At 65.5% G+C, this 111,959-nt stretch carries 106 protein-coding genes, 1 other RNA gene and 1 pseudogene (2 of these 108 cut by a window edge); 73 read left to right on the top strand and 35 right to left on the bottom strand.

Translation table 11 applies throughout. From position 1 onward, the window contains the following. The 6 genes in view from FFS62_RS11195 to FFS62_RS11220 are tightly spaced (at most 9 nt apart) and all read left to right on the top strand, a layout consistent with a single transcriptional unit that may run on beyond the window. On the top strand, positions 1–64 hold the 3' end of the coding sequence (locus FFS62_RS11195; protein ID WP_137972894.1) for a TadE/TadG family type IV pilus assembly protein. 452 nt of this gene lie to the left of the window's left edge; the window shows 64 of its 516 coding nt (coding positions 453–516); the start codon falls outside the window, past its left edge; it ends in the stop codon at positions 62–64. Further along, the gene (locus tag FFS62_RS11200; RefSeq protein ID WP_137972895.1) at positions 58–1,272 is read left to right on the top strand and encodes an AAA family ATPase; all 1,215 of its coding nucleotides are present in this window, start codon (positions 58–60) and stop codon (positions 1,270–1,272) included. Before FFS62_RS11195 ends, FFS62_RS11200 begins: the two co-directional genes overlap by 7 nt. A 2-nt stretch (positions 1,273–1,274) precedes the next feature. Beyond that, positions 1,275–2,699, top strand: coding sequence for a CpaF family protein (locus FFS62_RS11205; protein WP_137972896.1), 1,425 nt, complete (start codon positions 1,275–1,277; stop codon positions 2,697–2,699). Then, complete coding sequence (locus FFS62_RS11210) at positions 2,696–3,682, top strand: type II secretion system F family protein (protein WP_137972897.1); 987 nt, start codon at positions 2,696–2,698, stop codon at positions 3,680–3,682. The genes FFS62_RS11205 and FFS62_RS11210 overlap by 4 nt, the downstream gene beginning before the upstream one ends. Positions 3,683–3,691: 9 nt before the next feature. After that, positions 3,692–4,660, top strand: a complete 969-nt coding sequence (locus FFS62_RS11215; RefSeq protein ID WP_137972898.1) for a type II secretion system F family protein — start codon at positions 3,692–3,694, stop codon at positions 4,658–4,660. Between the two features lies 1 nt (position 4,661). Then, the gene (locus tag FFS62_RS11220) at positions 4,662–5,696 is read left to right on the top strand and encodes a lipopolysaccharide assembly protein LapB (RefSeq protein WP_137972899.1); all 1,035 of its coding nucleotides are present in this window, start codon (positions 4,662–4,664) and stop codon (positions 5,694–5,696) included. Between the two features lie 18 nt (positions 5,697–5,714). On the opposite strand, the gene FFS62_RS11225 is transcribed toward FFS62_RS11220, so the two are convergent. Then, positions 5,715–5,999 carry an HU family DNA-binding protein gene (locus FFS62_RS11225; protein WP_137972900.1) on the bottom strand — a complete coding sequence of 95 codons (285 nt, stop codon included), beginning with the start codon at positions 5,997–5,999 and terminating at the stop codon, positions 5,715–5,717. A gap of 217 nt (positions 6,000–6,216) precedes the next feature. Here FFS62_RS11225 and FFS62_RS23640 point away from each other — a divergent pair. From FFS62_RS23640 to FFS62_RS11285, 13 genes and pseudogenes are all read left to right on the top strand, one after another. Continuing rightward, positions 6,217–6,993, top strand: a pseudogene (locus tag FFS62_RS23640) (MCP four helix bundle domain-containing protein); the annotation flags it as partial. Between the two features lie 78 nt (positions 6,994–7,071). Further along, complete coding sequence (locus FFS62_RS23645; RefSeq protein WP_371920126.1) at positions 7,072–7,851, top strand: methyl-accepting chemotaxis protein; 780 nt, start codon at positions 7,072–7,074, stop codon at positions 7,849–7,851. A 91-nt stretch (positions 7,852–7,942) separates the two neighbouring features. Continuing rightward, positions 7,943–8,039: signal recognition particle sRNA small type (gene ffs, locus FFS62_RS11235), an RNA gene on the top strand. A 251-nt stretch (positions 8,040–8,290) separates the two neighbouring features. Beyond that, entirely contained in the window at positions 8,291–10,117 is a 1,827-nt protein-coding gene (edd, locus tag FFS62_RS11240) for a phosphogluconate dehydratase (protein ID WP_137972902.1), read from the top strand. Then, on the top strand, positions 10,114–11,067 hold the full coding sequence (locus FFS62_RS11245; protein ID WP_137972903.1) for a glucokinase: 954 nt from the start codon (positions 10,114–10,116) through the stop codon (positions 11,065–11,067). Before edd ends, FFS62_RS11245 begins: the two co-directional genes overlap by 4 nt. Positions 11,068–11,112: 45 nt before the next feature. After that, a complete protein-coding gene (locus FFS62_RS11250) occupies positions 11,113–11,850 on the top strand; it encodes a response regulator (RefSeq protein WP_137972904.1) in 738 nt (245 codons plus the stop codon). Further along, positions 11,831–13,288: an ATP-binding protein gene (locus FFS62_RS11255; protein WP_137972905.1), complete on the top strand. Its 1,458-nt coding sequence runs from the start codon at positions 11,831–11,833 to the stop codon at positions 13,286–13,288. Before FFS62_RS11250 ends, FFS62_RS11255 begins: the two co-directional genes overlap by 20 nt. Before the next feature lie 263 nt (positions 13,289–13,551). Beyond that, the gene (locus tag FFS62_RS11260; RefSeq protein ID WP_137972906.1) at positions 13,552–14,805 is read left to right on the top strand and encodes an ABC transporter substrate-binding protein; all 1,254 of its coding nucleotides are present in this window, start codon (positions 13,552–13,554) and stop codon (positions 14,803–14,805) included. Positions 14,806–15,030: 225 nt separating this feature from the next. Continuing rightward, positions 15,031–15,939: a carbohydrate ABC transporter permease gene (locus FFS62_RS11265; protein ID WP_137972907.1), complete on the top strand. Its 909-nt coding sequence runs from the start codon at positions 15,031–15,033 to the stop codon at positions 15,937–15,939. Next, positions 15,932–16,777 (top strand): carbohydrate ABC transporter permease, encoded by an 846-nt coding sequence (locus FFS62_RS11270; protein ID WP_137972908.1) that lies wholly within the window; start codon positions 15,932–15,934, stop codon positions 16,775–16,777. The genes FFS62_RS11265 and FFS62_RS11270 overlap by 8 nt, the downstream gene beginning before the upstream one ends. An 11-nt stretch (positions 16,778–16,788) precedes the next feature. Beyond that, on the top strand, positions 16,789–17,943 hold the full coding sequence (locus FFS62_RS11275; RefSeq protein WP_137972909.1) for an ABC transporter ATP-binding protein: 1,155 nt from the start codon (positions 16,789–16,791) through the stop codon (positions 17,941–17,943). Between the two features lie 87 nt (positions 17,944–18,030). Then, on the top strand, positions 18,031–19,272 hold the full coding sequence (locus FFS62_RS11280) for a carbohydrate porin (protein ID WP_137972910.1): 1,242 nt from the start codon (positions 18,031–18,033) through the stop codon (positions 19,270–19,272). A gap of 63 nt (positions 19,273–19,335) precedes the next feature. Beyond that, positions 19,336–20,190 (top strand): D-hexose-6-phosphate mutarotase, encoded by an 855-nt coding sequence (locus tag FFS62_RS11285; protein WP_137973409.1) that lies wholly within the window; start codon positions 19,336–19,338, stop codon positions 20,188–20,190. A gap of 71 nt (positions 20,191–20,261) precedes the next feature. Here the strand turns inward: FFS62_RS11285 and FFS62_RS11290 are convergent, their stop codons facing one another. Next, positions 20,262–21,122 carry a MurR/RpiR family transcriptional regulator gene (locus FFS62_RS11290; RefSeq protein ID WP_171016340.1) on the bottom strand — a complete coding sequence of 287 codons (861 nt, stop codon included), beginning with the start codon at positions 21,120–21,122 and terminating at the stop codon, positions 20,262–20,264. Between the two features lie 204 nt (positions 21,123–21,326). Here FFS62_RS11290 and zwf point away from each other — a divergent pair, with 204 nt between their 5' ends. The 5 genes from zwf (at position 21,327) to FFS62_RS11310 (ending at position 26,065) form a co-directional block, all read left to right on the top strand. Continuing rightward, entirely contained in the window at positions 21,327–22,796 is a 1,470-nt protein-coding gene (gene zwf, locus FFS62_RS11295; protein ID WP_137972912.1) for a glucose-6-phosphate dehydrogenase, read from the top strand. Beyond that, the gene (gene pgl, locus FFS62_RS11300; RefSeq protein ID WP_137972913.1) at positions 22,783–23,499 is read left to right on the top strand and encodes a 6-phosphogluconolactonase; all 717 of its coding nucleotides are present in this window, start codon (positions 22,783–22,785) and stop codon (positions 23,497–23,499) included. Before zwf ends, pgl begins: the two co-directional genes overlap by 14 nt. 67 nt (positions 23,500–23,566) lie before the next feature. Beyond that, a complete protein-coding gene (locus tag FFS62_RS11305) occupies positions 23,567–24,205 on the top strand; it encodes a bifunctional 4-hydroxy-2-oxoglutarate aldolase/2-dehydro-3-deoxy-phosphogluconate aldolase (protein ID WP_137973410.1) in 639 nt (212 codons plus the stop codon). 43 nt (positions 24,206–24,248) lie between these two features. Then, positions 24,249–24,413, top strand: coding sequence for a hypothetical protein (locus tag FFS62_RS23165; RefSeq protein WP_171016311.1), 165 nt, complete (start codon positions 24,249–24,251; stop codon positions 24,411–24,413). A gap of 26 nt (positions 24,414–24,439) precedes the next feature. After that, positions 24,440–26,065 (top strand): NADP-dependent glyceraldehyde-3-phosphate dehydrogenase, encoded by a 1,626-nt coding sequence (locus FFS62_RS11310; protein WP_137972914.1) that lies wholly within the window; start codon positions 24,440–24,442, stop codon positions 26,063–26,065. Positions 26,066–26,083: 18 nt separating this feature from the next. Here FFS62_RS11310 and FFS62_RS11315 read toward each other — a convergent pair whose 3' ends face one another. Genes FFS62_RS11315 through imuA form a run of 3 tightly spaced genes read right to left on the bottom strand, consistent with a single transcriptional unit; the run spans position 26,084 to position 31,171 of the window. After that, positions 26,084–29,155 (bottom strand): error-prone DNA polymerase, encoded by a 3,072-nt coding sequence (locus tag FFS62_RS11315; protein ID WP_137972915.1) that lies wholly within the window; start codon positions 29,153–29,155, stop codon positions 26,084–26,086. Beyond that, positions 29,152–30,558 carry a DNA polymerase Y family protein gene (locus tag FFS62_RS11320; RefSeq protein WP_137972916.1) on the bottom strand — a complete coding sequence of 469 codons (1,407 nt, stop codon included), beginning with the start codon at positions 30,556–30,558 and terminating at the stop codon, positions 29,152–29,154. Before FFS62_RS11320 ends, FFS62_RS11315 begins: the two co-directional genes overlap by 4 nt. A 7-nt stretch (positions 30,559–30,565) precedes the next feature. Continuing rightward, positions 30,566–31,171: a translesion DNA synthesis-associated protein ImuA gene (imuA, locus tag FFS62_RS11325; RefSeq protein ID WP_137972917.1), complete on the bottom strand. Its 606-nt coding sequence runs from the start codon at positions 31,169–31,171 to the stop codon at positions 30,566–30,568. Between the two features lie 195 nt (positions 31,172–31,366). Between imuA and dnaX the strand changes: the two genes are divergently transcribed. From dnaX to recR, 3 genes are all read left to right on the top strand, one after another. Next, positions 31,367–33,523 (top strand): DNA polymerase III subunit gamma/tau, encoded by a 2,157-nt coding sequence (gene dnaX, locus FFS62_RS11330; protein ID WP_137972918.1) that lies wholly within the window; start codon positions 31,367–31,369, stop codon positions 33,521–33,523. Between the two features lie 10 nt (positions 33,524–33,533). Next, the gene (locus FFS62_RS11335) at positions 33,534–33,860 is read left to right on the top strand and encodes a YbaB/EbfC family nucleoid-associated protein (RefSeq protein WP_137972919.1); all 327 of its coding nucleotides are present in this window, start codon (positions 33,534–33,536) and stop codon (positions 33,858–33,860) included. Positions 33,861–34,024: 164 nt separating this feature from the next. Continuing rightward, a complete protein-coding gene (gene recR, locus FFS62_RS11340; RefSeq protein ID WP_137972920.1) occupies positions 34,025–34,624 on the top strand; it encodes a recombination mediator RecR in 600 nt (199 codons plus the stop codon). Here the strand turns inward: recR and FFS62_RS11345 are convergent, their stop codons facing one another. Together FFS62_RS11345 and FFS62_RS11350 are read right to left on the bottom strand one after the other, a co-directional pair. Continuing rightward, the gene (locus FFS62_RS11345; protein WP_137972921.1) at positions 34,625–35,107 is read right to left on the bottom strand and encodes a GNAT family N-acetyltransferase; all 483 of its coding nucleotides are present in this window, start codon (positions 35,105–35,107) and stop codon (positions 34,625–34,627) included. Beyond that, positions 35,101–35,538: a rhodanese-like domain-containing protein gene (locus FFS62_RS11350; protein WP_137972922.1), complete on the bottom strand. Its 438-nt coding sequence runs from the start codon at positions 35,536–35,538 to the stop codon at positions 35,101–35,103. Before FFS62_RS11350 ends, FFS62_RS11345 begins: the two co-directional genes overlap by 7 nt. Positions 35,539–35,634: 96 nt before the next feature. On the opposite strand from FFS62_RS11350, the gene ftrA reads away from it, so the two are divergent. From ftrA to FFS62_RS11375, 5 genes are all read left to right on the top strand, one after another. Further along, on the top strand, positions 35,635–36,630 hold the full coding sequence (ftrA, locus tag FFS62_RS11355; protein WP_137972923.1) for a transcriptional regulator FtrA: 996 nt from the start codon (positions 35,635–35,637) through the stop codon (positions 36,628–36,630). A gap of 49 nt (positions 36,631–36,679) precedes the next feature. Further along, positions 36,680–37,192 (top strand): sigma-70 family RNA polymerase sigma factor, encoded by a 513-nt coding sequence (locus FFS62_RS11360; protein WP_137972924.1) that lies wholly within the window; start codon positions 36,680–36,682, stop codon positions 37,190–37,192. 3 nt (positions 37,193–37,195) lie between these two features. Beyond that, positions 37,196–38,149 carry a DUF4880 domain-containing protein gene (locus FFS62_RS11365; protein WP_137972925.1) on the top strand — a complete coding sequence of 318 codons (954 nt, stop codon included), beginning with the start codon at positions 37,196–37,198 and terminating at the stop codon, positions 38,147–38,149. Between the two features lie 112 nt (positions 38,150–38,261). Beyond that, complete coding sequence (locus tag FFS62_RS11370) at positions 38,262–40,745, top strand: TonB-dependent siderophore receptor (RefSeq protein ID WP_137972926.1); 2,484 nt, start codon at positions 38,262–38,264, stop codon at positions 40,743–40,745. A 69-nt stretch (positions 40,746–40,814) separates the two neighbouring features. Next, complete coding sequence (locus FFS62_RS11375; protein WP_137972927.1) at positions 40,815–41,996, top strand: PepSY domain-containing protein; 1,182 nt, start codon at positions 40,815–40,817, stop codon at positions 41,994–41,996. Here the strand turns inward: FFS62_RS11375 and FFS62_RS11380 are convergent. Continuing rightward, positions 41,989–42,411, bottom strand: a complete 423-nt coding sequence (locus FFS62_RS11380; RefSeq protein ID WP_137972928.1) for a hypothetical protein — start codon at positions 42,409–42,411, stop codon at positions 41,989–41,991. The genes FFS62_RS11375 and FFS62_RS11380 overlap by 8 nt on opposite strands. A 119-nt stretch (positions 42,412–42,530) precedes the next feature. On the opposite strand from FFS62_RS11380, the gene FFS62_RS11385 reads away from it, so the two are divergent. The 11 genes from FFS62_RS11385 to FFS62_RS11435 all read left to right on the top strand — a co-directional run bounded on the left by FFS62_RS11385 (position 42,531) and on the right by FFS62_RS11435 (position 55,299). Further along, the gene (locus tag FFS62_RS11385) at positions 42,531–43,103 is read left to right on the top strand and encodes a DUF4157 domain-containing protein (RefSeq protein WP_371920120.1); all 573 of its coding nucleotides are present in this window, start codon (positions 42,531–42,533) and stop codon (positions 43,101–43,103) included. A 70-nt stretch (positions 43,104–43,173) separates the two neighbouring features. Further along, on the top strand, positions 43,174–44,322 hold the full coding sequence (locus FFS62_RS11390; RefSeq protein WP_137972930.1) for an acyl-CoA dehydrogenase family protein: 1,149 nt from the start codon (positions 43,174–43,176) through the stop codon (positions 44,320–44,322). Between the two features lie 262 nt (positions 44,323–44,584). After that, entirely contained in the window at positions 44,585–45,208 is a 624-nt protein-coding gene (locus FFS62_RS11395; protein ID WP_137972931.1) for a DUF5343 domain-containing protein, read from the top strand. Further along, on the top strand, positions 45,205–45,789 hold the full coding sequence (locus tag FFS62_RS11400; RefSeq protein ID WP_137972932.1) for a Swt1 family HEPN domain-containing protein: 585 nt from the start codon (positions 45,205–45,207) through the stop codon (positions 45,787–45,789). Before FFS62_RS11395 ends, FFS62_RS11400 begins: the two co-directional genes overlap by 4 nt. Positions 45,790–46,302: 513 nt before the next feature. Then, complete coding sequence (locus FFS62_RS11405; RefSeq protein WP_137972933.1) at positions 46,303–47,373, top strand: GTP pyrophosphokinase family protein; 1,071 nt, start codon at positions 46,303–46,305, stop codon at positions 47,371–47,373. A gap of 108 nt (positions 47,374–47,481) precedes the next feature. Then, complete coding sequence (locus FFS62_RS11410) at positions 47,482–48,066, top strand: DUF6151 family protein (RefSeq protein ID WP_137972934.1); 585 nt, start codon at positions 47,482–47,484, stop codon at positions 48,064–48,066. Between the two features lie 104 nt (positions 48,067–48,170). Continuing rightward, positions 48,171–48,545 (top strand): iron chaperone, encoded by a 375-nt coding sequence (locus FFS62_RS11415; RefSeq protein ID WP_137972935.1) that lies wholly within the window; start codon positions 48,171–48,173, stop codon positions 48,543–48,545. A gap of 165 nt (positions 48,546–48,710) precedes the next feature. Continuing rightward, positions 48,711–49,475 carry an alpha/beta fold hydrolase gene (locus FFS62_RS11420; protein ID WP_171016312.1) on the top strand — a complete coding sequence of 255 codons (765 nt, stop codon included), beginning with the start codon at positions 48,711–48,713 and terminating at the stop codon, positions 49,473–49,475. A 535-nt stretch (positions 49,476–50,010) separates the two neighbouring features. Beyond that, entirely contained in the window at positions 50,011–52,134 is a 2,124-nt protein-coding gene (locus tag FFS62_RS11425) for a hypothetical protein (RefSeq protein ID WP_218569285.1), read from the top strand. A 54-nt stretch (positions 52,135–52,188) separates the two neighbouring features. Beyond that, positions 52,189–52,488, top strand: coding sequence for a hypothetical protein (locus FFS62_RS11430; RefSeq protein WP_137972937.1), 300 nt, complete (start codon positions 52,189–52,191; stop codon positions 52,486–52,488). Between the two features lie 36 nt (positions 52,489–52,524). Continuing rightward, positions 52,525–55,299 (top strand): HAD family hydrolase, encoded by a 2,775-nt coding sequence (locus FFS62_RS11435; protein ID WP_137972938.1) that lies wholly within the window; start codon positions 52,525–52,527, stop codon positions 55,297–55,299. 53 nt (positions 55,300–55,352) lie between these two features. On the opposite strand, the gene FFS62_RS11440 is transcribed toward FFS62_RS11435, so the two are convergent. Both FFS62_RS11440 and fnr read right to left on the bottom strand, forming a co-directional pair. Further along, positions 55,353–55,901: an adenine phosphoribosyltransferase gene (locus FFS62_RS11440; RefSeq protein ID WP_137972939.1), complete on the bottom strand. Its 549-nt coding sequence runs from the start codon at positions 55,899–55,901 to the stop codon at positions 55,353–55,355. 10 nt (positions 55,902–55,911) lie between these two features. Further along, positions 55,912–56,646, bottom strand: coding sequence for a fumarate/nitrate reduction transcriptional regulator Fnr (gene fnr / locus FFS62_RS11445; RefSeq protein ID WP_137972940.1), 735 nt, complete (start codon positions 56,644–56,646; stop codon positions 55,912–55,914). 182 nt (positions 56,647–56,828) lie between these two features. On the opposite strand from fnr, the gene FFS62_RS11450 reads away from it, so the two are divergent. Beyond that, positions 56,829–57,290: a hypothetical protein gene (locus tag FFS62_RS11450; protein WP_256662199.1), complete on the top strand. Its 462-nt coding sequence runs from the start codon at positions 56,829–56,831 to the stop codon at positions 57,288–57,290. Positions 57,291–57,392: 102 nt separating this feature from the next. Here the strand turns inward: FFS62_RS11450 and hemN are convergent, their stop codons facing one another. The 13 genes from hemN to ccoN (FFS62_RS11515) all read right to left on the bottom strand — a co-directional run bounded on the left by hemN (position 57,393) and on the right by ccoN (FFS62_RS11515) (position 70,864). Continuing rightward, on the bottom strand, positions 57,393–58,775 hold the full coding sequence (hemN, locus tag FFS62_RS11455; protein ID WP_137972941.1) for an oxygen-independent coproporphyrinogen III oxidase: 1,383 nt from the start codon (positions 58,773–58,775) through the stop codon (positions 57,393–57,395). A 97-nt stretch (positions 58,776–58,872) separates the two neighbouring features. Beyond that, on the bottom strand, positions 58,873–59,556 hold the full coding sequence (locus FFS62_RS11460; RefSeq protein ID WP_137972942.1) for a sulfite exporter TauE/SafE family protein: 684 nt from the start codon (positions 59,554–59,556) through the stop codon (positions 58,873–58,875). Next, positions 59,549–59,755 carry a cbb3-type cytochrome oxidase assembly protein CcoS gene (ccoS, locus tag FFS62_RS11465; RefSeq protein ID WP_137972943.1) on the bottom strand — a complete coding sequence of 69 codons (207 nt, stop codon included), beginning with the start codon at positions 59,753–59,755 and terminating at the stop codon, positions 59,549–59,551. The genes FFS62_RS11460 and ccoS overlap by 8 nt, the downstream gene beginning before the upstream one ends. Positions 59,756–59,801: 46 nt before the next feature. Then, positions 59,802–62,207 carry a heavy metal translocating P-type ATPase gene (locus FFS62_RS11470; RefSeq protein WP_137972944.1) on the bottom strand — a complete coding sequence of 802 codons (2,406 nt, stop codon included), beginning with the start codon at positions 62,205–62,207 and terminating at the stop codon, positions 59,802–59,804. A gap of 13 nt (positions 62,208–62,220) precedes the next feature. Then, positions 62,221–62,724 (bottom strand): FixH family protein, encoded by a 504-nt coding sequence (locus tag FFS62_RS11475; protein ID WP_137972945.1) that lies wholly within the window; start codon positions 62,722–62,724, stop codon positions 62,221–62,223. A gap of 14 nt (positions 62,725–62,738) precedes the next feature. Beyond that, positions 62,739–64,154 carry a cytochrome c oxidase accessory protein CcoG gene (gene ccoG / locus FFS62_RS11480; RefSeq protein ID WP_137972946.1) on the bottom strand — a complete coding sequence of 472 codons (1,416 nt, stop codon included), beginning with the start codon at positions 64,152–64,154 and terminating at the stop codon, positions 62,739–62,741. Between the two features lie 133 nt (positions 64,155–64,287). Next, complete coding sequence (gene ccoP, locus FFS62_RS11485) at positions 64,288–65,265, bottom strand: cytochrome-c oxidase, cbb3-type subunit III (protein ID WP_137972947.1); 978 nt, start codon at positions 65,263–65,265, stop codon at positions 64,288–64,290. Then, positions 65,262–65,447, bottom strand: a complete 186-nt coding sequence (locus FFS62_RS11490) for a cbb3-type cytochrome c oxidase subunit 3 (RefSeq protein WP_137972948.1) — start codon at positions 65,445–65,447, stop codon at positions 65,262–65,264. Before FFS62_RS11490 ends, ccoP (FFS62_RS11485) begins: the two co-directional genes overlap by 4 nt. Before the next feature lie 6 nt (positions 65,448–65,453). Next, entirely contained in the window at positions 65,454–66,071 is a 618-nt protein-coding gene (gene ccoO, locus FFS62_RS11495) for a cytochrome-c oxidase, cbb3-type subunit II (protein ID WP_137972949.1), read from the bottom strand. Continuing rightward, complete coding sequence (ccoN, locus tag FFS62_RS11500) at positions 66,071–67,513, bottom strand: cytochrome-c oxidase, cbb3-type subunit I (protein ID WP_137972950.1); 1,443 nt, start codon at positions 67,511–67,513, stop codon at positions 66,071–66,073. The genes ccoO (FFS62_RS11495) and ccoN (FFS62_RS11500) overlap by 1 nt, the downstream gene beginning before the upstream one ends. Before the next feature lie 340 nt (positions 67,514–67,853). Further along, positions 67,854–68,804 (bottom strand): cytochrome-c oxidase, cbb3-type subunit III, encoded by a 951-nt coding sequence (ccoP, locus tag FFS62_RS11505; protein WP_137972951.1) that lies wholly within the window; start codon positions 68,802–68,804, stop codon positions 67,854–67,856. A 6-nt stretch (positions 68,805–68,810) separates the two neighbouring features. Next, positions 68,811–69,425, bottom strand: coding sequence for a cytochrome-c oxidase, cbb3-type subunit II (gene ccoO / locus FFS62_RS11510; protein WP_137972952.1), 615 nt, complete (start codon positions 69,423–69,425; stop codon positions 68,811–68,813). Next, complete coding sequence (gene ccoN, locus FFS62_RS11515) at positions 69,425–70,864, bottom strand: cytochrome-c oxidase, cbb3-type subunit I (protein WP_137972953.1); 1,440 nt, start codon at positions 70,862–70,864, stop codon at positions 69,425–69,427. The genes ccoO (FFS62_RS11510) and ccoN (FFS62_RS11515) overlap by 1 nt, the downstream gene beginning before the upstream one ends. A 41-nt stretch (positions 70,865–70,905) precedes the next feature. Between ccoN (FFS62_RS11515) and FFS62_RS11520 the strand changes: the two genes are divergently transcribed. Continuing rightward, positions 70,906–71,574: an alpha/beta family hydrolase gene (locus FFS62_RS11520; protein WP_371920122.1), complete on the top strand. Its 669-nt coding sequence runs from the start codon at positions 70,906–70,908 to the stop codon at positions 71,572–71,574. 54 nt (positions 71,575–71,628) lie between these two features. Here FFS62_RS11520 and FFS62_RS11525 read toward each other — a convergent pair whose 3' ends face one another. Continuing rightward, positions 71,629–73,194 carry a PAS domain-containing methyl-accepting chemotaxis protein gene (locus FFS62_RS11525; RefSeq protein WP_137972955.1) on the bottom strand — a complete coding sequence of 522 codons (1,566 nt, stop codon included), beginning with the start codon at positions 73,192–73,194 and terminating at the stop codon, positions 71,629–71,631. Between the two features lie 721 nt (positions 73,195–73,915). On the opposite strand from FFS62_RS11525, the gene FFS62_RS11530 reads away from it, so the two are divergent. The 12 genes from FFS62_RS11530 to FFS62_RS11585 all read left to right on the top strand — a co-directional run bounded on the left by FFS62_RS11530 (position 73,916) and on the right by FFS62_RS11585 (position 89,796). Next, complete coding sequence (locus tag FFS62_RS11530; RefSeq protein WP_137972956.1) at positions 73,916–75,226, top strand: nucleotide sugar dehydrogenase; 1,311 nt, start codon at positions 73,916–73,918, stop codon at positions 75,224–75,226. A 90-nt stretch (positions 75,227–75,316) separates the two neighbouring features. Beyond that, the gene (locus FFS62_RS11535) at positions 75,317–76,798 is read left to right on the top strand and encodes a glycosyltransferase family 2 protein (RefSeq protein ID WP_137972957.1); all 1,482 of its coding nucleotides are present in this window, start codon (positions 75,317–75,319) and stop codon (positions 76,796–76,798) included. Between the two features lie 45 nt (positions 76,799–76,843). Then, the gene (locus tag FFS62_RS11540; protein WP_256662200.1) at positions 76,844–78,007 is read left to right on the top strand and encodes an HlyD family efflux transporter periplasmic adaptor subunit; all 1,164 of its coding nucleotides are present in this window, start codon (positions 76,844–76,846) and stop codon (positions 78,005–78,007) included. After that, complete coding sequence (locus tag FFS62_RS11545; RefSeq protein ID WP_137972958.1) at positions 78,004–79,368, top strand: tetratricopeptide repeat protein; 1,365 nt, start codon at positions 78,004–78,006, stop codon at positions 79,366–79,368. The genes FFS62_RS11540 and FFS62_RS11545 overlap by 4 nt, the downstream gene beginning before the upstream one ends. Continuing rightward, entirely contained in the window at positions 79,365–80,783 is a 1,419-nt protein-coding gene (locus FFS62_RS11550; RefSeq protein WP_137972959.1) for an alginate export family protein, read from the top strand. Before FFS62_RS11545 ends, FFS62_RS11550 begins: the two co-directional genes overlap by 4 nt. A 14-nt stretch (positions 80,784–80,797) precedes the next feature. Then, positions 80,798–82,360: a mannuronan 5-epimerase AlgG gene (algG, locus tag FFS62_RS11555; protein WP_137972960.1), complete on the top strand. Its 1,563-nt coding sequence runs from the start codon at positions 80,798–80,800 to the stop codon at positions 82,358–82,360. A gap of 64 nt (positions 82,361–82,424) precedes the next feature. After that, positions 82,425–83,783, top strand: coding sequence for an alginate biosynthesis protein AlgX (locus FFS62_RS11560; protein WP_171016313.1), 1,359 nt, complete (start codon positions 82,425–82,427; stop codon positions 83,781–83,783). A gap of 43 nt (positions 83,784–83,826) precedes the next feature. Continuing rightward, on the top strand, positions 83,827–85,323 hold the full coding sequence (locus tag FFS62_RS11565) for an MBOAT family protein (RefSeq protein ID WP_137972962.1): 1,497 nt from the start codon (positions 83,827–83,829) through the stop codon (positions 85,321–85,323). 12 nt (positions 85,324–85,335) lie between these two features. Further along, on the top strand, positions 85,336–86,490 hold the full coding sequence (locus tag FFS62_RS11570) for an alginate O-acetyltransferase (protein WP_137972963.1): 1,155 nt from the start codon (positions 85,336–85,338) through the stop codon (positions 86,488–86,490). A 17-nt stretch (positions 86,491–86,507) separates the two neighbouring features. Next, positions 86,508–87,155, top strand: coding sequence for an alginate O-acetyltransferase AlgF (locus tag FFS62_RS11575; protein ID WP_137972964.1), 648 nt, complete (start codon positions 86,508–86,510; stop codon positions 87,153–87,155). 9 nt (positions 87,156–87,164) lie between these two features. After that, a complete protein-coding gene (locus FFS62_RS11580) occupies positions 87,165–88,274 on the top strand; it encodes a mannuronate-specific alginate lyase (protein WP_218569286.1) in 1,110 nt (369 codons plus the stop codon). Positions 88,275–88,353: 79 nt separating this feature from the next. Further along, on the top strand, positions 88,354–89,796 hold the full coding sequence (locus tag FFS62_RS11585; RefSeq protein ID WP_137972965.1) for a mannose-1-phosphate guanylyltransferase/mannose-6-phosphate isomerase: 1,443 nt from the start codon (positions 88,354–88,356) through the stop codon (positions 89,794–89,796). 113 nt (positions 89,797–89,909) lie between these two features. Here the strand turns inward: FFS62_RS11585 and acnA are convergent, their stop codons facing one another. After that, positions 89,910–92,651, bottom strand: coding sequence for an aconitate hydratase AcnA (gene acnA / locus FFS62_RS11590; protein ID WP_137972966.1), 2,742 nt, complete (start codon positions 92,649–92,651; stop codon positions 89,910–89,912). A gap of 130 nt (positions 92,652–92,781) precedes the next feature. On the opposite strand from acnA, the gene rlmM reads away from it, so the two are divergent. Further along, complete coding sequence (gene rlmM / locus FFS62_RS11595; RefSeq protein ID WP_137972967.1) at positions 92,782–93,831, top strand: 23S rRNA (cytidine(2498)-2'-O)-methyltransferase RlmM; 1,050 nt, start codon at positions 92,782–92,784, stop codon at positions 93,829–93,831. On the opposite strand, the gene FFS62_RS11600 is transcribed toward rlmM, so the two are convergent. After that, positions 93,806–93,985 (bottom strand): hypothetical protein, encoded by a 180-nt coding sequence (locus FFS62_RS11600; protein WP_137972968.1) that lies wholly within the window; start codon positions 93,983–93,985, stop codon positions 93,806–93,808. The two genes, rlmM and FFS62_RS11600, sit on opposite strands and share 26 nt — an antisense overlap. A gap of 71 nt (positions 93,986–94,056) precedes the next feature. Here FFS62_RS11600 and tusA point away from each other — a divergent pair, with 71 nt between their 5' ends. Next, on the top strand, positions 94,057–94,296 hold the full coding sequence (gene tusA / locus FFS62_RS11605; protein WP_137972969.1) for a sulfurtransferase TusA: 240 nt from the start codon (positions 94,057–94,059) through the stop codon (positions 94,294–94,296). 34 nt (positions 94,297–94,330) lie between these two features. Beyond that, positions 94,331–94,783, top strand: a complete 453-nt coding sequence (locus FFS62_RS11610; RefSeq protein WP_137972970.1) for a gamma-glutamylcyclotransferase family protein — start codon at positions 94,331–94,333, stop codon at positions 94,781–94,783. Here the strand turns inward: FFS62_RS11610 and FFS62_RS11615 are convergent. Next, the gene (locus tag FFS62_RS11615; protein WP_137972971.1) at positions 94,741–96,147 is read right to left on the bottom strand and encodes an MATE family efflux transporter; all 1,407 of its coding nucleotides are present in this window, start codon (positions 96,145–96,147) and stop codon (positions 94,741–94,743) included. The genes FFS62_RS11610 and FFS62_RS11615 overlap by 43 nt on opposite strands. Before the next feature lie 125 nt (positions 96,148–96,272). Here FFS62_RS11615 and pdxB point away from each other — a divergent pair, with 125 nt between their 5' ends. After that, positions 96,273–97,403, top strand: coding sequence for a 4-phosphoerythronate dehydrogenase PdxB (gene pdxB / locus FFS62_RS11620; RefSeq protein WP_137972972.1), 1,131 nt, complete (start codon positions 96,273–96,275; stop codon positions 97,401–97,403). Here the strand turns inward: pdxB and FFS62_RS11625 are convergent. From FFS62_RS11625 to FFS62_RS23170, 3 genes are all read right to left on the bottom strand, one after another. Next, entirely contained in the window at positions 97,400–97,969 is a 570-nt protein-coding gene (locus tag FFS62_RS11625; RefSeq protein ID WP_137972973.1) for a thioesterase family protein, read from the bottom strand. The genes pdxB and FFS62_RS11625 overlap by 4 nt on opposite strands. 13 nt (positions 97,970–97,982) lie before the next feature. Continuing rightward, the gene (locus FFS62_RS11630) at positions 97,983–98,819 is read right to left on the bottom strand and encodes a helix-turn-helix domain-containing protein (protein ID WP_137972974.1); all 837 of its coding nucleotides are present in this window, start codon (positions 98,817–98,819) and stop codon (positions 97,983–97,985) included. Positions 98,820–98,925: 106 nt separating this feature from the next. Continuing rightward, on the bottom strand, positions 98,926–99,102 hold the full coding sequence (locus FFS62_RS23170) for a PA1571 family protein (RefSeq protein WP_171016314.1): 177 nt from the start codon (positions 99,100–99,102) through the stop codon (positions 98,926–98,928). A 115-nt stretch (positions 99,103–99,217) separates the two neighbouring features. Here FFS62_RS23170 and FFS62_RS11635 point away from each other — a divergent pair, with 115 nt between their 5' ends. The 6 genes from FFS62_RS11635 to FFS62_RS11660 are packed head-to-tail and all read left to right on the top strand — an operon-like array spanning position 99,218 to position 104,694. Beyond that, the gene (locus FFS62_RS11635; RefSeq protein ID WP_137972975.1) at positions 99,218–100,330 is read left to right on the top strand and encodes an ATP-NAD kinase family protein; all 1,113 of its coding nucleotides are present in this window, start codon (positions 99,218–99,220) and stop codon (positions 100,328–100,330) included. A 14-nt stretch (positions 100,331–100,344) separates the two neighbouring features. After that, the gene (locus tag FFS62_RS11640) at positions 100,345–100,743 is read left to right on the top strand and encodes a GFA family protein (RefSeq protein WP_171016315.1); all 399 of its coding nucleotides are present in this window, start codon (positions 100,345–100,347) and stop codon (positions 100,741–100,743) included. Positions 100,744–100,745: 2 nt separating this feature from the next. Beyond that, positions 100,746–101,339 (top strand): DUF1287 domain-containing protein, encoded by a 594-nt coding sequence (locus FFS62_RS11645; RefSeq protein ID WP_137972977.1) that lies wholly within the window; start codon positions 100,746–100,748, stop codon positions 101,337–101,339. A gap of 34 nt (positions 101,340–101,373) precedes the next feature. After that, positions 101,374–101,814 carry a thiol-disulfide oxidoreductase DCC family protein gene (locus tag FFS62_RS11650; RefSeq protein WP_137972978.1) on the top strand — a complete coding sequence of 147 codons (441 nt, stop codon included), beginning with the start codon at positions 101,374–101,376 and terminating at the stop codon, positions 101,812–101,814. Further along, complete coding sequence (locus FFS62_RS11655; protein ID WP_137972979.1) at positions 101,811–103,577, top strand: ABC transporter transmembrane domain-containing protein; 1,767 nt, start codon at positions 101,811–101,813, stop codon at positions 103,575–103,577. The genes FFS62_RS11650 and FFS62_RS11655 overlap by 4 nt, the downstream gene beginning before the upstream one ends. 10 nt (positions 103,578–103,587) lie before the next feature. After that, positions 103,588–104,694, top strand: a complete 1,107-nt coding sequence (locus FFS62_RS11660; RefSeq protein WP_256662201.1) for a saccharopine dehydrogenase family protein — start codon at positions 103,588–103,590, stop codon at positions 104,692–104,694. Here the strand turns inward: FFS62_RS11660 and rhtA are convergent, their stop codons facing one another. From rhtA to FFS62_RS11675, 3 genes are all read right to left on the bottom strand, one after another. Continuing rightward, positions 104,695–105,552, bottom strand: coding sequence for a threonine/homoserine exporter RhtA (rhtA, locus tag FFS62_RS11665; RefSeq protein ID WP_137972981.1), 858 nt, complete (start codon positions 105,550–105,552; stop codon positions 104,695–104,697). 80 nt (positions 105,553–105,632) lie between these two features. Then, positions 105,633–105,914 carry a pyrimidine/purine nucleoside phosphorylase gene (locus FFS62_RS11670; protein ID WP_137972982.1) on the bottom strand — a complete coding sequence of 94 codons (282 nt, stop codon included), beginning with the start codon at positions 105,912–105,914 and terminating at the stop codon, positions 105,633–105,635. Positions 105,915–105,981: 67 nt separating this feature from the next. Further along, a complete protein-coding gene (locus tag FFS62_RS11675) occupies positions 105,982–106,524 on the bottom strand; it encodes an exonuclease domain-containing protein (protein WP_137972983.1) in 543 nt (180 codons plus the stop codon). A 146-nt stretch (positions 106,525–106,670) separates the two neighbouring features. Between FFS62_RS11675 and FFS62_RS11680 the strand changes: the two genes are divergently transcribed. Continuing rightward, the gene (locus FFS62_RS11680) at positions 106,671–107,543 is read left to right on the top strand and encodes an NAD(P)-dependent oxidoreductase (RefSeq protein ID WP_137972984.1); all 873 of its coding nucleotides are present in this window, start codon (positions 106,671–106,673) and stop codon (positions 107,541–107,543) included. A 68-nt stretch (positions 107,544–107,611) separates the two neighbouring features. Here the strand turns inward: FFS62_RS11680 and FFS62_RS11685 are convergent, their stop codons facing one another. Continuing rightward, positions 107,612–107,953 carry a DMT family protein gene (locus tag FFS62_RS11685; RefSeq protein ID WP_137972985.1) on the bottom strand — a complete coding sequence of 114 codons (342 nt, stop codon included), beginning with the start codon at positions 107,951–107,953 and terminating at the stop codon, positions 107,612–107,614. A 142-nt stretch (positions 107,954–108,095) separates the two neighbouring features. Between FFS62_RS11685 and FFS62_RS11690 the strand changes: the two genes are divergently transcribed. Continuing rightward, a complete protein-coding gene (locus tag FFS62_RS11690) occupies positions 108,096–108,347 on the top strand; it encodes a YkgJ family cysteine cluster protein (RefSeq protein ID WP_137972986.1) in 252 nt (83 codons plus the stop codon). Between the two features lie 59 nt (positions 108,348–108,406). Beyond that, on the top strand, positions 108,407–109,012 hold the full coding sequence (locus FFS62_RS11695) for an START domain-containing protein (RefSeq protein ID WP_137972987.1): 606 nt from the start codon (positions 108,407–108,409) through the stop codon (positions 109,010–109,012). Positions 109,013–109,211: 199 nt separating this feature from the next. On the opposite strand, the gene gltA is transcribed toward FFS62_RS11695, so the two are convergent. Next, on the bottom strand, positions 109,212–110,501 hold the full coding sequence (gltA, locus tag FFS62_RS11700) for a citrate synthase (protein ID WP_137972988.1): 1,290 nt from the start codon (positions 110,499–110,501) through the stop codon (positions 109,212–109,214). A gap of 348 nt (positions 110,502–110,849) precedes the next feature. Between gltA and sdhC the strand changes: the two genes are divergently transcribed. The 3 genes in view from sdhC to sdhA are tightly spaced (at most 3 nt apart) and all read left to right on the top strand, a layout consistent with a single transcriptional unit that may run on beyond the window. After that, entirely contained in the window at positions 110,850–111,236 is a 387-nt protein-coding gene (gene sdhC / locus FFS62_RS11705; RefSeq protein WP_171016316.1) for a succinate dehydrogenase, cytochrome b556 subunit, read from the top strand. After that, positions 111,230–111,598: a succinate dehydrogenase, hydrophobic membrane anchor protein gene (gene sdhD / locus FFS62_RS11710; RefSeq protein ID WP_137972989.1), complete on the top strand. Its 369-nt coding sequence runs from the start codon at positions 111,230–111,232 to the stop codon at positions 111,596–111,598. Before sdhC ends, sdhD begins: the two co-directional genes overlap by 7 nt. 3 nt (positions 111,599–111,601) lie before the next feature. Continuing rightward, positions 111,602–111,959, top strand: the start of a protein-coding gene (sdhA, locus tag FFS62_RS11715) for a succinate dehydrogenase flavoprotein subunit (protein ID WP_137972990.1). It continues 1,418 nt past the right edge of the window; 358 of the gene's 1,776 nt are visible here — the first part of the coding sequence; its start codon is at positions 111,602–111,604; its stop codon lies off the right edge, out of view.

The raw sequence follows: 111,959 nt of genomic DNA on the forward strand, positions 1-111,959 counted from the left end.
GCCGCGCGAGAGTCTGGGTCGCCACGCCGAGGACGGGGTTTCGCCGGAGATCACGCCATGTTGAAGCACAGTGATAGCCGCGCTACGCCCGGCACCGGTCATGGCCCTCGGCTGCTGATCAGCAGTCGCGACCCCCGAGCGCTGGCCCGCATGCAGGAGATCAGCCAGCGCCTGCCTGGCTTGCAGGTGGTCACCCGGCTGGTCAGCAACGGCCATACCGACCCGCTCTACGGACTGGAGGAGATGCCGGATTTCCTTCTGCTCTGGGTCAGCCACCTGTGGCGCGAGGAACTGGACGCGCTGCTGCAGCGGCCGGTGCATGAGCGGCCGCCGCTGCTGATCTGCGGTGCGCTTGAGGAGCGCGAGGGCATGCGCATGGCGATGCAGGCCGGCGCGCGCGACTACCTGCCCGACGCGGTGGTCGAGGCCGAGCTGCTCGGCGCCCTGCAGCGCATGCTGCGCGAGAGCCATGTCAGCCCGGGGGGCGGTGGCAAGCTAGTGGCGGTGATGAATGCCAAGGGCGGTTCGGGCGCCACCATGCTGGCCTGCAACCTGGCTCATCAACTGAGCGCCAGTGGCGCCAGTACGCTGCTGCTCGATCTCGACCTGCAGTTCGGTAGCGTGGCGCACAGTCTGGATATCGCCCCGACCCACAGCCATGTGGAAGTGATGCAGCAGGTCGACGGCCTCGACAGCGTGGCCCTGCGTGGCTTCTGTGGCCACTTCAGCCCAACCCTGCACGTGCTGGGCGGCCGTTCCAGCGACCTGTGCCTGGCCCAGGACGTCCACCTGGAGCATCTGGAGGCACTGCTGCAACTGGCGCGCAGCAGCTACGACTGGGTGGTGGTGGACCTGCCGCGGCAGATCGACCACCTCACCGGCGTCACTCTGGAGCAGGCCGACCACTGTTACATCCTGCTGCAGCAGAGCCTCAGCCATCTCAAGGATGCCAGCCGGCTGATGCAGATCCTGCGCAACGACCTGGGCGTGCAGGGCAACCGCCTGCACGTGGTGGTCAATCGCTACAGCAAGACCGCGCCCATCACCCTGCAGGACATCGGCGAGGCATTGCGCTGCCCCGACCTGCAGAAACTGCCGAACGACTTCGCCGCCGTCAGCGAGAGCCAGAACAGCGGCATCCCGCTCGAGCTGCATGCGCCGCGTGCGCCGATCACCCTGGCCCTGCGCAGCCTCAGGCAGGAGCTGGCGGGTAACGAGGTCGACGAGCAGGGCCTGTTCAAACGCACCTTCAGCCGCCTGTTCCGGGGGTAGCCATGCTCAGCGAATTCCGCAATCGCCTGCGCCAGCAGGCCAAGCCCAAGGATGCCGGCAACGCGGAGGGCGAGGGCGCTCCGGTGGTCATGGGCTGGGAGGTGGCGGCGCCGGCCGAGCTGTACGAGACCCGTACCCAGCTCAACCCGGTGGAGACCGAGTGGCGCGAGAAGATCTACCAGCAGCTGCTCAAGGTCATGGACCTGTCGCTGCTCGACTCGCTGGAGCCGGCCGAGGCGGCCCGGCAGATCCGCGAGATCTGCCAGCGCCTGCTCGACGAGCACTCGGCACCGGTCTCCACCACCAGCCGTCAGCTGATCATCAAGCAGATCGGCGACGAGGTCCTCGGCCTGGGGCCGCTGGAGCCGCTGCTGGCCGACCACAGCGTGTCGGACATCCTGGTCAACGGCCATGCCTCGGTCTACGTCGAGCGCTTTGGCAAGCTGCAGCGCACCGACGTGCGCTTTCGTGACGATCACCACCTGCTCAACATCATCGACCGCATCGTCTCCAGCCTGGGCCGGCGCATCGACGAATCCTCGCCGCTGGTGGACGCGCGCCTGAAGGACGGCTCGCGGGTCAACGCGATCATCCCGCCGCTGGCCATCGACGGTCCCAGCCTGTCGATCCGCCGCTTCGCCGTGGACCTGCTGAATGCCGAGAGCCTGGTGCAGATGGGCACCATCACTCCGGCCATCGCCCTGATGCTCAAGGCCATCGTCCGCGGCCGTCTGAACGTGCTGGTGTCCGGCGGTACCGGCACCGGCAAGACCACCATGCTCAACGTGCTGTCCAGCTTCATTCCGGACAACGAGCGCATCGTCACCATCGAGGACTCCGCCGAGCTGCAGCTGCAGCAGCCGCACGTGGTGCGCCTGGAGACCCGGCCGCCGAACATCGAGGGCCGCGGCGAGGTGAACCAGCGCGAGCTGGTGCGCAACAGCCTGCGCATGCGCCCGGACCGCATCGTCATCGGCGAGGTGCGCGGCGCCGAGGCGATGGACATGCTGACGGCGATGAACACCGGCCATGATGGCTCGCTGACCACTATCCATGCCAACACCCCGCGCGATGCCCTGGGGCGCATCGAGAACATGGTCTCCATGACCGGCGCGACCTTTCCGATGAAGGCGCTGCGCCAGCAGATCGCCTCGGCCATCGACGTGGTCGTGCAGCTGGAACGCCAGGAGGATGGCAAGCGCCGCCTGGTCAGCGTGCAGGAGATTAACGGCATGGAGGGTGAGGTGGTGACCATGACCGAGATCTTCTCCTTCGAGCGCCGCGGCATGGGCGAGCACGGTGAGGTGCTCGGCGAGTTCCGTCCCAGCGGCATGGTGCCGGCCTTCCGCGATGCGCTGGCCAAGCGCGGTATCGAGCTGCCGCTGGGCCTGTTCCGTCCCGACTGGATGGAGACGCTGCAGTCATGAACCAGATCCCCACCGAGTACGTCTTCGCCTTCCTCGGCATGGTGTTCACCGCCGCTTTCCTGCTCAGCCAGGGTGTAGTGGTGCCGGTGTTCGGCGAAGCTGGGCGCATGCGCAAACGCATCCGCTCGCGCCTGCATCTGCTGGAGAGCGCCAACCATCTGCCGAACATGCAGACCGTGCTGCGGCAGAAGTACCTCAAGCGCCTCTCGCCGCTGGAGGCCGGGCTGGAGCAGCTGCCCTGGTTCGAGAAACTGGCGCAGATGATCGAGCAGGCCGGGCATGACTACCGCGCCTACCGCGTCGTGCTGCTGGCACTGCTGCTCGGGCTGCTGGTCGCCGGTGGCACCTGGCTGGCATTGAAGCTGTGGTGGGCCGCGCTGATCCTGGGCTGCATGGCTGCCTGCGTGCCGTTCCTGAAGATCGCCAGCGACCGCGCCCAGCGCTTCTCCGCCTTCGAGGAGGGCCTGCCGGATGCCCTGGACGCCATGTGCCGTGCGCTGCGCGCAGGCCATCCGTTCAACGAGACCCTGCGCCTGGTGGCCGAGGAGCACAAGGGACCGGTAGCGCAGGAGTTCGGCCTGACCTTCGCCGACATCAACTACGGCAACGACGTGCGCCGCGCCATGCTCGGGCTGCTCGAACGCATGCCGAGCATGACGGTGATGATGCTGGTCACCACCATCCTCATCCACCGCGAGAGCGGCGGCAATCTGACCGAGGTGCTGGAGCGCATCAGTGCACTGATCCGCGGCCGCTTCCGCTTCCAGCGCAAGGTCAAGACCCTGTCGGCCGAGGGGCGCATGTCGGCCTGGGTGCTGGTGGCCATTCCCTTCGTGCTGGCCGGCGCCATCGCCGCCACCACGCCGCAGTACATGCCGCTGCTGGTCAAGGACGAGTTCGGCCAGAAACTGGTGATCGCGGCATTCATCGCCATGCTGCTGGGCATCCTGTGGATTCGCAGGATCATCCGTATCGACGTGTAGGAGACCGCCATGGACTACCTGCTGGGGTTGCTCAATCAGCTGGTCGGTGACCAGGCCCTGGCCCGCCTGCTGTTCATCGGCGGCATCGGGCTCAGCGCGGTGCTGCTGGCGATCACCCTGGCGCTGTTGCTGCTGGGCCTGCAGGACCCGGTGCAGCGGCGCCTCGGCATGATCAAGCGTGGCCACGGCGGGCGTACGGCCGAGATGGCCGCGCCGGGCAACCTGCAGCTGTTGCTGGAGAACGTCGGCCAGCGCTTCGTGGCCGACGACCGCCACCGCGATTCGCCGACCCGCCAGCTGCTGACCCATGCCGGTTACCGTTCGAGTTCCGCCGTGCAGGTCTATTGGGCCATCCGCCTGCTGCTGCCAGCGATGATGCTGATCGCCGTGCTGCTGGCGCTGCCGATGCTCTCCAAGCTGTCGCTCAGCGTCGGCTTCATGCTCGCCGGCGGGGCCGTGGCCATCGGCTGGCTGGCGCCAGCCATCTATGTGGACAAGCGCAAGAACGGGCGCATGCACCGCCTGCGCGTGGCCTTTCCGGATGCCCTGGACCTGATGGTGGTGTGCGTGGAGTCGGGCCTGGCCTTGCCCCAGGCCATGGAGCGGGTGGCCGAGGAGATGCTGGTCAGCCAGCCGGAGCTGGCCGAGGAGCTGGCCCTGGTCAATGCCGAGATCCGCGCCGGTGTGCCCAACACCCAGGCGCTCAAGCACCTGGCCGAGCGCACCGGGCTGGAGGATGTACAGGGACTGGTCAGCCTGTTGGCACAGAGCATCCGCTTCGGCACCAGCGTGGCGGACACCCTGCGCGTCTATGCGGAGGAATTCCGCGATCGCCGTACCCAGGCGGCGGAGGAGCAGGCGGCGAAGATCGGCACCAAGCTGGTCTTCCCGCTGATCCTCTGCCTCTGGCCGAGCTTTTTCCTGGTTGCAATAGGCCCCGTGATCATCGGGATTCTGAGAACTTTCGGGAAGCTATGAGATGAACAGGAACATTCTGCTGTTGGCCATCATGGCCGCGCTGACCGGTTGCCAGAGCACGGGCCCGATCCTGAGCAACGACAACTCCATCTACAGTGGTCGCAACTCGGTGCTCTACCAGGTGCAGGAGCAGGCCAGCTCGCCGGAGCAGGCCATGCAGATGGGCGCCATGGCCTACCGCGCCGGCGCTTTCGACCAGGCGCTTTACCAATACCTGCGCGCCATCGAGCTGGATCCGAACAGTTACGACGCGCTGGTCTGGGTTGGGCGCATCCACCGCGAGCGCGGCAACGAGCACCTGGCCGAGCTGGCCTTCTCCGATGTGCTGCGCAGCGATCCCGACAACGCCATGGCTCTGGCCGAGATGGGGCTGCTGCAGCTGGCCATGCGCCGCCCGGGCGATGCCCGCGAGATGCTCGACAAGGCGCTGGCCGCCGACCAGAAGCGCCTGGGTGGCTCCGCTGCGCAGGCGCCGAACGGGCTCAAGGTGGACGCTTCGTCGCCGCTGCGGGTGTACAACGGCCTGGGGGTGCTGGCCGACCTGGATAACGACTTCGCCCGTGCGGCGCAGTATTACGGCCTGGCTCGGCAGATCGAGCCGCGCTCGCCACTGGTCGCCAACAGCCAGGCCTACTCCGCCTATCTCGCTGGCAACTGGGCCGAGGCGGAAACCCTGTATCGGCAGGGCATCAGTTTCGACGGACGCTACGAGCCGCTGTGGCGCAACTACGGCCTGCTGCTGGCGCGCATGGGGCGCTACGAGCAGGCGCTATCGACCTTCGAGCAGGTCGAGGGGCGCGCCGAGGCGAGCAATGACGTGGGCTATATCTGCCTGATCGAAGGCAAGCTGGATGTCGCCGAGCAGTTCTTCCGTAGCGCCATCGACCAGTCGCCGGCGCATTTCGAGATGGCCTGGGAGAACCTGCGGCGCGTGGAGCAGATCCGCCGTCTGCGCCAGGACGGGTTAGGGCAGGAGGGGGCTGCGGTGGAAACCTTCGCCGTGGTCCCTCGCGAGAAACTGCAGGCCACTCCCTAAGTGGCCCGCGCTGGCCAGTCAGGCCTGATTGAGGGTGTCGGTCAGCGCCTTGGCCGGCACCAGCTTGATCGCCTTCTTCGCGGCGATCCGGATCGCCTTGCCGGTGGACGGGTTGCGGCCGGTGCGGGCCGGGCGCTCATTGACCTTGAGCTTGCCGATGCCCGGTAGGCTGATCTCGCCATCGTTTTCAAGGGCATCGGCGACTATGTCGCTGAGCTGGGCGAGCAGGGCGCGTACGTCGCTCTTCTGCAGGTCGGTGGCTTCGGCGAGATCGGAAATCAGCTGGTCTTTGGTGATGGCCATGGGGCGCTCCGGTGGTGAGGTTTGGCCGGCACGCTAGCACAAAGTGGCTTCGTCTTCTTGATCACTGCTCGCGCAACCGCGGGTCAGGTTTTTCCCCGAGGCAGGGCAGGCTATTCCATGGCCCGGGCGCGCTGGAATTCCCCTACGGCCAGTCGCTCGCCCAGTGTCTATGCTTAGTGGCACAACAATATTGCTGACGACCCCGTTGGAGCTTGCCATGTTGCGTCTATTCGCCGATCTCGGATTCCGTTGGAAGATCGCCCTGCCCATTCTGCTGTTGGCCGTGTTGCTGGTGCTGATGGGTACGCTCGGCGTGTTGGGCATCGGCCAGGTGGCCGATTCCAGCACCCGTCTGACCAACCGCTACCTGCCTGCCATCAGCCTGCTGCTGAATGCCGATCGTGACCTTTACCAGGCCTTCGTCGCCGAGCGCAGTCTGCTCGACGAGGCCGCCAGCGAGCACGTCGACGCATTGAAGGCGGCCCATGCGGAGAACATCCAGCAGGCCTATGATCGGGTGCACAAGTACGCCGACATGCAGCCCGGCGCCGAGGCGATGGCGCTGGTGAGCAAGTTCGACAGCGGCTTCGCCCAGTGGAAGGCGACCTCGGCCAAGGTCCTGGAGCTGGCCAGCAGCGATCCGGCGGCCGCCTCGCTGCTCAGCTATGGCGACAGCGAGGCGCAGTTCGAGACCATGCGCGATGCCATCGACAAGCTCGGTGAGCTGGAGGATGGCGAGGCCAACAGCGAGGGTCTCAAGGCTATCGCCTTGGGCGAGGAGCGCAGCTGGCAGCAGGGTGGTATCACCGTGTTCGGTCTGCTGATCTGTGCTGTGCTGGTGCTGGGCTTCCCGGTGCTGGTGACCCGCCCGCTGCACAATCTGCTGCACCGCATCGAGCAGATCGCCGATGGCGACGGTGACCTGCGGGTGCGTCTGGATGTGCTGTCGCGCGACGAACTGGGCAAGCTCAGCCATGCCTTCAATCGTTTCCTCGACAAGCTGCAGCCGCTGATCCGCGAGGTCGGCCGGGTCACCGGCGAGGTCGCCGACTCGGCCCAGACCCTGGCGGGGATGGCGGCGGCCAACGATCGCCTGATCAGCAGCGAGCACGCGGCGGTGGACCAGGTCAGCACCGCCGCCACCGAGATGAGCGCGGCAGTCCACGAAGTGGCGCGCAACGCGCAGAATGCCGCGGATGCCGCGCGTACCGCCGAAGTGCAGTCGCGCGAGGGCGCCGAGGTGGTCGGTGCGACCATCCATGCGATTCGCCAGTTGGCCCATGAGGTGGAGAGCGCCTCGGAAACCATCCAGACCCTGGAGCAGGAAACCGCCAACATCGGCGCCGTGCTGGCGGTGATCAAGGGCATTGCCGAACAGACCAATCTGCTGGCGCTGAATGCCGCCATCGAGGCGGCACGGGCGGGCGAGCAGGGTCGCGGTTTCGCCGTGGTCGCCGACGAGGTGCGCGCCCTGGCTGCACGTACCCAGGACTCGACCAAGGACATCCAGCAAATGATCGAGCGCCTGCAGTCGGGCGTGCAGAACGCGGTCAAGGCCATGCATTCGGGCAGCGCCCAGGCCCGCGACAGTGTCGAGCGTGCCGCAGGCGTCGACGGTGCGCTGTCGGCTACCGGCGACTCGGTGGCGCGGATCAACGACATGGCCGCGCAGATCGCCAACGCCTGCGACGAGCAGAGCAGCGTGACCGAGGAGATCGCCCGCAATATCAGCGATATCCGCGACCTGTCCAACGAGGCGGCACAGACTTCGGAGCAGAGTACCCAGGCCAGCGCCCGGCTGTCCGAGCTGTCGCACGGGCTGGCGCAGCTGGTCGGGCGGTTCCGCGTCTGAGTTGGTAGGGCGCGTCTAAGTGGTTGTAACTTCTCGGTTTGCCAGTACAATGGCGCGGCCCGTCGCCTGACGGGCTGCGTTATGGTGGTCCCATCGGTCCCCCCGCAACGATTACCCGTCAACCTGGTCAGGTCCGGAAGGAAGCAGCCACAGCGGGAACATCGTGTGCCGGGGTGTGGCTGGTGGGGCCGCCTCCATAATCCGCTCGGATTGTGTACCTCTTCTTACTCCCCCTCTCTCATATGCGTTTGCCTGATGGCGGCGATGACGTGCGCGCGTGGTGTAGTTACACCATTTGGGCCATGTAATCGGGCGGAGAAGTCTGGAAATCGGATTATGTTGTTTTAATAACAAGATAAATCTGTTTTTACTGGCTTTGCCTTTGTTGTAGTCTGCTTCGGTTTGTATAAAAACAAGATATTCAACCGGAGTCGATGCCATGCATCCGCGTGTTCTTGAAGTCACCGAGCGCCTGATCGAGCGCAGTCGCGCCACCCGCGCACGCTACCTGGCGATGATCCATGCGGCCGCCAGCGAGGGGCCTGTGCGCGGCAAGCTGCAGTGCGCCAACTTTGCCCACGGGGTTGCCGGTTGCGGTAGCGGCGACAAGCAGCGCCTGCGCCTGATGGACTCGGCCAACGTTGCTATCGTCACCGCCTACAACGACATGCTCTCGGCCCATCAGCCCTATGAGGTGTATCCCGAGCAGATTCGCCAGGCCTTGCGCGACATCGGTTCGGTCGGCCAGGTCGCCGGTGGCGTGCCGGCCATGTGCGATGGCGTGACCCAGGGCGAGCCGGGCATGGAGATCGGCATCGCCAGCCGCGAAGTGATCGCCATGTCCACCGCGGTGGCGCTGTCGCACAACATGTTCGACGCCAACCTTTGTCTGGGCATCTGCGACAAGATCGTCCCCGGCCTGCTGGTCGGCGCCCTGCGCTTCGGCCACCTGCCGACCATTTTCGTGCCGGCCGGGCCGATGCCCTCGGGGCTGTCCAACAAGGAGAAGGCCGAGGTGCGCGAGCGCTACGCCGAGGGCAAGGCCAGCCGCGACGAGCTGCTCGCCTCGGAAATGGCCGCCTACCACAGCCCCGGTACCTGCACCTTCTACGGCACCGCCAACACCAACCAGATGCTGATGGAGATCATGGGCCTGCACCTGCCGGGCGCCTCCTTCGTCAACCCGGGCACGCCGCTGCGCGATGCCCTGACCCGCGAGGCGGCGCAGCAGGTGGTGCGCCTGACCCGCCAGGGCGGGCAGTTCCTGCCGCTCGGCGAGATCATCGACGAGCGCGTGCTGGTCAATTCCATCGTCGCCCTGCACGCCACCGGCGGCTCGACCAACCATACCCTGCACATGCCGGCGATCGCTCAGGCGGCCGGTATCCAGCTGACCTGGCAGGACATGGCCGACCTCTCCGAGGTGGTGCCGACCCTGGCCCACGTCTACCCGAACGGCAAGGCCGACATCAACCATTTCCATGCCGCCGGCGGCGTGGCGTTCATGGTTCGCCAGCTGCTGGATGCCGGGCTGCTGCATGAGGACGTCAACACCGTGATGGGCCGCGGCCTGCGCCGCTACACCCAGGAGCCGTTCCTCGAGGACGGCCAGCTGGTGTGGCGGGAAGGGCGCAGCGAGAGTCTGGACGAGAGCATCCTGCGCCCGCTGGAGCGGCCGTTTTCCGCCGAGGGCGGCCTGCGCGTGATGGTCGGCAATCTTGGGCGCGGCGTGATGAAGGTCTCCGCCCTGGCGCGCGAGCACTGGGTGGTCGAGGCGCCGGCGCGGGTGTTCCATGATCAGCAGGAACTGGCCGATGCCTTCAAGGCTGGCGAGCTCGAGCGGGACCTGGTGGCCGTCATGCGCTTCCAGGGCCCGCGCTTCAACGGCATGCCCGAGCTGCACAAGATGACGCCGTTCCTGGCCGTGCTGCAGGATCGCGGTTTCAAGGTGGCGCTGGTCACCGACGGTCGTATGTCGGGCGCCTCGGGCAAGGTGCCGGCGGCGATCCATGTCTGCCCCGAGGCCTATGATGGCGGCCCGTTGGCGCGTGTGCGCGACGGTGACATGATTCGCGTCGATGGCGAGTCCGGTACCCTGCAGGTGCTGGTCGATCCCGTCGAGCTGGCGGCCCGCGAGCTGGCTACGCCGCCTGGTGGGCAGGGCGTGGGCTGCGGCCGCGAGCTGTTCGCCTTCATGCGCGCCTCGTTCAGCTCGGCCGAGCAGGGCGCCAGTGCATTCACCTCGTATCTGGAGACGCTGCGTTGAAACTGGCCCTGGTAGGCGATATCGGCGGGACCAATGCGCGCTTCGCCCTGTGGCGCGACGAGCAGCTGGCGTCGGTGCGGGTGCTGGCGACTGCCGACTTCGCCACGCCGGAACAGGCGATCGGCCGTTACCTCGATGACCTCGGCCTGGCGCCGGGCAGCATCGGCTCGGTGTGCCTGGCGGTGGCCGGGCCGGTGGGCGGCGAGCATTTCCGCTTCACCAACAACCACTGGCGCCTGAGCCGCGGCCCGTTCTGTAAAGTGCTGCAGGTCGATGAGCTGCTGCTGGTCAACGACTTCACCGCCATGGCCCTGGGCATGACCCGCGTGGCCGAGCACGAGCGCATACAGATCTGCCCCGGCGTGGCCGAGCCGGGCAGCCCGGCCGTGGTGATCGGCCCCGGCACCGGCCTGGGCGTTGGCACGCTGCTGCCCCAGGGCGAGGGGCGCTGGCAGGCGCTGCCGGGCGAGGGCGGGCATGTCGATTTGCCCATCGGCAGCCCGCGCGAGGCGCAGTTGTGGCAGCAACTATTCAATCAGCTGGGTCATGTGCGCGCCGAAGATGTGCTCAGCGGCAACGGCCTGCTGCAACTCTATCTGGCCATGTGCACGGTGGACGGCCATACGCCGCTGCTGAATTCCCCGGCGCAGATCACCGCCGCGGCGCTGGCCGGCGAGGCGCTGGCGGTGCAGGTGCTGGACCAGTTCTGCGCCTGGCTCGGTCGGGTGGCCGGCAACAACGTGCTGACCCTCGGCGCCCGTGGCGGCGTGTACATTGTCGGCGGCGTGGTGCCGCGTTTCGCCGCGTTCTTCCAGGGCAGTGGCTTCCAGCGCGCCCTGTCCAGCAAGGGCTGCATGAGCGGATACTTCGAGGGTGTTCCGGTATGGCTGGTAACGGCCGAGTATCCTGGCCTGGAAGGTGCCGGCGTAGCGTTGCAGCAACACCGGTAAGATCGGCATTGCCTGGGTAACCCCAAAAGAACAAGGACGGCGGACGTGAGCCAAGCCGGAAAATCCATTCTCCTGGTCGACGACGACGAGGAAATCCGTGACCTGCTCCAGGTCTATCTCAGTCGCGCCGGCTTCCAGGTGCGCGCCGTGGCCGATGGTGCGGCGTTCCGTCAGGCCCTGGGCGAAGCCATCGCCGACCTGGTGATTCTCGACGTGATGCTGCCCGACGAGGACGGTTTCAGCCTGTGCCGCTGGATGCGCCAGCACCAGCGCTTCGCCCAGGTGCCGATCATCATGCTCACCGCCAGCTCCGACGAGGCCGACCGGGTCATCGGCCTGGAACTGGGCGCCGACGACTATCTGGGCAAGCCCTTCAGCCCGCGCGAACTGCAGGCACGGATCAAGGCGCTGCTGCGGCGTGCCGGTTTCGGCCAGGAGCGCGGTACGGTCGAAGTGCTGGCCTTCGACGAGTGGCGCCTGGACATGATCAGCCACCGCCTGTTCCACCTCGATGGCGAGGAGGTGATTCTCTCCGGCGCCGACTTCGCCCTGCTCAAGCTGTTCCTCGATCACCCACAGCAGATCCTCGACCGCGACACCATCGCCAACGCCACCCGTGGCCGCGAAGTGATGCCGCTGGAGCGCATCGTCGACATGGCGGTCAGCCGCCTGCGCCAGCGCCTGCGCGATACCGGCAAGGCGCCGCGGCTGATCCGCACCGTGCGTGGTTCCGGCTACCTGCTCGCGGCCAGCGTCACTGCGCATGCCGGCGCTGCGCTCTAGGTTGCGCCGGCTGTTGCCGGTACCGCGCTCGCTGCTCGGGCGCATGCTGCTGTTGACCCTGCTGGTGGTGCTGGTGGCGCAGGCGCTGTCGAGCCTGATCTGGGTTTCGCAATTGCGCGCCAGCCAGATGGATGGCCTGCTGACCAGCACGCGCAGCCTGGCCCACTCCATGTCTGCCAGCGTCAGCTACTTCCGCTCGCTGCCGCTGGGCTTTCGGCCGATGGTGCTGGACCAGCTGCGCAGCATGGGTGGTACGCGCTTCTTCGTCTCGCTCAACGACAAGCCGCTGGACATGCAGGTGCTGCCGGAAACTCCGCGCAAGCGCGCGGTGCTGGCCGAGGTCGACGCCGTGTTGCGGCAGAATCTGGGGCGCAACGTCGACCTGCTGGTGCAGTTCGTCAGCCCTGAGGACCTGCGCATCTTCAATGGCGAGCTGAAGCTCGACGAGGTGCCGCGCTCCTGGGCGCATTACGCGCTGAGCCTGGAGCCGCTGAATCCGCCGGTGCTGGTGACGCAGATCCGGATCGCGCCGAACGAATGGCTGTACCTGGCCTCGCTGATGCCGGCGCCCTACGTCAGCCTGGAAGATGAGGGCCTGCCGATGCAGCAGGTGTGGTTCATCTTCCTCACCAGCAGTTTCCTGCTGCTGTTCATCGGCATCCTCGTGCACTGGCAGAGCCGGCCGCTCAAGCGCTTGGCCTCGGCCGCGCGGGAAATGTCGCTGGGCGCCAGCGTCGAGCCGGTGGAGGAGGCGGGCGGCAGCGAGGTGGTGGAGGTCAGTCGGGCCTTCAACACCATGCGCGAGCGCATCAGTCGCTACCTGAGCGAGCGCAGCCAGCTGTTCAGCGCGATTTCCCATGACCTGCGCACGCCGATCACGCGTCTGCGCCTGCGTGTGGAGCTGCTCGAGGATGAGGCCCTGCAGGCCAAGTTCAGCCGCGATCTCGATGACCTGGAGCTGCTGGTCAAGGGCGCGCTGCAGTGCGTGAAGGACACCGATATTCACGAGAACATCGAGCAGGTCGATCTCAACCACCTGCTGCACGGCCTGATCGAGCCCTACCTGGGCAACGGCCAGGTGACTCTGCAGGGCGCGGCCCAGGGCAGTTACCCGGGCAAGCCGCTGGCCTTGCGGCGCTGCATCGGCAACCTGGTGGACAACGCGCTGAAGTACGGCCAGCGCGCGCACCTGCATATCGAGGACGACCGCACGGCCTTCGTCCTGCATGTGGATGACGAGGGGCCGGGCGTGCCCGAGCAGCGGCTGGAGCAGGTGTTCGAGCCGCATTTCCGCCTCGCCGGTCAGCAGCAGGGCTACGGCCTGGGTCTGGGTATCGCGCGCAGCCTGGCGCACAGCCATGGCGGCGAGGTGACCCTGCAGAACCTGCGCGAGGGCGGCCTGCGGGTGACGCTGCGACTGCCGCGCCTGGTGGCCTGATTGGCTTCGCTCCCGTCCGCGGCGGCGGCCGCCGGTTCTCTCTTGGGTGCTGCCGCGGGGCCGCTCTAATGCCCGTCCTGCGCTGCGCGTCGCCAAGTTATCTGCGCATGCCACCATCCGGATACAAATGCCGCGCTTATGTAACCGTTCGGTGACGTTCGCGCATCCCTTTGTTACCCGCCGCGAGAGGCGGCGTGGTTAGACTTCAATGCAAGCGCAAGCACCATGACTTGCACTGGCATAACAACAATAAAGGTACTTCCATGAACGCGATCTCCCGCCTGGCCGTTGTCGTTTCCCTCGCCTCGTTGTTCCCTCTTTCCGCCCTTGCCGGTGAAGTCGAAGTCCTGCACTGGTGGACCTCGGGTGGCGAAAAGCGCGCAGCCGATACGTTGCAGAAACTGGTCGAAGACAAGGGCCACACCTGGAAAGACTTCGCCGTCGCCGGTGGTGGTGGTGAAGCCGCCATGACCGTGCTGAAGACCCGCGCCGTGTCCGGCAACCCACCGTCCGCCGCGCAGATCAAGGGGCCGGACATCCAGGAGTGGGGCGAGCTGGGCCTGCTCACCGAGCTGGACGAGGTCGCCAGCGAAGGCAAGTGGGACAGCCTGCTGCCCAAGCAGGTGGCCAGCGTCATGAAGTACGACGATCACTACGTGGCCGTGCCGGTCAACGTGCACCGGGTCAACTGGTTGTGGATCAACCCCGAGGTGTTCAAGAAGGCCGGCGCCACGCCGCCGACCACCCTCGACGAGTTCTTCGCCGCCGCCGACAAGCTCAAGGCCGCCGGTTTCATCCCGCTGGCCCACGGCGGCCAGCCCTGGCAGGACGGCACCGTGTTCGAGGACCTGGTGTTCGCCATCCTCGGCCCGCAGGGTTACCACAAGGCCTTCGTCGAGCAGGACAAGGCGACGCTGACCGGCGACAAGATGGTCGAAGTCTTCGCCACCCTGAAGAAGCTGCGCGGCTATATCGACGCCGATGCCGCCGGCCGCGACTGGAATACCGCCGCGGGCCTGGTGATCAACGGCAAGGCCGGCATGCAGATCATGGGCGACTGGGCCAAGAGCGAATGGACCGCCGCCGGCAAGGTTGCCGGTCAGGATTACCAGTGCCTGCCGTTCCCCGGCACCCAGGGCAGCTTCGCCTACAACATCGACTCCCTGGCGATGTTCAAGCTCAGCGATGAAGACAACCGCAAGGCGCAGAACGACCTGGCGCGCACCGTCATGTCGCCGGAGTTCCAGCAGTTCTTCAACCAGAACAAGGGCTCCATCCCGGTGCGCCTGGACCAGGACATGAGCAGCTTCGACAGCTGTGCCCAGCAGTCGATGAAGGACTTCAAGGAGGCCGCCGCCGGTGACGGCCTGCAGCCGAGCCTGGCCCACGGCATGGCCGCCTCCAGCTACGTGCAGGGCGCGGTGTTCGACGTGGTCACCAACTTCTTCAACGACCCGGCCGCCGACCCGAAGAAGGCCGCCCAGCAACTGGCTGCCGCCATCGAAGCGGTGCAGTAAGGCGCCTGCGGCCGTCACCTAGACGGCCGCTGTCGTAGGGCGGGCCCGGCCCGCCGTTTCCCTGGTTTTCGATTCCGGGTGCATGCCTCGCGGCATGCGCTGTGGGAACGGTCGCGCCGATTTTCTGCCGGCGCGCACCGGGTAGGGCGGGTGCAACCCGCGTTCTGCAATACCGATGGAGATGCGGGCTGCACCCGCCCGGCATCCGTGCCACTGGAGTCACCCATGAGTTCTATCGCAGTTTTCGCCAAGGCATCGCCGTTCGATGCGCTGCAGCGCTGGCTACCCAAGCTGGTGCTGGCGCCGAGCGTGCTGATCGTGCTGGTCGGCTTCTACGGCTACATCCTGTGGACCTTCCTGCTGTCCTTCACCAACTCGCGCTTCATGCCCAGCTACAAGTGGGTTGGCCTGCAGCAGTACGAGCGCCTGCTGGACAACGATCGCTGGTGGGTAGCCAGCCACAACCTGCTGGTGTTCGGTGGTCTGTTCATCGCCATCAGCCTGGTGCTCGGCGTGTTCCTGGCGGTGCTGTTGGACCAGCGCATCCGCCGCGAAGGCTTTATCCGTACCGTCTACCTGTACCCCATGGCGCTGTCGATGATCGTCACCGGCACGGCCTGGAAATGGCTGCTCAACCCCGGCCTGGGCCTGGACAAGCTGATGCGCGACTGGGGCTGGGAAGGCTTCCGCCTGGACTGGCTGGTGGACCCGGACCGGGTCGTCTACTGCCTGGTGATCGCCGCCGTGTGGCAGTCCTCGGGCTTCGTCATGGCGCTGTTCCTCGCCGGCCTGCGCGGCGTCGATCAGTCGATCATCCGCGCCGCCCAGGTCGATGGCGCCAGCCTGCCGACCATCTATCTGCGCATCGTCCTGCCGAGCCTGCGCCCGGTGTTCTTCAGCGCCCTGATGATCCTCGCCCACATCGCCATCAAGAGCTTCGACCTGGTGGCGGCGATGACGGCCGGCGGCCCCGGCTACTCCTCCGACCTGCCGGCGATGTTCATGTACGCCCACACCTTCACCCGCGGCCAGATGGGCCTCGGCGCGGCGAGCGCGATGCTGATGCTCGGCGCCGTGCTGGCGATCATCGTGCCGTACCTGTATTCCGAACTGAGGAACAAGCGCCATGACTAGCCTGGCCGGGAAATCTTCCTTCAGCCTCAGTCGGGCAGCGGTCTACGCGACCCTGATCGTCGCCTGCGCGGTCTACCTGATCCCGCTGCTGGTGATGCTGCTGACCAGCTTCAAGACGCCCGACGACATCCGCACCGGCAACCTGCTGTCGCTGCCGGACGTGTTCACCCTGATCGGCTGGGTCAAGGCCTGGGACAGCGTCGGCGGCTACTTCTGGAATTCGGTGAAGATCGCCGTGCCGGCGGTGCTGATCTCGACCTTGCTCGGTGCGCTCAACGGCTACGTGCTGTCGATGTGGCGCTTCAGGGGCTCGCAGCTGTTCTTCGGCCTGCTGCTGTTCGGCTGCTTCCTGCCGTTCCAGGTGGTGCTGCTGCCGGCGTCCTTCACCCTCGGCAAGTTCGGCCTGGCCAACACCACCGCCGGCCTGGTGCTGGTCCACGTGGTATACGGCCTGGCCTTCACCACGCTGTTCTTCCGCAACTTCTACGTCAGCATCCCGGACGCCCTGGTGCGTGCGGCGCGCCTGGATGGCGCCGGGTTCTTCACCATCTTCGGGCGGATCCTGCTGCCCATGTCGGTGCCCACCATCATGGTCTGCCTGATCTGGCAGTTCACCCAGATCTGGAACGACTTCCTGTTCGGCGTGGTGTTCGCCAGCGGCGACAGCCAGCCCATCACCGTGGCCCTCAACAACCTGGTCAACACCAGCACCGGGGCCAAGGAATACAACGTCGACATGGCCGCCGCGATGATCGCCGGCCTGCCCACCCTGCTGGTCTACGTGCTGGCCGGCAAATATTTCCTGCGCGGGCTCACGGCCGGCGCCGTCAAAGGCTGAGGTAACGATCCATGGCAACCCTCGAACTGCGCAACGTCAACAAGTGCTATGGCAGCGGCCTGGCGGACACCCTCAAGGACATCGAGCTGTCGATCGACTCGGGCGAGTTCCTGATCCTGGTCGGTCCGTCCGGCTGCGGCAAATCCACCCTGATGAACTGCATCGCCGGCCTGGAGGACATCAGCGGCGGGGCGATCCTAGTCGACGGCGCCGACATCAGCGCGCAGAGCCCCAAGGATCGCGACATCGCCATGGTGTTCCAGTCCTACGCGCTGTACCCGACCATGACCGTGCGCGACAACATCGCCTTCGGCCTGAAGATCCGCAAGATGGCGCCGGCCGACATCGAGGCCGAGGTGGCTCGGGTGGCCAAGCTGCTGCAGATCGAGCATCTGCTGATGCGCAAGCCCGGCCAGCTCTCCGGCGGCCAGCAGCAGCGCGTGGCCATGGGCCGGGCGCTGGCGCGGCGGCCGAAGATCTACCTGTTCGACGAGCCGCTGTCGAACCTCGACGCCAAGCTGCGCGTGGAGATGCGCACCGAAATCAAGCTGATGCACCAGCGCCTGAAGACCACCACGGTCTACGTCACTCACGACCAGATCGAGGCCATGACCCTGGGCGACAAGGTGGCGGTGATGAAGGACGGGGTGATCCAGCAGTTCGGTACCCCGCAGCAGATCTACAACGACCCGGCCAACCTGTTCGTCGCCAGCTTCATCGGCTCGCCGCCGATGAACTTCATCCCGCTGCGCCTGCAGCGTCGCGATGGCCAGGTCTGGGGCCTGCTCGACAGCGGCCAGGCCCGCTGCGAACTGCCGCTGGGCGCGCTGGAGGAGGGCATGGAGAGCCGCGAAGTGATCCTCGGTGTGCGCCCGGAGCAGATCCAGCTGGCCGGCGGCAGCGAGCTGCCCTCGATCCGCGCCGAGGTGGAAGTCACCGAGCCGACCGGGCCGGACACCCTGGTGTTCGTCAGCCTCAACCAGACCAAGGTCTGCTGCCGCCTGGCGCCCGATGCGGCGCCGCAGGTGGGCGACAGCCTGGTCCTGCAATTCGATCCCGACAAGACCCTGCTGTTCGACGCGCAAAGCGGCGAGCGGCTGGGCCTGCCGGGAAAGACCCGCGCCAGTGAACGCACGACCAACGTCGCGCGCTTCATCGGGCGCTGAAAACGCGGCCCGGGCGCGGGCTGCCGTCTCTCTGCGCGCCGGGTTGGCTATCCAGGCAATACAACAATAAAAACCTGTGGAGTGGATATGAACGCGATCAATAGAGGTTTTTGGCTGGTCCCCTGCGCGCTGCTGGCGCTGCCGGGAGCGTCCTGGGGCGTGGAGCTGGCGCCCGGCACGGAGTTCACCGGCTACGTGCGCAGCGGCGCCGGCGGCTCCGTGGAGGGTGGCTCGCAGGCCTGCTTCCAGCTGCCCGGCGCCCGGTCCAAGTACCGCCTCGGCAACGAGTGCGAGCAGTACGCGGAGCTGGATCTGCGCCAGGACCTGCTGACCCTGGATGACGGCTCGCAGATCAGCGTCGAGGGCATGGCCCAGCTGTACAACGAGTACGGCCACACGCCCAAGTTCACCGGCGACTACGGCTTCGCGCGGATGAACCAGATGTACGCCGAGTGGAGCAACATGTCGGCGCTCAATGGCGGCTCGCTGTGGGCCGGTCGCCGTTTCTACAAGCGTAACGACATCCACATCTCCGACTTCTACTACTGGAACCAGAGCGCCACCGGTTTCGGCCTGGACAGCGTGAAGATCGGTGACCTCAAGTACAGCTACGTGTTCTCGCGCAAGGACGACTACTTCCAGGAACCCTACATCAATCGCCACGACTTCAACGTCGCCGGGTTCCAGACCAACCCCAATGGCGAGATGGAAGTCGGCGTCAGCTACATCGACAAGCCCGACAGCACCGATGCCCACAGCGGCTGGTCGGTCACCGCGCAGCACAAGCAGAAGGAGTTCCTCGGTGGGGTCAACACCTTCGCCCTGCAGTACGGTGAGGGCCCGGGCACCGGCCTCGGCTACACCGGCGATCCGACCCTGGACAGCAGCGCCACCAGCTGGCGCGCGGTGGAGTTCTTCGACTTCCAGCTGACCCCGCGCCTGGGTGGCCAGGTCGAGCTGGTGTACCAGAAGGACAAGCGCGATGACGGCGCCGACCAGAACTGGCTGTCCGTGGGTGGCCGTGCCAGCTATGCCATCACCGAGGAGTTCAAGCTGGTCGGCGAGATCGGCCGCGATCAGGTGGAGGCGCCCGGCGGTACCCGCAAGCTGACCAAGTTCACCATCGCGCCGACCTGGGCGCCGGCCGGTCCGGGCTTCTGGACCCGCCCGGAAGTGCGCCTGTATTACACCTACGCCAACTGGAACGAGGCGGCGCAGCGCGCGGCGAGCATGCTCGCGGCGGGCTCGGCCCTGTCCGACACCGGCGTGTTCGGCGACGACCTGCACGGCTCCAACTTCGGCGTGCAGGTGGAGTACTGGTGGAAATGACCGGGCAGGAGTGGCGTCGTCGTGGCCGTTGAGCCACACCACGCGCCTGTCGGGCGCAGCGCGCTGGCGGAACATCCGCTGGCGGCGCTGTTCCGTTTTCCGTCGCGCCAGGTGTTCCGCTGGGACAGGCATCAGGGGCGCGACATCCTGCTGATCGACCATCCGCTGTGCCAGGCGGTGTTCAGTCGGCAGGGCGGTCAGTTGCTGCACTTCCAGCCCCGTGGCCAGCGCCCGTGGCTGTGGTGTGCGGCGCACTGGCACAACCTCGGCGCCATTCGTGGCGGGGTTCCGGTGTGCTGGCCGTGGTTCGGTCGGCATCCCAGCGAGAGCGGCTGGCCGCACCATGGCTGGGCGCGGCTGAACGACTGGCGGCTGGTCGGCAACGAGGCCGACCGGGATGGCGTGCGCCTGTTGTGGCGCCTGGAGCTGTGCGACTGGCGGGTGCAGCTGAAGGCCCATCTGGGCACGGAGCTGGACCTGCAGCTGGTGACCCGGCATGGCGACAGCGAGCCCTGCCAGCTCAGCCATGCCCTGCATGCCTACTGGGCGGTCAGCGATGTGTCGCGGGTCAGCCTGGGTGGGCTGGAAGGGGCGCACGGGCGCGATCTGCTGCTGCGCGAGCCGTGCCGGCAGGACGGCGAGCTGCGGGTCGGCGAAGCCTGCCATCGGGTGTTTCGCCAGGCGGGAGTCCTGCAGCTGCAGGACCTGGCGTGGCAGCGACGCCTGCGCATCGATACCGGTGCAGGCCCCAATTGCGTGGTCTGGCACCCGGGTGGCCGGCCGCTGGCTGAGGTGTCCTGGCGCGAGGCGCTGGGCTTTCTCAGCGTGCAGGTGGCCGGTTGTGGCGAGGACAGCCTGACCCTGGAGCCCGGCGAGGAGGCGCTGCTCAGCCTACACGCCAGGCTGGAGCAGGGCTGAACCCCGAGCGCCCGGGGGTGGTCTCCTGACTATCGATCCTGCGCGGTCCGTCAGGCGGCGCAGGGGATTGCTCAGTCGGCTTCGCCGTCGCTGGGGAAGCGGCTGGCGTTGAGGCTTTCCTTGATCTTGCGCAGGTGCGGATGGAAGTCCACGCCGCGGCGCAGGGTCATGCCGGTGGCCAGCACGTCGAGCACGGTGAGCTGGATGATGCGCGAGGTCATCGGCATGTAGATGTCGGTGTCTTCGGGCAGCGGGATGTTCAGGCTCAGGGTGCTGGCCTTGGCCAGTGGCGAGTCGGCAGCGGTCAGGCCGAGCACCGAGGCGCCGTTCTGCCGCGCCAGGCGCGCCACCTCCACCAGTTCGCGGGTGCGGCCGGTGTAGGAAATGATTACGAACAGGTCGCCCGTGTGCGCCACCGAGGCGAGCATGCGCTGCATCAGTACATCGGAATGGGCGGACACGGCGAGGTTGAAGCGGAAGAACTTGTGCTGGGCATCCAGGGCCACCGAGGCGGAGGCGCCGAGGCCGAAGAAGTGGATCTGCCGGGCCTGGATCAGCAGATCCACGGCGTGGCTGATCAGCTGTGGGTCGAGCTGTTTGCAGGCGCTGTCCAGCGAGGTGATGGCGCTGCCGAAGATCTTGCGGGTGTAGGCCTCCGGGCCGTCGTCGGCCTCGACCGCGCGGCTCACATAGGCCGCACCGCTGGCCAGGCTCTGCGCCAGCTGCATCTTCAGCTCGGGGTAGCCGCTGACGCCGAACGAGCGGCAGAAGCGGTTGACCGTCGGCTCGCTGACCTGCGCCTCCTGGGCCAGGGTGGCGATGCTGTAGCGCGTGGCTTGCTGCGGGGCGGCGAGGATCACTTCGGCGACCTTGCGCTCGGCCTTGTTGAGTTCGCCAAGGCGGTTCTGGATCTGCTCCAGCAGGTTGTTCACGCGGTCCATGTCGGTTCCTGGGAGGGGACTGCAATCGGACGCTTATCGTACTGAGCGTCCCGGTGTCCGGCCACCGGTATCTGGCTGGCAGTCAGGGATGAATAGAGGTTTTTGGTAAATGTAGTTTTATTACTACATTTTGTCTTGATGAATCACTTTTGCAGGTGTATTCATATGCCAATGTTTGACGAAAGAATAAATAAAATGACCGTTGACGCGATTGAACCCTGCACCTTCGCCCTGTTCGGCGCCTATGGCGACCTGGCCCTGCGCAAGCTGTTTCCCGCCCTGTACCAGCTCGACCGCGCCGGCCTGCTGCATGCCGACACCCGCATCCTGGCTCTCGGCCGGGAAGGCGGCGAGAACGCGCAACAGCTGCTGGTGATCGAAGGACATCTGCAACGCTATGTGCCTGCGGAGGAGATCGACGAGGCGTCCCTGCAGCGCTTCCTCTCCCGTCTCGGCCACCTGACCATGGATTTCCTCAGTGCCGAGGCCTATCCACTGCTGCTCGAACGGGTCGGCCAGGCGGAGCGGCTGATCGCCTATTTCGCCACGCCGGCCAAGGTCTACGGCGCGATCTGCGCCGGGCTGGCCGCGGTCGGCCTGGCCGAGCGCACCCGCGTGGTGCTGGAAAAACCCATCGGCCACGACCTGGAGTCCTCCCGCGCGGTGAACGAGGCGGTGGCCCTGCATTTCCCCGAGAGCCGCATCTATCGCATCGACCATTACCTGGGCAAGGAGACGGTGCAAAACCTGATCGCCCTGCGCTTCGCCAACAGCCTGTTCGAGACCCAGTGGAACCAGCACCACATCAGCCACGTGGAAATCACCGTGGCCGAGCAGGTCGGCATCGAGGGGCGCTGGGGCTATTTCGATCAGGCCGGGCAGCTGCGCGACATGATCCAGAATCACCTGCTGCAGCTGCTCTGCCTGATCGCCATGGACCCGCCCTCGGACCTCTCGGCCGACAGCATCCGCGACGAGAAGGTCAAGGTGCTCAAGGCGCTGGCGCCGATTACCAGCGAGCAGCTGGCGCACCAGGTGGTGCGCGGCCAGTACGTGGCAGGCAGCATCAAGGGCAAGGCGGTGCCGGGCTACCTGGAGGAAGAGAACTCCAACGCCCAGAGCGACACCGAGACCTTCGTCGCCCTGCGTGCCGAGGTGCGCAACTGGCGCTGGTCCGGCGTGCCGTTCTACCTGCGCACCGGCAAGCGCATGCCGCAGAAGCTGTCGCAGATCGTCATCCACTTCAAGGAGCCGCCGCACTACATCTTTTCCCCCGAGCAGCGGCCGATGATCAGCAATCGCCTGATCATCCGCCTGCAGCCGGACGAGGGCATTTCCCTGCAGGTGATGACCAAGGAGCAGGGCCTGGACAAGGGCATGCAGCTGCGCAGCGGCCCTCTGCAGCTGAGCTTCTCCGACACCTACCGCAGTGCGCGCATCCCCGATGCCTACGAGCGTCTGCTGCTGGAGGTGATGAAGGGCAACCAGAACCTGTTCGTGCGCAAGGACGAAATCGAATACGCCTGGCAGTGGTGCGACCAGCTGATCGATGGCTGGCAGCGCCAGGGCAGCGCGCCCAAGCCCTATGCGGCAGGAACCTGGGGGCCGACGGCCTCCATCGCATTGATCACCCGTGACGGCAAGGACTGGTATGGCGATCTCTGATTTGCAACTGCCGGCGCAGGTGCTCGGCTTCGGCCTGGGCAACGCCGAGCAGCTGGCTGGCGAACTGGCGGTCACCGTGGCCAACGCGTTGCGCCTGGCCATCGGCGAGTGTGGCGCCGCCAGCCTAGTGGTGTCGGGCGGGCGCAGCCCGATTGCCTTCTTCGAGCGCCTGGCACGCCAGGAACTGGACTGGTCGCGGGTGGCGGTGAGCCTGGCGGATGAGCGCTGGGTGCCGGTCGGCCACGCCGACAGCAATGAAGGCCTGGTGCGCCGCCACCTGTTGCAGGGCGCAGCAGCCAAGGCGCGCTTCATCGGCCTGTATCAGCCGGCCGCCACGCTGGAGGAGGCGGCCATGCTGGCGCACCAGGCGCTGGCCGAGCTGCCGCAGCCGATCGATGTGCTGGTGCTGGGCATGGGCGAGGACGGCCATACCGCCTCGCTGTTTCCCGCCAGCGGCAATCTCGACCTGGCCCTGAGCGCCGATTGCGCCCAGCGCTGCCTGCCGATGCATGCGCCCAGCGTGCCGCGTCAGCGCCTGAGCATGCCGCTGGCACTGCTGGCCGGCGCACGCCTGACCCTGCTCGCCGTGCAAGGCCGCGGCAAGCTCGACACCCTGCGCCAGGCCCTGGCCGCCGAAGGCGATGCCCAGATGCCGATCCGCGCCTTCCTGCGCCGACCTCTCGAAATCTACTGGTGCCCCTGAGCCCGAGGAGCCTGCCATGAGCAACATTTCCCAACGCAGCGCGAGCCGACGCGACGCCGTCCCCGACATGGCCGACAAGATCGAGCTGATCGACAACCTGTGCGCCCGTGCGCGCATCCTGCCGGTGATCACCATCGAGCGCGAGGAGGACGTGCTGCCGCTGGCCGATGCCCTGGCCGCCGGCGGGCTGGACACCATGGAGATTACCCTGCGCTCCGAGCACGGCCTGGGCGCCATCCGCACCCTGCGCGAGCAGCGGCCCAACCTGTGCGTCGGCGCCGGCACCGTGCTCGACGAGCTGATGCTGGCCGAAGCCGAAGCGGCCGGGGCGCAGTTCATCGTCACCCCCGGCTGCACCGCCGAGCTGCTGCGCGCCGGCGTCTACAGCCCGCTGCCGCTGTTGCCGGGCATCAGCAGTGCCTCGGAGATCATGCTCGGCTACGCCCTCGGCTACCGCCGCTTCAAGCTGTTCCCGGCGGAAATCTCCGGCGGCGTGGCGGCGCTCAAGGCCCTCGGCGGGCCATTCGGCAACGTGCGTTTCTGCCCAACCGGCGGCGTTACCCCGGACAACGTGCGCAACTACATGGCCCAGCCCAATGTGATGTGCGTGGGTGGTACCTGGATGATGGACCGCGATTGGATTCGCCAGGGCGACTGGGCGCGCATCCAGGCCGCCAGTGCCGAAGCCTTGCAGTTGCTGGCCTGAGGCCGGCGCTGCATCTACCGCTAGGAAACTTGAGGAGTTACCCATGAGTGAGAGCAAGCGAGACGCCGCCCCACGTGACCCGCAGGTCGAGCCGAATCTGCCGCGCGACTTCGATATCCGCGCGCGCTACGCCGAGCAGCAGGAGCTGCTCAACCCGCGCAGTGAACCGGTGCAGGGCGAAGTGCCCGCAACCCGTTCCGCACACTGATCCTCACTTCTTTATCAGGCCCCGTCATGACCACAGCCAGCCAGCTCGAGCATCTGTTTCCCACTCTCGCCGAGATTCCCGAGCGCTACCGTCCGGGCGCGCCCATCGAGCAGCGCGAGTACCTGGTCAACGGCGAACTGCGCCGCTGGGATGGCCCGCTGGCGAGCGTGCGCAGCCCGATCTTCCTGGCCGGCGAGCAGGGCGATCAGCAGGTGGTGCTGGGCAGCACGCCGCTGCTGGATGCCGAGGCCGCGCTGATCGCCCTGGATGCCGCCGTGCAGGCCTATGACCACGGCCAGGGCCTGTGGCCGAACCTGCGCGTGGCCGAGCGCATCCAGCATGTCGAAGGCTTCCTGGCGCGCATGCGCGAGCAGCGCGAGGCAGTGGTGCGCCTGCTGATGTGGGAGATCGGCAAGAACCTCAAGGACTCGGAGAAGGAGTTCGACCGCACCTGCGACTACATCGTCGACACCATCGAGTCGCTCAAGGAGCTGGACCGCCGCTCCAGCCGCTTCGAGCTGGAGCAGGGCACCCTCGGCCAGATCCGCCGCGTGCCGCTGGGCGTGGCGCTGTGCATGGGGCCGTACAACTACCCGCTGAACGAGACCTTCACCACGCTGATCCCGGCGCTGATCATGGGCAACACCGTGGTGTTCAAGCCAGCCAAGTTCGGCGTGCTGCTGATCCGCCCGCTGCTCGAGGCCTTCCGCGACAGCTTCCCGCCGGGGGTGATCAACATCATCTACGGCCGCGGCCGCGACACGGTCAGCGCGCTGATGGCCAGCGGCAAGATCGACGTGTTCGCCTTCATCGGCACGCACAAGGGCGCCGCCGACCTGAAGAAGCTGCACCCGCGCCCACACCGCCTGCGCGCCGCGCTGGGCCTGGATGCGAAGAACCCGGGCATCGTCCTGCCGCAGGTCGACCTGGACAACGCGGTGAGCGAGGCGATCACCGGCGCACTGTCGTTCAACGGCCAGCGCTGCACGGCGCTGAAGATCATATTCGTGCATGAAGACGTGCTCGACGCCTTCCTTGCCAAGTTCAGCGCCGCGCTCGCCGCGCTCAAGCCAGGCATGCCCTGGGATGAGGGCGTGGCGCTGACCCCGCTGCCCGAGCCGGGCAAGGTCGACTACCTCAACGGCCTGCTCGACGACGCCGTGGCCAAGGGCGCGCGGGTGGTCAACCCCGGCGGCGGCGCGCACCGGCAGAGCTTCTTCTACCCGGCGCTGCTCAGTCCGGTGACGCCGGCCATGCGCCTGTACCAGGAAGAGCAGTTCGGCCCGCTGGTACCCGTGGTGCCGTACCGCGAGGTGAAGGAGGTGATCGACTACGTGCTGCACTCGGACTACGGCCAGCAGCTGAGCATCTTCGGCAACGACTCGGCCGAGGTCGGGCGCCTGGTCGATGCATTCGTCAACCAGGTCGGTCGCATCAACATCAACGCCCAGTGCCAGCGCGGCCCGGACAGCTTCCCGTTCAACGGCCGCAAGAATTCCGCCGAGGGCACCCTGTCGGTGCAGGACGCCCTGCGCGTGTTCTCCATCCGCACTCTGGTGGCGACCCGCTTCAACCCGGAGAACAAGGCACTGGTCAGCGAGATCATCCGCAACCGCGAGTCGGGCTTCATCACCACCGACTACATCTTCTGACCGGGTTTGCAGCCGCGGCTAGTGGAAGTCGCGGCTCCGCACGTCCAGGCCGTCGAGCAGTGGCGTGAGGTCGTGCAGGCGACCGGCGATCACATGACGCACGCCGCTGGCTTGTTCCAGATGACCGTCCACCTGCATCAGCCGCGAGCCAACCAGCACGCGGCGCTGGCGCTCGGCCAGTTCGAGGCGAACCACCACGTTGAGCATGCCGTGCTCGTCTTCCAGGGTGACGAAGGTGATGCCGCTGGCGGTCTGTGGCCGCTGCCGGCCGATGACCAGGCCGGCGACCTTGACCAGGCGCCCGTTGCTGAGTCCGTCCAGCTCCCGGGAGCTGCGGCAGCGCCGTGCGCGCAGGTCATCCCGCAGCAGGGTCAGTGGGTGCGGGCCGAGGGTGGTGCCGATAGTGGCGTAGTCGGTCTGCACGTCCTCGCCCAGGCTGGGCTGCGGCAGATTAACGATTACCTCGTCGGCGGCCGGCAGCTCGGCGAACAGCGGCGCCTGGCGCTCCACGCCGGCTATCGCCCAGCGCGCCTGGTGGCGATGACCGACCAGGCCCTGCAGGGCGCCGGCATCGGCCAGCAGGGCGCGGCAGCGGTCGTCGAGGTCGACGCGCAGGCAGAGATCGGCGATATCGCTGAAGGGCTGCGTCTGGCGGACCCGCTCCAGGCGCTGCACCTGCTCCTCGCGCAGGCCGCGGATCAGGCGCAATCCCAGGCGCAGGGCGGGCTGCCCATCCGCAGCGGGCTCCAGGCTGCAATCCCAGTTGCTGTGGCGCGCGTCCAGCGGGCGGATCTCGACGTCGTGCCGGCGAGCGTCCTGCAGCAGCTGGTCCGGGCTGTAGAAACCCATCGGCCAGCTGTTGATCAGGGCGCAGACGAAGGCCGCCGGTTCGTGGCACTTGAGCCAGCTGCTGGCATAGGTGAGCAGGGCGAAGCTGGCCGAGTGGGACTCGGGGAACCCGTAGTTACCGAAGCCCTTGATCTGCTCGAAGATGCGTGCGGCAAACTCTGGGCTGTAACCGCGCGCCAGCATGCCTTCGGTCAGGCGCTGCTGGTGCGGCTCCAGGCCGCCGCGGCGCTTCCAGGCGGCCATGCAGCGGCGCAGGTCGTCGGCCTCGCCATGGGTATAGCCGGCGGCGACCACGGCCAGTTCCATCACCTGCTCCTGGAACAACGGTACGCCCAGGGTGCGCTCGAAGACCTTTTTCAGCTCCTCGCTGGGGTAGGTAACTGCCTCTTCGCCATTACGACGGCGCAGGTAGGGGTGGACCATGTCGCCCTGGATCGGCCCCGGGCGGACGATGGCCACCTCGATCACCAGGTCGTAGAACTTCTCGGGTTTGAGCCGCGGCAGCATGGCCATCTGCGCCCGCGACTCGATCTGGAACACGCCTATGGTGTCGGCGCGGCTGATCATCTCGTAGGTGGCCCGGTCCTCCTGGGGTAGCGTCGCCAGGGTCCAGCGCTGGCCGCGGTAGTGGGCGATCAGGTCAAAGCAGCGGCGCAGGGCGGTGAGCATGCCCAGGGCCAGCACATCGACCTTGAGCAGGCCGACCTCGTCCAGATCATCCTTGTCCCACTGGATCACCGTGCGCTCGGCCATGGTGGCGTTCTCCACCGGCACCAGCTCGCTCAGCGGCTGCTCGGAGATGACGAAGCCGCCGGGGTGTTGCGACAGGTGGCGGGGAAAGCCGATCAATGCCTCGGTCAGCGCCAGCACCCGGCGCAGCGCCGGGCTGTCCGGGTCGAAGCCGGCCTCGCGCAGGCGCTCGGGCGGCGGCAGGCGGTCGGTCCAGCGGCCACAGCAGTCGGCCAGGGCGCCTTGTTGTTCTGCCGGCAGACCGAGGGCCTTGGCCACGTCACGGATGGCGCCGGCGCCGTGGTAGGTGTTGACCACGGCGGTGAGGGCGGCGCGGTCGCGGCCATAACGGCGGAACACGTACTGGATGACCTCCTCGCGGCGCTCGTGCTCGAAGTCCACGTCGATGTCCGGCGGCTCGTTGCGCTCGCGCGACAGGAACCGCTCGAACAGCAGGTTGGTGCGGCCCGGATCGAGCTCGGTGATGCCGAGCACGAAGCACACCGCCGAGTTGGCCGCCGAGCCCCGGCCCTGGCAGAGGATGTGCTGGCTACGGGCGTAGGCGACGATGTCGTGCACGGTGAGGAAGTAGCTCTCGTAGCCCAGCTCGGCGATCAGCTGCAGCTCCTTCTCCAGCTGATCCCGCACCTTCTGCGTCGCACCATCCGGCCAGCGCTTGCGCATGCCTTGCTCGACCAGGTGGCGCAGCCAGCTGGTCGGCGTCTCGCCCCTGGGCACCACTTCATGCGGGTACTGGTAGCGCAGTTCGCTCAGGTCGAAATGGCAGCGCTCGGCGATGCGCAGGCTTTCTTCCAGCAGCTCCGGCGGGTACAGCGTGCACAGCTCCGCCTGAGTGCGCAGATGACGCTCGCCGTTGCTGAACAGATGCTGGCCGGCCTCGGCCACGCACAGGTGATGGCGGATGGCGGTCATGCAGTCCTGCAGGGCGCGGCGGCCGCGGGCGTGCATGTGCACATCGCCGCAGGCCACGGCGGGAATGCCGGTTTGCTCGGCCAGTGCCAGCAGCTCGGCCAGGCGCGAGGCATCGTCCGGGCCGCGGTGCAGCTCCACGCCCAGCCACAGACGCTGGGGGAACAGCGTCTGCAGCCAGTGGCCGTCCTGCGTGCTGTCCCGCTCGGGCAGCCACAGCGCCAGCAGGCCCTCCAGCGGCGCCGACAGGTCCTCACGCAGCAGGTGATAGCTGCCCTTGTCGGCACGCCGGCGGGCGCGGGTGATCAGCTGGCACAGGCGCTGGTAACCTGCCAGGTTCTCCACCAGCAGGACCAGCTTGGGACCGTTGTCGATGCGCAGCTCGCAGCCGACGATCAGGGGTACACCGCTTTCCTTGGCCGCCTGCCAGGCGCGCACGATGCCGGCCAGGCTGCATTCGTCGGTGATCGCCAGGGCGCGATAGCCCAGGCGCCGGGCGCGCTCGAACAGTTCCAGGGCGCTGGAGGCGCCGCGCTGGAAGCTGAAGTTGGACAGGCAGTGCAGCTCCGCATAAGCGCTCATGCGAACCACCCGTGCAGCTGGAACGGTTCATCCGTGCCGACGCTGCGGAACACCCAGGCGCGCTGGCCGCTGCGGGTCTCCACCAGGTAGTAGTCGCGGCGCAGGTCGCCACCGTCCCACCAGCCGGATTCGATGCGCTCCGGGCCGGCGAGGATGCGCGCCAGCGGTTCGCGCAGCGGCTGTGGCTCGTGCAGCAGCCAGCCCGGGCGCGGCCGATCGGCGAGAGGCATGGCCTTGCCGGGGAAGGGGCGCCAGGCGTGTTCGGGGCGCGGGTCGGCGTGGGCGTTGAGGCCGTGCAGGGCGTCATCGCCGAGGCGGGCGCGCAGGCGTTCGCGCAGTTGCTCCCAGCTCTGCTTCTGCTGGGGGCGTGGATCGAACAGCTCGCGGCATTCGGGCACGAAGGCCGGCAGGTCGCGGGCCGTCAGTTCCAGGGCCAGCACCGGCGCGGGCAGTTGCAGCTGCTCCAGGCGCACGCGGGTCAGCTCGAAGAGCAGGCCAGCGTCGCGTTCGGCGGCGAGCAGGCCGACCTTCAGCTCGGTGGCCACGCCGCTGCGGTGCTCCAGAGCCAGGCTGAAGCGCTGCACGCCACCGTCGCGGCTGGCCAGGTAGGCAGCCAGGTCGCCCAGTGTGCGGCGCAGCGGAAACAGCAGGGCCTGGTGCGAAGCGACCTCGAAGTTCAGCTCGATGCGCGTGCTGAACTCGTCCGGCGGCAGGTAGAAGTCCAGCCCCAGCGGACGGTGGCCGAGCAACTGGTCCAGGTGCCCCAGCAGCTGGGATGGAAAGCGCCTGGCCAGGCCTTCGCGCGGCAACTCCAGGACCTGGCGCAGCTGGCGCAGGCCCATGCGTGCAAGGGTGCCGGCCATCTCGCCGGGCAGGCCGGCGCGGTTGACCGGCAGCTGAGCGATGGCCCGGGGCAGTTGCCGCTCGTCGACGGCCAGCTCGGCGTGGGCATTGGCCAGGGCGCGGGCGGCGGCCGGATTGGGGGCGAGGACGATGCGATGGCGATAGCCCAGGGCATCCAGCTCCGTGCGCAGCCGTTGCTCCAGGCGGGGCCAGGGGCCGAGCAGGGCCAGGCTGGAATGCACCTCCAGCAGCAGGGCGCGCGGGTAGTGCAGGCTGACCTGCGAGCTGAAGCGGTAGGCCCAGGCGGCGAGGAACTGCTGGCAGCGCTCCACGGCGGCCAGGTCGTAGTCGGCAGTGGCGAAGTCGCGACTGAGCAGCTGGGCGGCGTTCAGCGCCATGCCGGGGCGCAGGCCGAGTTCGCGCGCCGCCGGGTTGAGCGCCTGCAGCACGCGGCGATTGGCCGGTCCGCTGAGCAGTGCCAGCGGCGCCTGCGGGTCGTCGCGCTGGCGCAGTGCGTGGTCCAGCGCCAGTTGCGGCAGGAGGATGCAGGCCCAGCGCATCCAAGCCTCAGAGCGCGATGGCGCGCGCCGGCGCCAGGCCGCCGCGGCACTTGAGCACGCGCACTTGCGCCGGCCCCTCCAGCAGCAGGCGCAGGGCGGCGGGCGAGGGGTTGTGGGCGGCACTGGCCGGACGATAGGCGAAGCCCAGGGTCTGCCCGGTTTCGGCGGCTACCTGCAGACGGCGCAGGGCGCGGTCGCTGGCCTGGCTCGGCCAGCACAAGACCGCACCGCAGCTGCCGGAGCGCAGGCACTGCTCGGCGGCCCATAGGGCGTCTTCCTCGTTGGCACGCACGACCTCCAGGTAGTGCAGATCGATACCGGCCACCTGCCAGGCTGGCGCGTAGGGCAGGAAGGGTGGAGCGATCAGCACCAGGCGCTCGCCGGCCTGGCTCAGGCGCGCCAGGGTCGGCCACAGCAGGTGCAGCTCGCCCAGGCCCGGCCTGGGCAGGAGGATTTCGCTGAGCGCCGCCTCTGGCCAGCCGCCGCTGGGCAGGGCGGCGTCCAGGCGGCTATGGCCACTGGGTTGCGGACTGCTGGGTTGGCCTTGGGGTTGCCCCTTCCAGACGCGGCGCTCGTCGAGCAGACGATCCAGGGCGATGACCGATGCATTCATGAGGAGCACCGGGAAGAAGGAGTGGGGAGGATGGGCATGGCAGTGTCGCTAAAATACTGTATATAAAAACAGTATTTGATCGGGCGCACCTCTACAAGTCCGCTCCGATGAGGGGTGCTGTCCACGGCGGATGCAATTTACCCGGTGCTCCGCTAGGATTAGCCACTTCCGCTTTCCCAGCCGCGACGGTTTTTCATGAGTTATCAGGTTCTTGCACGTAAATGGCGCCCGCGCAGCTTCCGCGAGATGGTTGGCCAGACCCATGTGCTCAAGGCCCTGATCAACGCCCTGGACAGCCAGCGTCTGCACCACGCCTACCTGTTCACCGGTACCCGCGGCGTGGGCAAGACCACCATCGCGCGGATCATCGCCAAGTGCCTGAACTGCGAAACCGGCATCAGCTCCACGCCTTGTGGCACCTGCTCGGTCTGCCGTGAGATCGACGAAGGCCGCTTCGTCGACCTGATCGAAGTCGACGCCGCGAGCCGCACCAAGGTCGAGGACACCCGCGAGCTGCTGGAGAACGTGCAGTACGCCCCCAGCCGCGGGCGCTACAAGGTCTACCTGATCGACGAAGTGCACATGCTCTCTACGCACTCGTTCAACGCGCTGCTCAAGACCCTCGAAGAGCCGCCACCCCACGTCAAGTTCCTGCTGGCCACCACCGATCCGCAGAAGCTGCCGGTCACCATCCTCTCGCGCTGCCTGCAATTCTCCCTGAAGAACATGCCGCCGGAGCGGGTGGTCGAGCACCTGACCCATGTACTGACCGCCGAGAGCATCCCGTTCGAGGAAGATGCCCTGTGGCTGCTGGGCCGCGCCGCCGATGGCTCGATGCGCGATGCCATGAGCCTCACCGACCAGGCCATCGCCTTCGGCGAAGGCAAGGTAGTGGCAAGCGATGTGCGCTCGATGCTCGGCACCCTCGATCACGGCCAGGTCTACGGCGTGCTGCATGCGCTGCTGGAAGGCGATGCCCGTGCGCTGCTCGAAGCGGTGCGTCACCTGGCCGAACAGGGCCCGGACTGGAACGGCGTGCTCTCGGAAATGCTCAACGTGCTGCACCGCGTGGCCATCGCCCAGGCGCTGCCGGAGGCCGTGGACAACGGCCAGGGCGACCGCGACAAGGTGCTGGCACTGGCCCAGGCGTTGCCGGCCGAAGACGTGCAGTTCTACTACCAGATGGGCCTGATCGGCCGCCGCGACCTGCCACTGGCGCCGGACCCGCGTGGCGGCTTCGAGATGGTGCTGCTGCGCATGCTGGCGTTCCGTCCGGCGGATGCCGATGGTGCGCCAAGGTCACCGCTAAAGAATCTGGGGATCAGCAAGGCCACAGCTGATTCCGACAAGACCCCGGTGGCCGGCGCAGCCCCCGTTGCCGCGCCGGCCGCTATCGTTGCTCCGGTTGCTCCGGTTGCTCCGGTTGTTGCGCAGCCTGTGCCCGTCGCCCAGCCTGCCGCGGCTCCGGCTCCGGCTCCGGCTCCGGCTCCGGCTCCGGCTCCGGCTCCGGCTCCGGCTCCGGCTCCGGTGGTTGCCGCCCCTGCGCCCGTACCGGCGCCCGCTCCCGTGATCGCGGCGCCGCCGGCCGAGTCGGCGGCTATGGTCGAGGCGGTCGCCGAGCCTGTCGTGGCCGTCGATGTGCCTTGGGAGACTGCCGCACCAGTTTCAGTCGAGGAGAGCCTGCCGGTTGCTCCGGCTCAGGTTCCGGCCGCGCCCCAGGCCGCCATCGTCGAAGGCCCGGCCGATACGCCGGTGGCACTGCCGCTGGAGTCGGCGGCGCAGGTGGTCGATACGGCTGCGAGCGCGCCGGCCGCCAGTGTCGAGGCCGACGATGACGACGAGCCGCCACCCGGTGACTACGACTACTACGAGCCTGACGCCGACAGCCTCGACTACGATTTCGATGCGCCGGCCCAGCCGGAAGCCGCCGTGGCAGAGCCGCTGCCGGCCGCGCAACCGGCCACCGGCCTGGCCGCCGAGTGGCTCGACCTGTTCCCGCGCCTGGGGCTTTCCGGCATGACGGGCAGCATCGGCGCCAACTGCACCCTGATCGAGGCCAATGGCGACGACTGGCTGCTGCACCTGGACCCGGCGCACAGCGCGCTGTTCAATGCCACCCAGCAGCGTCGCCTGAACGACGCGATGAACCAGCACCTGGGGCGCACTCTAAACCTGCGTATCGAGCTGGTGCGTCCGGAGCAGGAAACCCCGGCCCAGGCCGCTTCGCGCAAGCGCGCCGAACGCCAGCGCCAGGCCGAGCAGTCGATCCACGACGACCCGCTGGTGCAGCAGATGATCCAACAGTTCGGCGCGTCGATCCGCGCCGACTCCATCGAACCCTTGAACACTTGAGGACAGCATCATGATGAAAGGCGGCATGGCAGGCCTGATGAAACAGGCGCAGCAGATGCAGGAAAAAATGCAGAAGATGCAGGAAGAGCTGGCCAACGCCGAAGTCATCGGCCAGTCCGGCGCCGGCCTGGTGAGCGTGGTGATGACCGGTCGCCACGACGTCAAGCGCATCACCCTGGACGACAGCCTGATGCAGGAAGACAAGGAAGTGCTGGAAGACCTGATCGCCGCCGCGGTGAACGATGCCGTGCGCAAGGTCGAGCAGAACAGCCAGGAGAAGATGTCCGGCATGACCGCCGGCATGCAGCTCCCGCCCGGCTTCAAGATGCCGTTCTAAACCGGGCCGCTCAGTCGACGCACATGGCTGCGTTGCTCAAAGGCGCGGGCATCCTCATTTACGCCAGTAAACTCCGGTGCCCACGCCTTTTCGCGCCTTGCCCTGCACGCCGCCTGAACGCCCCCTTACTCCGTGCTGCTCCTTTCTCATAGCGACACTTATCCATGAGCTTCAGCCCGCTGATCCGCCAACTGATCGATTCGCTGCGTCTTCTCCCCGGTGTCGGACAGAAGACCGCGCAGCGCATGGCGCTGCAGCTGCTGGAGCGTGATCGCAGTGGCGGCATGCGCCTGTCGCAGGCGCTGGCGGCGGCGATGGAGGGGGTGGGGCACTGCAAGCGCTGCCGCACCCTGAGCGAGGACGAGCTGTGCCCGCAGTGCAGCGACCCGCGCCGCGACGACGCGCTGCTGTGCGTGGTCGAGGGGCCGCTGGACGTGTTCGCGGTGGAGCAGACCGGCTATCGCGGGCGCTACTTCGTGCTCAAGGGTCATCTCTCGCCGCTGGATGGCCTGGGTCCGGAAGCCATCGGCATTCCCGAGCTGTTGGCGCACATCGGTGCCAGCCAGTACGGCGAAGTGATCCTCGCCACCAACCCGACGGTAGAAGGCGAGGCCACGGCTCACTACATCGCGCAGATGTTGGGCGACAAGGGCATCGTCCTGTCGCGCATCGCCCACGGTGTGCCGCTGGGTGGCGAGCTGGAGCTGGTGGATGGCGGCACCCTGGCCCATGCCCTGGCCGGACGCCGGCCGATCTCCGGCTGATCAGCCGCGCGCCAGCATCTGCAGCGCGTCATCCATCTCGTAGGCGATCCATTTCTGCACCGGGCGTCCGCCCAGGCGCTGGTAGAAGCTTTCCGCGCGCGCATTGCCGGCCAGCACATCCCAGTGCAGGCGCCCGGCGCCTTGTCCTAGAGCCCAGTTCGCCAGCTCGATCAGCAACCGCCGGCCCAACCCTGACGAGCGCCGGGCGGGGCGCACGTACAGCTCCTTGAGCCGGGCCGTGGGCCGCAGGTCGTAGGTGAACGGAATCAGCAGCGCCAGCGCATAACCGAGCAGCTCGCCCTCGGCCTCGGCAACGAACACCTGGCACTGTGCGGCGGGGCCGAAGGCGCGCTGGCGCAATGCCTGTTCGTCCACGGCGAACTGCGCCAGGTAGTCCTCGAACGCCGCCAGTTCGCGCATCAGTTCCAGCAGCATGGGTACGTCCGCCAGGCCGGCGGCACGTACCCGTACGGGGCTCAGCATGCGCAGCTGACGCTCTGCGGCGCGGCACTCGGCTGGGCATCGCCGCCGACCAGGCTCAGGCCCTCGTCGAGCCAGCCGGTGACGCCGCCGATCATCTCCTTCACCGCGTAGCCGAGGTTGGCCAGGCGCACGGCCGCGCGGTGCACGCCGTTGCAGTGCGGGCCGGCGCAGTAGACGACGAACAGGGTATTGCGCGGGAACTCGGCCATGCGCTCGGCGCTCATCAGGCGGTGCGGCAGGTTGAGCGCGCCTGGTACGTGGCCGGCGGCGTAGGCGGCCTCGCCGCGCACGTCGAGCAGAACGAAGTCGACCTGGCCCTCCTGCTGGCTGTGGTGGACGTCCGAGCAATCGGTCTCGAAGCTCAGGCGCTGGCTGAAATGCATCAGGGCGACGGCGGAAGGGGCGGCGGGGAACTGGCTGACCAGGCTCATGGTGGAACTCCTCGTGGTGGGGGATGGCGCCACTGTATGAGTCGCCGCCACTCGGCTACAGTGGCGGCTCGGACAGCTATCGGAAATTTTCCGCCAATGCGCAACGATCCCGGCCTGGTGGCCATCCTCGCCTACGACGGCCTGTGTACCTTCGAGTTCGGCATCGCCGTGGAGATCTTCGGCCTGGCGCGGCCGGAGTTCGATTTCCCCTGGTACCGCCATCGCATCGTCGGCCTCGACGAGGGGCCGATGCGTGCCATGGGCGGCATCCGCGTGCTGGCCGATGCCGGCCTGGAAGGCCTGGCCGAGGCTAGCACCATCATCATTCCCGGCTGGCGCGACCGTGCCGAGCTGCCGCCGCCGGCCTTGCTGGAAGCCCTGCGCGAGGCCCACGGGCGCGGCGCGCGACTGCTGTCGATCTGCTCCGGGGTATTCGTGCTGGCGGCCAGCGGCCTGCTCGACCGCCAGCGCGCCACCACTCACTGGCGCTACACGGACGAACTGGCGCAGCGCTACCCGGCCATCGAGGTGGACCCGCAGGTGCTGTATGTCGACGCCGGCCAGCTGATCACCTCGGCCGGCAGCGCCGCCGGCATCGATGCCTGCCTGCACCTGGTGGCGCGCGACTTCGGCAACCAGGTGGCCAACCGCGTGGCCCAGCGCCTGGTAATGGCGCCGCAGCGGGCCGGCGGCCAGGCCCAGTTCATTCCCGCACCGGTGGCGCATTCGGCGCGGCATGACCTGTCCGGCCTGCTGGAGTGGGTGCGCCAGCGTCTCGACCAGCCGCTGGAGGTCAGCCAGCTGGCGGCGCGGGTGGCGATGAGCGAGCGCACCTTCCTGCGCCGCTTCGGCGCGGCCACCGGTATGACACCCAAGGCCTGGCTGCAGCACGAGCGCCTGGCCCGTGCCCGCGAGCTGCTGGAGGGGGGCGCGCAGAGCGTCGAGCGGATCGCCGAGCAGTGCGGCTATCGCACCGTGGAGAGCTTCCGCATCGCCTTCCGCAATCACCTGGGATTGCCGCCGAGCGCCTATCGCGAGCGATTCGGCAGGCACGGCAAAAAAGCGCAGATGACGCTGGCGGAAAATACTTGAGAAGCATTACCATTCGCGCCATCTCAACGCCCAGTGGCAGACGTTTTCCATGGCGCTCAGCGCGGCCTCTCAGCAACAATCCCTCCAACAGCTCTATGTCGACCATCACGGCTGGTTGCACGGTTGGCTGCGCCAACGCATGGGCTGCGCGCAGAACGCCGCGGACCTGGCTCAGGACACCTTCCTGCGCCTGCTGAGCAAGGAGCGCGATCTCACGCCGCTGCGCGATCCGCGCGCCTACCTGTCGACCATCGCCCACTCGCTGCTGGTCAACCACTGGCGGCGCCTGGCCATCGAGCGCGCCTACCTGGAATCCCTGGCCCTGCAGCCGGAGCAGTACGCGCCGTCGCCGGAGCAGCGCGAGCTGATCATGGCCACCCTGCTGCAGATCGACGCCATGCTGCGCCGCTTGCCGAGCAAGGTGCGCGACGCCTTCCTCATGGCCCAGCTGGATGGCCTGACCTACGCGCAGATCGCCGTGAAGCTCGACGTGTCCGAGCGCATGGTGAAGAAGTACATGGCCCAGGCCATGCTGCACTGCCTGACCCTGGCGCAGGACTGAGCCATGGCCGGCGGCGCTTCCCCGATCGACTTCGTCGTGCTGCAGCAGGCCGCCGACTGGTTCGCCCTGCTGCGCGACGAGCGCGTCAGCGAGTTGGACCGCCAGGCCTGGCAACGCTGGCTGGACGCCCAGCCGCAGCATCGCCAGGCCTGGCAGCGGGTGGAGAGCATCAGCGGCCAGTTCGAGCGTCTGCCGCAGCGCCAGGCGGCACGTTCGGCGCTGCAGGCTCGCGGCATGGACCGGCGCCAGGCGCTCAAGGTGCTGTCGATCATCGGTGGCGGCGGCCTGCTGGCGCTGACTGGCCGCACGCTGCCCTGGCAGCAGTGGCAGGCCAACCAGCGCACGGCGGTGGGCGAGGTGCTCGGCAGCCAGCTGGCCGATGGCAGCCGTCTGTGGCTGAACACCGACAGCGCGCTGGACGTGGACTTCACCGCCGAGCTGCGGCGCCTGGCGCTGTACCGCGGCGAGGTGCTGGTCGAGGCGGCCGACGATGCGCGCCCGCTGTGGCTGGAAACCGCCCATGGGCGCCTGCGTGTGCAGGGCGGGCGTTTCGCCGTGCGCCAGCAGGACGATGGCTACCTGGTCTCGACCCAGGTCGGCGCGCTGGAGATTCTCGGTGCGCGCCGGCAGAGCCTGGTGGCGGGGCAGCAGGCGTATTTCGATGCCCTGTGGGTGGACCGCCCGGCGCCGCTGCGCCAGGGTCAGCAGGCCTGGACCCACGGCATTCTGCAGGCCGATGACATGCCGCTGGGCCAGTTCATCGCCGAGCTGTCGCGCTATCAGCACGGCCACCTGGGCTGTGATCCGCAGGTGGCTGATCTGCGCCTGGTCGGCGCCTTCCCCCTGGCCGAGCCGGAGCGCATCTATGCCGCCCTGGAGGCCAGCCTGCCGGTGCGCGTGGTGCGTCGACTGCCCTGGTGGATCAGCATCGAGCCGCGCAACGCCGCTGCGGTTTGAGTGCAGGCGAAAATATTTTTCATTTGCGATTCCCCTTTTTTCATCTCGCCTGGCTCTAGGGGCAAAAGGGCGATTTCGCCCGGCCATTGTTTACGAGACCCAGGGGATTTCCATGCGTAGCACCATCAACCGTCCGGCTCCTCAGACCCTGCGCCGCGCCATTCGCGCCGCCGTGCTGGCCATGCCGCTGGCCGCCCTGCAGCCGGCTCTGATTGGCCAGGCCCACGCCGCCGAAGCCGAGCAGAGCCTGCGCAGCTACGCCATTGCCGCCGGTCCGCTGTCCAGCGCCCTGAGCCAGTTCGCCGGCGAGGCGGAGATTCTCCTGGCGGTCGATGGCCAGCTCACCGCCGGCAAGCAGAGCCCGGGCCTGCAGGGCCAGTATTCGGTGGACGAAGGCCTGGCCAAGCTGCTGCAAGGCAGCGGCCTGCAGGTGGTGCGCGACGCCAGCGGCGGTTATTCGCTGAGCGCGGCGGGTGAGGGCGGCGCCAGCCTGTCGCTGGAAACCACCGAGGTCGAAGGCTTCGCCCTGGGCAACGCGCTGGGCAGCATGGACGGCTACAACGCCACCCATAGCAGCGTGGCGACCAAGACCAGCAAGGAGCTGGTGAAGACTTCGCAGAGCGTGTCCGTGGTTACCCGCGCGCAGATCGAGGAGCAGGGCTCGCGCACCGTCGCCGAGGCCACCCGCTACACCGCCGGTGTGCTCACCAACCCCTACGGCAACACCCACCGCTACGACTACCTGGCCATGCGCGGGATCAACGACGGTTCGGTGGACAACATCATCATCGACGGCCTGAAGTCCATGGGCGACCCGGGCTCGTTCACCAGCCTGCAGATCGACCCGTACTTCATCGAGCGCATCGACGTGCTCAAGGGCCCGTCCTCGGTGCTCTACGGGCGCAGCAACCCGGGCGGCCTGGCGGCGCTGACCACCAAGCGTCCGGAGTTCGAACAGGCCGCGCGCATCGACGTGTCCTACGGCAGCCACGACTACAAGCAGACCGCCTTCGATGTCACCGGCCCGCTCAATGACAACGTCGCCTACCGCCTGGTCGGCCTGGCCAAGGACGCCGACGTGCAGGTCGATCATGTCGAGGAAACCCGCTACGCGCTGATGCCCAGCCTGATGCTGAACCTGGGCGAAGACACGCTGCTCAACCTCTACGCCTACCTGCAGCACGACCCGAATGGCGGCTACCACGGCAGCGTCCCGGCCTCCGGCACCCTGCACAAGCGCAATGGCGACCGAATCTCCGGCAGCTTCTTCGAGGGCGATCCGAGCGTCGAGGAATTCACCCGCACCCAGCAGATGCTCGGCTACGAGCTGGAGCACCGTTTCAACGACACCTGGAGCGCGCGGCAGAACTTCCGCTACCTGGACGCCAGCAGCGACAACAGCCAGGTCTGGGGCAACGGCTACGTGAGCGCCACCAGCAACGAACTGGCCCGCGGCTTCAGCGGCGGCGAGGAGAACCTGCACGCCTGGATCGTCGACAACATGCTGCAGGCCGAATTCGCCACCGGCGCGGCGCAGCACACGGTCGTCACCGGCCTGGACTACCAGTACTCGAAGAACAAGGTGCGCTACGCCAGCGACTACACCAGCGTCGGCCCGATCGACGTGTTCGACCCGGTCTACGACAACAACGACCTGGCCGATCTAGCCATCGGTAGCGATGCCCTGCGCCGGCAGAAACAGGCCGGCCTCTACGTGCAGGACCTGATCGAACTGGGCGGCTGGAACTTCACTGCCGGCCTGCGCCAGGACTGGTACGACGTGTCCATCGACGACGACGCACAAAACACCAAGGACGCCAACACCGGCGACAAGCTCAGCGGTCATCTCGGCGCGCTCTACGCCTTCGACAATGGCCTGTCGCCGTACCTGAGCTACTCCACCTCGTTCAACCCCACGTCCAACTACTCCGATGGCGCGCAGATCCTCAAGCCGACCACCGGCGAGCAGTGGGAAGCCGGCCTGAAGTTCCAGCCGCCGGGCACCGACGACCTGTACACCATCTCCTTCTTCACCATTGAGATGGAGAACCTGTTCGCTAAGGAAAACAGCTTCACCGACAGCTACGAGTACAAGGGCGTCGGCGGCATCGACTCCAAGGGCGTGGAGCTGGAGGCCCGCGTGCAGGTCACCGACAACCTGCAGCTGATGGGCAGCTACACCTACAACGACGTGGAATACAGCAAGTCCTACTTCATCTTCGCCGACTCCAGCTACACCACTGTGGTAGATGCCAAGGGCAACACGCCGTACCAGACCCCCGAGCAGATGGCCAGCCTGTGGGCCGACTACGGCTTCAAGGACGGCCTGCTGGCCGGCCTGAGCATCGGCGCCGGCGCGCGCTACGTGGGCGAGAGCGAGGGCAGCGACCTCAACGACTTCCAGGTGCCGTCCTACACCCTCTTCGATGCGTCGGTCAGCTATGACCTGGCCAACCTCGGCCTGCAGGGCACCTCGGTGCGGGTCAACGCCAACAACCTCACCGACGAGTACTACGTGGCTTCCTGCTACTCGGCCACCGCCTGCTACCTGGGCGAGGAACGTACCGTGGTGGCCACCGTCACCCAGAAGTTCTGATGCGCTGAAACGGCCGCCGCCTCGCAAGAGGCGGCGGCCTTCTGCTGTTTGCGAGACGGGAAAAACATCATGCGCAACATCCTGGTTCTGCTGCACCGCTACCTGGGCCTGGCCACGGCGATCTTCCTCGCCCTGGCCGGCCTCACCGGCAGCGTGCTGGCCTTCCACCACGAGCTGGACGAGTGGCTCAACCCGCAGTTCTACCAGACCGACCACGCCGCCACGGCGCGCATGGACGGGCCGAGCCTGATCGAGCGGCTGGAGGCCGAGCACCCGCAGCGCCTGGTCTGGTACATGGAGCAGCCGGACGAGCCCGGCCACTCGGCGCTGCTGGCCACGGTGCCGCGCACCGATCCGGCCAGCGGCCAGCCTTATCCGCTGGCGCCGCGGGTGTTCTATCTCGACCCGGCCAACGGCCAGGTGCTGGGCGAGCGGGAATGGGGCGCTTGCTGCTTCTCCCGCGAGAACTTCGTGCCCTTCATCCTCGAGTTCCACTACAACCTCAGCCTGCCGGGCAACTGGGGCATCTGGCTGATGGGCATCATCGCCATCCTCTGGACCATCGATTGCCTGGTCTCGCTGTGGCTGACCCTGCCGCGCGGCCGGCCGTTCTGGCGCAAGTGGGGCAAGGCCTGGAAGATCAAGCGCCAGCGCCTCAACCACGATGTGCACCGCGCCGGCGGCCTGTGGCTATGGCTGCTGCTGACGCCGGTAGCGGTGAGCAGCGTGGCCATGAACCTGCCGGCCGAGGTGTTCAAGCCGGTGGTGTCGCTGTTCTCCGAAGTGCCGCTGAGCACCTACGAGGCGCGCGGTCGGCTGGCCAAGGGAGAACTCGGCGAGCTGAAGCTGGATTACCGCCAGGCCTATGCGCTGGCGCGGGAGGAGGGTGACCGCCTGGGCCTGCATGCGCCGATCACCGAGCTGTACTACAGCTTCGAGTACAACTTCTTCGGCGCCGGCTTCGGCGACCACGCCAGCGACGAGGGCAACGCCTGGGTCTTCGTGCATGGCGAGGATGGCAGCGTGATCGGCCGCGAGATTCCCGGCGTCGGCAGCCTCGGCGAACGCTTCTATCAGCTGCAGCTGCCGATCCACGGCGGGCGCATCCTCGGCTTCCCCGGGCGCGTGCTGATCGCCGTGCTGGGGCTGGCCATCGCCGTGCTCAGCGTCACCGGCATCGTCATCTGGTGGCGCAAGCAGCGTGCGCGGCGTTCTGCCGGGCGCCGCGCCAAAGCGGCCGTGCTCACTTGAGGCCGGTGAAGGCCGGGGCGTGTTCACGGTAGTAGTGCAGGGCGTCGATGAAGCGCTCGGCCTGCGGACGGTCCGCGAGGTGGAACTCACGCAGGGGGTCGCCATTGGGGCCGTTCAACCGCACCCGATAGTCGAGCCCGCTGCGGCGCAGCTCGATGGTGTCGAGCGAGTTGAAATAGATGCGCTCGCGGATGTCCTGCGGCGTACCGGCGGCCGATTCGTGTTCGCTGCGAAAGCCCAGGTAGCGGCTGTCCAGGTAGGCGGAGATGGAGTTCTGAGCGGTGGGCTGCTGCTCCGCCACCTCGGTGATCACCGCATAGGCCTCGCGTTCGGAAATGGCCTGGGGCTGGTAGTCCTGGCGGGTCACGCAGCCCGCCAGGAGGCAGGCAAAGATGGCGATCCAGATGGCGCGCATTTTTCCTCTCCATGGCAGCGCTGGGGATTTTCCGGCGCCCAAGCCGGTCATAGCGTCGGCGGCCATCCGCTGCCAAGATGGCGGCCCACCGTTCCCCCCGAACTACTCCTGGTAAATCCGTGACTCCTGCGCTTCTACGATCCGCTGCGCTGCTCCTCGTCCTGGGAGCGCCGCTTGGCGCCTCTGCCGCCTGCCCCGTGGGGCAGATGGAAATCTGCTTCAACAGCTGCATCTGCGTGCCGGAGTTCGAGCAGGTCCGCAAGGAAGTGCTCGGTACCGCGGCGGTGACGCTGGAGCGCTGGATTCTGCAGTCCCGCGATACCGCGCTGACTTCCGGCACCCAGCCGATTCCGCCGGGTATCCGCGCTCAGCTGCTGCCCTATTACGACAACGTGCTGCTGGATACGGTTCGCTTTCGCGTCGGCGCGCTCGACGAGCTGGACGTGGCCAGCACCATGCTGCAGAACCCGGATATCCAGGCGGTGACGCTGGTCGATGTGGTGGTGTTCCGCAACCAGGAGGACGCCGAGCTCGACGTCGCCCTCTGGGCCCATGAGCTGTGGCACGTGAAGCAGTACCGCGAGTGGGGCTCGACCGGCTTCGCCCAGCGCTACACCCACGATTTCAATGCCGTGGAGGCGCCGGCCTACGACATGCAGATCCAGGTGGCACGGGCGCTGCGGGCGCAATAATCCGCGGTCGCTTGAAAACCAAGCAAGCGCTCGGTTAGGGTGGCGAAAACAACAATCGGGAGCCACCCCCATGTCCGCCTTCCAGGAATACTTCGACCAATCCCATCAGCTGGTCCGCGATTCGGTGCGCCGCTTCATCGAGCGCGAAGTCCTGCCCCATGTGGCGGACTGGGAGGAGGCCGAGGAATTCCCCCGCGAGCTGTACCGCAAGGCCGGCGCCGCCGGCATTCTCGGTATCGGCTACCCGGAACAGTACGGCGGCAGCCATGAGGGTGACCTGTTCGCCAAGGTCGCGGCCAGCGAAGAGCTGATGCGCTCCGGCTCCGGCGGCCTGGTCGCCGGCCTCGGTTCGCTGGATATCGGCCTGCCGCCGGTGGTCAAGTGGGCCAAGCCGGCGCTGCGCGAGCGCGTGGTGCCCGAAGTGCTGGCCGGCGAGAAGATCATGGCCCTGGCGGTGACCGAGCCCTCCGGCGGCTCCGACGTGGCCAACCTCAAGACCCGCGCCGTGCGTGATGGCGACTTCTATCGCGTCACCGGCAGCAAGACCTTCATCACCAGCGGTGTGCGCGCCGACTACTGCACCGTGGCCGTGCGTACCGGCGGTGAGGGTTTCGGCGGCGTCAGCCTGCTGCTGATCGAGAAGGGCACGCCCGGCTTCACCGTCGGCCGCTCGCTGAAGAAGATGGGCTGGTGGGCCTCGGACACCGCCGAGCTGTTCTTCGACGACTGCAAGGTGCCGGTGGAGAACCTGATCGGCGTGGAGAACATGGGCTTCGCCTGCATCATGGCCAACTTCCAGAGCGAGCGCCTGAGCCTGGCACTGATGGCCAACATGACCTCGCAGATGGCATTGGAGGAAGCCATGGCCTGGGCCCGCGAGCGCGAGGCCTTCGGCAAGCCGATCGGCAAGTTCCAGGTGCTCAAGCACCGCCTGGCCGAGATGGCCACCCAGCTGGAAGTCTCCCGCGAGTTCACCTACCGCCAGGCCGCCAAGATGGCCGCTGGCAAGAGCGTGATCAAGGAAATCTCCATGGCCAAGAACTTCGCCACCGACGTGGCCGACCGCATCACCTACGACGCCGTGCAGATCCTCGGCGGCATGGGCTACATGCGCGAAAGCCTGGTGGAGCGCCTATACCGCGACAACCGCATCCTCTCCATCGGCGGCGGTTCGCGCGAGGTCATGAACGAGATCATCAGCAAGCAGATGGGGCTTTGAACTGCGCCTTCTGGACAGTGTGATGGCCAATTAGTAGCCTCGCCCGAAGCGCCTCGATTGAGGCGCAAGGCTTTGCCGTAGCCATGTCGTGTTTGCTTTTCCTTCCTGCCGCTTCTGTTTGGCATGACCTCAGGAAAAACATCGACTTGCGGAGCGACAAGGAATGTTATGCGACACATGTGGCGGAAAATATTACGCCAGTTGTGTCGTCTACTTATAGTTAGGCGCCACATCATTTACGACGCTAACAGGGGAGAAGGTCATGAGTGAAAGCATTCCGTTCGTTCAAGCGTACGGCAACGTGACGAAGGCGCTTGAGCGAATTCAAGCGGCTGCTACTCCACCTAGATTCACCCAGGATTTTCTCGCAACTAAATTGGATCTAGCCGGCGGGTCCGCGAGGCCTGTCATTCCGTTCTTGAAACGCCTGGGATTCCTCGGGTCAGACGGCGTGCCGACTGATCTTTATAAGAAGTTCCGAAACACTTCCGAGCGCGGCCGAGCGGCTGCGGCAGCGCTTAGGGTCGGCTTTCGTCCACTATATGAAGTCAACGAGTACATCCACGACGCAACCGAGAAAGACCTCAAGGGAGTTGTAGTTCAAGTGACTGGGTCGGAGCCGACCTCGAGTACCGTGAAAGCCATCCTTGGGTCATTCAAGGCTGTGCGTGCGTTCGCGTCGTTTGACGACGAAGACTTGCCAGAAGATTCAGCAGATGCGTCCGTGAGAGAAGCGAACACTGAACGTCATGATGAACCAGCCACGAGAGCCGGAACCTCCAAGATCGGCCTCTCATACACCATCAATCTTAACCTTCCGGCTACTTCCGACGTAGCCGTCTTCGATGCGATCTTTCGAAGCCTCAAAGAGCATTTACTCAAATGAACCTTGAGCAGAAGATAAAGCTCTTCGCTATCAGCAATCAGCTATTGGAGAACGACCTGGATCGCGTCGAACGAGAGCATTCAATCGACTTAGGTCGCGATCACCAACGAACGTTGAGCAAGGATCAAGACTACTACCCTCAGCTCGAGCGAGAGTTGCGCCAAGAGGCAGCGCGCATGGGTGATCATTACGAGGTCTTCTACTCACTTGAGCGAACGATAAGAGCGTTTGTCTCTGAAACTTTAGAGGCTGCATCTCCTGGAACTTGGTGGACGGGAACTCGTGTTCAGGAAAAGATTCGCAACGATGCTCAGGCAAGGATGAGGAAGGAAATCGACGCTGGCGTTACTCCCAGATCGCAAGAACCGATCGACTTCACCAACTTCGGAGAGCTCGGAGAGCTAATCAAATCGAACTGGGACTTGTTTGGCGGCGTTTTCAAGAGCCCACGTGCCGTTGAAAGCGTAATGTCAAGACTCAACACACTTCGGGGGCCGATCGCTCATTGCTGCCCGCTTTCTGAAGACGAGGTTGTCCGCCTTCGACTTAGTGTGCGTGACTGGTTCAGGCTCATGGAGTGAGTCTCCTGGGCTCGGCCAAAGCTCAGCCTAACCAATCATTCAAACCGACGCCTTCGGCGCGGCTTAACTCAAACGTTAGCGGCCAAAGGAGGTTACATTGACAATCCGGAGTGTCATCAACAACCGAATAAGGCTTTCAAATATCTCCGTCTTTGGCGGCATGCTAGTCAGTGCCGGCTTAACTCAATACCAGCTCAACCAAAACCAAGAGCCCTCGATCTGGTCTTTTGCAGGGTTCTTCATAGGCTTCGCGGCAATGCTGGCAATCAAGTTCTCAACAAAATGCTCATCGTGTAAGGGAAATATTGGGTCAACGCTTATGAGTAGCGGCCATTTTGTTTCGCTCCCCAAGAAAATCAAATACTGCCCGCTATGCGGCGTTGATATAGACACCAAGCAGTGAGTTGTCCGCTAACAATGCGCTCAGCTGCCGCTCACTCCGTTCACTGGGCGTCCAGAAGCTGCGCTTTTGGACGCCCGTTAGTTTAATCGTTAGCCGACCAAGGAGAGTGCATGCCGTCTCTAGATTTTGAGGTTGAAAAACAAGATTTCCGTGATTACTACAATGGCAATCATGGACTGCTGGAAGGAGCAAAGAATTCCTTCATAACCTTGGTTAACTCTCTAATCAGAAGCTCAAGCGATATAGCTATTTCGAAGATAGAAGGACGCGTAAAGGACAGAGATGAGTGCATTAAAAAATTCAACAGAAAATATAGAACAGACCTAGAAACAAATGCCCAAAAATATCGAATTCTAGATCACATTACTGATTTAATTGGCGTGCGCGTAGTTTGTCTATATGAAGATGACATAGACAAAATTAAAGATCTTCTGTGTGCCCACTTCGAAGTTATAGATATTACAGATAAAATTGCGCAAATTGAAAACACTGAGAATTCATTCGGCTACAAAGGCTTGCACTTAGATTTAAAGCTAAACCAGAAGCGAAAAGAGCTACCTGAGTACTCGCAGTTTATTGATCTCGGTTTTGAGGTCCAGGTTCGCACCATAATTCAAGACTCATGGAGTGTCTTGGATCATAAGATCAAGTACAAAAAATCCATACCAATCAGCCTTAAGCGAAGAATCAACTCATTAGCCGCTCTGTTTGAGGTTGCTGACCGAGAGTTTCGAGAAATTCGAAATGCCACTGAGGAAAGTATAAAGGCAGAAGACATTCCCCAGGAGCAAATCACTAAGGAATCTGATCAAATTGAAGCAGGAGAAGCGCCTCCAAGATTCAAGCTCTCCCCCTTAAATGCATTCAGTTTTTTGAAGATTGCAAATCACTTCTTCAACGGATTCGAATTTGAAGCCCATAAGGTTGACGGCTTCACAGAAGAAATAGTTTCGCTAAAACCAGATATAAGTCGTGGCAAATTCAACTTTTACCTGCGCGAGAACATATCAAAAGTAAAGAAGTACAAAGAATTCTTTGAGGGGGCATATCCAAACGATAAGCTCAACCCGTACACGATAATCAGGCACTGCCTGTATTTGGGCAATAAAGAGATATTCGCAAAGCTACTAACCAGTCAATCCACAGAAACTTTCGAAGCTTGGCTGGCAGATAACGGCTAATAACTGGTTCAAATCGTTCGCTTCGCTCACTTGTAGACGGCAAGAGCCGGCCCCTTAACCAACCGCTACGGCTCCATGAGCCGATTTCTCCAAGGATGGGTGACAACAATGCATCCGATTCAATGCAGGTGTGGCGCCGTTAAAGGCCAGCTTGAAAGCAATAACACTCACAATCGCCTTATCTGCCATTGCACCGATTGCCGTGCCTTTGCGCGTTTTCTTGGCAATCCCTCTGCTGTGCTGGATAAGCAGGGTGGAACCGAGATAGTCCAGATAGCGCAGCAGCACCTGCGCTTCCTGCAGGGCGAAGAGCTTTTGTCGGCAGTGCGGCTCAGCGACAAGGGCATGCTTCGCTGGTACACGTCGTGTTGCTCGACGCCTATCGGCAATACCATGGCCGATTCCAAGGTGTCCTTTATCGGCCTGGTTCACGCCTGCCTGGACCGGGAGCGTATGGATAGGGATTTTGGTGCCGAGATTGCGGTGCTGAATACCGACACCGCGCTGGGCGATCCGCAGCCCAAGCAGCGCGGACTTGTCGGCGTTATCGCTCGATTTATCTGGATCGTGGTCACAAACCGTATCGGTGGGGGTTACCGGAAGTCGCCCTTGTTCGATGCTTCGGGCCTGCCGCGGGTCGTTCCCAAAGTCTTGAAGCCTGAAGAGCTGGCCAGTTTGAAAGTCGATGCGTGAGCGTTGTTCGACCTGGTCAATGAATGGCTGAGATGTGCCTTTCCATTCGGCCAGCCCAGCGCCAAACCCGCCCAAACGCATATTCGCGGTGAGGTCAGATCGAGATGACAGGCAAGCCTCCAGCCACTATCGCCGAATACATCGAGGCGGCGCCTGCCGAGAGCCGGCCGCATCTGCGCACGCTCTACGGGATTCTCAAGAGCGTCGCGCCGGAGGCGCAGGAGGCGATCAAGTGGGGCGCTCCGTTCTTCGTGGAGCCGCGTTTTCTGTTCTCTTTCTCCGCGCACAAGGCGCATTGCAACTTCGCGCCCACCCAGGCGGCGCTGGAGGCGTTTCGGCAGGAGCTGCAGGGGCATAGGACGACCAAGAACTACTTGCAGATTCCCTATGGCGAGCCCGTGCCGGAGGCGCTGGTGCGCCAGCTGGCCGAGTACTGTTTGCGGGCTGTTCGAGCGCGCGAGGATGAAGCCTTTTGGTAGCTTGAACTGCGACCAGCGCTGGCTGCCTGTTTGCACATGGATTGCGATTTGTGGCTCACGCGCATCCCGCGCACATGTTCGAGCACCTGCTGCCATATGCAGCGCAGGGGCGGGAAGGGCAGGTACGACGCTGTCGCTGGCGCCCAATCATTCAAGGTTCGCTTCATGTATCGATTTCCTCCCAAACAGAAAGCGCGGATCGGCGCTGAAAGCATCGAGTACGTGCTGGCCGGCAGCGGGCCGGCGACGGTGGTGCTGGTCAATGGCTCCGGCGGGCCGATCGAGGGCTGGCACAAGGTGTTCGAGCCGCTCTCGGCAGTGGCCAGGGTGTTCGCCTACAACCGTCCCGGCATCGGCGGCAGCGCCAAGCCGCAGGTGGCCCAGTCGGCCGCGCAGATGGTCGATTCGCTGCGGCAGACCCTGCGGGCGGCCGGGCTGCAGCCGCCCTATGTGCTGGTGGGGCATTCCCTCGGTGGGCTGATCGTCAACCTGTTCGCTCGGCTGCACCCGCAGGAGACGGCCGGGGTGGTATTTATCGAGGCATCGACGCCGGACGACGTGCTTCTGCTGCACCAGCACGACACCCGGCTACAGCGCTTGCTGGCGGCGCTGCTCGCTAAGCTGTCACCGCCCAATCCACTGGCGGAAACCCAGCAGCTGGAGCGCTCCGTGGCCGAGCTGCAGGCGGCGCCCGATTTTCCGGCGGTGCCGCTGACCGTTATCAGCGGCGGCAAGCCGGCGATGGCCTGGGCCACCGCCGAGCAGGCCCTGGCGTTGCGAGCGGAGCATCAGGCTGCGCTGGCCAAGCTCTCGCCGCTGGGCCGACAGGTGATGGCGCTGCGCAGTGGCCACTTTCCCCAGTTCAGCGAGCCGGAGCTGGTGGTGGCGACGATTGTCGAGATGCTGAACAGCCTCCAGGGCACGAGATGACTGATCACGCGATACCGCGCAGTGCAGCCAAGTCGCTGAGCGATGGAGTGCGAGCGGCAAATACTGCAGCAAAGACGCCGCGCTCGATAGCGCAGTAGCCGATTTCGCTCCAAGCGTGCAGAGCAGTTCGGGGCCGGCGAGAGCTGCATGGCGAATGGCTTACAGCCTAAGTCGCTCGCGGCGCACGCTTTGGTCAGCGCAGATTCTGACTCTCCGATCAGGCGGCGGCCAAGCGCAGCGTTATCTGTCTGGAGGGCATCTTTAGGCTTCATGCGTCGATTGTGAGCGAACGCCGCCAATGGCCCGATGCCACTTTTATCCGCTCGTCTTGCGACCCGCTCCGGCGGATGGGCGGCACTGTGCGTTCGGAATAACAGTTCCATAATCCCTGCGTCGTGCGCTGCGCTGTGCGCACGAGTCAACCCCACATGGATCTCTCCAAGGGTGACGTGCCATACCAGTGCAGTAGCTCGCGCAGTGATTCAGGTTGTTCTACGGGCAGGGTACGCCCCTTGTTGAATAGGAGTGTTCAGCAATGTCCCGCCTGCCTGAAAATTCGCAATTTCCGCCTCTGCCAGATCTGCTGCCGCCCGGCCAGGAAGACGCCCCGGTCGCTGCCAGTGCCGCCACCCTCAGCAATGTCGCCATCAACCCCAATATCGCCGCGCTGCCCGGGCCGGGCGGAATCATCATTCCGCAGTTCCGCAGCGTGCGTGCCGGTTGTTGGTTGCTCAACTACAAGCCCAGCGGCGCCTCGCTGGTGTCGTACGACGGGACTCTGCGGGTCGAGTCGCACAGCGATGGCCGTACGGCCAGCGGCGATCTCTATCAGCGCCCGGTGATCTTCCTGCCGATCCCCATCCCCGTGCCGTTCCCCACCCTGCAGACCAAGACGGCGCCGACCAACCTGTCGCTCAAGCCGATCCTGCTGGCCGGGCCCAATCCGGCCTCGGGCATCCCGATCCTGGCGCGCAACAACTACCGCTACTACGTGCGCGTCACCTCGCTGCCGGAGTACTTCTACCTGGGCAACAGCTTCAGCCTGGGCTTCCAGCTGTACCGCTTCACCGCGCCGAACACCTGGGCGCTGGAGAGCACGCTGACCGCGCAGATGGTGCGGATCACCGCGCCGGCCGGCTATCCGTCGCCGTCCGACTACGCCGAGGGCGATGTGAAGAACGCCGCCGGTGCGGTGGTCGGGCGCCTGACCATGGGCTGGCTGTCCACCTACTTCCGCCGCTGCACCATCGAGATCGACACGGTCAACGGCTCGGAACGGCCGACCGACAGTGGCGTCGGCCACACCTGGGCGACGGTGATGGACGCGGTGGGCTTCCAGACCAGCGTGAGCCTCAGCGACACCAACGTGCTGGAGCCCAGCGGCAATTCCTGGTCCAACGGCGAGATGCACGCGGCCATGCTGGCGCGACGCTCGGTGGTGAACCTGGACACCGAGTGGCGCTATCACATCCTCGCGGTCAAGAACATCGACTCCACGCCGCGCGGGATCATGTACGACAACGGCGGCACCGACTCCAACAACGTGCCGCGCGAAGGGGTCGGCATCTCCTCGCACTGGATCATCGACCCCGGTTGGGGCACGGTCAGCGGACAGCGCTTCGGCACCGCTGCGGCGCCGTATTTCCGCACGGCGGTGCATGAACTGGGGCACGCCCTGGGCCTTTACCACAACTCGGCGGACTTCGGCTTCATGTGTACCAGCGACGTGATCGCCGCTGGCGCCACGCCCGGCACGCCGTTCCCCAGCAACATCCAGTGGTCGTTCCATCCGGACAACCTCAAGCAGCTGCGCCACTACCCGGACCCGTTCATCCGCCCCGGCTCGGTGGCCTTCGGCAGTGCCTCCAATGCCACGCCGCCGATCACCCCGACCGATCTGGAAGCGGAAGTGCTGGGCTTGCAACTGGAGGTCAATGCGCTGCTCGGCGAGCTGCCCCTGGGCGCGCCGGTGCGCATCGGCGTGGCGCTGGTCAACCGTGGCGAACAGCCGATCCAGGTGCCGGCCAGCCTGAGCCTGAAGAGCGAGCACGTCAGCGGCAGCGTGACCGACCCGTCCGGCAATCAGCGCACCTTCCGCACCATCATCCACTGCATCGAAGACTCACCGTTCCGCGTGCTGCAGCCGGGCGAGCGCATCGAGGAATCGATGACCCTGATGCGCGGCGCCGAGGGCGCGCTGTTCGGCGTGTCGGGCATTCATGAGGTGCGGGTGGATGTGCACTGGGACGTCGAGGGTATGGTCGCGCATGCCTCCGGCACTACCTCGGTAATGGTCACCGCCGCGGTGGACGAGCGCCACGCCCAGGCCGCGCACAAGGTACTGTCCACGCCGGATGCGCACCTGGTGCTGGTGTTCGGTGGCGATCACCTGAGCGACGGCATCGATGCCATCCAGGCCGCGCTGGCTTCGCCGGTGCTCAAGCCGCACTTCGCGGCCATCGAGACCAAGCGCCTGGCCGCGCGCTTCATGAAGCGCAAGCCCGACGTCAAGGCGGCCACTGCGTTGCTGGACGACAACACGGTGATGAGCAACTCCGAGCAGGGCAAGCTCGACCGGCTGCTCAGCGATGCCGGCGGTAGCCTGCCGAAAATCAGCCGGGCCAAGCCCAAGCCTGCCCGCCTGGCCACTGCCAAGTAGGGCGTAACGGATGCGGGGCCTCGGCCCCGCATCTCGCCTGCAAAGGAGAGTCTGATGGCAGATATCGATCCCAGATTGCCGGGCACCTGGCGCATGTCCGAACAGGCGCCCTGTGCCGCCGGCTATGCCGCACACCTGCGCTTCGAGGACGGTGGCCTGTACTTTGGCAGCACCGAGCCGGCTGGCGGCTTCACCTGGTGGGACCAGGGCCGCTGGCAGGTGCCGGCGGCGGGGCAGGTGGCGCTGTCCACCGCCAACGACGAAGTGGTGACCTACGCCTACAGCCTCATCGACGGCACACTGACTTTCACGGACCCGTCGGGCTGTAGCTTCAGCTACAAGCGCAGTAGTTAGCGCGCGAGACGCCCGACCTCCGTCAGGAGGACGAACATGTCTGGCGTCTTTCCCGCCACGGTCTTCTTCGACCTGGGCGACACTCTGACCTACATCGGCCCGGGCGGCGTGCGCCTGCGCTACGCCGATACCCTGGACTGCCTGCAGATACTGAAGAACCGTGGCTACCGCCTGGGCCTGCTGTCCAATCAGGCCGCCGGCACCACGCTGGCCACGGTGCAGGCGATTCTCGATGGCCTGCATCTGTCGCGTTACATCGAGGCGGCGCTGTTGACCATTTCCAGCGAAGTGCCGGGCAATGTCGGCAAGCCCAACCAGCCGATCTTCGACCTGGCCCTGAGCAAGGCGGGGCACGCTGCGGCCAGCGCGCGGGCGATCTTCGTCAGCGAGGAGCTGGCTCATGTGCAGGCGGCGCGCGGTTATGGCTGGCGCGGCATCCTCAAGCGCAATGGCGGCGCCTGCGTGGGCGCGGACGGCGAGTGTGCGGTGGGCCTGAGTGGCCTGCTGGCGCAGCTGCCGGCCCTGGCCGATCTGGCCGGAACCACGCTGGACCTGGCGCCACCGCCGAAGCTGGTCGACGGCCTGTGGGCGGTGCCCATCGACATCCGCAGCATTGACGCCAGCCTGCTGTTCGACGCCGCCAGCCAGCAGGTCAGCGGTGACGCCACCCTGGTATTCCGCCTCGGCCGCCATGCCGGTTGTCCGATCTTCGACCTGCGCCAGACCGTCACCGAGGTGTGGCTGGATGGCGCCGTCGTACCGCCGGCCGACGTGGCGCACCACGACTTCGGCGGCGGCAGCCACGCCAACCTGCGGGTGCTGGCGCGCAGCCTGGAGGCGGGCAGCGAGCACAGCCTGCGCCTGACCTATTCGGTGGGCATTCCGCAGGCCTCGACGGCCGGCTCCTACCAGCCGCAGATCGCCTGGAGCGCCGGGCCGCGTCTGGCCTTCAACTTCGGTTTCACCGACCTGGGCGCCGGCCGTTACCTGGAGGCCTTCGTGCCGGCCAACCTGGTCTTCGACCAGTTCGAGCTGAGCCTGGAGCTGCGCCTGACCGGCACGGCCGTGGCGCACACGCCGATCAGCAACGGCAGCGTCAACGTGCTGGGCAGCAACCATTGGCGCGTCGACTTCCCGGCGCGTTTCACCGCGTTGTCGCAGCTGCTGGAGCTGCGTGCCGCCGACAGCCTGCAGAGCCATGTGCTGAACACCGTGCTGCCGGTGTCGGGAACCAATGTGGCCATCACCACTTGGAAGCTGACCAGCAACGCCGCCAACCTGGCGACCCAGGCCAGCGCCATCGCCGGCTTCCTGGCCGACAACGAGAACAGCTCGGGCCGCTACATCCACGGCAACCGCTTCACCGCCTTCATCCACCAGGGCGGCATGGAGTACGAGGGCGGCACCACCACCGGCACCGGCGCGCTGCGCCACGAGACCTTCCATAGCTGGTGGGCGCGCGGGCTGAAACCGGCCAGCCAGCCCGATGCCTGGTTCGACGAGGCCTGGACCACCTACCACGACAACGGCGCGGCGGGCTCGCTGCCGTTCAACTTCGCCGATGCGCCGCTGGCCCTGTGCTCGCGCAACCCCTGGGTGCGCGTCACCCATGGTTCGTCCTACGGCTCCGGCGAGCGTTTCTGGAAGGGCATGGCCGCGCTGCTCGGTGTGGCGCCGCTGAACGCGCTGATGAAGGACTTCTACCTGGCGCGCCATCCGCGCCCGGTGAAGACCGAGGAACTGGAGTGCTTCCTCCTGGCCCGTGGTGGCAACCCGAGTTGCGTGGATGCCTTCCAGCGCTTCGTCTATGGCCTGGGCGATCCGTCGCCGCAGCCCGATCTGTGGCTGCGCGACGATACCGGCGATCCCGGTGCGGACGACTGGGCAGGGCGCTTCTGGGATTCGCCGGACCTGTGGGTGCGCAACCGCGACGACGATGGCTTGCAGCACCAGAACCTGGAGTACGGCCAGGACAACTGGATCCACGCGCGGGTGCGCAATCGCAGCAGCACGGCCAGTGCGCGGCACTTCCTGCTTAGCTTCAACGTCAAGCAGTACGCCGGCAGCCAGTTCGTCTACCCGGCCGACTTCCTGCCGGCCATCACGGCGGCGGCGGACTTCGAGCTGGGCCCGGGCGAGTCGCGCATCCTCAAGGCGCGCCTGCCGCGCAGCGCGGTACCGGCGCCTGGCAGCCATCCGTGCCTGCTGGCGGCGCTGTTCACCCGCTTCGATCATCCCCAGGCCGGCCGCCATGTGTGGCAGCAGAACAACCTGGCGCAGAAGAACCTCAGCGTGGTCGACCTCAAGCCCAACGCCTGGATAGTGCTGCCGGTGCTGGCGGTGAGCCTGCGCGCACGCCTGGCGCGCACCGTGGAGTTCGAGCTGCGGCGGCCCAAGGGGCTGGATGATCTGCAGGCCAGCCTGCTGCTGGATAAAGGCAGCGTACCGCCCAAGTTGCGCGCCGGCGCTGTGGTGCTGCCCTCGGCGCTAATGCTGGCGCCGGACAAGAGCGCACACCTGGACTGCGCCGCCTGCCAGCCGCTGGCCAGTGCCGACCGCCTGGAGCTACTGACCAGTGCACAGCCGGCGCGGGTGGCGGAGAGCTTTTCCGGGGCGCTGGAATTGCCTTTCGCTCAGGGGGCGACTGCGCGCCTGCCGGTGCGCCTGGCGCCGCTGCAGGCGCAGCAGATCGGCCTGCGTGTGACGGTGCCGACGCAGGCCAAGCGCGGCGCCAGCTTTATCGTCGATCTGGTGCAGCGGGAGCATGGCAAGGTGGTGGGCGGGGTGGCGTTGCGCATCAATGTGCACTGACGCGGGTATCGAGGGTTTCCCCGCCCTACGTTGCGCAGGGCGGGTGGCGCCTCTCAACGTTCGCCGAGCTCGAAGGCGGTCAGGGTGAAGGTGGGAATGCCCATGTCCTGCAGTTTGCGCGAGCCACCCAGCTCGGGCAGGTCGATGATCGCCGCGGCCTCGTAAACCTGGGCGCCGAGGCGCTTGACCAGGCGTGCGGCGGCCAGCAGGGTGCCGCCGGTGGCGATCAGGTCATCGAAGATCAGCACCCGATCGCCTTCGCACAGGCTGTCGGCGTGCACCTCCAGCAGGGCCTCGCCGTACTCGGTCTGGTAGCTCTCGGCGAGCACCTCGGCCGGCAGCTTGCCCTGCTTGCGGAACAGGATCAGCGGCTTGTTCAGCTCGTAGGCCATGATCGAGCCGAACAGGAAGCCGCGCGCGTCCATCGCGGCGATATGGCTGAACTCGCTCTCGACATAGCGCTGGATGAAGCTGTCCACCACCATGCGCAGGGCGCGCGGCGACTGGAACAGCGGGGTGATGTCGCGGAACACCACGCCGGGCTTGGGGAAGTCCGGCACCGGGCGGATCAGCGATTTGATGGCGAATTCGTCGAAGATCATCGCGCGCTCCTCAGTCCGGCATATTGCCGCCGGCCAGGGCGCACAGCTCGATGGGGTCGAGAATCTGCACTTCCTTGCCTTCGGCGTTGATCAGGCCGTTCTGCTGGAAACGGGTGAACACCCGCGACACGGTCTCCACGGCCAGGCCCAGGTAGTTGCCCACCTCGTTGCGCGACATGGCCAGGCGGAACTGGTTGGCCGAGAAGCCACGGGCGCGGAAGCGCGCGGACAGATTGACCAGGAAGGTGGCGATGCGCTCGTCGGCGGTCTTCTTGGAGAGCAGCAGCATCATCTGCTGGTCGTCGCGAATCTCGCGGCTCATCACCCGCATCAGCTGGCGGCGCAGCTGCGGCAGTTGCACGGACAGCTCGTCCAGACGCTCGAAGGGGATCTCGCACACCGAGGTGGTTTCCAGGGCCTGGGCCGACACCGGGTAGACCTCGGTATCCACGCCGGACAGGCCGACCAGCTCGCTGGGCAGGTGGAAGCCGGTGATCTGCTCCTCGCCCGAGTCACTCAGGGTGAAGGTCTTCAGGGCGCCTGCGCGTACGGCGAACACCGAATCGAAGGTATCGCCCTGGCGGAACAGGAATTCACCTTTCTTCAGCGGCCGCCCGCGTTTGACGATGCGGTCCAGGGAGTCCATGTCCTCCAGGTTCAGCGACAGCGGCAGGCACAGCGCGGCCAGGCTGCAGTCCTTGCAGTGGGCCTGGTGGGGGCTGTGTACCTTGATGGTTTCTGACATCGGAGTTCCCTGACTGGAGATCACACACAAAGACAAAGGTTAACCCATGGGGCCACGCGCGGGCCAGGCCGACCAAGGTCGGTGGGGCAATAGGCTCGATGGTGAAACATGGCTGACCGCTTGCTCAAGTTTTTTCGTCGCCTCCCGATAGCCCGGTGGAAGAGTGCGTCGAGGGGAACTCCATGCTCAGGGTAGACATGAACGGCCTGGTCGAGCGCCTGGCGCTCGGCGTGCAGCGCCAGGCGGCGCGGGCTGACGGCGAGGTGGCAAGCGAGGAGGCCAGCGAGGAAGAAATGCGCGACGGCCTGCGGGTGACCTTGTCCGAACTGGGCAAGGCCCGCGCCACCGCGCAGAACGACGATATCGACGAGGCCGACCTGCCGGACAATATCAAGGAAATCCTCAAGCTGATCCGCGCCCTTCGCCAGCAGATCGCCGAGAAGCAGGCCGAGCTGCAGGCACTGATGGCCGATTCGGAGATGGACCCGGAAGCCAAGCAGATGCGCCTGGACATGTTGCGCGGCGAACTGGCCTCGCTGCAGGGCGCACTCAGCACCGCCCAGGCCAGCCTGGTGGACGCGCTCAAGGACAAGCGCCTGAGCGACGACCAGCGGATGAAGGCGGCCAGCCTGGCGATGGCCTGACTTCCCGCGAACATGTAGCCCGGATGAGATCCGGGGCTGCGGAGCTGGTTCCCCCGGATTGCATCCGGGCTACCCGGCTGGCGCGAACTGTCAGGGCGGATTTCAAATCACCCGCGAGAAACGCTGCTGGTTCTGCTGCTCCAGATAGTGGTCGAACAGCATGCACAGCGAACGTACCAGCAGGCGCCCGGCCGGGCGCACGTCGATGCCGTGCTCGCCCAGTTCGATCAGGCCGTCGCGGGCCAGCTGCTGCAGCTGCGGCCAGATAGCCGAGAAGTAGCTGCGAAAATCGATGGCGAAGCGCTCCTCGATGTCGCGAAAGCTCAGCTGGAACTGACAGATCAGCGCCTGGATCACGGCGCGGCGGATGCGATCGTCTTCGTTGCAGTGCAGGCCGCGCTGAGTAGCCAGCTGGCTATTGCCCAGGCTCTGCTGGTAGTTGGCCAGGTCGCTGCTGTTCTGGCTGTACAGGTCGCCGACCTGGCTGATGGCGGATACACCCAGGCCAATCAGGTCGCAGTGGCCGTGGGTGGTATAGCCCTGGAAGTTGCGCTGCAGGGTACCGTCTTCCTGGGCCATGGCCAGCTCGTCGTCGGGCAGGGCGAAGTGGTCCATGCCGATATAGCGGTAACCGGCCGCGGTGAGCTGCTCTATGCTGCCCTGCAGCATGGCCAGCTTGTCCGCCGGACTGGGCAGCTCGTTCTCCTGGATTCTTCTCTGCGGCATGAAGCGCTCCGGCAGGTGCGCGTAGTTGAATACCGAGAGCCGGTCCGGCTGCAGGGCGATCACTTCGGCCACGGTGCGGGCGAAGCTCTCCGGGGTCTGCCGCGGCAGGCCGTAGATCAGGTCGATGTTCACCGAGCGGAATTGCAGGGCGTGCGCCGCATCGATGATGGCGCGGGTCTGCTCCAGGGTCTGCAGGCGGTTGATGGCGCGCTGCACGTCCGGGTCGAGGTCCTGTACGCCGAGGCTGACGCGGTTGAAGCCCAGCTCGCGCAGCAGGCCCATGGTCGACCAATCCGCCTCGCGCGGGTCGATCTCGATGCCGTAGTCGCCGCTGTCGTCGTCCAGCAGGGTGAAGTGCTTGCGGATGTGCTCCATCAGCCGGCGCAGCTCGTCGTGGCTGAGGAAGGTCGGGGTGCCGCCGCCGAAGTGCAGCTGCTCGACCACCTGGCGCTGGTCCAGATGCCGCGAGATCAGTTCGATCTCCTGCTCCAGGCGCTCCAGGTATGGCAGGGCGCGGCCGCGATCCTTGGTAATCACCTTGGTGCAGGCGCAGTAGTAGCAGATGTTGGCGCAGAACGGCACGTGCACGTAGAGCGACAGCGGCCGACGCGCCTTGCGGCTGTCGCGCAGGGCGTGCAGCAGGTCGAAGGAGCCGACCTCGCCGTGGAACTGCACGGCGGTGGGGTAGGAGGTGTAGCGCGGGCCTGGCCGGTCGTGGCGGCGGATCAGGTCGGCGTCCCAGCGGATGGCGTCGAGCATGGAGATATCCCTGGATTGGCGATGTGACCAGTCTAGGGATTGCGTGGTGGCGCTTCTTGACCTGGGTCAGGCTGCCGCATGTTAGCGCCGCGCTTGCTCAGTGTCCCATCAGCCAGTGCTGGTGCGGGCCGGGTAGGGTCCACAGGCCGAACAGGATCACCAGCAGGCCGCCGGCCATGCGCACGCCACGCCGGCGCAGCAGGGCGGTCAGGCGCTCGGCGGCCATGCCGGTGGCCAGCAGCACCGGCATGGTGCCCAGGCCGAAGGCCAGCATCAGCAGCGCGCTGTCCGCCGGCGAACCCTGGCTGGAGGCCCACAGCAGGGTGCTGTAGACCAGGCCGCAGGGCAGCCAGCCCCAGATGGCGCCGAGCAGCAGCGCACGTGGCAGGCTGCTGACCGGCATCAGGCGGCTGGCGATGGGTTGCAGGTGGCGCCAGAGGTGACGGCCGACGGCCTCGATGCGCGTCAGACCGCTCCACCAGCCGGCCAGGTACAGGCCCATGGCGATCAGCAGCAGGCCGGCGATCACCCGCAGCACCATGGCCGCCGGGCTGCTGGCCACGGCCCAGCCGGCCAGGCCGATCAGCAGGCCGGCCGTGGCGTAGCTGAGGATGCGGCCGAGGTTGTAGGCCAGCAGCAGGCGGAAGCGGCGGGCGCGCTGTTCCGGTGGAATGGCCAGGGTCAGCGCACCCATCAGGCCGCCGCACATGCCCAGGCAGTGGCCGCCGCCGAGCAGGCCGAGAATCAGCGCGGAAACCAGCAGCGGCGCCAGCTCAGGCACGTGGCTCGTCCTTGTCGTCAGCCTTGTCGGCCTCGGCGATGGCGGCCTTGTGCTGCGGGTCTTCGTCGTCGAACAGAATGCTGTGGGCGGGGCTGTCCAGGTCGTCGTACTGACCGTTATCCACCGCCCAGACGAACAGCCAGATGGCGAAGCCGACCAGGACCACGGCAATCGGAATCAGGATGTAGATGGCGGACATGGGAGCTCCGGGTTCACGGGCGAGGCGCAGGACGCGGCGACCGATATCAGGGTTTCACGCGGGCCAGGCGCAGGGCATTGAGCACCACCAGCAGCGAACTGGCCGACATGCCGAGCGCGGCCCATAGCGGAGTGACCCAGCCGAGGGCGGCGAACGGCAGCACCAGGCCATTGTACAGAGTCGCCCAGGCCAGGTTCTCGATGATGATGCGCCGCGTGCGGCGGGCCAGGGCGAAGGCCTGCACCAGGCTGCCGAGGCGGTTGGACAGCAGCACCGCGTCGGCGCTGGTCTTGGCCAGGTCAGTGGCGCTGCCCATGGCCACGCTGATGTCGGCGCCGGCCAGCACCGGCACGTCGTTGACCCCGTCGCCCAGCATCAGCACGCGGCGGCCTTGGGCGTGCAGGTCCTCGAGCACCGCCAGCTTGGCGTCCGGGGTGAGGCCGCCACGGGCATCGTCGATGCCCAGCTGGCGCGCCACTTCGCCGACCATCGGTGAGCTGTCGCCGGACAACAGGATGATCTGCCAGCCCTGGGCGCGGCAGGCGGCGAGCAGCTCGGGAGCGTCCTCGCGCAGGCGGTCGCCGAGGACGAACCAGGCCAGCGGGCCGCGTTCATCGCCGAGCAGCAGCCACTGGCCGTGTTCGCCGGGAATGTTCGGCGCCGCGCGGCCAGCCAGGGCGGCCACGTAGGCCGGCTGGCCGATACGCAGGCGGCGGCCGTCGAATACGCCCTGCAGGCCCTGGCCGGGTGCGCTGGCCAGTTGCTCGGCGCCATGGTTGCTGTGGCCGAAGGCGCGGGCGATGGGGTGTTCGGAGCCGTGTTCGAGGGTGGCGGCCAGGGCCAGGCAGGCGTCGGCGTCCAGCTCGCGCAGGGTCTCGATGCGCTCCAGGGTCAGGCGACCCTCGCTGAGGGTGCCGGTCTTGTCGAAGATCACCGTGTCGATCTGCTTCAGGCCTTCCAGCACATGGCCGCGGGTCAGCAGCAGGCCGAGCTTGTGCAGGCTGCCGGTGGCGGTGGTCAGCGCGGTCGGGGTGGCCAGCGACAGGGCGCAGGGGCAGGTGGCGACCAGCAGCGACAGCACGATCCAGAACGCCCGTTCGCTGTCGATCTGCCACCAGATCAGGCCGACCACGGCGGCCAGGCCGAGCACGATGAGCAGGAACCACTGGGCCACGCGGTCGGCCATCTCGGCCATCGGCGGCTTGTCGGCCTGGGCGCGCTCGAGCAGGCGGACAATGGCGGACAGTCGGGTGTCGCTGCCCAGCGCCTCGACCTGCACGGTCAGCGGGCCTTCGACATTCAGCGTGCCGGCGGTGACGGCATCGCCTTCGCTGCGGGCCAGCGGCAGGTATTCGCCCGTGAGCAGGGACTCGTCGACGCTGGACTGGCCGCTGACGATGCGTCCGTCCGCCGGCAGCTGGGCGCCGGGCGGCACCAGTACGCGGTCGCCGATGGCCAGTTCGCGCAACAGGATGCGTTGGCTCTGCCCGCTGTCGTCCAGGCGCAGGCAGGAGGGTGGCAGCAGGCTGACCAGCTGCGCGGTGGCCGCCGCCGTGCGTTCGCGGGCGCGTCGTTCCAGATAGCGGCCGGCGAGCAGGAACAGGGCGAACATGCCCACCGCGTCGAAATACAGCTCGCCGACCCCGGTGACGGTGGACCAGATGCCGGCCAGGTAGGCGCCGCCGATGGCCAGCGACACCGACACGTCCATGGTCAGGTGGCGGGTGCGCAGGTCACGCAGGGCGCCGCGGAAGAACTGGCCGCAGCAGTAGAAGACGATGGGCGTGGTGAGGAACAGGCTGGTCCAGCGCAGGATCTTGTCCAGCTCCGGCGAGAGGTCGACGTTGAACTCCGGCCAGGTGGCCATGGCCGCCATCATCACCTGCATCCAAAGCAGGCCGGCGATGCCGATCTGGCGCATGGCCTTGCGGTTCTCGGCGGCCAGGCGTTCGCTGGCCTCGTCCGCCTGCCAGGGGTGGCCGGCGTAGCCGATGCGGCGCAGCTCGGCGAGCAGTTGGCTGAGCGGCACCTGACTGTCGGCCCAGCGCACCTGCAGGCGCTGGTTGGACAGGTTGAGGTTGGCCTCGGCCACGCCCTGCAGGCCGCGCAGGTGCTTCTCGATCAGCCAGCCGCAGGCGGCGCAGCTGATGCCTTCGATCAGCAGGCTGGTCTCGCTGAGTTCGCCCTGGTGCTGGACGAAGCCTTGCTGCACCTCGTCGCGGTCGTACAGCGCCAACTCATCGGGCAGGGCTTTGGGCAGGCTCTGCGGGTTGACCGCGCTGTCGCTGCGGTGGCGGTAGTAGTTGTCCAGCCCGCCGGCGACGATGGCCTCGGCCACGGCCTGGCAGCCCGGGCAGCAGAAGGCCCGCGGCTGATCCAGGACGCGGGCCTCGAAGCGGCTGCCGGGGGGAACCGGCAGGCCGCAGTGGTAGCAGGGAAGGGGGCTGCTCATGCGGGTCGGGACATCACTCGCCGAGCTGGACGCGCTGGCCGCTGACCAGCTTCTCTTCCTCGAACAGACGCCAGTCCTTGCCGCCTTCCTGGCCGATCAGCTCGATGAAGCGGCGGCCCTCGACGGCGTCCAGCAGGTTGCCGGCGTAGCTGCCGTCGGGCTGGGCCTGCAGCACCACGCGGCGGTCGCGCTCCGGCTGGGTCGGCGAGATCAGGTTGAGCACCAGCTGCGGCGGGTTGCTGTAGCCCTGCAGCTGCAGGCTGACGCTGCCGCGCTCGTTGTCCAGGGTGAGGGCGGCCTTGAGCTTCAGGCGCTGGGCCAGCTCCTCGCGCTCCAGCGAGGTGTTGATGCCCTTGCCAACGTCGTAATAGTTGTCCGACAGCAGGCCCGGCGGGTTCTTGGTGGCGATCACCAGCATGCTGGTGCCCAGCACCACGGCCATGCCGAGGATGCCGAGGATGAACCAGACCCAGGGCTCTTTGTACCAGGGGTTGACCGGAGTTTGTGGCGACGACATGGAGTGACCTGTGTTCAGCGCACGCTGGGGCCGATGAATCGGCTGTCGGCGTCGCTGTGGATGGTTGGATCTTCCAAGGCCTGGACCTTGAACAGAATTTCATTGGCGCTGGAGGGCAGCTTCTCCGGCTCGATGGACAGCTCCACCGGAATCGACAGCACCTCGCCGGCGGCGGCCTTGATCTCGCTGCGGCCTTCGTACGTGAGACCGTCGATGCCTTCGACGGAGATCAGGTAGGTCAGGTCGCGCTGGGCCTTGTTCATCAGCTTCACGGTGTAGACGTTCTCGATGTGGCCCTGTTCGTTCTCGCGGAACAGCACGCGGTCCTTGAGCACGTCCACCTCCACCAGCGAGCGGCTGGCGATGGCCCAGGCGAACAGGCTCATCATGGCCAGCAGCACGACGGCGTAGCCTATCAGGCGCGGGCGCAGCAGTTGGGTCTTCTGCCCGGATAGATTGTGTTCGGTTGTGTAGCTGATCAGGCCCTTGGGGTAGCCCATCTTGTCCATGATGCTGTCGCAGGCGTCGATGCACGCGGCGCAGCCGATGCATTCGACCTGCAGGCCGTCACGGATGTCGATACCGGTCGGGCAGACCTGGACACACATGGTGCAGTCGATGCAGTCGCCCAGGCCCTCGGCCTTGTAGTCGGCATTTTTCTTGCGCGGGCCACGGTGTTCGCCGCGGCGCGGGTCGTAGGAGACGATCAGGGTGTCCTGGTCGAACATCACGCTCTGGAAGCGCGCGTAGGGGCACATGTAGATGCACACCTGCTCGCGCAGCCAGCCGGCGTTGCCATAGGTGGCCAGGGTGAAGAAGCCGACCCAGAAGTAGGCCCAGCCATCGGCGGCGCCAGTGAGCAGGTTGGGGATCAGCTCGCGGATCGGCGAGAAGTAGCCGACGAAGGTCAGACCGGTGACCAGGCCGATGAGGATCCACAGGCTGTGCTTGGCCGCCTTGCGCGCGAATTTCTCGGCGCTCATCGGCTGCTTGTCCAGCTTCATGCGCTGGTTGCGGTCGCCTTCGGTGATCTTCTCGCACCACATGAAGATCCAGGTCCACACGCTCTGCGGGCAGGTGTAGCCACACCAGACGCGGCCGGCGAACACGGTGATGAAGAACAGGCCGAAGGCGGCGATGATCAGCAGCGCCGACAGCAGGATGAAGTCCTGGGGCCAGAAGGTGGCGCCGAAGATGAAGAATTTGCGTTCCGGCAGGTTCCACCAGACGGCCTGGCGGTCGTTCCAGTTCAGCCAGACGGTGCCGAAGTAGAGCAGGAAGAGAAAGGCTCCGCCGCTCAGACGCAGGTTGCGGAACAGGCCGGTGAAGGCGCGGGTGTAGATCTTTTCGCGGCTGGCGTAGAGGTCGACGGTTTCGCCGCCCTTGGTCGGGGGAGGGGTGATGTTTCGGACGGGAATCTGTTCGCTCATCAGTTGCGTACCACGGCTTGGGTGAGTGCTCCGCCGATACTTGCCGAAGGAGTCAGGATTTCACGGCACTATGGTACGCCTGATCGAGCGATGCCCGGGTGCGACCGGCGGTCGCGTCCCGGGCGGGTGACGCTTACTTCTCGACTGCTACGTCGGCCTTGCCGTGCGACAGGCTGTACACGTAGGCGGCCAGCAGGTGCACCTTGTCTTCGCTACCCACGTACGGCAGCTGAGCAGGCATGTTGCCGCTGCGGCCGTAACGGATGGTCTGCTGCAGCTGGGCGTAGCTGCTGCCGTAGATGAAGGCGCTCGGGTTGGTCAGGTTCGGTGCGCCCATGCTCGGGGTGCCGGTGCCTTCCTTGGTGTGGCAGGCGAAGCAGACGCTCTCGAATACCTGCTTGCCGGCGGCGACGTCGGCGGTGACACCTTCCGGCAGCTTGCGGCCGCCCAGTTCGGTGAGCACGTAGGCGGCGACGTTGCGCACGCCTTCCTCGCCGATGGTCGGCGCCTGGGCCGGCATCTGGCCGTGGCGGCCACCGATGATGGTCTGCTTGATGTCTTCCGGCTTGCCGCCCCAACGCCACTCGTTGTCGGTCAGGTTGGGGAAGCCGTAGGCGCCCTTGGCATCGGAGCCGTGGCACACGGAGCAGTTGGAGGCGAACAGACGGCCACCCATTTTCAGGGCTTGTTCGTCCTTGGCCACTTCCTCGATCGGCAGACCGGCGAACTTGGCGTAGATCGGCGCGTACTCCTTGTCAGCGCGGACCATTTCCTTTTCCCACTGGTGCACGCCGGTCCAGCCAGCTTCGCCGTTGGCGAAGGGCTTGCCGTCGCCGGCTTCGTTGTAGCCCGGCAGCACGCCTTTCCAGTTGCCCAGGCCCGGGTACAGGACCAGGTAGCCGAGGGCGAAGATGATGGTGCCGATGAACAGCATGAACCACCACTTCGGCAGCGGGTTATCGAACTCCTCAATACCGTCGAAGGCATGGCCGACAGTGTCTTCGGTGGTCTCGGGGCGTTGGCCCTTGCGAATACCGAAGATCAGCGCAGTAAGAGCCACGATGGTGCCGAGGCTCAGTACGCTGACGTAAATACTCCAGAACAAAGTCATTCTTTATTGCTCCCAGAATCTTGCTCGTCACGCTTTTTGGCCGGGACGTCGTCGGCGAAGGGCAGGTTGGCCGCTTCGTCGAAGCTGCTCTTGCGTCTGCTGCTGTAGGCCCAGAGCACCACGCCGATGAAGGCGATGAAGACCACTGCTGTGCCGATGCCGCGAATCATCCCGATATCCATCACGCGTTACCGTTTGTTCTTGATAGAAGTGCCCAGGCCTTGCAGGAAGGCCACCATGGCGTCCATCTCGGTCTTGCCTTTGACGGCTTCGCGAGCACCGGCGATGTCTTCGTCGGTGTAGGGCACGCCGAGGGCGCGCAGGGCTTCCATCTTGGCGGCGGTGTCCTTGCCGTCGAGCTTGTTCTCGACCAGCCACGGATAGGCCGGCATCTTCGATTCCGGTACCACGTTGCGCGGGTTGTACAGGTGCGCACGGTGCCAGTCATCGGAGTAGCGGCCGCCGACGCGGGCCAGGTCCGGACCGGTACGCTTGGAGCCCCACAGGAACGGGTGGTCCCAGACGCTTTCGCCGGCCACGGAGTAGTGGCCGTAGCGCTCGGTCTCGGCGCGGAACGGACGGATCATCTGCGAGTGGCAGCCGACGCAGCCTTCGCGGATATAGATGTCGCGGCCTTCCAGCTCTAGGGCGGTGCGCGGCTTCATGCCTTCCACCGGGGTGTTGGTGACGTCCTGGAAGAACAGCGGAACGATCTGGGTCAGACCACCGATGCTCACGGCCAGGACCATGCCGATGGCCAGCAGGCCGATGTTCTTCTCGAATATCTCGTGTTTGCTACCGGCCATCAGTGCGCAACCTCAGCAGGGATCAGGGCGGCTTCGTCGTACTTGCTCTTGTCAGCGGCACGCACGGTACGCCAGGTGTTGTAGGCCATCAGCAGCATGCCGGTAACGAAGAAGGCACCGCCGAGAGCGCGAACCATGAAGCCATGGTGGCTGGCTTCCAGGGCTTCGACGAAGGAGTACATGAGGGTGCCGTCTTCGTGGACCGCACGCCACATCAGGCCCTGGGTGATGCCGTTGACCCACATGGAGGCGATGTACAGCACGGTACCGATGGTGGCGAGCCAGAAGTGCGCGTTGATCAGGGCGATGCTGTGCATCTGCTCGCGACCGAACACTTTCGGGATCAGGTGGTACAGCGAGCCGATGGAGATCATCGCTACCCAGCCGAGGGCGCCGGCGTGTACATGGCCGATGGTCCAGTCGGTGTAGTGCGACAGGGCGTTGACGGTCTTGATCGCCATCATCGGGCCTTCGAAGGTCGACATGCCGTAGAAGGCCAGGGAGACGACCAGGAAGCGCAGGATGGGGTCGGAACGCAGCTTATGCCAGGCGCCGGACAGGCTCATCATGCCGTTGATCATGCCGCCCCAGCTCGGAGCCAGGAGGATGACGGACATGGCCATGCCGAGGGACTGGGCCCAGTCCGGCAGGGCGGTGTAGTGCAGGTGGTGCGGACCGGCCCAGATGTACAGGGTGATCAGCGCCCAGAAGTGCACGATGGACAGGCGATAGGAGTAGATCGGACGCTCGGCCTGCTTGGGCACGAAGTAATACATCATCCCCAGGAAGCCGGTGGTCAGGAAGAAGCCCACGGCGTTGTGGCCGTACCACCACTGGACCATCGCATCGGTGGCGCCTGCGTAGACCGAGTAGGACTTGAACAGGGTGACCGGCATTTCCATGCTGTTGACGATGTGCAGCATGGCGGTGACCAGGATGAAGGCACCGAAGAACCAGTTGCCCACATAGATGTGCTTGGTCTTGCGCTTGATGATGGTGCCGAAGAACACCGCGCAGTAGGTGATCCAGACCACACCCAGGAGGATGTCGATCGGCCACTCCAGCTCGGCGTACTCCTTGGAGGAGGTGTAGCCCAGCGGCAGGGTGATCACGGCCAGCACGATCACGGCTTGCCAACCCCAGAAGGTGAAGGCGGCCAGACTGTCGGAGATCAGGCGGGCCTGGCAGGTGCGCTGAACCACGTAGTAGGACGTGGCGAACAGGGCGCAACCGCCAAACGCGAAGATCACCGCGTTGGTGTGCAGCGGGCGCAGACGGCCGAAGCTGGTCCACGGCAGGTTCAGATTGAGTTCCGGCCACACGAGTTGCGCGGCGATGAACACTCCGAGACCCATCCCGATGACCCCCCAGATTACCGTCATAACGGCGAACTGGCGGACCACCTTGTAGTTATAAGCAGTCTGACTTGTTGCTGTGCTCATGCTAGGGGTACCACGGTTAATGGAGTTTCTTAGGGGTAAAAAATCGGCGGCAAGTATGGAGAAATGAGGTACCCATTGCAACGCCGCACCCCATTGAAATCGGGCTGCCGCTGGGCTTTCGAGGCTGTCGCGAGGGCTTTGTTGAGACTCATTTTCGACGTCCGCGAGGTATCGAGCTGGATGCGACGAAAGCAACGGAAGGCGGAAAGTGTCGCCGGATGCGACTGTGGGCAGCTTAGCCCAGCTCAGGCGGAGCGGTAGGTCAGTGGTCGGCCGGGTGCGACATCGGGTCGCATAAGCCGAAGGTCGCGGGCGCCGAGCGGCGCCCGCGGAGGGAGGATCATTCGTTGGCGAGGGTCGCTTCGACCGCTGCAGGCTTCTGCGACAGGCTGTAGACGTAGGCGGCCAGCAGGTGGACCTTGTCTTCACTGCCCACATACGACAGCTGCGCCGGCATGTGGCCGGTGCGGCCGTAGCGAATGGTCTGCTGCAGCTGGGCGAAGCTGCTGCCATAGATGAAGGCGCTGGGGTTGGTCAGATTCGGTGCACCCATGCTCGGCGTGCCCTTGCCGTCCGCGCCGTGGCAGGCGAAGCAGGTGCCGGCGAAGATCTTCTGGCCGGCGCCGATGTCGGCGGTCTCGCCTTGCGGCAGCTTGCGCCCGGCCAGCTCGGTGAGCACGTAGGCGGCGACGTTGTGCACGCCGTCCTCGCCGATCATCGCGGCTTGCGGCGGCATCATGCCGCTGCGGCCGCCGGCGATTGTCTGCTTGATCGCCTGCGCGTCGCCGCCCCAGCGCCATTCCTTGTCGGTCAGGTTGGGGAAGCCATAGGCACCCTTGGCGTCGGAGCCGTGGCACACCGAGCAGTTGGAGGCGAACAGGCGGCCGCCCATCTTCAGCGCGCGTTCGTCCTGGGCCACCGCTTCTACCGATAGCTTGGCGTAGCTGGCGTAGATCGGGCCGTATTCCTTGTCGGCCTTGTCCATCTCGCGCTGCCACTGCTTGACCTGGGTCCAGCCGCCTTCGTAGCCCGGCAGCTTGCCGGCGAAGTTGCCCAGACCTGGATAGAGCAGCAGGTAGGCACCGGCGAAGATCAGCGTGCCGAGGAACAGCATGAACCACCACTTGGGCAGCGGATTGTCATATTCCTCGATGCCGTCGAAGGCGTGGCCCAGGGTCTCTTCGGTGGTGCCGGGGCGCTGGCCCTTGCGGGTGGCGAACAGCAGCCACAGCAGGGCGATCAGGCTGCCCAGGGTGAGCAGGGTGATATACCAGCTCCAGAAAGTGGTCATGTCCGATTACCTCTTGTTCTTCAGGCTGGTGCCGAGCACCTGCAGGTAGGCGACCAGCGCTTCCATCTCGCTCTTGTCCTTCACCGCCGCCTGGGCGCCGGCGATATCGGCGTCGCTGTACGGCACGCCGAGGGTGCGCAGGGCTTGCATCTTGGCGGCGCTGTCCTTGCCGTCGAGCTTGTGCTCGACCAGCCAGGGGTAGGCCGGCATCTTCGACTCCGGCACTACGTTGCGCGGGTTGTACAGGTGGGCGCGGTGCCAGTCGTCCGAGTAGCGGCCGCCGACGCGGGCCAGGTCCGGACCGGTACGCTTGGAGCCCCACAGGAACGGGTGGTCCCAGACGCTCTCGCCGGCGACGGAGTAGTGGCCATAACGTTCGGTCTCGGCGCGGAACGGACGGATCATCTGCGAGTGGCAGCCGACGCAGCCTTCGCGGATATAGATGTCGCGGCCTTCCAGCTGCAGTGCGGTATAGGGCTGCATGCCCTTGACCGGCTGGTTGACCACGTCCTGGAAGAACAGCGGGACGATCTGGGTCAGGCCGCCGATGCTCACCGCCAGGACCATGAACAGCGCCAGCAGGCCGACGTTCTTCTCGAGTATTTCGTGCTTGCTGCTCATCAGTGGGCGACCTCCGCGGGAATCAGGGCTTCGGCGTCGTATTCGGCCGGTTTGGCGGCGCGCACGGTCAGCCAGGTGTTCCAGGCCATCAGGAACATGCCGAGCAGGAAGATGGCGCCACCGGCGACACGGATGACGAAGCCCGGATGACTGGCTTCGAGCGCCTCGACGAAGGAGTAGGTGAGGGTGCCGTCGTCGTTCACCGCACGCCACATCAGGCCCTGGGTGATGCCGTTGACCCACATCGAGGCGATGTACAGCACGGTACCGATGGTGGCGAGCCAGAAGTGCGCGTTGATCAGGGCGATGCTGTGCATCTGCTCGCGACCGAACACTTTCGGGATCAGGTGGTACAGCGAACCGATGGAGATCATCGCTACCCAGCCCAGGGCACCGGCGTGTACGTGGCCGATGGTCCAGTCGGTGTAATGCGACAGGGCGTTGACGGTCTTGATCGCCATCATCGGTCCTTCGAAGGTGGACATGCCGTAGAACGCCAGGGACACGACCAAAAAGCGCAGGATCGGGTCGGTGCGCAACTTATGCCAGGCGCCCGAGAGGGTCATCATGCCGTTGATCATGCCGCCCCAGGACGGAGCCAGGAGGACCAGCGACATGACCATGCCGAGCGATTGGGCCCAGTCCGGCAGCGCGGTGTAGTGCAGGTGATGCGGACCGGCCCAGATGTACAGGGTGATCAGCGCCCAGAAGTGCACGATGGACAGGCGATAGGAATACACCGGGCGCTCGGCCTGCTTGGGCACGAAGTAATACATCATCCCCAGGAAGCCGGCGGTGAGGAAGAAGCCCACGGCGTTGTGGCCGTACCACCACTGGACCATGGCGTCGGTGGCGCCGGCATACAGCGAGTAGGACTTGGTCAGGCTGACCGGCAGCTCCAGGTTGTTGACGATGTGCAGGATCGCCACGGTGAGGATGAAGCCGCCGAAGAACCAGTTGCCCACATAGATGTGCTTGGTCCGGCGCTTGAGCAGGGTGCCGAAGAACACCAGGGCGTAGGCGACCCAGACGATGGTGATCAGGATGTCGATCGGCCATTCCAGCTCGGCGTATTCCTTGGAGCTGGTCCAGCCCAGCGGCAGGCTGATGGCGGCGAGGACGATCACCAGCTGCCAGCCCCAGAAGGTGAAGGCGGCGAGCTTGTCGGAGATCAGGCGGGTCTGGCAGGTGCGCTGCAGCGAGTAGTAGCTGGTGGCGAACAGGGCGCAGCCACCGAAGGCGAAGATCACCGCATTGGTGTGCAGTGGGCGCAGCCGGCCGAAGCTGGTCCACGGCAGGTTGAAGTTCAGTTCGGGCCAGGCCAGCTGGGCGGCGATGAACACGCCGAGCCCCATCCCGACTATGCCCCAAACCACCGTCATAATGGCGAACTGGCGGACCACCTTATAGTTGTAGGCGGTGCTGCTGGTTGTGTTCATGTGTTGGGCTTCCATCCACGGTTAGGAAAAGCAGGGCAAGCATGGGTAATGGCAAGTTGTGGGTTATTGACGAGGATCAATGCCGCGCGCGGGGATGGCTTTGGAACGGGGCGGACGGAATGTCGCAGGCCACCCTGATCCTCGCCCACGGCGCCGGTGCGCCGATGGACAGCAACTTCATGCAGCGCATGGCCGAGCTGCTCGCGCAGCGTGGCGTGAGCGTGCTGCGCTTCGAGTTTCCCTACATGGCCGAGAGGCGTTCGGGTGGCGGCAAGCGCCCGCCCAATCCGCAGGCGCAGCTGCTGAAGTGCTGGCGCCAGGTGTATGCCGAGGTGCGTGCCCAGGTGAGCGGGCCGCTGGCCATCGGCGGCAAGTCCATGGGCGGGCGGATGGCCAGCCTGCTGGCAGACGAGCTGGGCGCCGCCGCACTGGTGTGCCTGGGCTATCCCTTCTATGCGGCGGGCAAGCCGGAGAAGCCTCGGGTGGCACATCTGGCCGATCTACGAACGCGCGCGCTGGTGGTCCAGGGAGAGCGCGACGCGCTGGGCAATCGCGAGACGGTGAGCGGCTACCGGCTTGCGCCGACCTTGCATGTCGAGTGGCTGGCAGCCGCGGACCACGACCTCAAGCCGCTGAAGGCATCAGGCTTCAGCCATGAGCAGCATCTGCAGAGTGCGGCAGACAGGGTGGCGGCGTTTCTGCGTGGCTGATGAGCGCGCACAAAAAAAGGCCGGCGATTGCCGGCCTTTTTCATGGGGTAGCGGTCAGCGGTTGAAGCGCTCCACCAGCGAGTACTGGTCCTTGGCGGTGGAGGTCAGCTCCTCGCTGAGCTGCGCGGTGCTGTGCGCCTCGCTGGAGGTCTGGTCGGCCAGCTGGGCGATGGTGGTGATGTTCTGGTTGATCTCGTCGGCTACCGCGCTCTGCTCCTCGGCAGCGGCGGCGATCTGATTGGCCATGTCGGTGATATTGGCCACCGCATCGCTGATGCCCTGCAGCGCCTGGTCGGCCTGCTGCACGCGCTCCACGCCCTCGTCGGCCTGCTTGCGACCGATCTCCATGGTCATCACCGCTTCTTCCGCGGTGCGCTGCAGCTTGGCGATCAGCGCGTGGATCTGCCCGGTGGATTCGGCCGTGCGTTGGGCCAGCGAGCGCACCTCGTCGGCCACCACGGCGAAGCCACGACCCATCTCGCCAGCGCGCGCCGCCTCGATGGCCGCGTTGAGCGCAAGCAGGTTGGTCTGGTCGGCGATGCCCTTGATGACGTCGACCACGCCGCCGATCTCGTTGCTGTCCTGAGCCAGGCGCGACACGGTCTCGCCGGTCTCGCCGACGGAGGTCGACAGGCGCTGAATGGCGGCACGGGTTTCCGCGGCGACATTGCGCCCCTCGCCTGTGAGGCGGTTGGCCTCCTGGGTGGCGATGGCGGCGCGGGCCACGTTGCTGGCCACTTCCAGGGTGGTGGCGGCCATCTCGTTGATGGCGGTGGCCACCTGCTCGGTTTCCACGCGCTGGCGTTCCAGCCCGGCGGAGCTGTTGTGCGCCAGCTGGTCGGCCTGCTGGGCCTGGCTGGTGAGGCGCTCGGCGGTGTCCTGCAGGCGGGTCAGGCAGGTGCGCAGGCGTGCTTCCTGGCTGAGCATGGCCATCTCCAGGCGCGCCTCGGCGCCACGGCTGTCGGTATACATCTGCGCGATCAGCGGGTCCGAGGTGGTCTGCTCGGCCAGGCGCAGCAAGCGCTTGACCCCGCGGGTCTGCCAGCTGATGCCAGCCAGGCCCAGTGGCACCGAGAGCAGGGCAGCCAGCAGGAAGCCCCAGGTCGAGCCCATCCAGTGGCCGATTAGGAAGCCAATCTGGCTGATCAGAATGAATGGCAGCCAGGCCTGCAGCACCGGCAGCCAACGATCGTTGGCGGGGATGGCTGGCTTGCCGGCGTTGATCCGTGCGTACAGCGCCTCGGCGCGGCGGATCTGCTCGGCGCTGGGCTTGACCCGTACCGACTCATAACCCACCACCTGACCCTTCTCCAGAATCGGTGTGACATAGGCGTTGACCCAGTAATGGTCGCCGCTCTTGCTGCGATTCTTCACCACGCCCATCCAGGGGCGACCTTTCTTCAGGGTCTGCCACATATGTTCGAACACGGCGGGCGGCACATCCGGGTGGCGCACCAGGTTGTGCGGCGCACGCAGCAGTTCTTCCCGCTCGAAGCCGCTGACTTCTATGAAGGCCTGGTTGCAGTAGGTGATCTGCCCCTTGAGGTCGGTGGTCGAGATCAGGCGCTGCTGGGCGGGGAAGGTGCGTTCGCGCTGAGTAACGGGCTGGTTGTTTCGCATGCGTAATCGCTTCTTGAACGGAGGGCTGTCTTCGGCACATCGGCCGCGCTGCGGGAAAGTTTAGCGGCGGCAGGCGGGTGAGGGGGAGCTTAATCTGTCCGCATGGATAGGATTGTTATATGCGAAGTAACTTCCAGAATAAGTAGTGGGCCGGAAAAATATATGAAACTTCTTTGAGACAGTTCTGTCGCGCGGAACTTTCTTTGCCGTCTCGTTGATGGCTAATTGATGTCGCTTATTGCTGGCTAATTGGCGCCCTTATGATGGCTTGCCCATGCGCGGGTGATTACTTAATTGGCGTCAAAAAAACGACTTTAGATTCATTGGAAATAATATTCTTCTATTTTTACTTCGTGAAGTAACGCAAAAAACTAGGTGTTACTTTCTAATTTTTCCCTTGTATGCTGCGCCCTAGAGCCACATCCTTGGGTGTGTGCCAAAAAAACGACGCGCGCAAAGCGCTCGATCGGTTACCTCTGGTAACTAGGTCACTGTTTTCAAAGAATTAACTTTAAAACCTGCCGTTGCGGAACTTTGTTGTTTCGCAAGGCATCTGTTTTGCTCGGGGCTATTTCAATTTCTGTATCAATTTAGTTGGAACGGAAAATGGCCCCAGTGGTAACAGAGACCCGAGGAAGTTGTAGTCCTGTAGTCCGGTCTCGCGAGGTAGGCGACAGCCATGGGGCTGTCGTGTCGATCAACGCAAGGAGGAGATCGTCCAATGCGAATTAGCATCTTTGGGCTGGGCTATGTAGGGGCTGTGTGTGCTGGTTGCCTGTCGGCCAGGGGGCACCAGATCATTGGGGTAGACATTTCTCCGCTGAAGATCGAGCTGATCAACAGCGGCAAGTCGCCGATTGTAGAGCCTGGGCTGGAAGACCTGCTGCAGAAGGGCGTGAGCAGCGGCAAGCTGCGCGGCACACTGGACGTGCGCGAGGCGATTCTGGAAACCGATATCTCCTTCCTGGCGCCACCGACGCCGAGCAAACGCAACGGCGACCTGGACGTGTCCTACATCGAGGAAGTCTGCCAGCAGATCGCCAAGGTCCTCCCCGAGAAGACCACCCGCCACACCGTGGTGGTCCGCAGCACCGTGCTGCCGGGTACCCTGCGCAACGTGGTGATTCCGACCCTGGAGAAATACTCCGGGCTCAAGGCCGGCAAGGATTTCGGCGTGGCAGTGAACCCCGAGTTCCTGCGCGAGAGCACCGCGATCAAGGATTACGATTTCCCCGCCATGACCGTGATCGGCGAGCTGGATCAGACCTCCGGTGACCTGCTCACCGAGATCTACAGCGAGCTGGACGCCCCGATCATCCGCAAGACCGTCGAGGTCGCCGAGATGATCAAGTACACCTGCAACGTCTGGCACGCGACCAAGATCACCTTCGCCAACGAGATCGGCAACATCGCCAAGGCGGTGGGGGTCGACGGCCGCGAGGTGATGGACGTGATCTGCCAGGATCACAAGCTCAACCTGTCCAAGTACTACATGAAGCCCGGCTTCGCCTTCGGCGGCTCCTGCCTGCCCAAGGACGTGCGTGCCCTGAACTACCGCGCCACTCAGCTCGATGTCGAGTCGCCGCTGATCAGCGCGCTGATGCCGAGCAACGAGGCCCAGGTCCGCAATGCCTACAACCTCATTGCCAGCCAGGACAAGCGCAAGGTCGCGCTGCTCGGTCTGAGCTTCAAGGCGGGTACCGATGACCTGCGCGAGAGCCCGCTGGTGGAGCTGGCCGAGATGCTGATCGGCAAGGGCTTCGACCTGAAGATCTTCGATCGCAACGTCGAATACGCCCGTGTGCATGGCGCCAACCGCGACTACATCGAATCGAAGATCCCCCACGTCTCTTCTCTGCTGCGCTCTGACCTCAACCAGGTGGTGGCGGATGCCGACGTGATCGTCCTCGGCAACGGCGACGAGTTGTTTGAAACCGTGGTCCAGCAACTGCCGCCCGGCAAGAAACTGATCGACCTGGTCGGTTTCATGCGCCAGTGCAGCGACGAGGTCAAAGAGGGCCTCTGCTGGTAGCAACTGCTGTAGGTCAATGTGCACAGGGCGTTACAACAACAATAAGGACGCCCCCGTTGCAGAGCAGTAAACCAAACGGGATTGGCAACCATGGAAAGTCTTCAAGGACGCCTGCGCAACGGCGCGGGCTGGCTGTTCTATTTGTCGATGTTGGGTGGCATGGCCTTGCTGCTGCCACGCAGCATCTTCGATCCGGAGTCGACGGACTTCCTGCTGATACTTGGCGCAGTAGGTATCTGGCGTTACTCGATGGGCGCGATCCACTACGTTCGCGGGCTCATCTTTCTCTACATCGTCTACCCGCACTATCGGCGTAAGGCGCGCCGGCTGGGCGAGGCGGCCGATCCTTCGCACGTCTACCTGCTGGTGACCAGCTTTCGTATCGACGCCTTGACCACCGCCGCGGTGTACCGCTCGGTGATCCAGGAGGCGATCGATTGCGGCTACCCCAGCACCGTGGTGTGCTCGATCGTCGAGCTGTCGGACGAGCTGCTGATCAAGAACCTGTGGAACCGCCTGGAACCACCGGCTCGCGTGCGCCTGGACATAGTGCGGATTCCCGGTACCGGCAAGCGTGACGGCCTGGCCCAGGGCTTCCGCGCCATTTCCCGGCACCAACCGGACAGCCGTGCGGTAGTGGCGGTGGTGGACGGTGACACCGTGCTCTCCGCCGGCGTGGTGCGTCAGACGGCGCCGTTCTTCACCCTGTTCGACAACCTTGGCGGGCTCACCACCAACGAGTTCTGCGAGGTGCGCGGCGGCTACGTCATGCAGGAGTGGCACAAGCTGCGTTTCGCCCAGCGCCACATCAACATGTGCTCAATGGCCCTGTCCAAGCGCGTGCTGACCCTGACCGGGCGCATGTCGGTGTTCCGCGCCGAGGTGGTGACCGATCCGGGCTTCATCGCCGACGTCGAGAACGACCATCTCGAGCACTGGCGTCTGGGCCGCTTCAAGTTCCTCACCGGCGACGACAAGTCCAGCTGGTACAGCCTGATGCGCCTGGGCTACGACACCTTCTACGTGCCGGATGCCTCCATCCACACCGTGGAACACCCGCCGGAGAAGAGCTTCATCAAGGCCAGCCGCAAGCTGATGTTCCGCTGGTATGGCAACAACCTGCGGCAGAACTCGCGGGCGCTCGGCCTGGGCATTCGACGTTTGGGGTTGTTCACCAGCGTGGTGATGCTCGACCAGCGAGTGTCCATGTGGACCAGCCTGCTCGGGCCCTCGGTGGCGATCATCGCCAGCATCAAATACGGCTTTGCCTACCTGCTGATTTACCTGCTGTGGATTGGCCTAACCCGGCTGGTACTGACCCTGCTGCTGCTGGCCTCTGGCCACAGGATCGGTCCGGCTTATCCGTTGATCCTCTATTACAACCAGATCGTCGGCGCACTGGTGAAGGTGTACGTGTTCTTCCGCCTGGACCAGCAGTCCTGGACGCGCCAGAAGACCAAGCTCAACCGCGATCTCGCCAGCTTCCAGCGCTGGTTCAACACCTGGTCGTCCCGAACCATGACCTTCTCCGCAGGCAGCGTCTTCGTCGCTGCCCTGATGTGGGTGGTCTGAAGCTCGTGACCCATCAAAGACTCTTGATTGCATAAAGGAACGAATATGAGCGCAGTGATCAGCCCCAGCATCAACAGCAACGTGGTTCATGAAGCCGAAGCCCAGCGCCAGTACGCGCGCCTCAAGCTGCCGGCGAAGATCCGCTACTTCACCCAGCAGGGCCAGGAACTGGAGGCTCAGCTGCTCGATCTGTCGGTCGGCGGCTTCTCCTTCCACCCGGGTAACAACCTGCTCACCGAAGGGCAGTACTGCCGCGGCAAACTGATGTTCGAGGTCGAAGGCATCGGCTTCAACATGGACGTCGAGTTCCAGGTGCGTTCGCTCGGCGGCAAACGCGCCGGTTGCGAGTTCCATCACCTGCGTCCGCGCGAGATCGCCACGCTGCGCTACCTGATCAGCTCCTTCCTCAGCGGCGAGCTCATCAACGCCGGTGATCTGATCAGCACCCTGCAGCGGGAGAACTTCACCAAGCCGCGCAAAGGCGTCGACGGTGCACCGACCGGCCTGTTCGGGCGTCTGCGCGCAGTGAGCCTGAGCATGGGTATATTCCTGGTCGGCGTCGCGGCGTGCACCTACATCCTGTACCAGCTGTACGACATCTACTTCATCACCCATGCCGATTCTGCGCAGGTGGTAGTGCCTGGTCAGGAAGTGGCGATGCCTCGCGAGGGCTCCGTGCAGAGCCTGGTGAAGATCGGTGACGTGGTGAAGAAGGGTGCTCCGGTCGCGACCTATTCGGCCACCATGCTCGATGCGCTGAAGAACATCCTGCCGGAATCGGAAATGACCCCGGAGAACCTGGAGCGACTGTTCAGCAAGAACATCCAGGGGACCCTGACCAGCCCTTGCGATTGCCGCGTCGTGGCGCAACTGGTGGGTGACGGTCAGGTAGCCGCCAAAGGGACCGCGGTATTCAACCTTGCGCCGCTGGATAGCGTGGCCAGTGTAGAGGCACGCTTCCCTTACCGTGCCTTTGCAGATCTGCAGCCGGGCACCGCGGTGGACTTCCTGGTCGGCGGCGAAAAGACTCCGCGCGGGGGCACCATCACTAGCATGGCGCTGCAGGACGGCGGTCTGGCTTCCGACATCCGCGTCATGATCACGCCTCATGACCCCTTGGATAACGTGCTGGTCAAACGCCCGGTTGATGTTCGCATTCAGCCGTTCGATGGGCTGTGGGCTCGCACCACCGTGGCGGCCGGCAAATGAACAGGGTCATGCTGCTAGGTTGCAGTTTGTTGGTGGGATGTTCGACACCGGATCTGCAGCTGGCCAAGGATGCGAAGTTCCGCGGGGATACGGAAACGGCTGAGGCCAATTTCCTTCCCCTGGCGGAGCTCGGCTATGTCGATGCGCAGGTGGGGCTCGCTGATCTGCTGATCAAGAGCCCTTCCAAGGAAAAGCAGGCCAGGGGCGAGCAGATGTACCGCGATGCCATGGACAAGTCCCCCTTGGCTCCCACGCGCCTCGGCAAATGGCTGGCCAGCAAGCCGGACAGCTCTGTACAAGAGCGCAACGAGGCGGATCAGCTGCTGCGTCGCGGGCTGCAGTTGGGAGACACAAGCACTGTGCTTCCCTGGGTTCGCGTCAAGCTGAATGGCCCCCTGGGTGCACAGGACCCAGAGATCGAGCGTCAGCTCGATCTCTGGCAAGGGCAGGGGATCGCCGAGGCTCAGCTCGGCAAGATCCTGCTGTACCGCGCCCGTGGGGACTATCAGCAGCACGTCGCCGAGATCGAGCAGACGTGCCAGCGCTGGCTCGCCCAGGTGGCCGAGTGTTATGCCGAGCTGGCGGTGATCTATCGCAGCCAGGGGCGTGGCGACGAGCAGGCGGCCCTGCTGGAGCGCATGCAGTCGGAGTTCCAATCCGGCCGCCTGCCTCCAGAGACCATGCGTGACGTGGCCAAGGCCCTGGTCGGCAGTGATGCCGGGCAGCCCGACCCGGAAGCGGCCAAGGGTCTCTACGTGGCGATCACCCCGACCTTCCCCGATGCCTGGTGCGACCTCGCGGAGCTGTCCATCCGCTATCCCCAGCTCGTCGAGAACTCGGAAGAAATCCAGGCCTATCTGCAGAAAGGGCTGGATGCCGGGATCAATCGAGCGGCCTACATGTTGGGGCGGCTTTACCTTCGCGGGAAGGTCATCCCGGCCGATCCGGTTGCAGCGGAAAAATACCTGCTGATGTCGGCCCCCCTGGAGCCCAAGGCGCATTACTTCCTGGGCAAGCTCTATGCGGGCGGGCAACTGGGTCAGATCCAGCCGGAGAAGGCGCTCGAGCACTATCTGATCGCGGCGCGCGCGGGCGATGTCCAGTCCGACATTGACCTGGCCAGGCTCTTCAGCGACGGGCAGGGGGTGAAGATCAACAAGGTCTACGCCTACTCGTTTGCCAATCTGGCCAAGCAAGCCGGCCTGCCTTACGGCCAAGTGCTGATTGACCGCCTTGCGCCCAGCATGAACTCGGCAGAAATCGCCAAGGCTCTGGAGCTATCCCAGGGCGAAATGCGTGCGCGTGGTGACGAGCAGGTCAGCGCCACCCTCAAGACAAACAGTACGCAGGGAATGCTATGACAGTATCCAATCGTTCAATTGCTCTGCTTATTTTGGCTTCCGGATGTTCCGTTGCCTCGCTACAGGCGGCCGAGCTGCCATCGGGCCTGTCTTATGGGGCCAACGTAAAGATCACCGGGCAAAGTATCGACGATCAGGACCTGGGCACACGTGATGGCGGAGACTTCAACGGCGCGGGTATCAGCCTGCGCCCCTGGGTTTTCCAGCGCTCGGGTGACTGGAGCGGTTACGTTCTCGGCGAGGCCTTCGCGGCAACCGACGTCATCGAATCCGACACCAGCGAGTCGGACACCTTCGATCCGGACGACGCTCGCGAGCGGGACGACAAGTTTCTCGCTCTGCACGAGTTCTGGGTCGACTACTCCGGCTTGACGGCCTATCCCGGTGAATCGCTGCGCTTGGGCCGGCAGAAAATCAGAAGCGCCGATGGCCTGTGGTGGGACAGCAATATCGAGGCCCTGCGCTGGACCTTCGACACCACCCTGCTGAGTGCCCACGTGGGGGTTGCGGAGCGCTTCAGCGATTACCGCACCGACCTCGATGAACTGGCTCCGCAGGATGAGGACCGTGTGCATTTCATGGCCGACATCGCCAGGCAATGGCGCCCTGGTCACTGGGCTGGAATCAAGTTCCACCACAGCGATGACAGCGGCAACCTGAACCAGACCGGCGAAGAGCTGGGCGTTCTGGACAAGAACTACAACGGTGAAGCCACCTGGCTGGGCTTGGAGCTTAACGGCGACTTCTACAACCACCGCAGCACCAATCCGCTGAGCTATTTGGCGAGCGTTACCTGGATGAACGCCGATCTGGACTATCTGACCAGCTCGACGGTAGGCGGTACACGCCGGGTCACCGGGCAGCGCAGCGAGGATGTCGATGCATGGGCACTCGACCTGGGGCTGCGCTGGAACATCGACGACGCCTGGCGGGTGGGCACGACCTATACCCGGGCATCGGGAGGCGAGGAAGAGCAGTTCCTGCAAACGGACCTGCAGAGCAACCGCTCCAACTTCACGGGAACCAAGTCCTCGATAAACCGCTTCGGTGAGGCCTATCGCGGTGAAATGACCAACTTGCAGGCGGCCAGCCTGTTCGCCGGTTGGAATATCGATAACGAGTACGACGCCAGCCTCATCTATCACCGCTTCTGGCGGGTCGACGATGACTTCGATAGCAAAAGTGGCCTGCAGTCGAACATGGTTCCCGGCGAGAAAGACATCGGTCAGGAGGTCGATCTGGTGCTGACTCGCTACTTCGACGAAGGGCGTATTCCGCCTTCCCTCGGCTGGTTGGGAGCCAAGTCCGCTCTGGTCCGTTTCCGCGGCGGCCTGTTCTTTGCCGGGGACGCTTTTGCCGATGACACCGATTCGAAAATGCATCGGGCATTTCTCGATGTGATTTGGCGCTACTAGACAGGAGGTTTGCAATGAACGCGCGTCGATCAATAGTTGCAATCATCTTGCTGTTTGGAGCTGTGTTCAGCTCCATCGCCAGAGCGGATGGCGCTCCTATAAAAGGACTGGTATTCGACCCGGCGAAAGTGCAGGAGGACTATCAGGTATCCGGCACGCCGGCAGAGTCGCTGGAAATCACTCCGCCTAAATTTCCGGACCTGACTCCTTATACCGCCGAGGCAGTGCAGGCAAAGATTGTCCGCAAGCCTGCCGGCACAATCGCTGTGCGCCGCATGCTGGAGCAGAACACGCTGGTGGAATTCACCGGCGGTGATGAGCGTATCCGGGAGTGGCTGAAACGTCAGGGTGAAATGCCGCAAGTCATCTTCATCGACGGCGGCTATGTCACCCCCAAGGATCTGGCCAAGGCACTACCTGCCAAGTACTTCGAGGAAACCGAGCCGGGTATCTATATCGCCCGTCGGCCGATCGTGGTGAATCAGGGCGCGACGCTCCATATCGACAAGAGCACCAAGGATTTCAGACTGTCGAGTGATCATGGCGCCTTCCTCATCAACGACAGCAAGCTGTTCATTACCGACAGCCGCCTGACCGCCTGGCGCGAAAAGGACAACAGCCAGGACTGGTTCGCCAAGAAGGGACGCTTCCGGCCGTTCCTGAACTCCTGGGGCGGAACTGAAACCTATATCGTCAACAGTGTCGTTTCGAGCCTGGGGTACACGGCGAGTAAGTCTTACGGCGTCTCGATTTCCCAGTACAGCCCGGCGATGCACCCGATCATGAAGCGCGACCATCCCACCGGTTGGCTGATCAACTCCATGTTCGACGATATGTGGTACGGCTTCTATTGCTACGAGGCCTTCGATGTCGTGCTGCTCAACAATACCTATCGGAACAACCTGGTCTACGGCATCGACCCGCATGACCGTTCACGCCGACTGATCATTGCTGGCAATACGGCTTATGGCACCGTGCAGAAGCATGGAATCATCATTTCCCGCGAGGTGAACGACAGCTGGATCATCAACAACCGCTCTTATGAAAACACCTTATCCGGCATCGTGATCGACCGGATCAGCGTGAATAACGTCGTGGCCAATAACGAGGTTTATCGGAACGGCTCGGACGGCATCACCATCTATGAGAGCGGCAACAATCTGCTGATGCGCAACAAGTCCTTCAACAACGGACGGCATGGCATTCGCGTGCGCAACAGTTACGACGTGACGCTGTACGAAAACATTGCCATGGCCAATGGCTTGTTAGGCGTCTACGGGCATGTGAAGGACCTCACCCACACGCCACGCGATCTTCAACTCGACCCGTTCGATATGAACCTGTCATTGAACGTAATAGGTGATCGGCTGATCGGTAATCAGTCCGGCGCTATTTCTGTTGTGGCCCCCCGTAGCGTGAAGCTTTCTCGTGTGGAAATGCTGATGCCCGCCAAAGATTCGGGCGTGGGGATGTTCGGTGCGCTGGCTCAGGGTAAGAGCGAAATTCTTGACCTGATGATTAGGCAGAAGAAAGCCGTGCACGTCTTGCCGTTGCAGAAACTGGCTCAACGCCAATAGGCGAGGTGATCAAATGAATCGTAAGTTTTTTATTAGTCAGACAGCTATTGGTGCGGCACTCGGAATGTTGGCGATTCAATCCGCCTTTGCCGAACAGACAGCACCGCAATATGCCATCGAGAAGTGCTGCGAAATCTGCCCGCAGGCCCTCGACGACGCCACCTACACCGGCGATATGAGCGATTTCAGCAAGTTGGTGCAAGGTAAGGATGACTGGCTGTTCCGTACCAAGACCGACCTGATGACCCAGATGGGCACCACGCCGGAAGGCTATGCCCACCTGCAGCAGTTGAGCGACCGGCTCAAGGCCATGGGCACTCAGTTGATGATTGTCTATATCCCGACCCGGGGCATGGCCAACGCCGACAAGCTGAGCCCCGAGACGCGCCAGATGTTCGAGTTCGATCTGGCCGAGAACAACTACCACAAGGTTGTCGAGAAGATGCGTTCGCTGGGCATTCTCGTCCCGGACCTGACGCCCATGCTGGAAGAACATGGCGAAGCGGACAAACCCTTCTTCTACAAGCGCGACCACCACTGGACACCCTACGGTGCCGAGTTCGCAGCCAAGCTGGTCGCCGAAGAACTGCGCCGTTCGGAGGTATTCAAGAGCGTCCCGCGCAAGGAGTTCGTCAGTCGCCCGGATGGCCTGGGCTACAAGATCGGCTCACTCAACCAGGCGTTTCATAAGGTCTGTGGCTACAGCTATGAAAACCAGTACGTGACCCGCTTCATCACCGAGCCCAAGGACGAGGCGAGCGACCTGTTCGGTGACGAAGAGCTGCCGCAAGTGATTCTGGCCGGCACCAGCTTCAGTACGCCGCAGTACAACTTCTCCGGCTTCCTCAAGGAGCAGGCGGCCGTCGATATCGACAACCGCTCGGTGAGCGGCGGCGGGTTCCACAGTGCCATGCTGCAGTATCTCGGCAGTCAGGACTTCCAGGAGCGACCGCCGAAGATCCTGATCTGGGAAATCACCAGCTACTACGACATTTCCATGCCGATCTTCTATCGGCAGATCATGCCGATGCTGGCTGACGGCTGCCGGGACAAGTCAACCACGCTGAGCAAGAAGGTGACGCTGCAACCGGGACGCAATGAAATCCTGGTGAATGCCGGCGTGCTGCCCATTCGCAGCGAGCGCTATCTGGCAGACGTCCAGTTCAACCAGCAAGGCGTCAAGTTGCTCAAAGGTACCGTCTGGTACATGAGCGGCTCGAAGGAGCAGCTGAAGATCGAGCGTACTCGTGAAGTAGAAGGCGACGGGCGCTTCGTTTTCAACCTGCGGGACGATGCGGAAGGAGCAGGGCAGACGCTGCTGTCATTCGACTTGGACATGCCTGCGGATATGCCCAAAGGGCTCCAGGCAGAAGTGAATGTCTGTCCGCGCCAACCCGGCCAGATGCAGGCTCAGGCCGATTGAGCTATAGGCCTGCGCCGCTGGCGCAGGTCACAAGGAGGATAAAATGGTCTTTTCGTCCAACGTGTTCCTGTTCCTGTTCTTGCCGATCTTCCTCGGCCTGTACTACCTGAGCGGGAATCGCTATCGCAATCTGCTGCTGCTGATTGCCAGCTACATCTTCTACGCCTGGTGGCGCATCGACTTCCTCGCGCTGTTCGCTGCCGTCACCGTGTTCAACTACTGGATTGGCCTGCGTATCGGTGCGGCTGGAGTGCGTACCAAGACGGCACAGAAGTGGCTGATCCTCGGCGTGGTGGTCGACCTGTGCGTGCTCGGCTACTTCAAGTACGCCAACTTCGGGGTCGAGAGCTTCAACATGGTGGTCAGCTCGTTCGGCATGGACCCCTTCGTGCTGACCCACATCCTGCTGCCGATCGGCATCTCGTTCTACGTGTTCGAGTCGATCAGCTACATCATCGATGTGTACCGCGGCGATACCCCGGCCACCCACAACCTGATCGACTTCGCCGCCTTCGTGGCGATCTTCCCGCACCTGATCGCCGGCCCGGTGCTGCGTTTCCGCGACCTGGTGGACCAGTTCAACCACCGTACCCACACGGTGGACAAGTTCGCCGAAGGCTGCACGCGCTTTATGCAGGGCTTCATCATGAAGGTGTTCATCGCCGACAGCGTGGCGCCCATCGCCGACCACTGCTTCGCCCTGGACAACCCCACCACCGGTGACGCCTGGCTCGGCGCCTTCGCCTACACCGCGCAGCTGTACTTCGACTTTGCCGGCTACAGCAGCATGGCCATCGGCCTGGGCCTGATGATGGGCTTCCGTTTCATGGAGAACTTCAACCAGCCCTATATCAGTCAGTCGATCACCGAGTTTTGGCGGCGCTGGCACATCAGCCTGTCCACTTGGCTGCGCGACTACCTGTACATCAGCCTGGGCGGCAACCGCGGCACCACCTTCCAGACCTACCGCAACCTGTTCCTGACCATGTTGCTGGGCGGCCTGTGGCACGGCGCCAACTTCACCTACGTGATCTGGGGCGCCTGGCACGGCATGTGGCTAGCCATCGAGCGTGCTCTGGGCGTGGACGCCGCGCCGCGCACTCTCAACCCGCTGAAGTGGGCCTTCACCTTCCTCCTGGTGGTACTGGGCTGGGTGATCTTCCGCGCCGAGAACCTCGACGTGGCCTGGCGCATGTACGCCGCCATGTTCGACTTCTCCGAGTGGCGCCTGTCGGAGCTGACCGTGTCCCAGCTGACCAGCCTGCAGATCGGCACGCTGCTGCTGGCCTACGGGGTGATCGCCTGGTTCGGCATCCGCCAGTTCTACGCCAATCCGCTGGCCTCGCGTGCACCCAAGGCCGAGGCGGCGGATGCCAGCGGTGCTGCACCGCTGGCCGCCGGTACCGCCGGTGGCGCCGTGGCAGCCACGCCGGCCTACGCGGTGTTGCTGGGCCGCACCCTGATCCTGCTGCTGTTTGCCGCCTCGATCCTGAAGCTGTCGGCGCAAAGCTTTTCACCCTTCCTGTACTTCCAGTTCTGAGGAGGAGCCGACATGCGCACCATCAACATCCTCTACAGCTTCATCTTCGTAGCCCTGCTGGCGGGGCTGTCGCTGGCTTCGCTGCCGAACCTGTTCAGCTTCTCCACGGCCAGCGAGACCCCCGTACTCAACGGCAAGCTGGCCCACGCCATCGAGAAGCACTACGACAAGGGCTTCCCGGTCAAGGAGTTCGGCACCAACGCCTGGGCCGCCCTGGAGTACGGCCTGTTTGGCGAGGGCCGGCTGGGCGTGGTGGTCGGCCGTGAAGGCTGGCTGTTCACCGACGAGGAATTCAAGCCGTCGAAGAACCCCAAGCAGCTGGACGACAACTGGCAGCTGATCGCCGGCGTGCAGGCGGAACTGCAGCGCCGTGGCATCGAGCTGCAGCTGGTACTGCTGCCGGCCAAGGCGCGCCTGTACTCCGAGTACTTCGCCGACAAGCGTCCGGTGGCCCAGCAGCAGGAGCTCTACACCCAGTCCCTGCAGCGCATGAATAGCCTCGGCCTGCGTGGGCCGGATCTGTTCGCCGCGTTGCAGAGCGGCAAGCAGCAGGGCGCCGTGTTCCTGCGCACCGACACCCATTGGACTCCGCACGGCGCCGCCGTGGTCGCCCAGGCAGTGGCCGAGCACCTGCGCCAGGCCAGCACCTGGCAGGGTGGCGGTGCCAGCTACGCGACCCAGGTCACCGGCAGCGAGTCGCACAAGGGCGATCTGCTCAGCTACCTGCCGCTGGATCCGTACTTCGCCGACATGCAGCCGCCCAGCGAGAAACTGGAACAGCGCCAGACCGAGTTGCAGGGCGGCGAGGGCGGTGGCGACCTGTTCGGCGACAGCGCGCCGGAAGTTGCACTGGTCGGCACCAGCTACAGCGCCAATCCCAAGTGGAACTTCCCCGGCGCGCTGCGCCAGGCGCTGGGTGCAGACATCTACAACTACGCCGAGAACGGCCACGGCCCGCTGGTGCCGATGCTGCGCCTGCTGGCCAAGGGCGAGGAAGAAACCCGCGGCCTCAAGCTGGTGCTGTGGGAAGTTCCGGAACGCTATCTGACGATGCCGAGTGACCTCACCGAGTTCGACGCGCAGTGGCTGGCCCAACTCCGGGCCGGTCCGGACTCGGCCGAGCGCCTGGCCATGAAAGGCACCGCCAAACCGCTGGCGGCTCAATGACTACTTCAAAAAGGAAGATGACCATGCATACCTCCATTCGCACACTGGCCCTGGGACTGGGTCTGAGCCTCACCGCCGCCATCGGCAGCGTCCAGGCCGACGAGGCTGGCCTGTACGGCCCGACAGCACCGGCCGGCTCGGCTTTCGTGCGTGCCTACAACGCCGGCTCCTCGGAACTGGACCTGAGCCTGGGCACGGTCAACATCAAGGAAGTGGAGCCGCGCGGCAGCAGCGATTTCTCCTTCCTGCCCGCCGGCAGCTACAGCGCCAGCGCCTCCGGCAAGAGCCTGCCGGTGGAGCTCAAGGCCGACCAGTACTACACCCTGGTGCAGCTGCCCAGCGGCGAGCTGAAGCTGGTCGAGGACCCGGCCTTCAAGAACCGCCAGAAGGCCCTGGTGCGCATTCAGAACCTCTCCGATACCCCGGTCAGCCTGAAGACCGCCGACGGCAAGACCGAGGTGATCCCGGCCGTGGCCGGCAAGGCACGCGGCGATCGCGAGATCAATCCGGTCAAGGTGCGCCTGGCGCTGTTCGCTGGCGAGCAGAAGGTCAGCGACCTCAGCCCGCTGGTAGTCGAGCGAGGCGAGGTGGTCAGCCTGTACGTCACCGGTAGTGCCGGCAACCTGTCCCCGGTGTGGGTCAAGCGCCCCGTGAAGATCGACTGAGGCCCTGGCATGAGTGTGGTTCGGCTGACGACGATGGCATTGCGTGGTGCGCTGGCTTTGGCGACGCTGCTAGCGAGCGGCTGCTTCTGGGACAGCAAGGCGGCGCTGGTGCCGCCGGAGGGTTACTTCAAAAGTGCCGCGGCGCCGAGGGGCAAGGAGCCCAGTTGCCCGCCTGTGCCCACTCCCTATACCGGTGACCTGCACTTCCCGAGCAAGTACAGCGGCTCCGATGCGGCCCGCGACAAGCTCAACCCCATGGCGGCCGCCAGCTATGAGCGCCTGACCGATGACGTGCGCGAGCTCGAGGGCGGCACCAATCGCCTGGTCGAGCGCTACTTCGACAGCGGCCAGCAGGCCTATGCCGAGTGCGCCGTCACCTGGCTGGACAGCTGGGCGGAAGCCGGGGCGTTGCTTAGCGAGAACTACAACCATACCGGCAAGTCGGTTCGCAAATGGGCGCTGGGAAGCATTTCCGGTGCCTACCTGCGCTTGCAGTTTTCCCGCTCTCAGCCGCTCAAGGGCTACGCCGAGCAGTCTGCGTCCATCGAGAAGTGGCTAGGCCAGTTGGCCGATCAGGTGGTGAAGGACTGGGATGCCCAGCCCATGGATCGGCGCAACAACCACCAGTACTGGGCCGCCTGGTCAGTGATGGCCACCGCAGTGGTCCTCGACCGGCGCGATCTCTTCGATTGGGCCGTTGAGCAGTATCGACATGGCATGCGGCAAGTGGATGACGACGGCTACCTGCCGTTGGAGCTGTCCCGTCAGACCCGTGCGCTGGCTTACCACAACTACAGCATGGGCCCGCTGATGATGATTGCGGCCTTCTCTCAGGCCAATAACTTGGATCTGCGCCAGGAAAACGATGGAGCCCTTCAGCGTCTGGCGCTGCGCATGCAGGCGGGCTTGCAGGATCCAGGAATATTTCAAGAGAAAACCGGTTATCCGCAGACATTGGAGGATCTGCGGAGCAATAACCGCTTCGCCTGGCTGGAACCGTACTGCGCGCTGTATTCGTGCTCGGAGAGCACGAACGCGTGGCGTCGTTCCATAGAGCCGCTGAGCACTTATCGGCTCGGCGGGGACCTCACCCAGCTATTTTCCGGGCAACTGCCTTGAGGTTAGTCCTGACGTTCACCCCACACCGGTCCGGCGCGGGATGGCTCAGATTTGAATGGATATAAATGGAGACAAACCAATGATTCCGGTAATTCTTTCTGGTGGTAGCGGTTCACGCCTTTGGCCCTTGTCCCGCAAGATGTACCCCAAGCAGTTCCTCGCCCTGACCGGCGAGCTTTCCCTGTTCCAGCAAACCCTGCAGCGCCTGAGTTTCGACGGCATGCAGAAACCGATGGTGGTGTGCAACCTCGAGCACCGTTTCATCGTCAACGAGCAGCTCGGCAAGATCGGCGTGAGCACCCAGGGCATGCTGCTCGAGCCATTCGGCCGCAATACCGCGCCGGCGGTGGCCATGGCCGCCCTGCAGCTGATCGCCGAAGGGCGTGACGAGCTGATGCTGATCCTCCCGGCCGACCACGTGATCAGCGACGAGCTGGCGCTGCGCAAGGCCCTGGAGCTGGCGCGCATCGCCGCCGAGGAAGGCGAGATGGTGCTGTTCGGCATTCCCGCCAACAGCCCGGAAACCGGCTTCGGCTATATCAAGGCGGGTCGCAGCGAAGACGGCGACGATCTGATCCCGGGCGCCTACCGGGTCATGCAGTTCGTCGAGAAACCCGACGCGGTGCGTGCCGCCGAGTTCGTGCGCAGCGGCGGCTACTACTGGAACAGCGGCATGTTCCTGTTCCGCGCCAGCCGTTACCTGGACGAGCTGCGGGCCCACGAGCCGGACATCTACGACACCTGCGTACTGGCCCTGGAACGCAGCAAGGTCAACGCCGGCGTGGTGACCATCGATGCCGGCACCTTCGAGTGCTGCCCGGACAACTCCATCGACTACGCGGTGATGGAGAAGACCAGCCGTGCCTGTGTGGTACCCCTGGCCGCCGGCTGGAACGACGTGGGCAGCTGGTCCTCGCTGTGGGACGTGCACGAGAAGGACAGCGACGGCAACGTGCTCAAGGGCGATGTGGTCACCCACAGCAGCCACAACAGCTTCGTGCACAGCACCTCCAAGCTGGTGACCCTGATCGGCATGGACGACGTGGTGGTGGTCGAGACCAAGGACGCGGTGATGATCGCCCACAAGAACGCCGTGCAGGACGTCAAGAAACTGGTCAACGTGCTGGATTCGCAGAACCGCCAGGAGACCCAGAGCCACTGCGCAGTGTATCGCCCGTGGGGCAGCTACGACTCGGTGGACAACGGCAACCGCCACCAGGTCAAGCACATCACCGTCAAGCCGGGCGCGCAGCTGTCGTTGCAGATGCACCACCACCGCGCCGAGCACTGGATCGTGGTGTCCGGTACGGCCCAGGTGACCTGTGACGACAAGGTGTTCCTGCTCACCGAGAACCAGTCCACCTACATCCCGATCGCCTCGGTGCACCGCCTGGCCAACCCCGGCAAGATCCCGCTGGAGATCATCGAGGTGCAGTCGGGCAGCTATCTCGGCGAAGACGATATCGAGCGCCTGGAAGACGTCTACGGTCGCACTCCGGTCAAGACGGAAACGGTCGGTTAGATCCGCTTGAAAATCAAAGGGGCGGCCGTTTGGCCGCCCCTTTTTCGTTTCGGTCTATCGTAGGGTGGCCTCGCCCGCGAAGCGGGCAGCCCACCAACAGCCCGCCACCAACCTCACGTCTTCAGCAGCTGGCGCAGCACGTAATGCAGAATGCCGCCGGCCTTGAAGTACTCCACCTCGTTCTGCGTGTCGATGCGGCACAGCACCTCGACTTCCTGATGGCTGCCATCCTCGCGCTGGATATCCAGGGCCAGGGTCAGCTGCGGGCGTAGCTCGACGCCATCGAGGCCGCCAATGCTGACCTTCTCGCGTCCGCTCAGGCCCAGGCTCTTGCGATCCTGGCCAGCCTTGAACTGCAGTGGCAGCACGCCCATGCCGACCAGGTTGGAGCGGTGGATGCGCTCGAAACTCTCGGCGATCACCGCCTTCACCCCGAGCAGGTTGGTGCCCTTGGCCGCCCAGTCGCGGGATGAGCCGGTGCCGTACTCCTTGCCGGCGAAGATCACCAGCGGCACGCCCTCGGCCTGGTAGCGCATGGCCGCGTCGTAGATCGCCAGCTTCTCGCCGCCGGGCAGGTGCAGGGTGTTGCCGCCTTCCTCACCGCCGAGCATCTCGTTGCGGATGCGGATATTGGCGAAGGTGCCACGCATCATCACCTCGTGGTTACCGCGCCGCGAGCCGTAGGAGTTGAAGTCCACCGGCGCCACGCCGTGCTCGCTCAGGTAGCGTCCGGCGGGGCTGTCCTTCTTGATGTTGCCGGCGGGGGAGATGTGGTCGGTGGTCACCGAGTCGCCGAGCAGGGCGAGGATGCGCGCGCCATGGATGTCGCCCACATGCGGCGGGTCGCCGGCGATGTCCTGGAAGAACGGCGGGTGCTGGATGTAGGTGGAGTCGGCCTGCCACTCGTAGGTGGCCGCCTGCGGTACGGCGATGGCCTGCCACTGGGCGTCGCCGGCGAACACCTCGGCGTACTCCTTGCGGAACATGGCGGTGTCGACCTTGGCGATGGCGTCGGCGATCTCCCGCTGGCTCGGCCAGATGTCGCGCAGGTACACCGGCTGGCCATCCTTGCCGTTGCCCAGCGGTTCGCGGCTGAGGTCGATGCGCACGTTACCGGCCAGGGCGTAGGCCACGACCAGCGGCGGCGAGGCCAGCCAGTTGGCCTTGACCAGCGGGTGCACGCGGCCCTCGAAGTTGCGGTTGCCGGACAGCACCGAGGCCACCGTCAGGTCGGCCTGCTGGATCGCCTGCTCGATCGGCTCCAGCAGCGGGCCGGAGTTGCCGATGCAGGTGGTGCAGCCGTAGCCGACCAGATCGAAGCCCAACTGGTCGAGGTAGGGCGTCAGGCCGGCGGCCTTGAAGTACTCGGTGACCACCTTGGAGCCGGGCGCCAGCGAGCTCTTCACCCAGGGCCGGCGGCTCAGGCCTTTCTCCACCGCCTTCTTCGCCACCAGGCCGGCGGCCATCATCACGCTGGGGTTGGAGGTGTTGGTGCAGGAGGTGATGGCGGCGATCACCACCGCGCCGGTCTTCAGCCGGTAGGTCTGGCCCTGGTCGGCATAGTCGACTTCGCCGACCTGGTCTGCATTACCCACCGCCACGCCGCCACCACCCTCGCTGAGCAGGCGGCCTTCCTCCTTGGCCGGCGGTTTCAGCTGCACGCCGAGGAAGTCCTCGAAGGCCGCCGGCACGTCTGGCAGCGCAACCCGGTCCTGCGGGCGCTTGGGCCCGGCCAGGCTGGCCTCGACGCTGCCCAGGTCGAGCGCCAGGCTGTCGCTGAACAGCGGCTCGTGGCCGGGCAGGCGCCACAGGCCCTGGGTCTTGGCGTAGGCCTCGACCAGCTGCACCACCTCCTCAGGCCGGCCGGAAAGGCGCAGATAGCCGAGGGTGATGTCGTCCACCGGGAAGAAGCCGCAGGTGGCGCCGTATTCCGGGGCCATGTTGGCGATGGTGGCGCGGTCCGCCAGGGGCAGGTCAGCCAGGCCGTCGCCGTAGAATTCAACGAACTTGCCGACCACGCCCTTCTTGCGCAGCATCTGGGTGACGGTCAGCACCAGGTCGGTGGCGGTGATGCCTTCGCGCAGCTTGCCGCTGAGCTTGAAGCCGATCACCTCGGGTATCAGCATCGACACCGGCTGGCCGAGCATGGCCGCCTCGGCCTCGATGCCGCCCACGCCCCAGCCGAGCACGCCGAGGCCGTTGATCATGGTGGTGTGCGAGTCGGTGCCCACCAGGGTGTCGGGGAAGGCGTAGGTGGCGCCGTCCTCGTCCTTGGTCCACACGGTGCGGGCCAGGTATTCCAGATTGACCTGGTGGCAGATGCCGGTGCCCGGCGGCACCACGCTGAAGTTGGCGAAGGCGTTCTGGCCCCAGCGCAGGAAGGCGTAGCGCTCGCCGTTGCGCTGCATCTCGATGTCGACGTTCTGGCCGAAGGCGGTAGGCGAGGCGTACTTGTCGACCATCACCGAGTGGTCGATCACCAGGTCCACCGGCGACAGCGGATTGATCTTCTGTGGATTGCCACCGGCGGCGGCCATGGCCGCGCGCATGGCGGCCAGGTCGACCACCGCCGGCACGCCGGTGAAGTCCTGCATCAGCACCCGCGCGGGGCGGTACTGGATCTCGTGATCGGAGCGGCGCTGGGCGAGCCAGTCGACCATGGCCTGGATATCGCGGGGGCTGACGGTGACGTTGTCCTCGAAGCGCAGCAGGTTCTCCAGCAGCACCTTGAGCGACATGGGCAGGCGTTGAATGTCGCCGAGGCGCTTGGCGGCCTCCGGCAGGCTGTAGTAGCGGTAGGTCTTGGCGCCTACCTGCAGGTCACGTCGGCAATTCAGGCTATCCAGGGAAGGCATGGTGGGACTCCTGCTCGGTTGAACATCTGAAACTAGACCGTCAGGTCAGCTCCTGCCACTGCACTGGACCGGTCGGGCGCGCCTGGGGTTCCCGAGTCCGCTATCATGCGCGGCCTGAGGAGAACCGCCGATGAACACCCTACTACTGCACTGCCGCCCCGGCTTCGAGGGCGAGGTCTGCGCCGAGATCAGCGACCACGCCGCGCGCCTGGAGGTGGCCGGCTACGCCAAGTCCAAGCCCAGCAGCGCCCATGCCGAATTCGTCTGCAGCGAGCCCCAGGGCGCCGCGCGCCTGATGCGCGCGCTGCGCTTCAGCAGGCTGATCTTCCCGCGCCAGTGGGCGCGCGGCAGCTACCTGCAACTGCCGGAGACCGACCGTATCAGCGTGCTGCTGCACGCGCTGGCCGACTATCCGGCGTGCGGCAGCCTGTGGCTGGAAGTCTTCGATACCAACGAGGGCAAGGAGCTGTCGAACTTCTGCAAGAAGTTCGAAGGCCCGCTGCGCAAGGCGCTGGAAAAGGCCGGCAAGCTGGTCGACGAGCCGAGCAAGCCGCGCCTGCTGCTGACCTTCAAGAGCGGCCGCGAGGTGTTCCTCGGCATCGCCGAGGCCAATAACCAGGCGCTCTGGCCCATGGGCATCCCGCGCCTGAAATTCCCGCGCGAGGCGCCGAGCCGCTCGACCCTCAAGCTGGAGGAGGCCTGGCACACCTTTATCCCGCGCGAGCAGTGGGAAACCCGCCTGTCGGACGAGATGACCGGCGTCGACCTCGGCGCGGCGCCGGGCGGCTGGACCTACCAGCTGGTCAAGCGCGGCATGCTGGTCACCGCCATCGACAACGGCCCCATGGCCGAGAGCCTGATGGACACCGGCTTGGTCACCCACCTGATGGTCGACGGCTTTACCTGGAAGCCCAAGCAGCCGGTGGACTGGATGGTCTGCGACATCGTCGAGAAACCGGCGCGCACCACGGCGATGGTCGAGGAGTGGATCGGCGGAGGGCACTGCCGCGAGGCGGTGGTCAACCTCAAGCTGCCGATGAAGCAGCGCTACGCCGAGGTATGCAAGCTGCTGCAGCGCCTGGAGGATGCCTTCGCCGCGCGCCGACTGAAGGTTTCCATCGCCTGCAAGCAGCTCTACCACGACCGCGAGGAAGTCACCTGCCACCTGCGTCGTCTGTAGCCTGGCGGCAGGCCCAGTAGCTCTGCTTGTGGCCCTTGGCCTGGTACTCCCGAGCCAAGCGATCGGCCTCGGCGCGGCTCAAGTCGGTGGCGACGACGAACTCGTTGCCGTTGTCGTCCAGGCGCTTCACGCACCAGTCGTGCTGCTCGTCCACCGTTCGGCCTCCCGCGCTGGGCGCGTTGCCACCTTTACGCCACAATAGCCGCCAGTTTTTCGGAGTAGCCCATGTCCCTGCAACCCGACGCCATTCTCGACGCCTGCGGCCTCAACTGCCCGGAACCGGTGATGATGCTGCACAACAAGGTGCGCGACCTGCCGGCCGGCGGCCTGCTCAAGGTGCTGGCCACCGACCCCTCGACCAAGCGCGATATCCCCAAGTTCTGCATGTTCCTCGGCCACGAACTGCTGGAGCAGGGCGAGGACGGCGGCACCTATCAGTACTGGATTCGCAAAAAGCTCGATTGACCCCGCTGCCGCTGCCTGCGGCCAGAGTTCCGACATGCCTTACTACTTCGCCTACGGCTCCAACATGAATCCCGCGCGCATGCAGGCGCGCGGCCTGGTCGTCGAGGAGATGATGGCGGCGCGGTTGCCGGGCTATGCCCTGAGCTTCAACAAGCGCGCCCACGACAACCCGGGTCGCGCCTACGCCAATATCCGCCACCAGGCCGGCGGCGTGGTGGAAGGCGTGCTCTATCGCCTGGCCGACGAGCGCGAGATTCTCAAGCTGGATGTGTTCGAAGGCACGCCGATCTACTACAGCCGCGAACGCATGCGCATCGAGACCGAACACGGCGCCATCTCCGCCTGGATCTACATCGCCAACCCGGCCTGGCGCAGCGAAGGGCTGGCGCCCAGCAGCGGCTACCTGGCCCATCTGCTGGCCGGCCGCGAGCTGCTGTCCGCCGACTACTGGGCGGCGCTGGCCGCCACCGTCGCGCTCGCCGACTGAGCGTGGATGCGCCGGCGCGCGCTGCGCGCCAGGCGGATGCCGAGCAGCACGGCGGCGCAGGTCAGCCCCACCACCAGCCCCTGCCACAGGCCGCTGGGCCCGGATGGCTGGCCCAGCCAGTCCGACAGCCCCAGCGCATAACCCACCGGCAGGCCGATGCCCCAGTAGGCGAACAGGGTGATCAGCATGGTCGCGCGGGTGTCCTGGTAACCGCGCAGGGCGCCGGCGGCGGTGACCTGCACGGCGTCGGAGAACTGGAACAGCGCCGAGTACACCAGCAGGGTGGCGGCCATGGCAATCACCATCGGGTCCGGGCTGTAGATGGCGGCGATCTGCTCGCGCAGCAGCAGGACCAGGGTCGCCGACAGGCAGGCATAGGCCAGCGCCGTGCCCATCGCCACGCCGGCGGAGAAGCGCGCATCACGCGGCGTACCACGGCCCAGGGACTGGCCGACGCGTACCGTGGCGGCCATGGCCAGCGAGTAGGGGATCATGAAGATCATCGAGCTGAAGTTCAGGGCGATCTGATGGCCGGCCACCACGGTGGCGCCGAGGCCGCCGATCAGCAGGGCGATCACCGAGAAGATGCTGGATTCGGCGAAGATCGCCACGCCGATCGGTACGCCGATGCTGAGCAGGCGGCGGATCACCGCCCACTGCGGCCATTCGAAGTGCTTGAACAGCTGGCTCGGCTGGTAGTACGGCGCATGGTTCACCCACCACAGCATGCCCAGCAGCATGCACCACATCACCGCGCCGCTGGCCCAGCCGCAGCCGACGCCGCCCATGGCCGGGAAGCCGAGGTGGCCGTAGATCAGGATGTAGTTGAGCGGGATGTTCAGCAGCAGCCCGCCGATGCCGATGAACATGCTCGGCCGGGTATGGCCGATGCCGTCGCTGCAGCAGCGCAGCACGTGGTACAGGGCCACCGCCGGGAAGCCGCAGGCGATGCCGCGCAGATAACCCATGGCCATGGCGCTGAGCTCGGCATCCACGCCCATCAGGTGCAGCAGCGGTTCGGCGTTCCACAGCAGGGTGGCGCAGCCCAGGCCCACCGCCAGCGCCAGCCACAAGGCCTGACGCACCAGCGGGCCGATCTCCTCCTGCTTGCCGGCGCCATAGCGCTGCGCCACCTTGGCCGTGGTGGCCAGCAGGGTGCCGTTCATCAGCAGAAATACCGGTACCCACAGCGAGTTGCCCAGGGCCACCGCCGCCAGGTCCCGCGCGCTGACCCGGCCGGCCATCACCGCGTCGACGAAGCCCATCGAGGTATGCGCCAGCTGGGCGATGATGATCGGCGTGGCCAACGCCAGCAGGGCACGGATTTCGGCCAGGGTGCGGGCGGAGCGGGAGAGGGTGTGCATGGAGGGTCCGGCGGGATGGAGCAGGGAGGCGCGCTAGTCTAGCCCTGTCTGGAGGGTCAGGAAAGCGCGGCTTACCCGGCGCGCCGCTCTGCGCCTAGAATGAGCGCTCGTGAATGGAGTGCCCCATGCAGATAGTCGCCGACGAAAACATTCCGCTGCTCGACGAGTTCTTCGCCGCCTTCGGCCCGATCAGCCGCCATCCCGGCCGGGCCATCGACCGCGCCGCGCTGGGCGACGCCGAAGTGCTGCTGGTGCGCTCGGTGACCAGAGTCGACCGCGCCTTGCTGGAAGGCAGCAAGGTGCGCTTCGTCGGCACCTGCACCATCGGCACCGACCATCTGGACCTGGACTACTTCGCCGAGGCCGGCATCGCCTGGTCCAGCGCCCCCGGCTGCAACGCCCGCGGCGTGGTGGACTACGTGCTCGGTTGCCTGCTGGCGCTGGCGGAAAGCACCGGCGCCAAGCTGCCCGAGCTGACCTACGGCGTGGTCGGTGCCGGCCAGGTTGGCGGGCGCCTGGTCGAGGTGCTGCGCGGGCTGGGCTGGGATGTGCGGGTCTGCGACCCGCCGCGCCAGGCCGCCGAGGGCGGTGACTTCGTCGAGCTGGGAAGCATCCTGCGCGAGTGCGATGTGGTCAGCCTGCACACGCCGCTGGATGCCGGCACCCGCCACCTGATTGCAGCAGAGCAGCTGCGCGCGCTCAAGCCTGGCGCCTGGCTGATCAACGCCAGCCGCGGCCCGGTGGTGGACAACGCGGCGCTCAAGGCCCACCTGCAGGGCGGCGCCGATTTGCGCGTGGCGCTGGACGTTTGGGAAGGCGAGCCGCTGGCCGACCCTAAGCTGGCCGCGCTGTGCCAGATCGCCACGCCGCACATCGCCGGCTACAGCCTGGACGGCAAGCTGCGCGGCACGGCGCAGATCTACCAGGCTTACTGCAAGGCAATGGGCCTGCCGGAGCGGGTACAACTGAGCGATCTGCTGCCGCCACCCTGGCTCGCCGAGCTGGGCCTGCACGAGGAAGCCGGCATCGACTGGGCGCTGGCCAGCCTGTGTCGCGCGGTATACGACCCGCGCCGCGACGATGCCGATTTCCGCCGCTCGCTGGTCGGTGATGCGGCACAGCGCAAGGCGGCCTTCGACGCCTTGCGCAAACACTATCCCTATCGCCGCGAGATCGACGGCCTGCAGGTGCGTCTGGAGGGCGATGCGCCGCACCTGGCGGCGCTGGTCGGCGCGCTGGGCTGCACGCTGCTCTAGGCTCGGGCCGCTTCCGGCAGCGCCACGTCGTGCTCTTCCTCGCGCAGGTGCTGGCTCAGGCTGTCGCAGCTGCGGTGCCATTCCAACACCCAGGCGGGCAGCGCCGGTGAATCGGGACTCTGTCCCAGCTCGACGGCGAACTCGCGCGGGTCCAGGGTGCCGCCCGGCGCCTTGAACAGGCCGCGGATCAGCACCAGGCCGAGCACCCGGCCGTGGCGCACGAAGCGGTGCTCGATAAAGGTCCACTTGCCTTCCCAGCCCAGCACCCGGCTATGCACCTCGAAGCGCTCGAAGGGCTTGAGGTCGCGCCGGAACTTGGCCGTGGCGTCGCCCACTATCGGCAGCGCCCTGTGCCGCCAGGCCACCCGCGCGGCGCCGGTGCGCAGCACGAAATCCATGCGCGCCACGTCGGCCAGGGTCAGGTAGCGGCCGTTGTTGACGTGGCCGTTGAAGTCCAGGTCGTTGGGCTGCACGCGCATGTGCAGCACGCTGGTGCCCAGCGGGTGCACGCGCGGGCGCCAGCGGAAGGTCAGCAGCATGCGGATCAGGCGGAACCACAGGTTCATGGGTACATCTCCATCAGGCGAATTGGCGCATGAAGGCCTCGGTGGCCTCGTCCGCGGGGAAGTAGGATTCCAGGCGCAGCTGCTCGAGGCCGGCATCCAGCGGTGCACCCAGGGTGGTGATGGTGGTGAAAAAGCGCAGGTCGATGCCGTTCTTGCGGAAGTGGGTCATCAGCACCGGGCTGTCCAGCTGACCGGCGCCCAGGGTCGGCCACTGCTCGGGCATGTCCGGGAAGCAGGCGATCTCGTCGAACAGCCGCTCGGTCAGTGCGTCACCGCCGACGCGCAGGGCCTCGGCGCGCAGGCGCTGGATCAGGAAGGCCGACAACTCCAGCCAGTTCACCACCTTCGAACGCAGGCCCCTGGGATGCAGCAGCAGCTTGATCAGGTTGGGCGCACCCTGGGGGCCGAAGACCTCCGCCGGGGGCGGCTCGTCCATCAGGAAGCTGGAGAAGTGCTCGCCGGCGCGGTTGGTGCGTAGCTGGTTCCAGCGGCAGTCGATCAACGCGGCCGGATAGGGCTCCTGCTTGGCCAGCAGCAGCTCGATGGCCTGGCGCACGAAGGCGGATTCCGCCGCCTCCAGCGGGCTGTCGCGAAATACCGCGGCGAAGCCGGCGGCGGCCAGCAGGGTGTTGCGCTCGTGCAATGGCAGATCGAGGCTGGCGGCCAGCTGCAGGATCATCGGCCGGCTCGGCTGCGAGCGGCCACTCTCCAGGAAGCTGATATGCCGCTGCGAGGTTGCCGCGATCTCGGCGAAGGCCAGTTGGCTGAGGCCGCGGCGCAGGCGCCAGGTTTTCAGCAGGTTGCCGAAGCTGTCGCCCTGGCGGGCTGGATGGGAAGTGGCGGAGGGCATGGGCGGGCCTTGAAGGAAGCTATGGCCTTCTTTCTACCCGCGCCCCGGCAGGGCGGCAATTACATCGGAGGTAATAGCGCAGCGCCCTGCCGTGGCAGAATGCGCCTCAGGATGCCTGGCGCGGCGCCTGCCAGGCCTTGTCCAGCTCGCGGCAGGCCTGCTGGATCATCTGCTCGGTGATGGGAATCTCCCGACCCTCGGCGTCGATGATGGCGCCGCCCAGCGGTTGCGGCGGGTTGGCGGGTTTGCTCTGGGACTGCGGGGACTGCTGTTGCGCTTTCATGACCGTTTCCTCCGGACTATGTGGAAAGTCTAGGGCGGGCAGATGAAGGCGCCGTGACAGCCAGCGCGAGAGGTTTATTCGGGGCACCCAACGGTGCGCCGTGATTGGAGTGGTTATGAGTGTTTTCCATCTGGGCCTGATCATCAATCCGCTGGCCGGCCTCGGCGGACCGGCGGCGCTCAAGGGTAGCGATGGCGTGGCCGCCGAGGCCCTGGCCCGTGGCGCCGAACCGCGCGCCGCGGAACGCACGCGCATCGCCCTGGAATGCCTGCGACCGGTGGCCGAGCGCCTGCAGTTCGTCACCTTTCCCGGCGCCATGGGCGCCGACCTGCTGAGCGAGCTGGGCTACGCCCACCGGGTGCTGGGTAGCCTGGGCGAGGGCCCGACCACGGCCGCAGATACCCAGGCCGCGGTGCGCGCCCTGCAAGACGCGGGTTGCGCGCTGATCCTGTTCGCCGGTGGCGACGGCACCGCGCGCGATGTGTGCAGCGCGGTGCGCGAGGATCAGCCGGTACTCGGCATTCCGGCCGGGGTGAAGATCCATTCCGCGGTGTATGCCATCAGTCCACGCGCGGCCGGGCAGATGGCTTTGCGCCTGATCGAGGGTGGTCTGGTGCGCCTGTCCAGCGGCGAGGTGCGCGATATAGATGAAGCGGCCCTGCGCGAGGGCAAGGTGGGCGCGCGCCACTATGGCGAGATGTGCGTGCCGGTGGAGGGCGAATTCATGCAGCACGTCAAACAGGGCGGCATGGAATCCGAGGAACTGGTGCTGGTGGACCTGGCCGACTGGCTGCAGGAAAGCTGGGAAGAGGGTGTGCGCTACGTGTTCGGCCCCGGCTCGACTCTACACGGCCTGGCGCAGAACCTCGGCCTGGAGACCACCCTGCTGGGCGTGGACGTGATCGAGGACGGCGCGGTGCTCGCCCGCGACGTGACTGAGGCGCAGCTGTTCGAGTTGATCGACGGTCATCCGGCGCGCCTGCTGGTCACCGCCATCGGCGGCCAGGGCCATATCATCGGCCGCGGCAACCAGCAGATCAGCCCGCGAGTGCTGCGCGCCATCGGCCTCGACCACCTGCGGGTGATCGCCACCAAGCGCAAGCTCGGCACCCTGGAAGGCCGCCCGCTGCTGGTCGACAGCGGCGACCCGGCGCTGGACGAGGCCTTCCCCGACGCCGTGCGGGTGTGGGCGGGTTACAGGGAAGAACTGCTCTATCCATTGCGTTGAAACAGGAGAAGGTCATGCATCAGGGAAGCTGCCTGTGCGGCGAGATTCGCTATCGGATCGAGGGTGAACTTGCCCCCATCCAGCTGTGCCACTGCAGCCAGTGCCGGCGCGCCCAGGGTGCGCCGTTCGCCAGCAATATTCCGGTCAGCGAGGCAGCGTTCCATTTGCTCAGCGGCGCCGAACGCCTGCAGGCCTTCGAGTCTTCGCCAGGCAAGCAGCGGGTGTTCTGCTCGCGCTGCGGCTCGCCCATCTACAGTCGCACCAGCAAGCTGCCGGGCGTGCTGCGCATCCGCGCTGGCAGTCTGCAGGGCGAGGTAGCGAGCCGGCCGGGCTGGCATATATACGCCGACTCCAAGGCCAACTGGTGGGAGCTGGATGACGATCTGCCACGCTACGCCGAACGCAAGGAATGACCATGCGTCATCTCCTGCTTCTGCTGCTGTTCGCGCTGGCCCCGGCCTGGGCGGCGGGCGTCGACCCGCAACGCCTGGTGCTCGATGCGCGCAGCCAGGTCGGCGTGACTCTGAGCTATGACCCGGTCTACCGCCAGCTGGACTACCCCGGCGGCGACGTGCCGCTGAGCACCGGCGTGTGCACCGACGTGGTGATCCGCGCCCTGCGCGAGCAGGGCCTGGACCTGCAGAAGAGCGTGCACGAGGACATGCGTGCGCACTTCGCGCTGTATCCGAAGAACTGGGGGCTGAAGAGCACCGACCGCAATATCGATCACCGCCGCGTGCCCAACCTGATGACCTGGTTCAAGCGCCAGGGCATGGCGCTGAAAGTCAGCGACAAACCGGCGGACTACCTCGCCGGCGATATCGTCACCTGGGACCTGGGGCGCGGCCTGACCCATATCGGCATCGTCTCCGACCGCAGCAGCCCGGCCGGCGTGCCGCTGGTGCTGCACAACATCGGCCGCGGCACGCGGGAGGAGGACATCCTGTTCGGCTTCGCCATCACCGGCCACTATCGTTTCGCTGACCCAGGCCAGCGCCGGGCGCAATGAGTTAGCATCCGTCGCAGGATTTCCGGAGGTCTCGATGGCATTACCACCCCATATCCAGGCCGGCGAGCGTGTCGTGCTGTTCGACGGTGTGTGCCGGCTGTGCAACGGCTGGGCGAAGTTCCTGATCCGCCATGACCAGCAGCGGCGTTTTCGCCTGTGCTCGGTGCAGTCGGCCGAAGGCCAGGCGATCCTGGCCTGGTATGGCTTGCCCACCGACGCTTTCGAGACCATGGCCTACGTGGAAGGCGAGACGCTGTTCGTGCGTTCCGATGCCGTACTGCGCATCGTCGCCCAGCTGCCCGGCGCCTGGCGTCTGCTGGCCGTGCTGCGCTTGCTGCCGCGCGTGCTGCGCGACTGGTGCTACGACCGCATCGCGCTGAACCGCTACCGCCTGTTCGGCCGCTACGACAGCTGCCTGCTGCCCGCTGCGGACCACCAGCAGCGTTTCCTCGATGCCGGCGAGCCGCGCCCATGAGCCTGTTCTCGGATAACCGGCGCCAAGCGCTGGGCATGGCCTGGCGCTTCGTCGCGCCGTACCGCTGGCGCCTGGTCGGCGCCCTGGCGGCATTGATGTTCACCGCTGCCATCACCCTGTCCATGGGCCAGGGTATCCGCCTGCTGGTGGACCAGGGGCTGGCGACCCAGTCGCAGAGTGCGCTGAACCACTCCATCGCGCTGTTCTTCGTGCTGGTGCTGGCCCTGGCGATTGGTACTTTCACCCGTTTCTATCTGGTCAGCTGGATCGGCGAGCGCTTCGTCGCCGATATCCGGCGCAAGGTATTCGACCATCTGATTGACCTGCACCCGGGCTTCTACGAGAGCAACCGCGCCTCGGAGATCCAGTCGCGGCTGACCGCCGACACCACGCTGCTGCAGACGGTGATCGGCTCGTCGCTGTCCATGGCCCTGCGCAACGGCATCATGCTGATAGGAGGCGTCGTGCTGCTGTTTGTCACCAACGCCAAGCTCAGCGCCATCGTGGTCTGCTCACTGCCGCTGGTGGTGGCGCCGATCCTGATCTTCGGCCGCCGCGTGCGCGCGCTGTCCCGGCAGACCCAGGATCGGGTCGCCGACGTGGGCAGCTATATCGGCGAGACCCTCGGCCAGATCAAGACGGTGCAGGCCTACAACCACCAGGCCCAGGACCGCCAGCGCTTCGCCGGCACCGTGGAGGCCGCGTTCGCCACTGCCGGCAGGCGCATCCGCCAGCGCGCCTGGCTGATCACCGTGGTCATCGTGCTGGTGCTTGGCGCCGTGGGCGCCATGCTCTGGGTCGGCGGCATGGACGTGATCGCCGGGCGTATCAGCGGCGGCGACCTGGCGGCTTTCGTGTTCTACAGCCTGATCGTCGGCATGTCCTTCGGCGCCATCAGCGAGGTGATTGGCGAGCTGCAGAGCGCGGCTGGTGCCGCCGAGCGCATCGCCGAACTGCTGCGCACGCGCAACGCCATCACCGCGCCGAGCGAGGACCTGCTGCAACTGCCGCAGCGGGTCGGCGGCGAAGTCGAGCTGCGTGGCGTGCGCTTCTTCTATCCGGCCCGCCCCGAACAGCCGGCCATCGATGGCATCGACCTGGCGATACGTGCCGGCGAGACCCTGGCCCTGGTCGGCCCCTCTGGCGCGGGCAAGTCGACCCTGTTCGACCTGCTGCTGCGCTTCTTCGACCCGCAGGAGGGCGAAGTGCTGATCGAGGGTGTGCCGATCCAGCGCCTCGATCCGGCCGACCTGCGCCGGTGCTTCGCCTTGGTTTCGCAGAACCCGGCGCTGTTCTTCGGCTCGGTGGAGGACAACCTGCGCTACGGGCGCCCGGATGCCAGCGCCGCCGAGGTCGAGGCCGCCGCGCGTGCGGCTCACGCCCACGAGTTCATCGAGCGCCTGCCGCAGGGCTATCAGACCCATCTGGGCGAAGCCGGGCTGGGCCTCTCCGGCGGCCAGCGCCAGCGCCTGGCGATTGCCCGCGCGCTGCTAACCGATGCGCCGATCTTGCTGCTCGACGAGGCCACCAGCGCGCTGGATGCCGAGAGCGAACACCTGATCCAGCAGGCACTGCCGGGGCTGATGCGTGGGCGCACAACGCTGGTCATCGCTCATCGCCTGGCCACGGTGCAGAACGCCGACCGCATCGCGGTGGTCGACCGCGGCCGGCTACAGGCCATCGGCACCCACGCCGAGCTGGTGGCGAGCAATCAATTGTATGCGCGGCTGGCGCAGCTGCAGTTCAACACCGAGCGTCGTTAGGGAGAGGGTGGTGCACAAGGAATTCGGTGTGGTGGTGCTGGGCGGCTATGGCAACTTCGGCCAGGTCATCGTGCGCAAGCTGGCGGCTATCGCCGGTATGCGCGTGTGGGTGGCCGGGCGCGACCTGGCCAAGGCCGAGGCGCTGGCGGCGCAGACCGGCAGCCAGGCGCTGCAGCTGGACATGAACGCCGCCGACCTGGCCGAGCGCCTGCGCGCCCTGGGCGCGCAGCTGCTGATTTCCACCGCCGGGCCTTTCCAGCGCCAGGACTACCGGGTGGCTCGCGCCGCCATCGAGGCCGGCCTGCACTACGCCGACCTGGCCGATGCCCGCGCCTTCGTCTGCGACATTGGCGAGCTGGATGCGGCGGCGCGGGCGGCCGGTGTGCTGGTCTGCGGCGGCGCCAGCTCGGTGCCGGCCCTGGCGGGCGGGGTGATCGACAGCCTGCTGCCGCGTTTCTCCCGCTTGGACGAGATCTGGCACGGCATCAGTTCCTCGGAGAAGACGCCGGGCGCCTCGACCCTGGCGGCGGTACTGGACTACTGCGGCAAGCCATTCCAGCAATGGCGCGACGGCGCCTGGCGCGAGGTGTTCGGCTGGCAGGACCTGGCGCGTCACGACTTCCCGGCGCCGCTCGGTCCGCGCTGGGTAGCCAACTGCGATATCCCCGATCTGCAGCTGTTCCCGGCCCGTTATCCGGGCGTGCGCAGCGTGCGCTTCTCGGCCGGTGTCGGCCTGCGCCTGACCCAGTTCGGCACCTGGGCGCTGGCCTGGCTGGTGCGCGCCGGCCTGTTGCGCAGCGCGGTGCCGCTGACCCACTTCCTGCATCGCCGCGCCGTATCGGTGGAACCGTTCGGTGACGGCCGCAGCGGTATGTTCGTGCGCCTGAGTGGCCTCGACCAGAGCGGCCAGCCGCTGACGCTGTGCTGGGAACTGCTGGCCGAGAACAACGACGGCCCGAACATCCCCTGCATGGCCGCCGTGGCTCTGGCTCGCAAGCTGGCGGTCGGCAGCCTGGAGGCCCGTGGTGCGCTGCCGTGCCTGGGCCTGCTGACGCTGGACGAGTACCTGGCGGAGCTGGACGGGCTGGCGATCAGCAGCGGCCTGCGTCAGCTCTGATCAGGCGTGTGCGCGCGGCTTGATGGTGGCCGCCGCGCCCGTCGAGGCGAGGATGATGGCGCCGATCGCCAGCCACTGCATCGGGCTCAGGTTCTCGCTGAGAAAGATCAGGCCGGAGAGGGCGGCGATGGCCGGTTCCAGGCTCATCAGTACGCTGAAGGTGCGCGCCGGCATGCGGGTCAGGGCGAACATCTCCAGGCTGTAGGGCAGGGCCGAGGACATCACGGCCACGGCCAGGGCTACCGGCAGCAGGTCCAGCGAGAACAGGCCGCCGCCGACCTGCCAGAGCCCCACCGGAAACACCAGCAGCGCGGCAACCACGGTACCGAACGCCACCGTCTGCGCGCCGTGGGCGGCACCGGCCTTCTGCCCGAACAGGATGTACAGCGCCCAGCACACGCCGGCGCCCAGGGCCAGGGCCATGCCCAGCGGGTCGAGATGGTCGGCGGCAGAGGTGTCGGGCAGCAACAGCCAGAGGCCGAGCACGGCCAGGACAATCCACACGAAGTCCAGCAGGCGGCGCGAGGAGAACAGCGCCAGGGCCAGCGGGCCGGTGAATTCCAGGGCCACGGCGATGCCCAGCGGAATGCTCTTCAGCGACATGTAGAACAGCAGGTTCATCGCCCCCAGCGACAGGCCGTAGCCGAGTAGCGAGCGCCAGGCCGCGAAGTTGGGGCGGGTGCGCCAGGGACGCATGACGATGCACAGGATCAGCGCCGCCAGGCTCAGGCGCAGGGCGGTGGTGCCCTCGGGGCCAATCAGCGGGAATAGGCTCTTGGCCAGGGAGGCACCGCTCTGGATGGAGGTCATGGCGACCACCAGCAGGGCGATGGGCAGAAGCAGGGTGGAGCGGGGCATGGCGCTGTCCGGGGAGTTGCGATAAACGGGCTGCAATAAAAAACCGGCCACTCGGGCCGGTTCTTTCAACCTAGCCTAGATCAGCGGTATTCGCAGAGATAGGCGGTGTCCACGGCGACCTTCAGCTGGAACTTGCTGTTGCCTGGCACGGTGAACTTGCTGCCGGCCTCGAAGGTTTCCCAGTTGTCGCTGCCCGGCAGCTTGACGGTCAGGGCGCCGGCGACCACGTGCATCACTTCCAGCTGGGCGGTGCCGAACTCGTACTCGCCCGGAGCCATGACGCCGATGGTGGCCGGGCCTTCGCTCATGGCGAAGCCGATGGATTTGACGGTGCCGTCGAAGTATTCGTTGACCTTGAACATGGCGGGCTCCTCGGAAGGGTCAAAAAAGGCCCGCCAGTATGCCCAACCAGCCCGTCTCAGTCAGCCCTCAGGGGGCAAATATCAGCGGCAGCAGCCGGGCGGTGTTGCGCGCATCCTCCAGGGCCCGGTGCTGGCGGCCCTGGAACTGCAGGCCGGTCAGCTGCAGCGCGCCCTGCAGGCCCACGGCGCGCTTGAGCTGGCGGCTGTCGGCGAAGCTCTGCTTGAGGTTGTGGTGCGGGATGTCCTGCAGGCAGCTGCACAGGCCGTGACGCTGCCACTCCAGGCGCAGCTGGCGCTGATCGTAGTCGCCCCAGCTGCCCCAGCCCGCCAGATGTGGCAGGTGGGGCTCCAGCCAGCGCTCGAACTGCGGCCAGACGTGGCCCAGCGGCGATGCGCCATCGACCTGGGCCTGGCTGATATGGGTCAGCTCGCGGCAGAAGGCGGTCAGAACCGGGCGGCGTAAGGGGCGGACGAAGCGCTGGAAGTGTTCCAGCTCATGGCCATCGGGGGCTACCAGACTGGCGCCGATCTCGATGATCTCCATGTCTTCCAGCGGCCAGCCACCTTCTTCGGTGGTGGCTTCCAGGTCGATGATCAACCAGTGCTGCATAGGCTCCCTCCTTGGTTGTGTGGGGCAGTATGGTTGGCCGCGGCGCGCCGGGCAAAGCGCTTGCACAGTTTTGCCCTGCAGCTGTGCTGGCCGGCCGCCCCTCGATCCGGGCTATGCTTGGACACCAGTTAGCGAGGAGGTGGTGCATGGCAAAGGTGGCATTTATCGGTCTGGGCGTGATGGGTTTTCCCATGGCCGGGCATCTGGCGTGCGAAGGGCACGAGGTCTGCGTGTACAACCGCTCGCCGGCCAAGGTGCAGCTGTGGGAAGACGAGTTCGCCGGCGAGTCGGCGCCGACCCCGCGCGAGGCGGCCCAGGGCGCCGAGTTCGTGATGACCTGCGTCGGCAACGATGACGATCTGCGCAGCGTGCTGCTCGGCCCGGACGGCGCCTTCGCCGGCATGGCGGCCGGTAGCGTGCTGGTCGACCACACCACCGCCTCGGCCAACGTCGCCCGCGAGCTGGCGGCCGTGGCCGCCGAGCAGGGCCTGGGCTTTCTCGATGCACCGGTGTCCGGCGGCCAGGCTGGCGCCGAGAACGGCATGCTGACGGTGATGGTCGGCGGCGAGGAGGCTTTTTATAAGCGCGCCGAGCCGGTGATCGACGCCTACGCCAAGATGATCAAGCTGATGGGCCCGGTGGGCAGCGGCCAGCTGACCAAGATGGTCAACCAGATTTGCATCGGCGGCCTGGTCCAGGGGCTGTCCGAGGCCCTGCATTTTGCCCAGTGCGCCGGCCTCGACGGCCATGCGGCGATGGAAGTGATCAGCAAGGGCGCGGCGCAGTCCTGGCAACTGGAGAACCGCCACCAGACCATGCTGGCCGGCAAGTTCGACTTCGGCTTCGCCGTGGACTGGATGCGCAAGGATCTGTCGATCCTGCTGGAAGAGGCCCGCCGCAATGGCGCGCAGCTGCCGGTGACGGCGCTGGTCGATCAGTTCTATTCCGATGTGCAGGCCATGGGTGGCGGGCGCTGGGATACTTCCAGCCTGATCGCCCGCCTCAAGCAGCGTCCCTGAGCTGCATCGCCCGCCCGGTTCCGGGCGGGCTTGCTGGCGTCATTGCCCGTGCCAGGTTGCTGCCGGCCTCAGGCGCGGAAGATAAAGTACACCGCGCCCAGCAGGCACAGGCCCGCCCACAGGTAGTCCAGCTTCAGCGGCTGCTGCATCACATAGACGCTGAAGGGGACGAACACCGCCAGGGTGATGACCTCCTGCATGATCTTCAGCTGGCCCACCGACATCTCGGTGTAGCCGATGCGGTTGGCCGGCACCATGATCAGGTACTCGAACAGCGCGATGCCCCAGCTGACCAGCGCCGCGACCAGCCAGGGCTTGCTGTTCATGGTCTTCAGGTGGCCGTACCAGGCGAAGGTCATGAAGATGTTGGACAGGGTGAGCAAGGCTGCGGTTTGCATCCAGACCAGCATGGCGTTGTTCTCGTGGGGGAGGAAAGCCGCAAGCCTAAATAGCTGCGGGCTGCTGGCCAAGCCCCGGTTGCCGAGGCGCGGGGATGGAAGGCACGGCGCCCAGGCGTTAAGATCGCCGCCGCTCTGCGCATGAGAGGTCTTCATGGAATGTCGTGCCGGCTGCGGTGCCTGCTGCATCGCGCCTTCCATCAGTTCGCCGATTCCCGGTCTGCCTCAGGGCAAGGCCGCGGGCGAGCGCTGCCTGCACCTCACCGCCGAGTTCCTCTGCGCCATCTTCGGCAGCCCCGAGCGCCCGGATGTATGCTTGGCCTTTTCCGCCGCGGACTACGTGTGTGGCGATAGCCGCGAAGAGGCGATCCGCCTGATTGGCTGGCTGGAACAAGCCACCGCCTGAGCGAGTCGAACCCAGGCCCGGCGGCGCTGCCGGCGGGTCAATATCCCCAAGGAGCAATGATGATTGCATTGAGTCGAGCGGCCGCCATCTGTGGTCTGAGCCTGCTGGCGGCTGGTATGGCCCATGCCGAGGACTGGCAGCTGGCCAAGGACGAGGACGGCATCAAGATCTACCTGAGCGAGGTGCCGGGCTCCAAGTACAAGGCCTACCGCGGCGTGACCACCATCGCCAGCGATGTGGCGACCCTGCGCAAGCTGCAGGAAGACGTGAAGGGCTCCTGCGCCTGGATTCACGCCTGCGCCGAGCAGAGCCTGCTCAAGCACGAAGGCGCCGAGAGCTGGGTCTATACCCGCTTCGAGATGCCATGGCCGGTGGAAGCCCGTGATTCGGTGCTGCATGTGGTGTCGGAGCAGGGTGCCGATGGCAGCCTGACCCGCAAGATGGACGGTCAGCCCAAGTTCATTCCGCTCGACCAGGACCACACCCGGGTCACCAGCCTGCAGGGCTACTGGAGCCTGGTGCCGAAGGACGGCAAGGTAGAAGTCATCTACCAGGTGCACACCGAGCCGGGTGGCAGCGTGCCGTCCTGGCTGGCCAACAGCTTCGTGGTGGATGCGCCGTTCAATACCCTGAAGGGGTTGCGTGACCTGGCCGAGAAGCGCTGAGAACCTATCCCGAGTCTCTTGATCGTCGGCCATGCTGCGTTGAAATTGGGTTCGAGCTGCTCATTTACACCTCGTAAACTCCGCCCCCTCACCCAATTTCGCCTTGCCTGGCTCTAGCTCAAAAGATTCGGGACAGGCTCTTAGGCCGGAAATGAAAAAAGGCTGCCAATTGGCAGCCTTTTTCTTTGCCCCGCAAAACTTACTTGCGGTCTTCCAGCTTGACGTAGTCGCGCTTGTCGTAGCCGGTGTAGAGCTGGCGCGGACGGCCGATCTTGTACGGGCTGGACAGCATTTCCTTCCAGTGCGAGATCCAGCCGACGGTACGCGACAGGGCGAAGATCACGGTGAACATGCTGGTCGGGATGCCGATGGCCTTGAGGATGATGCCCGAGTAGAAGTCCACGTTCGGGTACAGGTTGCGTTCCTTGAAGTACGGATCGGTGAGGGCGATCTCTTCCAGGCGCATGGCCAGTTCCAGCTGCGGGTCGTTCTTGATGCCCAGCTCGGCCAGTACTTCGTCGCAGGTCTTTTTCATCACGGTGGCGCGCGGGTCGCGGTTTTTGTACACGCGGTGACCGAAGCCCATCAGCTTGAACGGATCGTTCTTGTCCTTGGCCTTGGCGATGAACTTGTCGATGTTCTCGACGCTGCCGATCTCGTCCAGCATGGTCAGCACGGCTTCGTTGGCGCCGCCGTGTGCCGGGCCCCACAGCGCGGCGATGCCGGCGGCGATACAGGCGAACGGGTTGGCGCCGGACGAACCGGCCAGACGTACGGTGGAGGTGGAGGCGTTCTGCTCATGGTCGGCGTGCAGGACGAAGATGCGGTCCATTGCCTTGGCCAGTACCGGGCTGATCGGTTTGATCTCGCACGGGGTGTTGAACATCATGTGCAGGAAGTTTTCCGCGTAGTTCAGGTCGTTACGCGGGTACATCATGGGCTGGCCCATGGAGTACTTGTACGCCATGGCGGCGATGGTCGGCATCTTGGCGATCAGGCGCATGGCCGAGACTTCGCGGTGCTGGGCGTTATTGATGTCCAGCGAGTCGTGGTAGAAGGCGGAGAGGGCGCCGACCACGCCGCACATGATGGCCATCGGGTGGGCATCGCGGCGGAAGCCGTTGAAGAAGCTCTTCAACTGCTCGTGAACCATGGTGTGGTTCTTGATGGTGCTGACGAACTTGGATTTCTGCTCGGCGGTCGGCAGTTCGCCGTTCAGCAGCAGGTAGCAGGTTTCCAGGTAGTCGGACTTCTCGGCCAGTTGCTCGATGGGGAAGCCGCGGTGCAGCAGGACACCGGCGTCGCCGTCGATGTAGGTGATCTTCGACTCGCAGGAGGCGGTCGACATAAAGCCAGGATCAAAGGTGAAGCGACCCGTGGCGGTCAGGCCCCTCACGTCGACAACATCGGGACCTACGGTGCCGGTCAATACGGGCAGCTCTACGGGGGCATTGCCCTCGATGATCAACTGCGCTTTTTTGTCAGCCATGTTCGGCCTCCTGTTTATGCTTGAAATCATCAGAAGCCCCCCACGCAGGGCCCGGGACACTATAGAGACATAAATCTGAAAGTCAATTTACTGGAACCCAGACAGCAGAGGGGTTTCAGCCCTTTTTTGGGGCAAGGGGAACGGCCTAATACGTCATTTATTAATGGCGTGCAATCCGCTTTTTGGGGTGGGCCATTACGTTGTCATTAGTTACCTAACTGTCTATACTCTGCGCCCGGCCGTCAGGGGCTTTAAGGCCTACAATTAGACGGCTGGCACTCCCTTGGTGAGGGGTACCTGACCAGTGCACTTCCCGACAACTTGCCCTGCTTGTTAGGGGCCTCTAGTGTGAAAAAAGCCGTGAATAGCCAACGACCTGTAAACCTAGATCTCAGGACAATCAAACTCCCGATCACAGCTTATACGTCCATTCTGCACCGTGTTTCCGGTGTCATCCTCTTCCTCGGTATCATCGTGATGCTCTATGCGCTCGATAAAACCCTGGCATCTGAGGAAGGCTTTGCAGAAGTACAGGCGTGCCTGACCAGTCCGCTGGCCAAGCTGATCATCTGGGGCCTGCTGTCCGCCCTGCTGTATCACCTGGTGGCCGGTGTACGCCACCTGATCATGGACATGGGTGTCGGCGAGTCGCTGGAAGGCGGCAAGCTGGGCTCGAAGATTGTCATCGCCGTTTCGGTGGTGGTCATTGTTCTGGCGGGGGTCTGGGTATGGTAACCAACGTAACCAACTTCTCGCGTTCGGGCCTCTACGACTGGATGGCCCAGCGCGTATCTGCGGTCGTTCTCGCGGCTTATTTCCTGTTCCTGATCGGCTACCTGGTAGCTCATCCGGGCCTCGGCTACGCCGAGTGGCATGCTCTGTTCTCCCATACTGCGATGCGCATCTTCAGCCTGCTGGCTCTGGTTGCTCTCATCGTGCACGCCTGGGTCGGTATGTGGACCATCACCACCGACTACCTGACGCCCATGGCCATCGGCCGCTGGGCGACCGGCGTGCGTTTCCTCGTCCAGGCGGTTTGCGGCGTGCTCCAGTTCGTCGTGTTCGTCTGGGGTGTGCAGATCCTGTGGGGTTTCTGATCCATGTCTAGCATTCGTACTCTTTCCTATGACGCCATCATCGTTGGTGGCGGCGGTGCCGGCATGCGTGCCGCACTGCAGCTGGCCCAGGGCGGTCACAAGACTGCCGTGGTGACCAAGGTCTTCCCGACCCGTTCGCACACCGTATCCGCCCAGGGCGGCATCACCTGCGCCATCGCTTCAGCCGACCCGAACGACGATTGGCGCTGGCACATGTACGACACCGTCAAGGGCTCCGACTACATCGGTGACCAGGACGCGATCGAATACATGTGTTCCGTCGGTCCGGAGGCCGTGTTCGAGCTCGAACACATGGGCCTGCCGTTCTCCCGTACCGAACAAGGCCGCATCTATCAGCGTC

It is taken from the genome of Pseudomonas sp. F(2018) (genome assembly GCF_005508865.1).
In the GTDB taxonomy this organism is placed as follows: domain Bacteria; phylum Pseudomonadota; class Gammaproteobacteria; order Pseudomonadales; family Pseudomonadaceae; genus Aquipseudomonas.

Excerpts from the sequence above, each read along its gene's own strand:
- FFS62_RS11200 (WP_137972895.1), top strand. The coding sequence starts at position 58 with ATGTTGAAGCACAGTGATAGCCGCGCTACGCCCGGCACCGGTCATGGC.
- FFS62_RS11205 (WP_137972896.1), top strand. The coding sequence starts at position 1,275 with ATGCTCAGCGAATTCCGCAATCGCCTGCGCCAGCAGGCCAAGCCCAAG.
- FFS62_RS11210 (WP_137972897.1), top strand. The coding sequence starts at position 2,696 with ATGAACCAGATCCCCACCGAGTACGTCTTCGCCTTCCTCGGCATGGTG.
- FFS62_RS11215 (WP_137972898.1), top strand. The coding sequence starts at position 3,692 with ATGGACTACCTGCTGGGGTTGCTCAATCAGCTGGTCGGTGACCAGGCC.
- FFS62_RS11220 (WP_137972899.1), top strand. The coding sequence starts at position 4,662 with ATGAACAGGAACATTCTGCTGTTGGCCATCATGGCCGCGCTGACCGGT.
- FFS62_RS11225 (WP_137972900.1), bottom strand. The coding sequence starts at position 5,999 with ATGGCCATCACCAAAGACCAGCTGATTTCCGATCTCGCCGAAGCCACC.
- FFS62_RS23645 (WP_371920126.1), top strand. The coding sequence starts at position 7,072 with ATGGCGGCGGCCAACGATCGCCTGATCAGCAGCGAGCACGCGGCGGTG.
- edd (WP_137972902.1), top strand. The coding sequence starts at position 8,291 with ATGCATCCGCGTGTTCTTGAAGTCACCGAGCGCCTGATCGAGCGCAGT.
- FFS62_RS11255 (WP_137972905.1), top strand. The coding sequence starts at position 11,831 with ATGCCGGCGCTGCGCTCTAGGTTGCGCCGGCTGTTGCCGGTACCGCGC.
- FFS62_RS11260 (WP_137972906.1), top strand. The coding sequence starts at position 13,552 with ATGAACGCGATCTCCCGCCTGGCCGTTGTCGTTTCCCTCGCCTCGTTG.
- FFS62_RS11265 (WP_137972907.1), top strand. The coding sequence starts at position 15,031 with ATGAGTTCTATCGCAGTTTTCGCCAAGGCATCGCCGTTCGATGCGCTG.
- FFS62_RS11270 (WP_137972908.1), top strand. The coding sequence starts at position 15,932 with ATGACTAGCCTGGCCGGGAAATCTTCCTTCAGCCTCAGTCGGGCAGCG.
- FFS62_RS11275 (WP_137972909.1), top strand. The coding sequence starts at position 16,789 with ATGGCAACCCTCGAACTGCGCAACGTCAACAAGTGCTATGGCAGCGGC.
- FFS62_RS11280 (WP_137972910.1), top strand. The coding sequence starts at position 18,031 with ATGAACGCGATCAATAGAGGTTTTTGGCTGGTCCCCTGCGCGCTGCTG.
- zwf (WP_137972912.1), top strand. The coding sequence starts at position 21,327 with ATGACCGTTGACGCGATTGAACCCTGCACCTTCGCCCTGTTCGGCGCC.
- pgl (WP_137972913.1), top strand. The coding sequence starts at position 22,783 with ATGGCGATCTCTGATTTGCAACTGCCGGCGCAGGTGCTCGGCTTCGGC.
- FFS62_RS11305 (WP_137973410.1), top strand. The coding sequence starts at position 23,567 with ATGGCCGACAAGATCGAGCTGATCGACAACCTGTGCGCCCGTGCGCGC.
- FFS62_RS23165 (WP_171016311.1), top strand. The coding sequence starts at position 24,249 with ATGAGTGAGAGCAAGCGAGACGCCGCCCCACGTGACCCGCAGGTCGAG.
- FFS62_RS11310 (WP_137972914.1), top strand. The coding sequence starts at position 24,440 with ATGACCACAGCCAGCCAGCTCGAGCATCTGTTTCCCACTCTCGCCGAG.
- FFS62_RS11315 (WP_137972915.1), bottom strand. The coding sequence starts at position 29,155 with ATGAGCGCTTATGCGGAGCTGCACTGCCTGTCCAACTTCAGCTTCCAG.
- FFS62_RS11320 (WP_137972916.1), bottom strand. The coding sequence starts at position 30,558 with ATGCGCTGGGCCTGCATCCTCCTGCCGCAACTGGCGCTGGACCACGCA.
- imuA (WP_137972917.1), bottom strand. The coding sequence starts at position 31,171 with ATGAATGCATCGGTCATCGCCCTGGATCGTCTGCTCGACGAGCGCCGC.
- dnaX (WP_137972918.1), top strand. The coding sequence starts at position 31,367 with ATGAGTTATCAGGTTCTTGCACGTAAATGGCGCCCGCGCAGCTTCCGC.
- FFS62_RS11335 (WP_137972919.1), top strand. The coding sequence starts at position 33,534 with ATGATGAAAGGCGGCATGGCAGGCCTGATGAAACAGGCGCAGCAGATG.
- recR (WP_137972920.1), top strand. The coding sequence starts at position 34,025 with ATGAGCTTCAGCCCGCTGATCCGCCAACTGATCGATTCGCTGCGTCTT.
- FFS62_RS11345 (WP_137972921.1), bottom strand. The coding sequence starts at position 35,107 with ATGCTGAGCCCCGTACGGGTACGTGCCGCCGGCCTGGCGGACGTACCC.
- FFS62_RS11350 (WP_137972922.1), bottom strand. The coding sequence starts at position 35,538 with ATGAGCCTGGTCAGCCAGTTCCCCGCCGCCCCTTCCGCCGTCGCCCTG.
- ftrA (WP_137972923.1), top strand. The coding sequence starts at position 35,635 with ATGCGCAACGATCCCGGCCTGGTGGCCATCCTCGCCTACGACGGCCTG.
- FFS62_RS11360 (WP_137972924.1), top strand. The coding sequence starts at position 36,680 with ATGGCGCTCAGCGCGGCCTCTCAGCAACAATCCCTCCAACAGCTCTAT.
- FFS62_RS11365 (WP_137972925.1), top strand. The coding sequence starts at position 37,196 with ATGGCCGGCGGCGCTTCCCCGATCGACTTCGTCGTGCTGCAGCAGGCC.
- FFS62_RS11370 (WP_137972926.1), top strand. The coding sequence starts at position 38,262 with ATGCGTAGCACCATCAACCGTCCGGCTCCTCAGACCCTGCGCCGCGCC.
- FFS62_RS11375 (WP_137972927.1), top strand. The coding sequence starts at position 40,815 with ATGCGCAACATCCTGGTTCTGCTGCACCGCTACCTGGGCCTGGCCACG.
- FFS62_RS11380 (WP_137972928.1), bottom strand. The coding sequence starts at position 42,411 with ATGCGCGCCATCTGGATCGCCATCTTTGCCTGCCTCCTGGCGGGCTGC.
- FFS62_RS11390 (WP_137972930.1), top strand. The coding sequence starts at position 43,174 with ATGTCCGCCTTCCAGGAATACTTCGACCAATCCCATCAGCTGGTCCGC.
- FFS62_RS11395 (WP_137972931.1), top strand. The coding sequence starts at position 44,585 with ATGAGTGAAAGCATTCCGTTCGTTCAAGCGTACGGCAACGTGACGAAG.
- FFS62_RS11400 (WP_137972932.1), top strand. The coding sequence starts at position 45,205 with ATGAACCTTGAGCAGAAGATAAAGCTCTTCGCTATCAGCAATCAGCTA.
- FFS62_RS11405 (WP_137972933.1), top strand. The coding sequence starts at position 46,303 with ATGCCGTCTCTAGATTTTGAGGTTGAAAAACAAGATTTCCGTGATTAC.
- FFS62_RS11410 (WP_137972934.1), top strand. The coding sequence starts at position 47,482 with ATGCATCCGATTCAATGCAGGTGTGGCGCCGTTAAAGGCCAGCTTGAA.
- FFS62_RS11415 (WP_137972935.1), top strand. The coding sequence starts at position 48,171 with ATGACAGGCAAGCCTCCAGCCACTATCGCCGAATACATCGAGGCGGCG.
- FFS62_RS11420 (WP_171016312.1), top strand. The coding sequence starts at position 48,711 with ATGTATCGATTTCCTCCCAAACAGAAAGCGCGGATCGGCGCTGAAAGC.
- FFS62_RS11425 (WP_218569285.1), top strand. The coding sequence starts at position 50,011 with ATGTCCCGCCTGCCTGAAAATTCGCAATTTCCGCCTCTGCCAGATCTG.
- FFS62_RS11430 (WP_137972937.1), top strand. The coding sequence starts at position 52,189 with ATGGCAGATATCGATCCCAGATTGCCGGGCACCTGGCGCATGTCCGAA.
- FFS62_RS11435 (WP_137972938.1), top strand. The coding sequence starts at position 52,525 with ATGTCTGGCGTCTTTCCCGCCACGGTCTTCTTCGACCTGGGCGACACT.
- FFS62_RS11440 (WP_137972939.1), bottom strand. The coding sequence starts at position 55,901 with ATGATCTTCGACGAATTCGCCATCAAATCGCTGATCCGCCCGGTGCCG.
- fnr (WP_137972940.1), bottom strand. The coding sequence starts at position 56,646 with ATGTCAGAAACCATCAAGGTACACAGCCCCCACCAGGCCCACTGCAAG.
- FFS62_RS11450 (WP_256662199.1), top strand. The coding sequence starts at position 56,829 with ATGCTCAGGGTAGACATGAACGGCCTGGTCGAGCGCCTGGCGCTCGGC.
- hemN (WP_137972941.1), bottom strand. The coding sequence starts at position 58,775 with ATGCTCGACGCCATCCGCTGGGACGCCGACCTGATCCGCCGCCACGAC.
- ccoS (WP_137972943.1), bottom strand. The coding sequence starts at position 59,755 with ATGTCCGCCATCTACATCCTGATTCCGATTGCCGTGGTCCTGGTCGGC.
- FFS62_RS11470 (WP_137972944.1), bottom strand. The coding sequence starts at position 62,207 with ATGAGCAGCCCCCTTCCCTGCTACCACTGCGGCCTGCCGGTTCCCCCC.
- FFS62_RS11475 (WP_137972945.1), bottom strand. The coding sequence starts at position 62,724 with ATGTCGTCGCCACAAACTCCGGTCAACCCCTGGTACAAAGAGCCCTGG.
- ccoG (WP_137972946.1), bottom strand. The coding sequence starts at position 64,154 with ATGAGCGAACAGATTCCCGTCCGAAACATCACCCCTCCCCCGACCAAG.
- ccoP (WP_137972947.1), bottom strand. The coding sequence starts at position 65,265 with ATGACTTTGTTCTGGAGTATTTACGTCAGCGTACTGAGCCTCGGCACC.
- FFS62_RS11490 (WP_137972948.1), bottom strand. The coding sequence starts at position 65,447 with ATGGATATCGGGATGATTCGCGGCATCGGCACAGCAGTGGTCTTCATC.
- ccoO (WP_137972949.1), bottom strand. The coding sequence starts at position 66,071 with ATGGCCGGTAGCAAACACGAGATATTCGAGAAGAACATCGGCCTGCTG.
- ccoN (WP_137972950.1), bottom strand. The coding sequence starts at position 67,513 with ATGAGCACAGCAACAAGTCAGACTGCTTATAACTACAAGGTGGTCCGC.
- ccoP (WP_137972951.1), bottom strand. The coding sequence starts at position 68,804 with ATGACCACTTTCTGGAGCTGGTATATCACCCTGCTCACCCTGGGCAGC.
- ccoO (WP_137972952.1), bottom strand. The coding sequence starts at position 69,425 with ATGAGCAGCAAGCACGAAATACTCGAGAAGAACGTCGGCCTGCTGGCG.
- ccoN (WP_137972953.1), bottom strand. The coding sequence starts at position 70,864 with ATGAACACAACCAGCAGCACCGCCTACAACTATAAGGTGGTCCGCCAG.
- FFS62_RS11520 (WP_371920122.1), top strand. The coding sequence starts at position 70,906 with ATGGGTAATGGCAAGTTGTGGGTTATTGACGAGGATCAATGCCGCGCG.
- FFS62_RS11525 (WP_137972955.1), bottom strand. The coding sequence starts at position 73,194 with ATGCGAAACAACCAGCCCGTTACTCAGCGCGAACGCACCTTCCCCGCC.
- FFS62_RS11530 (WP_137972956.1), top strand. The coding sequence starts at position 73,916 with ATGCGAATTAGCATCTTTGGGCTGGGCTATGTAGGGGCTGTGTGTGCT.
- FFS62_RS11535 (WP_137972957.1), top strand. The coding sequence starts at position 75,317 with ATGGAAAGTCTTCAAGGACGCCTGCGCAACGGCGCGGGCTGGCTGTTC.
- FFS62_RS11540 (WP_256662200.1), top strand. The coding sequence starts at position 76,844 with ATGAGCGCAGTGATCAGCCCCAGCATCAACAGCAACGTGGTTCATGAA.
- FFS62_RS11545 (WP_137972958.1), top strand. The coding sequence starts at position 78,004 with ATGAACAGGGTCATGCTGCTAGGTTGCAGTTTGTTGGTGGGATGTTCG.
- FFS62_RS11550 (WP_137972959.1), top strand. The coding sequence starts at position 79,365 with ATGACAGTATCCAATCGTTCAATTGCTCTGCTTATTTTGGCTTCCGGA.
- algG (WP_137972960.1), top strand. The coding sequence starts at position 80,798 with ATGAACGCGCGTCGATCAATAGTTGCAATCATCTTGCTGTTTGGAGCT.
- FFS62_RS11560 (WP_171016313.1), top strand. The coding sequence starts at position 82,425 with ATGTTGGCGATTCAATCCGCCTTTGCCGAACAGACAGCACCGCAATAT.
- FFS62_RS11565 (WP_137972962.1), top strand. The coding sequence starts at position 83,827 with ATGGTCTTTTCGTCCAACGTGTTCCTGTTCCTGTTCTTGCCGATCTTC.
- FFS62_RS11570 (WP_137972963.1), top strand. The coding sequence starts at position 85,336 with ATGCGCACCATCAACATCCTCTACAGCTTCATCTTCGTAGCCCTGCTG.
- FFS62_RS11575 (WP_137972964.1), top strand. The coding sequence starts at position 86,508 with ATGACCATGCATACCTCCATTCGCACACTGGCCCTGGGACTGGGTCTG.
- FFS62_RS11580 (WP_218569286.1), top strand. The coding sequence starts at position 87,165 with ATGAGTGTGGTTCGGCTGACGACGATGGCATTGCGTGGTGCGCTGGCT.
- FFS62_RS11585 (WP_137972965.1), top strand. The coding sequence starts at position 88,354 with ATGATTCCGGTAATTCTTTCTGGTGGTAGCGGTTCACGCCTTTGGCCC.
- acnA (WP_137972966.1), bottom strand. The coding sequence starts at position 92,651 with ATGCCTTCCCTGGATAGCCTGAATTGCCGACGTGACCTGCAGGTAGGC.
- rlmM (WP_137972967.1), top strand. The coding sequence starts at position 92,782 with ATGAACACCCTACTACTGCACTGCCGCCCCGGCTTCGAGGGCGAGGTC.
- tusA (WP_137972969.1), top strand. The coding sequence starts at position 94,057 with ATGTCCCTGCAACCCGACGCCATTCTCGACGCCTGCGGCCTCAACTGC.
- FFS62_RS11610 (WP_137972970.1), top strand. The coding sequence starts at position 94,331 with ATGCCTTACTACTTCGCCTACGGCTCCAACATGAATCCCGCGCGCATG.
- FFS62_RS11615 (WP_137972971.1), bottom strand. The coding sequence starts at position 96,147 with ATGCACACCCTCTCCCGCTCCGCCCGCACCCTGGCCGAAATCCGTGCC.
- pdxB (WP_137972972.1), top strand. The coding sequence starts at position 96,273 with ATGCAGATAGTCGCCGACGAAAACATTCCGCTGCTCGACGAGTTCTTC.
- FFS62_RS11625 (WP_137972973.1), bottom strand. The coding sequence starts at position 97,969 with ATGAACCTGTGGTTCCGCCTGATCCGCATGCTGCTGACCTTCCGCTGG.
- FFS62_RS11630 (WP_137972974.1), bottom strand. The coding sequence starts at position 98,819 with ATGCCCTCCGCCACTTCCCATCCAGCCCGCCAGGGCGACAGCTTCGGC.
- FFS62_RS23170 (WP_171016314.1), bottom strand. The coding sequence starts at position 99,102 with ATGAAAGCGCAACAGCAGTCCCCGCAGTCCCAGAGCAAACCCGCCAAC.
- FFS62_RS11635 (WP_137972975.1), top strand. The coding sequence starts at position 99,218 with ATGAGTGTTTTCCATCTGGGCCTGATCATCAATCCGCTGGCCGGCCTC.
- FFS62_RS11640 (WP_171016315.1), top strand. The coding sequence starts at position 100,345 with ATGCATCAGGGAAGCTGCCTGTGCGGCGAGATTCGCTATCGGATCGAG.
- FFS62_RS11645 (WP_137972977.1), top strand. The coding sequence starts at position 100,746 with ATGCGTCATCTCCTGCTTCTGCTGCTGTTCGCGCTGGCCCCGGCCTGG.
- FFS62_RS11650 (WP_137972978.1), top strand. The coding sequence starts at position 101,374 with ATGGCATTACCACCCCATATCCAGGCCGGCGAGCGTGTCGTGCTGTTC.
- FFS62_RS11655 (WP_137972979.1), top strand. The coding sequence starts at position 101,811 with ATGAGCCTGTTCTCGGATAACCGGCGCCAAGCGCTGGGCATGGCCTGG.
- rhtA (WP_137972981.1), bottom strand. The coding sequence starts at position 105,552 with ATGCCCCGCTCCACCCTGCTTCTGCCCATCGCCCTGCTGGTGGTCGCC.
- FFS62_RS11670 (WP_137972982.1), bottom strand. The coding sequence starts at position 105,914 with ATGTTCAAGGTCAACGAATACTTCGACGGCACCGTCAAATCCATCGGC.
- FFS62_RS11675 (WP_137972983.1), bottom strand. The coding sequence starts at position 106,524 with ATGCAGCACTGGTTGATCATCGACCTGGAAGCCACCACCGAAGAAGGT.
- FFS62_RS11680 (WP_137972984.1), top strand. The coding sequence starts at position 106,671 with ATGGCAAAGGTGGCATTTATCGGTCTGGGCGTGATGGGTTTTCCCATG.
- FFS62_RS11685 (WP_137972985.1), bottom strand. The coding sequence starts at position 107,953 with ATGCTGGTCTGGATGCAAACCGCAGCCTTGCTCACCCTGTCCAACATC.
- FFS62_RS11690 (WP_137972986.1), top strand. The coding sequence starts at position 108,096 with ATGGAATGTCGTGCCGGCTGCGGTGCCTGCTGCATCGCGCCTTCCATC.
- FFS62_RS11695 (WP_137972987.1), top strand. The coding sequence starts at position 108,407 with ATGATTGCATTGAGTCGAGCGGCCGCCATCTGTGGTCTGAGCCTGCTG.
- gltA (WP_137972988.1), bottom strand. The coding sequence starts at position 110,501 with ATGGCTGACAAAAAAGCGCAGTTGATCATCGAGGGCAATGCCCCCGTA.
- sdhD (WP_137972989.1), top strand. The coding sequence starts at position 111,230 with ATGGTAACCAACGTAACCAACTTCTCGCGTTCGGGCCTCTACGACTGG.